Genomic DNA, 115,343 nt, shown 5'->3' on the forward strand with positions numbered 1-115,343 from the left:
AGCATGTGATGTTATATATAAAACAAGGTCTGAAAGCTTATCGCTAAGCCTTCAGACCGGCTATTATCATAGAAGATCAGCATTTACAGACTTTTATTCACACACTCTAAACAGTCTCCTCTTTGATATACTTTAAAAAACTTTAATGTAATCTAAGTTCTCCAGTTTCTGATATTTGATAAACTGTTCCAGTTTTTTTACCAAATTATCGATTAAATAACTGTATTGTTCTTCCATTTATTATACCAAAATGTATATCTCTTTAATTGTTCTTTAAAAAAGTTATCATTAAGTCCATCCCAGGAATTATTTATTTTTGTAGCACCTATAATTAGTCCAATAAACCATAATTGTCTTAATGCTGCAAAGGCGGGAATAGCAATAATTTCTGCTTGCGAAAGTATGCGAACCTCATTGTATCCCTTCAAATAATTTTTCCATTCGTCTGAATTAATAAACTCCTCATTTATGGTGGTCTCATCCCATAAATAGACACATAAATCATAAGCTCTGTAACCGATTCCCATACAGTCAAAGTCAAAAATCTGAGGAATACCATCGGTGGAATATATATTTCCACTATGCATATCTCCATGGCAATAACCATAGTATGGTGCTGTAGTAGGAATATGGCTTATTAGGTCATTCCAAATCTGCGTTGAGCTTTCTACTATAAATTGTGTATCCATTTCATTCATAGAACCGGCTTCAATAATACTTTTAAGTGGAAGTGAAATCAAGAGTTCATAAGATATATGTTGACGACTAATAATTAAGTTAACATCATCAGATGCTTTATGAATCTCAGCAGCAAGCTTCCCAAGATTATAGGTGCTAACTGTTTTGTCATTTTTTACTTCTTCGAAAAGAACCGCATATCGTTTTCCTTCGGGAGCATTAATCTCCCAAATATATGTTTCATCCAATTGTTTAACAGGTATACAGGTATTAATACCTCTCGCCCTTAATTGTAACATTACATTTAGTTCTTCCTCATAATCTTTTTTAGAAAAACGTACTGCGTGTGAAGTTCTTAAAAAATACCTACGGGTAGTTTCTTGGAGTAGATACACATCGTTCAAACCACTGCTCCATAAACGGCATTGCAATAGTTTTAAGCCATAGTTTAATTTGATTTCACTAAGTAGAGCATCCGGTGATAGTATTGATGATTGTATTGGGAAAAAAATCGAATCCATTTTTTCGTCTCCTTTGTTTTTTCTATATTAATTGTATGCCACCGCCTTTTCGTTGTCATTCTCGAAAACAGATAGATAAAAAAATAAGAAATCCACAATATTGAATAGATCAATACTGCGGATTTCATAACTACATGATGGAACTCATTTTACTAATTATACGATAAATACTTTTTTCTGAAAGAAAATATTTCTCCGATAATTCAGAAACACTTATCCCTTTTTGATGTAATGCAAAAATATTGCTATCTCTTATATCCAATTCCTGCCGATAGCCGCTTTTCATGCCCCATACCTTTCTTTTTTTATGCATAACTGGAATATAAAGGCATTCGCCGCTAACATATTTGTGGATTTGATTTATCAGTTCTGTAGGCAATACCTTTTCTGCGCTTATATAACTCATTTTTTCTCCTTTCAATCTTATTTGAAATAAGAAAAAACTAAGCAGCAATATTTCTACTCTGAGATAGAATCTTAAAGGTAACCCCTTCTTATAACATAATTTATCATATTTGTAGTTCTCCCTTTGATATGATTTTGTAAATAACACATCTACTATTATATCTTATTTAAAAATAATAACAAGAATAAATTTCCAATCAGTGACAGTACTATTTCTTTTAAGAGAGCATTTCTTAAAACATGCAGCAATACTTGTGGAGGGGGATATGACAAAGATTGATTTTATTCCAGAGTTTAGATGTTAGAATTTAAAAAATGGTTAATATAGCGGAATTATAGAAAGATTGTATTAAAATTGCAAGTGTAAATGTTTTTATGAATAATAATTTGGAAAAAATATTGTACATTGTATTTAATTTCTCACCAGTGAACTGCAGCAGCACAGGCAGTATTAAATAATAAATAAATTCAAATTTCAACGTTTTTCAATGGATTGACTTAGGTTAGGCTGTATTGAATAACAGCGAAGAAATATAGGGCACCCCATCATATAATGTGGTAGGGTGCCATTTATTTCGTGCTATTGTTAATTATATAGGCATGTGCTAAAATTACTTGATACTAAAACTTGACAAAATATAACACACTTGTTATATTTTAGGTGGATTTAAATATTTTTATTTAGTAAATAGGAGGAGAATTTTATGAGAGAAGTATGTTCTAGTAAGAGAGTAGTAATGAAAGTCATGGTATTAGTAATGGTTTTATGTTTCAATATGGGTATTTTACCGAGTATGACTAGTATACAAAGTAATGTAGTAGTTACGGCTGAGGCAGCTACAGCAGGGCAGAAAAATGCATTAAAAGCAGCTAAAGATTACTTACATTCTATGTCATTTTCGAAGAAAGGTTTGATTGAGCAGCTTAAATTTGACGGCTATTCAACAAAGGAAGCAAATTATGCAGTAGAGAATTGCGGTGCAAATTGGAAGAAACAAGCAGTAAAGACAGCAAAAAGTTATTTAGATACTATGTCATTCTCTAAAAAAGAATTGATGGAACAGTTGGAGTTTGATGGCTTTACAAAAAGTGAGGCAAAGTATGGTGTAAGCAAAGCATACAAATAAGAAGTATCACGTTATTATTACTTAGTATATAGAAATAATTCATCACTATGATTTCATTGAAGTCAGCACAGGCAGTATTAAATAATAAATAAGATGAGATTTTCTCTGAGAGAAGAACGTAGTTTTTCTTGAGAATAAGTTAGAGACCCTTAAATTGACCGAAAAGTTGATATAAGGGTCTCTTTTTGCTATACTTTAAAAACTTTTATGTAACATGAAGTTTTCTAAATGGGGTATTTAAGTGATTTTGAGAAAAAACTATGCTGAAGGAAATTGCGAGAGAATTCCATAAAAAACTAAAAAATTATATAATTATGAAAGATAATCGTTATTAACATCGTATTATAAGTGAAAGGGGATGATTACAATAGAATATATTATGACTGGAGACACAATGGAACAATATAGAGCTTACAGTAATTCTGAAATTGAATACCTGTTAAACAAATATGGTAATACAGTGTACCGCCTTGCTTTGATGAAAACGAAACAAAAGGAAAAGGCTGATGATATCTTTCAGGATGTCTTTATTAGATTGATCGGGTTAAGGAATCGATTGGATGGCGATGAACATATGAGAGCATGGATGATTAAAACAACCTTAAATTGTTGCAGAGATCTATGGAAATCCGCATGGAATAGACATGTAGTATATGAACAGATGGATGTTGAAGTCCGTGATGAAGAACCAGAAGTGAAAAATGATATACGTATGGAAGATATCATGTTAATGTGGATGGAAGGTTTGCATTAGAAGGTTTCAGTCAGGATTTATTGGGATATGGTACGTCAGAAGATGAGAAATATGATTCTGTATACGAATCATCAAATGGAATAAGGGCATATTTTGTGAAATCTGAGAGGAGTAATAAGATTGTTTTCAAGGCAGGAGATATTTTATATCAGGTTATCTCGAATGCACCAATAAAAGAACTGAAAAATTTGATAGATTCTTTCGAATATTAGAAAAGATGCGGTGCTCAAAGGATTTATGGAAGGAAATGTATTGCTCACTAGTGACCGCAGCAGCACAGACAGTACTCAACAATAGATAATAATTATCATTGAAAGCGGCTTGTGCTGTAGAGCACTAGGCTGTCCTTAATCAAAAGTAGGCAAATCTATTTGTTCGATTTTGCTATCGGATATTATGAGGCAAAAGTAATGGTAGAGTGCTTTTTTCGTTCAAAATTGAGATAAAAAAAGTCTTCTAGTCCGTGGTAGAAAGACATAATTTTAGTACATCTTAAACTAAAACGATATTCAAATTCTAGGTTGAATATATCCTAGATAGAGCGTATAATATTATCATAGAAAGGATGGTGTTATTATGAAAGTTGATTTAAACAATCTGATATCAATAACAGAAGCGAATCAGAATTTTTCTAAGGTAGCTCGTATGGTAGATGAAAATGGAGCAGCAGTTATTTTGAAAAATAATGCTCCAAGATATGTGATTATAGATTATAGTAAATTACAGGAAGATAAAATTGCTGATAATATAATGGTAGAGGAAGCAGCAATGAAATATCTTACTAAGTATGCAGATGCTTTTGAGGAATTAGCAAAATGACAAAGTTAAGTAAAGAACAAATCTTAACGCTACATTCAATGGTAATAAAGCAATCTGCCGGTCTAGATGGTGTCAGAGATAATGGATTACTTGATATGGCACTACATGCACCTTTTCAAACGTTTGAAAGTACAGAGTTATATCCATCTATACAGAATAAAGCGGCTAGACTATCTTTCAGTATAATCAGTAATCATCCTTTTATTGATGGAAATAAAAGAATCGGTATCTTGGCTATGCTGGTTTTTATGGATGTTAATCAACTAGAGGTTAATTGTTCGAACCAAGATATTATTGAACTTGGTTTAGGAGCAGCCAGTGGAAAATACAATACGGATTTTATTATAGATTGGATTATTGCACACAGTGGCGAATGATAATTTTATTATAAAAATGGCGGATACCTTAAACGGGAACCCGCTATTTTTTTAGTTGAACTTTCATTATAGTATACTAAATTTGGTCAGTTGGTCTTAGCATAAACAACTAAAGGATTACTTGTTGGTCTTTTTTATTAACGTTTTTCTGTTAACAATAAATCTTGGATATAAAACGAAGATAAAAATAATTAATTTGGTAAAAATACATAAATAGAAGTAAAAAAAATGCGTCAAGAAGTAAAAATATAACATTTATGTTCTGAATAGATAATTATATAATGAGAAGCGAAAGAGATAATTTAATGAAAAAACAAAATTTATGCCAACTTTTTTAGCTATTGTGCTTATACTACTGTTGATGACAGCATGTAGTAAGAATTTGCACATTGAATATCCGCGGCGCATGGTTAAATGAGCGGTAGATAACAGGTATGAAAATGTGATTTGAACTAAACTGACATTCGGCAGAAAGCCAAATGATTCAAAGCTTTATCGAGTCAAATCATATTAACATAAATAAAAAAATTTTATGAGGAGGGGCACTATGAAAAAGATTATCTCATTACTGCTGGCTGTGGGGATGCTCGTATCTCTCGTAGGGTGCGGGAAAAATTCCACAACCCAAGCACCTGCCACAACCGAAACACCTGCCACAACCGAAACACCTGCCGCAACCAAAGCACCTGCTGAAACCTCGAGTAAGCCTACAGACCTAACTATGTGGTGTATAGCAGTAGAGAGCGATTCAAATCGCCATGCTTATGAAACTGCTATTGCTGATTTCCAGAAAGCTCATCCGGAAATCAATCTCAAATGGGAAGCTACCCAAAACCAGGATTATAAGACAAAGATTAAGGCTGCTGCCGCAGCAAATGAACTGCCAGATATCTTCTTCACATGGGGAGGCGGTTTCCTTAGAGAATTTGTTGATGCTAATCGTGTTTATTGCTTAGATGATGCCTATGCTAATTATTCTTCTGAATTGCCAGATAAAGTGCTGACAAATCACAAATATGACGGCAAGCTTTATGGCGCACCAACAAATTACAATGTCGTTGCTATGTTCGCTAATATGGAGCTTCTCAAGCAAGCAGGTTACGATAAAGTTCCTGGTACATATGAAGAACTGATGGCTTGCTGTGACGCTCTTGTTAAAAAGGGAATTATTCCTTTTGGCTGTTCAGGGAAAGAGACCTGGTGTGTTACCGAGTATCTTGAGTCTATTATCGAGAAGAGCGTTGGTGCTTCCGCACTTACCGATATGTATCTTGGCAAAGCTTCATGGAATAACGAGGGTGTTGTCAAGGCAGTTGACAATTTCCAGGAAATGATTAAAAAGAAGTATTTTGATCCGGAAGGAATTGCTCTTAGTAATGACGAGGTTAAAGCAAACTTTATAGCAGGAAAGTACGCTTTCTATGTTAATGGTACATGGAACTGTGCAAGTTTTGTTGATATTGCGGATAAGGTTCAGATTGCTGAATTCCCAGTTATTGATTCTACCAAGTCTCAGCTGGGCGAGCTCATTGGTGGCCCCAGTGATTCACTTGCTGTTTCAGCTACTTCGAAGAATCCTGAGATTGCTGCAAAGGCCGCATTTGAACTTGCTAAGGGCGTATGCCACTATGGTTACCTTGATGGTAACGGACTTCCGGCATGGAAGGTTGATTATGACACAAGCAAACTCAACAAACTGACACTGGCAGTCGCTGATATTATGAATAATTCAAAACAGAGTGTTCTGTTTGGTGACGGTATTCAGTCTGCTGATAATGCAAACATTTATCTTGACTATGTTAACCAGATTTATGCTTCTGCAATTGATGGTAAGACATTTGCTGAAAGTCTTGATAAAGACCTTAAAAAATAATTCTGGGAAGTATATGATTTAAGAAAAATGAATGAGAGCCGATAAGCCATCAGGCTCTGATTCAATAAAAAAGGAAGCGGTTTCCCAACGATTGTCTGGATCAAAATCATCTGGGAACCGCTTCTTATCTATTAGGGAAGGAATCAAGATGAAAAAACTATATAGTAATAAGCTGACAATTATTCTTTTTATTCTCCCTGCGCTGCTACTTTTTCTTCTCATTCTTGTTGCTCCGATATTTATATCGGGCTATTACAGCTTTTTTGATTGGAACGGCTTTGGAAAAAAGACTTTCATTGGAATGGAAAATTATGGGGAACTGTTTACCAGCAACTCAATAGGCTTTGTGAAGGCTCTGGGCAATGCGCTGCTTTTGGCACTGCTTTCAGTAGCAGTTCAATTGCCTCTCGCGCTGGGGCTTGCACTTCTTCTCGGTAAGGGAAGAAAGGGGGAACGAGGTTTCCTTTCAATTTATTTTATGCCTGTTCTTATATCGACTGTTGTTATCGGTCAGCTCTGGCTAAAGATTTACAATCCATCCTACGGTTTACTTAATGTAGCGCTGAGATCTCTTGGTCTGGATAGTCTGGCAAAGATCTGGCTTGGAGAAAAAACTACCGCACTCGGTGCAGCTTTCGTACCTATTTTATGGCAGTATGTCGGTTATCATATGTTGTTGATGTATGCCGGTATCAAGAGTGTTCCGCCCGAGTATCGTGAGGCAGCAATGATTGATGGAGCAAGAGAGGGACAGGTAAACCGTTATATTATTTTACCGTACATAAAGCCTATATTGAAGATAAGCACTATCTTTGCTGTTACAGGCTCCCTGAAGTCTTTTGACTTAATCTATGTATTAACAAATGGCGGACCGCTACACGCAACGGAGGTGCCCAGTACACTGATGATAAGTATGTTGTTCCTGCGTAATAGATATGGTATGGGTAGTACGATTGCTTTCCTTCTCATCATTTTATGCTTCACATTTGCTTTGATTATTGGCTGCATATTTAGAGATAAGGAGGATTAACAACATGAAAAACGATGATATCTTTCTAAATCAAAATAAGAAATCCATAACCCAGGGTAATTCCTTCCTGAATAAAGGAGGCAAGGGCAAAGAAATTTGGGTATATATAATATTAGGTATCTGGGCACTTATTAACCTGTTCCCTGTCTATTGGATGTTTACCTTCTCACTCAAGAGTAATGAGGAAATATTCGGAGATAATGTTGCCGGTCTTCCGAAAGAGTGGCTGTGGTCAAACTATGAAAAGGCAATGGGTGTTGGACATATTGGTAAATATTTCTTAAATAGTACCATTATTGCCATTGTGACCATTGCAATAGTTATGCTGTTTTCACTTATGGCAACCTTTACCCTGACAAGATTTATTTGGAAGGGAAGGAAGCGAATGAACGCATTTTTTATGCTTGGTTTGACGATACCTATTCATGCGGCAATTGTGCCTATCTATGTCACACTTTCAAAACTGCATTTACTCAATTCTTATTTGTCTCTTATTATTCCCTACGCTGCCTTTTCATTAGCGATGGGGATACTTATTTGCACAGGCTTTATGCAAGAATTGCCCATGGATCTCGATGAAGCAGCATGTATCGATGGCTGCGGTGTATGGGGGATTTTCTTCCGAATTATAGTACCGCTGATGAAGCCGGCTGTGGCAACAGTGTCAATTTACACGTTCCTGCAGTGCTGGAACGAGCTGATGTTTGCGAACGTCTTTATTAGTGATTCTGCACACAAAACACTGCCTGTCGGTGTGCAGGCCCTTTCAGGACAGTATACGACGGATTGGGGGCCTATAGGTGCGGCGTTGGTTTTAGCAACATTCCCGACGCTCATATTCTACGTATTCTTTAGTAAGAAAATACAAGATAGCTTCATTGCTGGAGCAATCAAGGGCTAGTGATAAGCTAATATTTTGTATCAGATGGGTTTCGGGCTTTGTTTAAATAGCTTTATACTTAACAGAGTCGGAAACCTTTTGTTTTATGTTACTTTTTACAGCCCAGCCAAATTCCACTGCTATGTATCCTGATTTTGAATGCACTATGTTGAAAATAAATAGTAGATGTGATACGATAACGTATGGTAAGGAATGTAATAATATGGTAAAAATAGAATTTATATACATGATTGAGGTGTAGAAATGAGGCATGGCGGCAAAAGGTTAAAACGCGATATTAAAATGTCGCTGCAGCAAACGATCCTGTTAATGCTTTTTATTCTGCTGTTATTTTTCTGTATGATGTTTATGATAGCAACCTCTATCATAATCAAGAAAACTGAAGATGATTTCAAAATAAGAACATCGGAAACGGCGGTCAATAATGTGGTTTCCACCATCAAAGCAAGTTTGGTGAACTACAATTATTTATCACGTCTGATCATGGTCAATGATAGAGTCGTGGGATTTTTAAAAGCGGAAGAAATAGATAGAGATAAGATATATGAAGCACGAAGTAGTATATCTGAAATACAAATTTTGTATAGCAATATTGATTCGGTATATATCTTGCGTAACGATGGTGAGCATGTAAGTACAGGAATAGGTGATTATTCTATCGATATGAACAGCTCAGAGCGTTCTGATATATTGGATGCACATGGTACCACAGTTTTTTCAATTAATGGCAACGGTACGTTTATAAAAATGGGCGGTAAGCCATTGCTTACTATGTCGCGCGCAGTATACGATATTAATTCACAAAAGCTCTTGGGGATCCTTAGAATGAACATATCAAGTAATGTATTTGATGATACATTTACGCTGCAGAATTCCGGCGGTATGTGTATACTTGATAGCTATGGTACACTTCTATGTGGTAATAAAGAAATTGGCTCATTGTATGATAGTGATTACAATAGTGAAAGTATGGTATATAAGAATATTCGCTTGGGTGGTGAGAAGAAGACTCTAACCGGTAGACTGGCAGTAAAGCCATTGGTTGTTTTGTGTGCGAGCGGCAAGGGCGCAGAGGCACTACCGCGGGATACGATATATGCGCTGATGTTGACTCTGACAGCATTTATCCTGTCGTTCATGGTATGTGCTTGGTTTATTACAGTTAATATTGCACGGCCTATCAGAAATCTGAGTGCAGCAATGGAACGCACGAGGTCATCTGGGTGGCTTAAGAAGATTGATACCGAAATGCCAAACAATGAAATTGGCAGGTTGGCTGAAAGCTACAATAGCATGATAGAATATCTTAACCAACTGTTCAATCGCCAGCTGGAGGATGAAAAGAATGTGCAGAAAGCGGAAATGCGTGTGCTCCAGGAGCAGATAAAGCCACATTTTCTTTATAATACGCTGGAAACTATCAGCTATATGGCAGTGCAGGAGAATGCATGTAAAGTACATGATGCACTGGAGACACTGGGTAGCTTTTACCGCAATTTTCTTAGCAAAGGTGATCGTGAGATACCACTACAGCGTGAGCTGCGTATTACACAGGATTACCTCTCCCTGCAAAAGATGCGGTATGGAGATATATTTGAGGATGAATATATCCTTGACGATACCACGCTCAATTACATGGTACCTAAGCTAATTCTTCAACCGCTTGTGGAAAACTGTATCTACCATGGAGTGCGCCCCAAGGGAGAAAAGTGTGTTATTCGTATTACCATCCGCATGGAAGAGGGTGGTTTGTACATAATTGTGTATGATTCTGGCGTTGGTATGAGTACCGAGCAGATAAAGAACGTGCTGGAGGCAAGCAGGGAGGATGACATAAAGATACTGTCAGGCTTCGGTCTGCGTGGCACCATCAATCGGATTCGCTATTACTATGACTATGATAACGTAATACAGATACGCAGTGAGCCGGGCGAATATACAGAAATTGAAATATACATTCCTAAGATGAGGGAAATGAAAACAGAGGGGGGGAAATCATGTACCGAGTTATGATTATTGACGATGAGACGTCTGCTCGCAGGCTGCTACAGGTATCCGTAGATTGGCAATCATTTGATATGGAATTGGTGGGTGAGGCGGCCAGCGGTATAGAAGCTATTAACATCATTGATGATTTGCGGCCGGATATTGCTTTTGTTGACATTTCCATGCCTTTTATGAATGGAATAGAATTCACACAAATAGCAAAGATGCGATATAGAGACTTGGTGATTATCATTTTGACCGGATTTGATGATTTTGAGTATGCACGTCAGTGTATTCGTCTGCAGGTGGTAGAGTATATGCTGAAACCAATTGTTCGGCAGGAGTTGACCGAGGTGTTAACCAAAATAAAGGAAAATCTGGATAAATACAATACTCGTACACAGGAGATTGGACCAGATATTACTCCATCTGTGATTGGGCAGATAACGCAGTATTTACGTGAAAATTTTACGGATTCCAGCATCAATCTAACCTCTGTGGCGCAGCAATTTGGATTTAATCCGAGCTATCTTAGCCGGAAATTTAAACAGGAAACAGGAGAGAGCTTTGTGGAATTTCTTATCAAGTGCCGGATGGAACGGGCGATTGGGTTAGCCAGAACAAGTATGAAGATGTTCTATACGGCCAATGCTGTCGGAATCCCTGACCCGAACTACTTCGGACGCTGCTTCAAAAAATATTCGGGCATCAGCTATTCGGAATATGTCAGCTTGCATACCTCGCAGTAAACTTTTTTCATATTTAGTTACATACAAGGGGATAGGATATAAGCTTAAAAAACCCTTCCTGAACCGTCAAAGTACAGGGAAGGGTTTTTACATTAGCGGCATATCAAATAAATTTACACGGAGGTTTATCTCGTTTTTATATCGATAAGGGACTGGGGAACGAGAGATGTGTCAAGAGCTGGTCTTCGATTTTCTCTGTATGTCCATACCTCTAAGTCATACTCAAAATATTCTAAAGTTTGAGGAGATTTATTTTTCGATAATTCACCATTGAGCTTTACATTTTTACAGTCTTTAGAGGCTTTCATAATGTGCCACTCCTTATTATAGTAAACAATATTAGCATAGGTAGAGAAATGTGTGTTCCAAAATTGATTAATACCCTGGGGTAAGATTGTTTCACATGGCAGACCGGCAGCTCTCATCATAGCGACAGTAAGATTGGAGAAGCCATAATCAATCATTACTTTCCCTTTAAATGCAGCATATGTTTTATCTGCTCGTGGATCATAATGTTCTGACATAATATAGAACATACCATAGTCGGTTATGGATAAACCGTCTAAGTTATAGTAGCATTCTGATATAATCCATTTATAAATGCGTTGTGCTTTTTCTCTGTCACTGGTGGCCCCCTTCGTAATGGAAGCGGCTTTCTTTTTTATGGCAGTCCATTGCTTATCCGTAAGGTCTTTAGGTTTTGCTTTGGCAGCTTTCAGATATTTCTTTGTGCTAATTGAACGAAGGTATTTTTCAGCCGGCCGGTAATAATTACTTTTAGAGAAAACATGTTGTTCATTAAATGCAAGGTTACCATCAGTGTCTTTTGCCTTTTTATATAAGGTTAAAGATTTTTGAGGAACCTTTACATAAGGACTCGAAAAATATGGGGATACTAAAGGCGGCTTAGCTCCTTTGAATACAATAAAGGGTATTTCATTCAGATAATCATCTATTCTTTTAATTGTCTTCGGAAAAACTACCTTTTTAATGGAGACATATCTGGGAATAGCCCCATCAATAATGTGTTCTACCCCTTCTTTAACAGTTAGTGTGCTCATATCAGATACATTAAACAAGTAGGCAGTTTTTCCATCATAGCTGTATAGATTATTATTTTCTGTTTTCAGGTATTTGCTGTCCTTGGAAACACTTATCTTTTTCACAGTCGTATAATCAAAGGCATTGTTGCCAAGCTTTTTTACGGAGGCAGGAATATTCAAGGTGAGATTTTCATAATTGTCAAAACAATGATCTGTGATTTCTGTAACAGTATCCGGCAATACTAAATTCAGGTTTTTTAATTTACCTGCACCGGAAATGGATGTAATGACATAGCTATAATCATCTGATTGGAAGACAGATGGCAGTGTAAGTGTTTTACCGGATACATCCAATGCCTTATTTTCAACAGAGATTGAAGTGACTCGAGCTTCACTGGGGGTATCTTCATTAATACGAAGTATGCTTGTAGTTAATTTGTAAGGCGTGCCATCACTGAAGGTGCCTTCATAAGATGGAGTACCACCTATGTAATGATAGTATTCCTTTCCATTGATTGTTACAGATGCATCAGCAGCTTCTATGTTAAATAAAAAAATAGTTATTAAACTGAAGCATACAAATAGATTTGATAATAGCACTTTTTTGATTTTCATGCTTATTGTCTCCTGTCTTTGGTGTAATAAATTCTTTCAAATAGCTAATGTTCTAATTATACTGATAAAATGTTAAAAAATCTACAAATTAATTCCTTTTTGTCACATACTAAGGTATAATGGAAATAATGCTTTCACGCTGCAATAATTTCAGTTTATGCAGTAATGGGAATACGCAATTTTGTGAGAAAGGCTTGGTTATTAATATGAAAAAAAGACTAATTATGTATTGTTTATTAATGATTATTTTGGCGTTTTCAGTAAAGAAAACTCTTGCGGCAGAAAATGCCGATTATTTTACAATTGGCGGGTATGTCGGCTTAATGGAATCATATGCAGGGGAGAGTATAACGGATGATGAGCTGTCACACAGCGATGCTTTCATTACAAAAGCAGAAGCAGCTTATTACACAAACATTACATATGAGAATACATACGGTACAAGTTATGATGATAAACTATATAATCAGGTCAAAGAGAATGGACGAATATCGGATTTAAATAAGATAGATGTAAGTTACCGCGATTCCGTAGTAAAATGTTTTATACGAGGAATAATGGTAGGTGATTCTGAAGGGGCATATACCCAAAGCAGAAAATTTAAGGGTAAAGACTTTTTAAGTGTCAAGGAAGGCAAAAATATATTGAAATGCTTGAAAGATGAAAAGAGCAGAAGGAAAATAAGTTCAGATGGCCAGTTAATCAGAACAACAAAATTGCCCAGAAATTATGCTGATTTTCCTTATATATTAGAGGCCTTTCCTAACGGGTTTTATGAAAAAAAATTTGAATTTATGAGTTATCTTTCCAACCCGGTAAAAGATGTGAGACAAAAAACAATGAGCGAAATTATTCGCTCAAAAGGATGTCTTCCTGTAAAAGGAGCAGAAGGCTGGTATAAATCGAAAAAAAGCTTATTTGGTATTAATACCTTTCAAACACCTGCTGACATAAAAAAAGGTTCAGAAAGTTATTACGACTTCAGTGATGATTATGAGTATAAATATACGCTCTGGAACAGTGAAAATGAGGCACTAAGATTAAAATGGGCTCATTTAGTGGAAGATTATATTAATCATAAATATAGCGTAAATTACAAGACAATTGATAAAAAATGGGATAAGGAAATGGGGAAATTAATTGGTATTTCCTCTGGCTCTAATGACTTAAAACAATATATAAAGAACGTGAAAGCCAACAAGGTTATAATTGAATTAAAACAAGTAACAGTTGAGCCCTCAACCTTATATAACTATGATGGCTATTATATGAGAGCCTATGTGAAATACCGCGTAAAATCTGCAAATAGCCTGAAAGATCTGTCGAAGGTGTTTTTAAAAGATTACAGTGGAAATGCTGAAATAAAGGTTAAAAACCTGAAAAAAGGTAAGTGGATGGAAATGATTATTGATATCCGATATGGTACAAATATAGTAAAAACGAATGCCACCCTAAATGATATCGAGGATTATTTTGTAGTATCTAAAGGAGTCTATGACTATGATGCTAATTTATATGGTAAGATGCAGGCACCGGTTTCAGGTTATAAAATGGCTAAAGTAAATAGCGGCGAATATAAGGGAAATTATAGATGGGTTTTAAAGTAACAAATAAAAGAACAATGTAAATTGCTCATCAGTGAAACGCAGCAGTACAGACCATTGTGAATCAGGCAACTGGTTGAAAACTTAAGTTAGACTGTTATTGAATACCGAATAACAAATATATATTCGCACCCTATCAGAGATGGTAGGGTGCTTTTGTGATTGAGCTAACAATAAAATGTGCTTCTGTGCCAGGTAAATGGACAGATAGGAAAGTTTTGACTATAATACAAACAAATATAAAAAATGTTTATTAATGAATAGACAAAATGCTAATAATGTTGTACAATATCTGTGTAGTATAATGAAGGAGTGATGATTTGGAAAATAAAATTTTTTTTTGGAATTCATCAGTTAATGAGATAGTAATGGGGTATAAGGAAAGCAAAGAAGCTTATCAATGCACATTTTGTGAAAGTAAATTTGAAAAAGGGCGTATTTTCACTATGAATGATACGCTATATGATGCTTTTGGCGCGGTAAATCAACATTGTAAAGCAGAGCATGGCTTTACTGCGGATTATTTATTAAACCAGGAACCTTCAATTCTGGGTATTTCCGAGATACAGCAGCAGATATTGAAACTGATGTCAGAGGGCAGAGATGATAAAACAATCGCTAATATTGTTGGAATAGCTCCATCCACTGTGAGAAATCATCGTTTTAAGCTAAGAGAAAAAGAAAAGCAGGCAAAACTTTTTCTGGCTTTAATGCAGTCTCTGGAGGATAAGACCAGCCGATCCATTAACCAATCGGACGCTGGTGTAATTGAAGAAATACATCAATCGGCTACCATGATTGATGACAGATACAATATCACAGATGATGAAAGGGAAAAAGTAATTAAGGCATATATGAATGTGAATGGTGCTTTGATTCAATTTCCGGCAAAAGAAAAGAAAAAGATCATTATACTAAGAGAAATAATGAAGAATTTTAAACCTAACCTAGATTATCAAGAAAGAGAAGTTAACAGGATTTTAGAAAGAATCTATAATGATTATGCTACATTACGCAGAGCATTAATAGAATATGGTTTTTTTGACCGTTCAGATGATTGCAGCGTGTACAGGGTTAAAGATTAGATAATTAGGATAAAAAATATTTAGTATTCTTGGAGGTTGATAGGTTGAAAAATAAATAGCAATTTTCACCCTATGTATAAAAGAATATCAAATATTTGATATTCACGAAAGGAGTTAAAATGAGATTACCCGATAGATGGAGAACAGAAAGATTGATTATACGCAGTTCAGTTTTAGAAGATAGCAGAGAACTCAATCGTATATGTGCATCATGGAAAGATAAAATATATGTGGAAGGTGAAGGATTTTCTGATGATTTTATAGAAAATTGTATTATGAATGGAGATCTGCCGCCTATAGAGAATGCGGATATATCTAATTTTTATATGATGACAATTCAGGATGCAAATGGGCAGATAATCGGTTTCTTTAATTTATATCACGGTTATCCGAATAAGGATACATTGTGGATAGGTATTTTTGTTATAGATTCTGAATTTCAGGGAAAGGCTTTTGGGCAGGAGGTAATAAAAGCTATTTGTGATGAATGTAAAAAGCTGGAATGCAAATCAATTGGTCTTGGAGTATATTTAAAAAACTGGAAAGGCCTTCGTTTCTGGAATAATAATGGCTTTAACATTATCACAGGTGTTTATGGTGATAAAGAATATAGTGAAAGTAATTTTTCTTTGATGGGATTGCGCAAAGAGATCTGCTAATAGTTATGTCATAAGATTATTTCCGTGCAGTATTTTATAATATATGAAGAATGGTAATTTAGAATTTTGTAAGGAAATTGCTTGATGACTTCAAAGTAATGGATTAAAATACAAATACATTTGCCATGATTAGGTGAAAACAGCCAGGGTAAAAATTATAGATGAATTAGAACCAAAAATAAATCTCATTATATATTGCTGACTGTTCAGGGTCTAAATAATTTCAATATACAGAAAGGCAGTCCTTTAGGGCTGCTTTTCGCTATATAGAGTCGGTTAGGAGAGGAAAGCCTATACATAGGTACATAATCTTATAAATTAATCTTTTGAAATTCTGATTTATCCATATATTCCTATACTATCCCATTATTCAACTTAATTACCATTAATTAGAAAATATTAGTTGATTTTTTCCATTATTTGATATATATTAATATTTATAAAATTTAACCAAAAATTTAATAGTAAAAGTATTATTAGCTGCTTATTGTAATTTACCTCGTTCTAAATAAACTGTCATGTAGTATCTATTGATTAACACTAGAACTAAGAGACTGTGGTTTAACCTGTTTCAAACCACCAATTGGTAGGAGGAAAAAATGAAGTTACTAATGCTAAAGAGTTATTATGGAATAAATATACATGGTGATAGTCAAGGTGATTTAGGTTCCACTGTTTATGATGGTTATGTTAACCCGGATCTTATATTTATTATGGCTGCAACAATAGCAAAGGAAGCTGATAACATTGATCTGCATGTTATAGACTCGAACGCAGATAAAATACTGCCTGATGAATTAATAAGCAGATTAGAAGATACCTATGATTGTATTATTCTTAAATCATCTGCACCGGTTATTAAATTAGATATAGAATTGGCAAAACGTTTAAAAAAGGTATATCCCAATTGCAAAATGCTGCTAGCCGGACATATTGCAAAATTGCTTAAGAAATGGATTATTGAAAACGAAAAAGAAATTGATGAAGTTGTAGATATTCCTCTGGACTTCTATATGTATAAATATGTAAACAACACATCCGTAGTAGATGTTAACAAATTCCCAAGCCCGGATTATACGCTCTTTCCATATGAGAAATATTTGGATTCCGGTAATGTAAGACTAAGCATACAGACCAGTAGAGGCTGCATGATGCAATGCGGATATTGCCCCTATAGTGCTTTCTATGATAATAAAATATATTTTATAGATATAGAAAAGGTGATACAGGACCTAAAAAATGTGTTAAAGCTAAAACCTAAAATAATACTGTTCAGAGACCAGTATTTTACTGCTGATAAAAACAGAATTGAGTATCTATGCCATAGAATTATAGAAGAAAATTTAAACTTTCGTTGGACATGTGAAACAAAGTTAGATTTACTTGATACGGAATTAATTGATTTAATGATAAAGGCAGGTCTATTTATGATATGTTATGGAATTGAATCCGGAGAACATAAAATATTAGATGCATATAACCGAAAATATGATAGGCATGAGCATACAAAAGACATTATTTCGTATCTAAATAGCAATAATGTATTAACATTAGCATTTTATATAATAGGATTTCCAGAAGATACCTGGGATTCTGTAGAAAAGACCTTTAACCTTGCATTAGAGTTAAACAGTAGAATTTCTCAGTTTTCTCCATTTGAACCCTGTGTTACATATGATAAGGAAGAATTAACGCCGGATTCATTTTGCATATACAAAAATACGATGCAAGTAGAAACACATTCAAATTTAAGTAAGGACGAAGTTGACTATATCATAGATTCTTTTACAAAGATATATAGCCATAATGTGGGTGAGCTGGAGAATAATTATAAATATGAGTTTTCATATAAGCAAAAACATTTGGAGTTAATCAAAGAGTTACTGCCATTAGGTACTGATTTGGACAAAATCTGTTCTTTTATTCGCGAGAAGACAGCAAACTGAGGAATATTAGAAATTAAGACATGCTTAACATGGAAGTTGGCGTATTTAATGGATGGAATGAAAGTAAAAGTATTCAATATAAATAAAAAGTATCCGGGACTTTATAGCTTAGGAGCAATTAGACTTATTAAACCATAAATACGGAATATCTTTAGCATCCTGTTCTGAAAGTGGCAGGATGCTTTTTCTTGTTTTCTTTTATCTAAATTCTGATTGACAATGTGTAATCCCGGTTATATAATAGGTAACAATTGATAGGTAACGTATAATACCTATAAGGCATTTTAAGGAGGGATTATTATGCCACCGAAAATAAAGATTACAGAAGAGGATATTATCAATGCAGCGATTCATATGGTCAGGGAGAAGGGGGTCGAAAGCTTGAATGCCCGCGATTTAGCAAAAGAACTAGGCTGCTCTGTACATCCCATATTTCGGACCTATAATTCCATGGAGGGACTTAGAACAGCTGTTTATAAAAAGGCTGAGAATATTTATAATGAACGCATGTTAAGTGCAGGGGAGCATAATGGTAACGGGTTTCTTAATATGGGGCTTGCCTATATTGATTTTGCGAAGAATGAGAAGAATCTATTCAAGCTGATTTTTATGTCGGATGCGTTTCGGGAGCAAAGCATAATGAATATTGCAGGGACTACAGAAGGAGACGATGAGGTACTGGAAATGCTATGTCAAAGGACGGGGTTGAGCAAAAAAGCCGCCCAGGAGCTATATGCAGGAATATGGCTTACCACCCATGGAATAGCATCGATGTTGGCAACAAATAATTGCCGGTTTAGTGATGAAGAAAATCGAAGACTATTAAATAATTCATTCATGGGTTTAATACTAAAGCTGAAAAATGAGGAGGAACATAACAAATGAATAAATCTTTTTCACAGAAACATCCATATGCTTCTGCTATCCTGGCTGCATTGCTTTGTACATTTATGACAGCGCTAGGAACAGCGGTTCCGCAGATTATAGGATTAACTGATAATGTACAAATTGCTGTAACTACGGTATTTCTCTTTCTTTCAATACTTATTGGTATTTTTATTATGAAAAAATCCCGTTTTACGCTTTCGGATTATGGATTTCAAAGAAGTAAAAGAAATACCTGCAATCAGGTGTGGTGGTATATTCCATTATTGGCAGTAGAAATACTCCCTATTGTAATTGCTGGTTTCAGCCCTGAGGTAACAGTTCTGCAGTATATTATTTTATTATTTTTTACAGTTGCAGTTGGCTTCAATGAGGAAATTTATTTTAGAGGACTTTCCTTGAAGTTCATAGAAGAAAAGGGAAGAAAAAAAGCAATTATCTGCTCTTCAGTAATTTTTGGATTTCTTCACATTGTAAATGCATTTAATGGTAAAAATACATTTTATCTCATTTTACAGATGATTTTTGCATTCCTGGTAGGATTTGTACTTGCTGAAATTGTAAGCATTACAAAAAGTCTTTGGGTAGTTATTATCTGGCATGCTGCTCATGATTATATTTCAAATATTACAGGTGATACACTTGATACAACAGCTCTGATTGCTCTTGCGATGCAAGTAGGAATTTTATTGGTATATGCCATATGTATTTGGAAAAGGAGTAGTGTAGAAGATACGGTGGCGCTTGGTGTAACTGCTTAGCGGGAATATCTGATTTTAATGGGAAAGCCTGTATTGCTCATCACTGAACAGCTGCAGCACAAGCAGTGTTGAGTTTGATAAAAATGTTGAGAGTACAATGTTATTAGGTGTTTTGACTTAAGTTAGACTGATGGAGAAGACGTAGATGGAGAAGATGTTGATGAAGAGTAGAAAATCAATAATACTATTTCTAATACTAACATTTATATTAAGTAGTATATGCTATTTTATTTACATTAATTTTGGTAAATCTGCTTCAAGTATAACAGCATTGCTTATGTGGTGCCCTGGATTATCTGCAATTATTGTCAGAAATATATTTTATAAGAAATATAAAGTATTTGGATTTGGAAAATGCAATGGGAAATTTATAGTTATGAGTATTCTAATACCAATGCTATATTTGGGAGTGTCTTATGGACTGTATTGGGCAATAAATCCTGCGGCATTTACCGGGCAAGTGTATAGCAATTCCATAGGATTGATGATTTATGCTTTTTTCTCCAGTATTTTAACAGCAATGGGAGAGGAAATTGGATGGCGTGGATTTCTATTGCCCAAAATGAGTGAAAGGTTTCATTATAAGTATGCAGTAATAATATGCGGACTAATTTGGGCAGCATGGCATTATCCCTTAATGTTTGCCGGCCTGTATCAGGCAGGAACTCCTGTTTATTATCAAATCCCTATGTTTACAGTAGAAGTCGTATTAATGACAGCAATTCTGGGCTATTTGAGAATGAATTCAGGTAATATATGGCCTGCAATTCTTCTTCATGCAAGTCATAACTATTTTGACCAAATGATATGTGGACCTCTAACAAAGGCTGATAAGAGCGTCTATTATGTTGGGGAAACAGGCTTCCTTACGGTAATATTTGTATTGGTGATAACAGTGTTTCTATACCGAAAAAATAGAAAGAAGAGTCCGAATCTATAATGAGTTCCATATCAATCTTGAAACAGGTTGATATGGAATTTTTTTGTGGATTCAAAATACAGTTTAAATATTACCACTTTACATTAAGTGGTTTTTGTGATATAAGAATATTGAATACAAATTCAATGAATATAAAATCAACAGAGGGCATGATATGGGAATTAGAGAAGAGCAAAAAGAGCAGAGAAAAAAAGAGATTTTAAATGCAGGGCTGGAGTTATTTGTTACAAAAGGATATATGGAAACGAAGATTTCAGATATAGCAGCAAAGGTTTCAATGAGCACAGGTCTGCTTTTCCATTATTTTGAATCAAAGAAAGAGCTTTATATGGAGTTGGTGAAAATAGGACTGACAGGTACTAAGTTTCCTATTCAACAAAAGTACCAAAATGCAATTATGTACTTTGAGCAATTTACAGAGCAGCTATTTTCTATGATGCAATCCCAGCCATACATAGCGAAAATGTTTGTTTTAATGGCACAAGCACAACGAAGTGAAGGGACTCCAAAGGAGATACATGAAATTGCTTTGCAGGTTGAAACGATAGAACAGTTTAAATCGATTGTGGAGCAAGGTCAGAAAGAAGGTTCCATCCGCCCAGGAGATGCAGGGGCATTATCCATGGCTTACTGGTGTAGTATACAAGGAATAGCGGAGCAATATGCGGCACATCCGGAAATGCTTCTTCCGGAACCGGAATGGATTGTTGATATTATAAGAGGAGGTAAAAATATATGAAAAAGGTTGTGATTATTGGTGGTGGTGTTGCAGGATTAACAGCGGGAGTGTATGCCAGAAAATCAGGTTATGAGGTGGAAATATTTGAAAAGAATCCAGTAGCAGGTGGACAATGCATGGGATGGAACCGGAAGGGATATCACATTGATAATTGTATTCACTGGCTGACTGGTACTCAAGAAAATTCGGCACTCAGAAAAGTATGGGAAACCATTGGGGCTTTAACACCAAATACTGAATTCGTACAAACTGAAAAATTTTTTACCTGCTATGTTGGTGAAGAAAGTGCCACGCTATGGAAGGATGTAGAAAGGACCAAAAAAGAGTTAATTCAATTATCACCGGAGGATAAAACGGAAATAGATACCTTTATCGAACATGTTAAATATGCTGCCTGCTGTCAGATGCCTGTTGAAAAGCCGATGGATATGATGAATATATTTGATTATTTAAAAATGGGTAAATCAATGGCTGAAATGCCAAAGGTTTTAAAAGAATACGGAAATATAAACCTGGAAGATATGGCCGCCAGATTTAAACATCCTGTAATAAAAGCAGTGTTTACTGATTATATGCCAAAGGAATACCAAGCTTCCTCCTTTATTGTCTCATATGCTACTGTGGTAAGCGGCAACGGAGAAATACCCGTTGGTGGTTCCCTTGCAATGACAAATCGAATTATCGATAAATTCGAAAAACTTGGTGGGAAGCTGCATTGTAATTCTGAAGTAAAAAGAGTTACTATAAAAGGTAATAAGGCTTATGGAATTGAGCTCGAGAATGGAGAAAATATAGCGGCTGATTTTATTATATGTGCGACGGATGCAATGGAAATGTTTGATAAACTATTGGGAAGAAAATATATGAATAAAAAATGGTCGGCATGTTTTAAGGATGAAGAGAGCTATCCGTTGTTCAGCGGCTTTCAGGCTGCTTTTTCAATCGATCGAGCGATGTTTGCTCATACAGATACCGTATTTATCGATTGCGAACCTTTTAACATAAATAAGAAAGAAATCCGGCGAATGTCGTTGAAATCATATCAGTATGAGAAGGATTTTGCCCCTGAAGGAAAAACGGTACTGCAGACTAATATGATACAATTTGATGATGATTACAGGTATTGGAAGTCATTGAATAAGGATGACTACACTGGCAAAAAGTATGAATTTGCCGAAAGAATGAAAGAAAATATAGAAAAGAAGTTCCCTGAACTTGCTGGCCATATTAAATTACTGGATTGCTGGACTCCAGTTACATACGAGAGATATTGTAATTCTTATCATGGTGCATATATGAGCTTTATCACTAAAAAGGATGTGAAATCATTTAGTGTTAAGGGTACAATTGAAGGATTGCATAATGTGTTTGTAGCAAGCCAATGGATACAGGCTCCCGGTGGTCTGCCAGTGGCAGCGGCAGCAGGAAAATTCGCGGTGCAGCGGATATTAAAGAAAGAAAAGCGTAGCATTATGATATAGAAAGAGTTTAGATAAAAATCATCCTGACAATTTCGGCAGAAGAATGGTCTCATGGTGAAATACCGACTGGAGGATACTAATATGGAGTATACACATTTTGTTTCTGCAGCTGCCCTTGTAATTAATGATGAAAATGAAATACTTTTATTAAAAAGTCCTGATAGAGGGTGGGAATACCCAGGTGGCATGGTAGAATCAGGAGAAACCTTTCAAGAAACAATAATTCGCGAGGTATTAGAAGAAACTGGTGTAGAAGTTGAAATTTTATCCTTTGCTGGAGTAAGTATAAATATTGAAAGAAATATTGTTAATATGGATTTTATTTGCAGATATAAAAAAGGAGATTTAAAGACTAGTGATGAAAGTCTAGAGTTAAAGTGGGTAAAAAAAGAAGATGCTTTCGAAATGGTCAGTAATCCCCTTACGAAAAAGCGATTGAAAAATATGCTGTCAAACAGTAAAGATATTTATTGCTTCGGTTTTAAAAAAGAACCATTCTGTACCGTCAATGATAAATATTATTCTATCGGTTTGTAAAACTTTTCCAATTAGCTGAGAGGCTTGAGAATAAAATCTTGCTTCAATATCTATACTCTAACTCACTCATACATGGATGAAGCGTGAAGGCTTTACTGATAAGCAAGTTGAAAAATTTGTGAATATTAATTATTTTCTATAGAGGGCGTAAGCCCTCTTTATTATTTATGCGAGACGGCCTGGGCTTGCCCAAAGCAATTATATAAATTGAGATATCATTGAGGTTTCAACGTTTCTTGGTGGTTTGCTTTAGGTTAGCTGCATGAAATAATGAAAAAATAGGAGGCAATGAATGGATTCTTTCATCAACGGAAAGTTTCGAAACTGTAACATTGTAGAAACTGGATGGAAACATTGCTGTGCTATTCTGGATAGGAAGCAAGGGTAAGCTGGATTTTATGGAGGAATACATATGATTATATTGGAAACAAAGGATTTAAGGAAAGAATATGGTACAGGTGAATCAAAGGTACATGCGCTTGCAGGTGTAAATCTTGCTGTTCAGAAAGGAGAATTTGCCGCAATTGTCGGAACTTCCGGAAGCGGTAAATCTACGTTGCTGCATATGCTGGGCGGACTTGATAAGCCGACCAGCGGAACGGTAATTGTGGACGGAAAGAATTTGGAGAAGCTGAGTGATGAGGAAATGACAATATTCCGCAGAAGAAATATTGGATTTGTCTTTCAAAATTATAATCTGGTACCGATGCTGAATGTAATGGAAAATATTGTGCTTCCGGTTAAGCTGGACGGAAAGAAAGTGGATGCTGATTATGTGGATAAGGTTATAAGAGCATTAGGGTTAGAGGCGAAACTTGAAAACCTGCCGAATAATCTATCCGGCGGTCAGCAGCAGCGTGTGGCAATCGCAAGAGCATTGGCAACAAAGCCTGTTATTATACTGGCAGATGAGCCAACGGGAAATCTGGACAGTAAGACGAGCCAGGATGTCTTAAGCTTATTGAAAATGACGAGTGAGATGTTTCATCAGACAACGGTTATGATAACACATAATGAAGAAATCGCTCAGCTGGCAGATCACATCGTTCGTATCGAAGATGGCAGTATAATAGAAAGGTGTGAATCGAATGATTAAAGTAGATAACAATGGAACGATTCATTCACTTTCCCGAAGCTTTATTAAATTAAATAAAAATCGAAATATCATAACGGTAATCGCCATTATACTGACGTCCGTCTTGTTTACGTCCGTTTTTACCGCTTCCTTTTCTATTCTTAAATCTTCTGTGGAATCGGAAATACGTACAGCAATGGATAGATCACATGCAGCTGTGGAAAACCTTACAAAAGAACAATATGAGTTAGTTTCAAAGGACAATGAAATAAAAAAATCTGGTCTTTCGATTTTTCTGTCGCTGGCAGAAAATAAAGAATTGAGTGAAATACAAACAGAAATCCGGTATGCAGATAAAAATGCGGCTGATTCATTTCTATGTCTTCCAACAACAGGTAAACTCCCTCAAAAAGAAGACGAAATCGCTGCCAGTACAATCGTATTGGATGCACTTAAAATTAAACATCAGTTAGGCGAAAAGGTAAAGCTAACATATACTCTGAATAATCAGGTGATAAAGAAGGAATTTACACTCTGCGGCTACTGGAAGGGTGATAAGGTAGCAATGTCTCAGCTGGCCTGGGTATCGAAAGCATATAGTGACAGTATGGCACCGGCAGCTACAGCAGAGCAGATTAAAAAGGGAAATTATGAGGGGGATTATAACCTTTCAATCTGGTTTTCCAATTCCTTTAAGCTTGAGGAAAAGACGAAGGCTCTTGAAAAACGCTGCAATCTGAAAGAAGATAATGCTGATTTTTCTGAAAATCCTGCCTATGATTTATTTGCAGAGGATAGCTTTCCATTTGGAGCAGTAACAATAATATTAGGAATTATCATGCTTTCCGGCTACCTGATAATCTATAATGTATTTAATATCTCGGTAAATATTGATATTCGCGCATATGGTCTCCTTAAGAATATAGGAACGACGGGAAAACAACTGAAGAAGATTGTCAGACTACAAGCTTTGTGGTTGTCAACGATTGGGATTCCCCTCGGAATGGTAATCGGCTTTTTGATTGGCAGAACCATGACACCTTTCCTGCTGTCTGATGGAATAGCAGGAAGTAAAGTACCGGCATCGATTTCTTATAATCCGCTTATTTTTATTGCTGCTGCATTATTTACTCTATTGACAATATATGCAGGATGTCTTAAACCATGCCGTATCGTAGAGAGACTGTCACCGGTAGAAGCTGTCCGAATGACGGATGTCAAAATCCATAAAAGAACTAAGAAGAGCGGAAATGTAACGGCATTATCTATGGCTGTTTCCACTGTAAGCAGAACGGGGCTTAAGAGTATAGCAGTAATAGTATCAATGGCTCTTTCGCTCATGATATTAAATATGGTTTACATGATTGTAAAAGGATTTGATTTTAATGCCTATATCGGCATGTATATAAGCTCGGATTTTGAAGTGAATGGATTTACGAATAATTTAAAAAGTGCTGATCTTAAAATAATTACACCTGAATTTAAAAATGCTTTGGCGGAAAACAAAGATATTGAATCAACCGGGCTGATTTACTATACCAAAGGAAGCCATAAAATAGATGATGTATTATATAAAAATCTGGTGGAATGGGTAAAAAAGATTGGGAAAGATAATTTTTCGGAAAATGATCAGGATTACATGGAAACTGCTCTGAAGAAACGTGTAGTTCAAAGTCAAATCATAGGTATCAATGAAGCAGCATTTCATAAGCTTGAAATTGGTGATGATAAATGCACATGGAAAGAGTTTTCCAGCGGTAAATATATAATCAATTCTTTACCCGCCTATGGCAATGGCAAATTTTATTCGGCAGGAGATAAGGTCAATGTAGAATTCAGTGATACGGACAGCAAAGAATATCAGGTGCTGGGTCTTGGAAGTTTACCATATACATTGAGTTTTTACTATTATTGTCCGTTAATTACACAGATATTTTTCCTGCCTGAGAAAGAATATGTCCAAAAGACTGGTAATAATAATGCGATGATTGCGGCAAGCAATTTAAAGAAGGGAAAGGAAAAGGCTGTTTCTGAATGGCTGGACGCTTATATAAAAAAGCATGATTCAAAGTTCATTGTCAAATCCAAATATGAATTACGAAAGGAATTTGAAAATTATGTTAATAAATATTATATGATAGGGGGAATGCTGACTGCAGTGTTATTTGTCATTGGAATTCTGAACTTCTTTAATACCTCGGCGACCTCGATTCTGTCAAGAAAGAGGGAACTCTCATTGCTTGAAGCGGTGGGAATGACGAAAAAACAGCTGTTAAAAATGCTTATTATAGAAGGAATATTATATCTGGTGATGGCATTTACCATAGCAGCGACATTAGGCACTGTGGTTGCAGGTAAGCTGATTAATATGTCTGTTGATAAGGTATTTTTCTATCACTCCAGGCTGTCCATTCTGCCAAGCATTGTTACAATTCCGCTCCTTCTTTTCATTGTAGTCATAGTACCTGTCTATCATTACAACAGGATGTGTAAAGAAACAGTGGTAGAAAGAATTCGAAATGAAGGATAGTATTTTTTTATTATTAGAAAAGCAGTCCATAAGGGCTGCTTTTCAATTCTACTAAGACAGATATGTATTAAGCTGGTGTATTAGTTTTGGGTGTTAATTTATTTCCCGCTTGTTCCGACAGAGGCAGTGGGATTGATACCAATAGGAGCCATAAGTAATTTTCCGGTGCCCTGGAACACATTAACCAGACCTTCACCGGATACTGCGGAGCCTAAAAGGCTTTTCCCGGATTTTTCAACGGTGAATTTCAAGGAATTTGACCATGCAATTGCCATATTCCCATCAATTTTTAAGATGTCATTCTCTAATTCAAATTCAATCAGCTCTTCCCTGGGAACGGGACTTTCTAAAATGGCAATGCCCTGGCCTTCCAGGCATAAATTGAAAAGGCCTTCATTGCCTAAAACAGCTGAGGAAAGGTTTGTTCTGGATACAATTTTTTGCTTGATACGAGAGTCACAGGCCAGAAATAATCCGTCATCCAGTACCAGGCCATTCCATTTCTCCACATTTTCCAATAAGATATAACGGTAGGTAGGCTCAAGCATAACCATACCGGTTCCGCTGTATTCCGGTTTAATAGTGGATTCTTTGGAAAGCTTGGCGGATATGCTCTTACCTATAAAATCACCGATACCTTTCACGCCGGACCCCATTTTAACATCACCGGCCATCCATTGCATAACGCCGGAACTTAATGTAAAAGGTCTTCCATTTAATTCGATAAGAACCTGGCGTTTTTTGATGTTCATTTCGGAAGCATAGTAAGCCTTAATTGAATTTTCAGGAGATACACTTAAGTCCTTTTGAAATTCAAATACATGAATACCATCTTTTGACTCTATTTCCTTCATGTTTGCATTATTAAATAAATTATTACTTTTTATCACAATATACCTTCCTCCTGGGCTTTATTTTAATTTATTATAGCGCATTTTGCAGAAAATTACAAAGGGATATGAGAAGAACTTTACAGGAAAATACAAAGGAACGCAGCTTTTTGACATAAAATATTTTCCATGCTATAGTATTAAAAAAGAAAGGGGTATTTTTAATGTATATGTGGGTGATAAAGTTCAGTCGTAAGCTCTATGCAATTCTTTAATATCATTATTTGGTATGTATGGAGCGGTATCACAGATACAAGTTGAATAATTAAATAGAAAAGAATTGCATCTTACTGTAAGCAGTCAATATTCTTATAATAAAAGGAGCAGTTCAAATGAAAATAGAGATAAAATTAGCAGATAATATGAATGGTTTTATTATCAAAAATATGTATCCCCTTTATTTACATGACCTTTCCGGGATTCACGGCACTCTGCCCAATGAGTATGGTATTTTTGAGGAAGAGCCCATAAGAACCCTTGGGGAGCAATACGATATCCAGCAGGTGTGGTTTGAGAACCCAGCTCAACTATTTCCGTATTTAATCATAGCTGATAATATACCTGCCGGATTCTGCCTTGTGGGAAGCGGTAAATATGTGCCTTCGGAAGTGGATTATTATATATATGAGACATTTCTCTTAAGCCCATTCAGGGGTAAGGAAATTGCACATTATGCTATGCTTGAAATCTTTGAAAAACATCGCGGTAAATGGAAGCTGTTTACCCAGTCTACAGAGAATAATATTCGTGCGAAAGCCTTTTGGCATAAGACAATCGCTCATTATACAGAAAACAAATATACAAGTGAAGAAAAGATAATAGAGGGGATGCCAAAATTAGTGTTTCGATTTGAAAATTAATCTAAATAGTTGAGATTTATTATTTAAAATTAATTTAGTGTATGAATAAAGTAGAAAAAAATCCGTCCAAGGGGGAGTTAGTATCCTGTTTTATTTTGTTTACAAAAAGAAATAACGGAGAGATAAATATAAAGTTCCATATCAATTAGAGGATTAATTGATATGGAACTTTTTTGGTATTAAGATTAATTACAGTAAACAAAATATTCAAGTAATGAACCAAACAAAATGTAATATCATCTAATTAGTGTAAATGAGCTGCAGCTGAATTAACAAATGAAAGGAACTAGTAATGGATAAAAATGAATTTTCTGAGAAGGTTCTGGAAGCAGAGCAAACTTTATACCGTGTTTCAAAGTCAATTCTACTTCAGGATGAAGATTGTGAGGATGCCGTTCAGGAAGCAGTTTTAAAGGCATACTCAAAACGAAATTCATTAAGGGAAGAAAAATATTTTAAAACATGGCTTACCCGCATTTTGATTAATGAGTGCTACCGGCTGTTGCGAACCAAAAAGCAGGAAGTATCCTATGAGGATTATTTCCAGGAAGAACAGGCAGAATCAAATCAATATTCAGAGCTTTATGAGGCTATTCTAAAGCTGGATATCAAACACCGGATGCCAATCATTCTGTTTTACATGGAAGGCTATTCCGTGAATGAAATTGCCAGGCTATTGAGAGTTCCATCCGGTACTGTAAAGAGCAGACTTTCCAAAGGGCGAAAGCAGTTGAAAATATTATTAGAGGATGAGGTGGAATATAATGAAGAATATATATGATTGGAAGAAGGCATATCCGGAAGAAACGGAAGAATTTCATGACAAATTATGTAACGTTTTGAATTCATTACCGGAAAATGAAAGAAGCATCAGGATACCGAAGAAAAAATATGCCATATTAGCTGCCGTGGCTGTCATGATGCTTTGCTCTGTTACGGCTCTTGCATCAATAAAGTGGAATCAAAGGGCAATTGATAGATTTGGTGCCAACGAAGAGATGCAGGAAAAGCTTTCCAATGAAGGATACTCAGAGCAGAAGGGGCAATCAATATCGGATAATGGAGTTACAATTACATTGGAGCAGACAATTCAGGACGATAATTTGATTTACCTCCTATTTCATGTGTCCGCAGACAATATGGAAATTACAGAAGATAATGCCTTGGATTATCAAATGAATTTTACAAATGGAGAAAATCCTTATAGCAGCATAAACAGTAGCTTTGTAGATAAATTTAAACAGCCGGAGGTAAATAACGGCAGGGATTATGAAATATGGATACAAAAAAATCCCAATAACGATTACAGGGACGGGAATCTGACGTGCAGCTTTAATGCATTGCAAAAGTATGAGGGAAAAGCAGGGCCGACAAAAGACTTAGTTACAGGCAAATGGAGTTTTAATATTAAGCTGTCAGCAAAGGATTCCGTAGAATATAAGATCAATAAGACTGTGAGTATTAATGGCTGTGATATTACAGTTCGGCGATTAATATTATCACCAATTTCCTACACCCTCTATTTTGATGAAAGTGACGTGAAGCACTTAGGAGAAGTTGCCGGTATAAATTATGACGAGCTCGATTCCTTCTATCCGCTTTTATTATCCGGCATACGATATATGGATGGAACTGAAATTACGGAGGAAAATGGTCTTATGAGCGAACAGCTTGATGATAAGCAGGAAGCTTATATTGCTATCGGAAGATTTTCCAAGGCAATTGATGTCAGAAAAGTTCAATCTATACTGCTGGGAAGTAGTAAAAAGGAAGTATCTATAAAGTAATAAGGGATAATTAAAATATAGAGCAGTTTACTGTATTGTATAATAAGTAAAAATATGTATTTACAATCTACATGTAAATAGGTTCCATATCAGTTAAGAAATTAGCTGATATGGAACTTTTTATTAATCTTTTTTATGTGAAAATAAGATTAATAAAAAGAACTTGGTGAAAGTATAAATTCTTGTCGGAAATAATTGTGGATGGTATAATAAGGAAATAATAGAAAGAGTAGCAATAAAAGAAAATAAAAATAAAAGAGAATAAAAATAAGAATGTAGTAATGAGAATGGAATAGAGAAAATAAATTTTTTCAGCAGGGTTATAGATTACTCTAATAAAAAGGTTGGGAGAAAGGGGTAATAATCCAACCACCTCTCTAAGAAGATGAAGTGGATTATACTGTGAATTATTATGAAAAAAATAATAATTAAAAATCTTAAAGAACTTATTATAATTTTACTAATTTATTTTAGTGTAACTATTATATTGAGCCTTATATTTAAAACAACTACCTTTACAAGTACGACTTGGGTTTTTGTTATTACATTAGTTTTAACGAAACTAATTGTTACAATTTACGAATGTAAAAAAGCGAATGATTAGAGTTGATGAACTATGAATACCAAAGTGGCTCATTGCCGCTCACCATTTACATTAGTGAACTTGTAGTTTTTAAAGGGAAGGGAGAAGGAATGAAAAACTTATTATCGGAGGAAAGATTTCATATTGTATCAGCAGAAGACAAGCAGTTCATTTTAGCATTTAATGATGAGATTACAAAGCTTGGCTACGATTTTGGGGGTAGTATCGGAAGCGGCTTTTGTTGGGGGAAATACATGATAATTTATTCAAAAAGCGGTGTTAAGAGCAAACAGGTCGCGGCCCGGATATATATAAGGGAGAACAGTATCGTACTTCGTCTTTTCTTAAATAAAATTGATAATCATCGCAAGTATATTGAAACTGCAAATGGGTTTATTAAAGAAGCCTTTACGAATGATTATGGAAACTGCAATCATTGCCATAATGATAAAGGCGGTATATGCAAATTCAGAAAGTCATATACCCTGGAGGACAGGCTTATTGAAAAATGCAATGGCATTACCTTTGAATTTTGGGAACCAAATCTGGAGAAATTGCCGGAGTATATAAACTTATTGAAAGAATTTTATCCTGTAAAAAGAAGCCGTGCATTAAATATTTAGCTTAGATAAATCTGCTTTCTCTCTTAAGACAATATAACATAAACCTGATATCTACATAAGTTTTTGCGATACTAAGAGTAAAAATTGGAGGAAACAAATGAAAAAAGTTGGAAGGTTAGAATAATCAATTCCAATATTTTATTATATTTATTGACAAAAGATACATAAACATATAAAATAACATTGTTATATAACGATGTTATTATTAAAGGAGCGTAATTATGCCGCCCAAAAAGCAGATTACCAAGCAGCAGATTATTGATAAAGCTTATGAAATAGTTCGAAGGGAAGGCTATGAATCTCTCACGGCAAGAAGGTTAGCAAAAGAACTTAACTGTTCAACACAACCTATATATCTGGCTTTTTCGGATATGAAGGAGCTAAAAGCGGAACTTATCAAAAATGCCCAGGAACAAATGTTAAAGTACATCATAGCTTCAAGTGATAAAGACCTGCCTTCACCTCTTGCCTGTATTCTGGCCTATATACGATTTGCCCAGAAGGAAAAACAGCTTTTTCAATTGATTTTTACATCCGGTGGTTTGAATTTGGATAAAATTAATGAGCTTGATTCCGGAAATATTAAATTGGATATCAATATGATTGTATATGCCAATGGCATCATCATGATGCTGGCATTTAAGTCCTTTGAAATTCCAGAGGAGAAGATAAAGGATATGCTTATACATGCCTATGAATTATTTGAAAAGGATAATTAGAATAGGGGGGGAACTTCAGAGAGGAATCAGATGAAGAAATATAAACATAAATTAAATATGTTAGAGCCGGGCTGTAAAATGATAAAAGCAATCGGGGTAATGGCGCTTATTGGTTTTTTCTTTTGTAAATTGAAAATGCTTCGGGCAGGTTACCTATTTATTGGAATAGCGGTTCTGATAGGAGTAGTATTAATGCTTCTGCTGATTATAGAGAGTCATCAGGATAAAGTGCTGAATCAACAGGCTGTACAGGAAAGGGGTAAAAATGGAGAAGGGAAGAATTGATAAAGAGAGAACCTGGATATTTTCACCGGTTAACAATATTGTATTTAAGGCAGAAATAAAAGGCAGTGTTACGGAACAGCATCTGATGGATGCAATTCATAATACGGTTGCCCACTATGCTATGCTGCATCATAAAATTGTTTTGGATGACAAGGGCAATGCATACTATGAGAAAACAGAAGCATTTGTACCTGTTATCCAGCCATTGAAGAATGGCTGGATGGAGACGGCCAGAGAGCAGGAAAAAATTCCTTTTGCTATTGATAGAGGAGAATTTATCCGCTTTTTTTACCATCTGACTGATTCAGGTGCTGTTCTTTTAATAATCGCACATCACATTGCAGGAGACGGTATTTCCTTTACATATTTTATACAGGACATTTTGAAATCAATGGCTGGAGTAAAAATCGAATATAAGGATTTAGAGCTGTTCAACATGGAAAATCTCCCCAAGGAAGCTGATTTGAGGGCTCCAATGACCTGGTTGATGAAATACATGAACAGAAAATGGAAGAAAACAGGCAGAACCTTCGATTTTAACGATTATTACAGTATGTATTATAAGTATTGGAACAGCCGGGAAACGCTTATTTATACTTATAACCTGGAAAATGATATTTATGATTCCATATACAGCTATTCAAAAGAGAATAAGATAACAGTCAATACCATGGTTACGACAGCGCTGATACGGGCCGGCGGCGGGTTATGTGATGTGGGAATGGCAGCAAATATCAGGGAAAAAGGCTTTACCGGTATGGGGAATTATGCAACCGGAATTTCAATAAAGTATCATTATAATGAACAGCTGGATTTTACTGAGAATGCACGACAGGTACAGGATTTGATATATGGTAAATTAAATGATGTATCTAAGAAATACTTTCTGCTTCAGTTCATGAGCAAGATTGAACCGACGCTGATCGATGCTATTTACTTCAATGCGTGCGATGATTATCATAATAAAACTGCCAGGACATTTGGCAGCATGTTTGGATATAACGGAAATCCTAAGGGAATCAGTATAACGAACCTTACAAAACTCCCGATAGCAGCTGATTATGGAGAGTATGAAATAAAGGATTTCACGTTTGTTCCGCCGTTAGTGCTGAACGCTAAGAGAATTATAGGCATTGCATCCATTGGAAGGAAAATGGTATTGTCATTACACTTAAGAAATGATGCCGATGCCGAAGAGCACTGCAGCTTCTTCTATAAAGGAATGGAATATTTGAAAAATTTATAGTAAGTGGGATATATCCGAATCACTTTTATACAAAACAATGTACGCAGCGTACATTGACAGAAAAAAAACACGATGTTATAATACAGTCATTCTTAATCGGAAAAGCATAAACAAAGGTGTTGGACAGTTGTCTGACACCTTTTTTGTATGTCTTGCGAAGCTGGACAACTCCTGTGAAACTTGACAACACCTGCGAAGCTGGTCAGCTCTTGTGAAGCTGGTCAACACCTGCCCGGTTTAAGTGAGCTATGAAGGGAACCCATATGGCAATTACATTTAAAGAAATTCTAGAATTGGATATTTGCAAGAAACTAAAGCTTCTTGGCGGAGCGGATGGACTGGACAGAGTGATCACCTGGCCGTTCATCAAGAACATGGATACCATTTCAGAATGGATTCACGGAGGAGAGCTTGTCTTTGTTATTGGCGCCAGGGAAGACATCTCGGAAAAAGGACTTCTGGGACTGATGAAGGAAGCAAAGGAGAGTGATATAGCAGGTGTTGTAATGCTCTGCAGCAATGAATATCTGAAAAAAGTACCCAAGACGGTAATAAGGTATGCCGATGAGAACTCCATTCCTTTATTTAAAATGCCTTTTGTAATTAAGTTAATCGATATTACCAGAGAGATTTCGAAGCTGATAACCATGGACGGGGAGAATGGCTCCCTCCAGCTGGATAACCTGGACCAGGGATTGCTTAAATTTATGCTGAATACAACGGACCATAAGGAGCTGGTGGCATATTGCAGGCTGAAGCTTCAGCCCCTCCTGCTTTCGGATGAAATCAGAAAGACGGATTATATAAGGACACTACAGTATTATCTGGAAGCAAATAATGATTTGGTTCGTGCATCACAGATACTGTTTATCCACCGGAATACTATGGTTAATCGTATAAGAAATATATCCGCACTGCTTGATGTGGATATTAATGAAGCAGCCGTAAGGAATGAATATTATGATATTTACCGGATGTTAAAATACTTCGGAAAGATTTGAGAAAGGAGGCAGTCAATTAAGGCTGCTGAACAGAATGGTTATTACAGGATGTAAGTTACGTGGAAAAACGGAATTATATGATGTGTATATTGAGGATGGCAAATTTACGGAGATTGCAGAGCATGGGAAAAAGGCCGCTCCGAAAGAGAGCTACGATGCCCATGGAAAACTCCTGATGCCGCCTTTTGTTGAGCCTCATATTCACCTGGATTGTGTGATGACAGCCGGGATACCCCACTATAACATGTCGGGTACCTTATTTGAAGGAATCAGTACCTGGCATGAATATAAGACAGAGCAGCCTCTTAATATTCCTGAAATTAAGGACAGGGCAAAGGAGGCGCTGCGGTTAATGGCGGAATATGGCGTTCAGTTCGTCAGAACCCATGTGGATGTTACAGAGACCACTTTTGCAGGATTGACTGCAATGGAGGAGCTGAAGGAGGAACTGAAGGACATCATAGAGCTTCAGACCGTTGCCTTCCCCCAGAATGGAATTCTCTCTGTAAAGGGCGGTAAGGAGCTGATGAAAAAGGCTATGGCAGCAGGAGTGGATTGTGTCGGGGGGATTCCCCATTATGAATTTTCCAGGGAATATGGTGTGGAAAGCATCCGCTTTATCTATGATTTAGCAGAAGAATATAACGCTATGGTGGACGTCCATTGTGATGAGATGGATGATGAACAGTCAAGATATCTTGAGGTGCTTGCAACGGAAGCCTGGCAGAGAGGGATGGGAGCCAGAACGGTGGCAGCACATACCTGTGCCATGGGCTCCTATAATGATTCCTATTGTACGAAGCTATTCCGGCTGCTAAAGGAGTCTGAGATTAACTTTAATTCCTGCCCCACAGAGAGCATACATCTGCAGGGAAGGACCGAGAATTATCCCAAGCGGAGAGGGATAACCAGAATCAAAGAAATAGTTGATGCCGGTATGAATATTGCCCTTGGGCAGGACTCCATTGCAGACCCATGGTATCCCATTGGCGTGGGAAATCCTCTCAGGGTATTGGAAATGGGCCTTCATGTGGGACATATGCTGGGGTACAAGGACATAAGCAATTGTTTGGACCTGATTTCAGTTAATGGAGCTAAGAATCTTTGCATTCAGGATAAATATGGAATTGATGTTGGAAAACCGGCAAATTTCATAATTTTAGACGGCGGGGATGACTATGAAATACTCCGTTTCCAGAAGGCTGTCCTGCTGTCCGTTCACAACGGCAGGATTATATCAGAGAAAAAACCGGCAGTAGTTAACGTACACTTTTAAACAGGAAAGGGGATTAATAATGAAAAGCAAAAAAATATTTGCAATGGCACTGGCTTTATTATTGGTTTTTATGGGAGCAGCAGGATGCAGTAAGAAGGCCGCTTCCTCCTCCGATTCCATTAAGATCGGACTTGTGTTTTCATTGACCGGAGGGACTGCGATATCAGAGGAATGTATGTATAATTCGGCAGTTCTGGCTATTGAGCAGATTAATGCAAAGGGCGGTGTCAATGGTAAAAAAATCGAGTATGTTGTCAAGGATTATGCTACCGATGCCGACAAAGCGGCAAAGGTGGTAAAGGAGATGATTCTGGAGGATAAGGTAAGTGCCATTGTCGGTCTTTATACCTCGTCCTCAAGGGTTGCAGTAGAGCCGATTCTGGAGGAATATAAGGTTCCTTTAATCTATCCCACCTTCTATGAAGGAGAAACACCAAACCAGTATGTTGTATATACCGGAAGCGTCCCCAACCAGCAGGGTGACTACTTTGTACCTTATCTGATGGAAAATGTTTCGAAGAATTTTTATCTCATCGGAACCGATACCACCTATGCGGCCAGCATCAATAAACAGGCAAAAGAGTTAATCGGCAAGCTGGGAGGCAGCGTGATTGGTGAGAATCTGGTACCCTCCAGCACTACGGAATTCTCCGATGTCATTGCCAAGATTAAGGATACTACCAAGGATGAGGGCTGTGTTATCTATTGTAATTTAAACGGCGACAGCGGAACCGCATTCTATACCCAGTTTGCAGCGGCCGGCCTGTCGGATAAGTATACCATAGCGTCTTTTATCATGGATGAATCCTTTTCAACAGCTCTTGGAAGTGCGGCAGTTAATACCTATGCTTCCGTTAATTATTTTAATTCCATCGATTCGGAGGCTAATAAGGCATTTCTTTCGGACTATGCCAAGAAATACGGGGAAGAGAAGAAGGCAGCGGTTACTGCGGTGGGAGAGTCTACCTACGATGCGGTTTACCTGCTCTCTATGGCTCTTGAGAAGTGCGGGGATAAGATAACGGCGGACAATATTTTAACTAATTTTAATGACCTTACCTTTGAGGCACCTCAGGGAACCATTAAAGTCGATGCCAAGACCCACCACATTTACTGCAAAGCCCGCGTCGGACAGGTGCAGGCGGACGGGACCATTAAGACCGTATTTGAATCGGATGAGGTCATTGCACCGGAACCAGCGAAGTAATTAATAGATAAAATCTAGGAGGCGGAATATGTCAATCACACTCATACTACAGCTTATGATATCCGGCTTGTGCAATTCCTTTATTCTTCTTCTCACCTCAATGGGTCTTGTGATTATCCTGGGATATATGAAAGTCGTTAACCTGGTCCATACGGAGATGCTGATGCTGGGAGCATATATCTGCTATTACACCTATGAAGTGCTGGGACTGCCTTTTCTGGTATGTCTGCTGGCAGCATATCTGATATCTTTTGCCTTTGGTGCTGTGATTGAACGGCTGATCATCTGCCACCTTTATGGAAAAATGTCGGAGACGCTCCTTGCCACCTTTGCCATATCAATGATCTTAAAGCAGACAGCACTGCTGGCATTCGGGAAATCCTATAAAAAGGTTTCCTATCCCATCCATAAGGAGCTCCATTTCGGAGGTGTTTTTATAGAAGGATATAAGCTGGCTTTGGTGGTGTTAGCCATAGCCGTAATGGCGGCAACGTTATTGCTTCTTCATAAAACGACCATAGGAATGAAGATGCGGGCAACAACACAGAACAGGGCAATGACAGAGTGCCTGGGAATCGATACCCGAAAGGTCGATACAATTACATTTTCCCATGGAATGGGCCTGGCAGGCCTGGCGGGGGCTGCAATTGCGCCCCTGTCCGCCGTAACCTATTCCCTGGGGGACAGCTGGCTGACGAATACTTTTATGAATGTGGTAATGGGAGGCGTGACTTCCTTATTCGGTACCCTTGTATCTTCTGTTATTATTCAGGAATCAATTGCAGTCATCAGCGGATTCAGCAACAGTGTAACGGCACAGATTATCGTGTTAATGCTTGTAATCATTATCGTACGGTTCAAACCGGAAGGTTTATTTACAGCGAAGGGAAGGAGGTAACCTTGAAGAACGTCTTATTAAAATTAAAAGCCATGCCGGTGAACCGGTATATAGACGTAATTATCCTGATTTACCTCCTGCTGTATCCGGCTTTTCATTCGGTCTATTGGGCTTATATTATGTCGGGAATTATGGCATATATGATCTTTGCCTTATCCCTTGACCTCCTATGGGGCTACACCGGATTAATGAGTATGGGCCATGGAGTATTCTTTGGTGCCGGAGGCTACATGATAGGAATTGCCTGTGCCAGGATAAATCAGGCGGAATGGGTCCGGTATAAGAAATTGCCGTGGTTCCTCTCCCTGCTGGGAAATGACCAGGGGGCTTTTTTGATGGCCTTGCTGGTCCCGGGACTCATAGCATTGTTTCTTGGAATCTTTATGTTCACAGGTAAGATACAGGGAATTTTCTTCTCCTTAATTACACTGGCTTTATCGGGAATAGCAGAGCTCTTTGTGATAAATGCCAGTAAATATACCCATGGAGACAGCGGAATTACCATCGTATCCAGGACTGTCCTTTCAAATAACAGTAAACAAAGCCTGCCGGATTTTCAGTATTATTTTATTGTGTTCGGGTTTCTGCTTGCGGTATATCTTCTATGTCTGGGAATATCAAGGTCCCGGACCGGCAAGGTTCTGCAGGCAATACGGGAAAATGAACCGAGGCTGGTATTTTTCGGCTATAATCCGTCCCGGTTCAAAATATTTATTATGGTGCTGTCCGGTATCATAGCAGGGCTGGCAGGCGTGCTGTATGTCAGAGTGCAGGGAAGTATCAATTACACCTCTGTTGGAATAAACCTGTCCACCTTTGTTCTGGTCTGGATAGCAGTGGGAGGTAGAGGAAACCTGACCGGAGCCATGCTGGGAACTCTGCTTCTGCAGATTGCCGAAACAAAATTAAGCTCCTTATTTTCAAATCTGTCTGCGGATTTTGTTCAATACTGGAAGCTTATACTGGGAATTATCATATTATTGACAGTATTTCTAATTCCGAAAGGAATAGTAGGAACAATACTGGATGTCCGGCAAAAGCATCAGGACCACAGGCGGAAGGAACGAATTTTAGCGAAGGAAGGCGGGGGTGAACATGAAGGCTGAGGAGGTACTGCTGGAGACAAGGAATCTTTCCGTAGAGTTCAACGGATTTCGTGCCCTTACCAACATTAATATGAAGGTTCGCCGGGGAGAGCTGCGTGTTATAATCGGACCAAACGGAGCGGGGAAAACAACCTTTATGGACCTGGTCACAGGCAGGACGAAGCCGACAGAAGGCTCCGTCATCTTTGACGGCATAAACATAACGGGCAAAGCCACCGCTGAGATAGCGGGAAAATATAAGATCGGACGTAAGTTCCAGGGGCCAAATGTATTTGACAACATGTCGGTAAAAGAGAATATTGAAATCGCACTGGAAGGTTTTGAGACGCTATTACAATGTATATTGTTTAAGAAGAGCAGAGCCTTTAAGGAACGGGTAAATGAGATTTTAAATAAAATCGACCTCTATGACTACAGGCATTTTGCGGCAGGTGACCTTTCCCATGGACAAAGGCAGTGGCTGGAGATGGGGATGGTCATTGCACAGAATCCCAAATTGATTATTCTGGATGAGCCTACGGCCGGAATGACGGCGAGGGAGACTTACAAGACCGGTGAGATGATTAAAAAGCTTCAGGGGGAGCATACCATTATTGTAGTGGAGCATGACATGGATTTTGTCCGCCAGGTGGCAGAATATGTGACGGTCTTAAACTATGGGGAACTGCTGGCAGAGGGAACCATGGAAGAAATTCAGGAAAACCAAGAGGTAATTGCCGTATATTTGAAAGAGGACTGAGGTGATGGAATGTTTATAGCAGAGAATGTTCAGGTTAGTTATGGAAAAAGCAGAGTAATAAATGGTCTGTCATTGCATGTGAAGGAAGGCAGCCGGACAGCTATCCTTGGACGGAACGGCGTAGGAAAAACAACATTCCTGAAAAGTGCCATAGGAATTCTGCCCATTTCCTCCGGCAGCCTCCGGTTTAACGGAGAGGATATCACGAAAAGGAAGACCTTTAAGCGCTCGGAGGCCGGATTAGGATATGTCCCCCAGGGCAGGGAAATCATTCCCATGCTGACGGTGAAGGAAAATCTGGAATTGGGTGCACTGGGGCACAAAGGAATTCATATTGACAGCCGTATGGAATGGGTGCTGGAATATTTTCCGGCACTTAAGGTCCATATGAGCCGTAACGGCGGTGTTTTATCAGGCGGACTGCAGCAGCAGCTGGCTCTGGCCCGCTGCCTTATGGGAAAGCCCAGGATGATGCTGTTGGATGAGCCAACCGAAGGAATCCAGCCCAATGTCGTTATAGAAATTGCAGATACACTGAAAAAGATAGCAGTGGAGACAGGGATAACAATTGCCGTTGTGGAACAAAATCTGAAATTTGCCAGACGCCTGGCAGATAATTATGTAATTATGCAAAAGGGAATTATTGTGTCAGAGGGAAGGATGATTGACCTTTCAGAGGATGTCATAAAGCAGTATTTATCCGTATAACAGGAAAGAAGGGAATACTGCTTGACGATTAAGCTGATTTATAATATAATACGGTTATTAAAAAACGAGGTGCCATGATGTTTCATTTATCTTGCTGAATTTCATAAAGCATAATTTTAAAGCAGCAGTTAAATCTGCCGCGGTATTATTATGTCAAGCAGGAAAGTGATGTAATCAGGATATTCCTCCATCATTGTCAGGATATTTGTATGACAGGATGCAGCTGTAATTACGAGCGGTAAGAATAACTTTCTTGCGGCTCTTTTTTTGCGTGGTTCTATTGAGGGAGGTGCTGAATTTGAGAAACGTAAATTGTAAATAAGAACGATATTTTATTAAGAAAAGCGGTGATGAAATAATGTATAAATTGGATTATATCGTGACACATGACAGACTCCATGCAAAGCCAGAGGTTTCAGGCGACATTTGCATGGAATAATTCAGTCGCCGGTCATGCTGGCTTTGCTTCTTGATTGCAAATACAAGGAGGGAAGTCCACATGAAACAGATAGAATCGAAATATTATAAAATGAGTCAGATAATATCGGCTTTAAATTTACCGGATTACCGGTATGAGCAGGTTATAAAAGCAATTTTCACACAGCGTATAGAGCAGTTTTCCAAGATGCACCTTCTGCCAGGGAACTTACGGGAGGTTCTTATTCAGGAATTCGGAGACCAGGTGAATAGTATAGTTCCTATTGTATCCAAGGACAGCAGGCAGGCCAATAAGCTGCTGTTTCAGCTGTCAGACGGTGAAAGGATAGAAGCGATCGGACTGCATTATAAACAGGGCTGGGAATCCTTTTGTATTTCTTCCCAATGCGGCTGCGGATTTGGCTGCGGTTTTTGTGCCACTGGGACAGCCGGGCTAAAGCGCAATCTGACAGCGGATGAAATAACGGACCAGCTGCTGTATTTTACTATGAAGGGGCATAAGCTGGACAGCATATCCTTTATGGGAATGGGAGAAGCCTTTGCAAATCCCCATTTATTTGATGCTCTTTCCATTCTGACAGATACGGCTTTGTTTAACCTAAGCCAGAGGAGGATTACCATATCAACCATTGGCATTATACCGGGAATTCAAAGGCTTACACAGGATTTTCCCCAGGTTAATCTGGCTTTCTCCCTTCATTCGCCCTTTGAAGAGCAAAGAAGTGAATTGATGCCGGTTAATAAGCGTTACCCGCTGGGGGAGGTAATGGAGACCCTGGATGAACACATTAAACGCACCGGACGGAGGGTTTTTATTGCCTATATTCTGCTGAAGGGAGTCAATGATTCGAAAAAGCATGCGCTGGCTGTTGCACAGATGCTCCATGGCAGAGGTTCCTGGAAGCATTTATACCATGTTGATTTGATACCTTATAATGCTACCGATAAAACCTTCCGGCATTTTGATATCTCGGACAGGAAAAGTATAAATGAATTTCAGGATATATTAAAGAAATCGGGTATCCATACAACGGTGAGAACCCAATTCGGCGGGGATATCAGTGCGGCTTGCGGGCAGTTATATTGCTGAGAGGGCATAAATCACCAGGAACTTTAAAAGCATTCTGCCATTTGTTAATGGCAGGATGCTTTTTTTCTTTCGATATGTTAGTATGTTTAATGATTTCCGTAAATTTGTATTTTAAATGAACCGCTTCTGCTTTCATTACAATAAGTAGGTAAGAAGGTCGATACAAAATGTTTGGCGGCCCGGAGAGAGGAGAGCAGATATGACGATGGAGGAATTGAATCATCTAATTTCGGAACATGGAAAGCATGTTTACAGTTTCTGCTATAATCTGACCGGAAACAGCATGGACGCTGACGATTTGTATCAGGATACCATCTTAAAAGCTGTTGAGTTAAGCCACAGACTTAACAGCAGTGGCAACCCCAAAAGTTTTCTTATGGGTATCTCGGTGAAAATCTGGCAAAATCACAAAAGGAAGTATGCTATCAGACAAAAAATAGCCGGTCTGGAAGAATATGATGACAACCTTATGGAGTGTGCGGAAAGTATGGATAACCAGCCCGAAGCAGAAGTTCTCCGGAAAGAAACCATCTATGCGGTAAGGACGGGAATAAAGCAGCTCCCCGATAGACTGCAGATGGTTCTGTATATGTATTATACCGCTGAAATGTCTGTGGAGGACATAGCAAAAGCGCTACATATTCCAAAGGGAACCGTAAAGAGCAGACTTCATAAGGGAAGGAACTTATTGAAGCAATACCTGGAGGTGTGGGATAATGAATGATATTGAAAAAATCCTGAAGACAGCTCTTTCTCCGAACAGATACCCTTCCGAAGAATTAAACAGCAAGATAGTGAAGGAGTTAAAGGAGAGTGGCAATATGAACACAGGAAAAAGAAAATTAATGATAGCAGCTGTTATTGTAATGGTAATATTGATCTTACCGGCAACAGTGTATGCGGCATACCAATATTTAATGCCAAAGGAAGCGGCCAGAGAAATGCAGGATAACCGACTGAGTGAAGCATTTAAGGAAGAGGGAAAGGATGTTTTAAAGACGGTCACAGATGGTTCCTATACCGTGACTTATCTTGGACATGTAACAGGAGAATCCATAAGTGAAAGGACCGGCTCGGCCTGGGAACTGTTCCCTGACAGGATGTATGTAGCTGTTGCAGTCGAAAGGACGGATGGCACGGCCATAAAGGACGGAGACGGGCATAGTATATTTGTAACACCATTGGTACAGGGGCTGACGCCCTGGAAATATAATATCGTTACAATGAATGGCAGTTACATGGAGAAAATCATAGGCGGAGTACTTTACCGTATTACAGAATGCGATAATATTGAGGTATTTGCAGATAAAAAGCTTTACCTGGCAGTATCCGATACCCCCTTTTTCAGTACGGAAGCCTTTAATTATGATGAGAATACCGGAGAAATCAGCGCAAATGAAGCTTATAAGGGCACAAATGTCTTATTTGATATGAAGCTGGATTCTTCCAAAGCAGATGCTAAAAAGGCTGAAGCCTATTTAAAAGAGCTGGAGAAGGAATGGAATTCCGATACGGAATCCGGCAATACAGACAAGGACCAGAAAAAAACGGAAGCAGATAAAACGGACTCCGAGAAGACTCCGAGAATTGAGCAGGAAAAAAATTCTGATTAGGAAAAAAGCCCAGAGTATTTGGATTGCGCTGTCGGTAGAGTAAGGCAGCGCACTGTACCAGAGAGTTTTAAAATTGTAATAGCAAGGAACCTTATTTAGTCATTTTTATCAACAAGGTATGGAAGGAAAATGTTAACTTCATTTTGGCAGAGCGGTACTGAAAAAAATGTAATGGAAACGCTTTCACCATAAAAGACCCGCAGGCGCCGGTAAATATTATTTAAGCCCACATGGTTGGAATCCGGGGCGGGCATCTGATACAGGGAAGCCTTTGCCTTTTCCATATCAATACCAACACCGTTATCAGTCACCGTAATAATCACCTGATTCTCTTTTAATTGAACACGGACTTCTATAAAAGGAGCAAATATATTCTGTTTCATGCCATTTTTCTGGAAGCCGTGTTTGATTGAATTCTCAATTAGAGGCTGAAGAATTAATTTTAATATTTTATATTCTTTTAACCCATCATCCACATAGGAACGGAATTCTATTTTCTGATTGGACATATGATTCATTAATTTCATATATTGTCCGGCATGAGTTAATTCCAGATGTAATGGAATTAAATTATTGCCGTAGTTCAGTCCGATTCTTAAAAATCTGCCAAGGCTTTCAATCATGGCAGCAGCTTCCTCTGTATGGCTGTTTAATATTTCAAAATGAATGCATTCAAGCGTATTATATAAAAAATGAGGATTTATCTGATCAGATAAAAGGTTTATTTCCGCTGCTGCCTGTGACTGGGCATCCTCTTTGATGATTACTATCTGCTGTTGGATGGTATCATACATTTCATTGATGGAATGATTTAGTATACCAACTTCATCATGGTATTTCGGTAATAGCTTTGTCTCGTATTTGCCTTCCTGTATGCTTTCCACAACATGAACCAGGGAGTTTATGGGATGGGAAATAAACTTTGACAGAACAATGGACAGAAATATGGAAACCAGGGAACAGAGAAGCCAGGAGATTAGTATAAATGACCGTATGGAGGTCAGGTCTGACAGCAGATCCTTTTTTAAAGCAATGCTCACCAGCTTCATATTGTTAAAATCCAGGCTGCTGCCGGAAACCATATAAGTATCGTGATTCATTTTTTCATCAAAAGTAACCGCGTCCTTGGATTTGCTTATTTTATCCAATATAGCATCCTGTTTCGCCAGTTTATAGGAGGAATAGCCTTCCGGTATGCTTAACGGAAGTCCTTTGCAGTCAGCCAAATATAGTACGGAGCCTTTATTATTATTAATATGGTTAAAGTATTGGTTTATTTTATTCAAATCCAGTAATATTACAAAAACTACTGTGGAATTTTTGGGGGAATCGGAAACCATACAGATATTCATTCTGGTTTCATAGGAAATGGGTATTACAAGGGGAAGTACGTTAGTATCATGAGTTACCGGACTTTTTTTTACCGGCAGAAGTGTGATACCATTTACAGTTGATAAATCCCAATTAAAATAGTTCGTTGTATCATAATTTAAACCCAAATCGGCAGAACTGTAGAACTTACCGTATTTGTCTATGAAAAATGCACTGCTGATATAGTCATGGCTTTGCATCAGGTTAGCAAAATCGTTATCCAGGCTTACATAATTATAGATATATCTGTCCAGGCTGCCGCTGTCAATATCTTTTAAGGTTTTTACTACTTTTGCATTGGACAAAAAGCGGGAAGTAGAGGATAAAATTAAATTAAACTCGGAGCTTAAGGCTTTTGAAGCTATTTTTAAGGTATGGTTTGCATTGCTTTTTGTCTGGTTTTCCAGACGGTTTGAAAAATAATTATAAGAAAGAAAACTGACTGACAATAAAGCAATCGTTGTAATAGATAACATACATATTAAAACTTTATATTTAATCTTTAAGTTATTGATAAAACAGATAAATTTATTCATATCAGCTCCTGCTTTAATGGTATTTTTGCTGGTATTCCGAGGGAGTCAGGCCGGTTTCTTTTTTGAAAGCACGGTTAAAGGTCCGGTAATCGTCATACCCTAACATGGAGGATAATTCACTGATTAGAATATTGGAGGTTTTCAGATGTTCCTTTGCCTTTTCAATTTTTAACGTCTGGATATAACTTTTGAAATTGTTATTCGTTTTTTTCTTAAAATAAAAGGTGAAATAATTTTCACTTAAACCGACATGGACAGCTACGTTTTCAGCTTTAATTTTATTATATAGGTTTTCTTTTATATAAGCCTTAGCCTTTTGAATAATGGGGTCCTTTTTATCCAGGCAATTTTGATTCATGTATTGGGAATAAGTATTAAATTTATTGGTGATCCATTCCCTGATTTCCCTGAAAGACTGCAGTCTATTAATCTCTTCATAAGGAACATCGGTATATAGCCGGTTGATTTCATCATAATAACCAAGAAGGCCGTTTTGTACGTCAATAACAAGAAAAATGCACATTCCTCTGATATAATTAGGAGGGGGTATTTCTACATAAAACAGGGAATGGAAAAATTGATGCAAAAGCCGGTCAATTGCCGGCAGGTCGGAACGGAAGATGGCATCGGCCAATTCCTGATTGGTTTTGGTATCCGGTGTAATAACAGGTGTTGGTTCCCTGGATATGATAGAGCTGTCAAAAATTCTTTGCCGGGTCTGATACAGCCTGTAGGAAAGCGCTTCCAGGGCGCAGAAAAAGGAGGCCTGGGTATTTAGCAGGTTAGGAGCGGCGTCTCCGATTCCGATACTGATATTTATATCGGTATCTCGCTTAAGTGATTCTATGATATTGCTGCATATTTTTTTAAAAATTTCCATTTCGGAGGTTTTATTACCGGAGGTATTTATTATTACAGCCAAAGTGCCCGCATCCCTAAAAAAAACAGCGCAGGAGTAACCGTTGAAGCTGTCTTCCACTGTCTGGCGGATGTATTTCTGGAACCCGAGGCTGTCCTGAACCGGAATACTGTCATAGGAAAATACCAGAACACGGTTAAAAGTATTTTGGATGGAAAGTTTTAAGTTCTTAAGCTGTTCATCAATTTCAGCTTCATTCTTGTATTCGTTATCCAATAATCTGATACAGAAGTGGTCTTTCAAAGCCTGATTTTGTTTTTGAAGCTGCTGCCTGGTATTCATTAAATTCTGGCTATTTTGAATCTCGGTTAAAGTTGCGTCTCTTAAATTTATAACTTCCTTTATTAGTTCTTCGATTTGTATTGGTTTTAATAAATAGGAAAACACCTGGTATTTTATTGCGGTTTGGGCATACTTGAAATCATTGTATCCGCTTATTATGATAAATTTGCTGGAAATTTCCTCTTCCTTTATGTGTCGGATTAATTCAAGGCCGTCGCAGTTTGGCATACGGATATCCGTTATAATAATGTGGGGGTTAAACTGGTGAACCATATGGAGGGCCTCATATCCGTCAGAGGCAGCACCGATGACTTTAATTCCGTATTCTTCCCATTCAATGGCATTCGCCAGTCCGTTTCTTATTGCAGGTTCGTCATCAACAATTAAAAGAGATAGGGTATTATCCATAAGTACCACCTGTTCCTATAAATTTACCAATAACCATTGTTAAATATGCCATAATATCTTGAGGTTAAGTATAGCAAATTATCGAATACTGTCAATAGAATCTACAATTTTTATCAAAATAAAAGAAAACATCACATAATGCGTAGAAAACGGTATATTGGGATCGTGAATTCGCTGATATAATCAATTTATAAAAAACAGGAGGTAGATTATGAGAAAAATGAAAAAGCTACTTGCATTTGTATTATCAATTACCATGTTATTATCCCTGGCAGGGTGCAGCTCCACGGATAAAAACAAAAGTGGAACCGGAAATTCCGGCAGCAGCGGGCAGGAAGGAAAAACGGCAGGGGATACCGGGAGTGGCAATGCGGGGAATGCCGATAAAACGGTAGTAACGGTTTGGTCCAATAACCGTCATGACCAGAGCTATATGGAGAAAATGATTGAGGAATTTAATAAGACCAACACCTTAGGAATTGAGATTAAATATGTTATCCAGACAGATAACTATGTTAATATGCTGACAATAGCGTCCACTTCCGGACAATCACCGGATATATTTGCAATTTCCGGGTCGGATGAAATTGATTTACAATCTTTTGTGGATTCCGGAATTGTTGCTCCCATCAATGAATATTTAACCGATACCTTTAAAACGGTAAATGAAGTGGACAAGGTTCAATATGAAGGACTGAATGTAATCGGAGACAAGATTTACTGGGTGCCTACCGGTATGAGAAGTGGTTCCAGGTTGATTTACAATACGGAATTGTTCAAAAATGCCGGAGTGAATCCGCCGAAAACTGTGGACGAGCTGGTTACTGACGCGGCAGCTATAACAAAAGCCGGCAAAGGAAAATCCTATGGGGTTATTTTCCCGGGACAAAGTTCTCCTTTCAGCCGCTGGTTAGAGGGGATTGCACAGATGAGCGGCGTAACTGCTTATGATTATGTTAAAGGTGAATTTAATTTCGACAACTTTAAACCAATCGTTCAGGCAGTTAGAAAAATGTTTGATGAGGGGAGCACCTTCCCGGGAACAGCCAGCATGAAAATCGACCCCATCAGAGCACAGTTTGCAGAAGGCAACGTAGGTATTCATGGCAATGCTTCACAGGAAGCAGGAGTATTAACCGAACAATTCCCTATGAAGGGAGAATGGGCGGTCGCGGACCTTCCTACCTATACCGGTGAAGTAAAAGGTGCCCTGGCTATAACACCTAATTTTGGATGGGCATTGTCAAGCCAGGCAAAAGATGCACAAAAGGCTATGAGTGTTATTGATTATTTTGGTTCGGAAGAATTCTTAAAAGGTTATCTGGAAGGCGGATATTCCTTACCGATTTCCTCCTACATGAAAGATAAAATTGATACAGCAAAAGTCGGACGTATGGCTGATTTCTCCTTAAAAGAGTATGAAGATGTTTATCCTACGGTTCCGGCAGTTACACCGGAAGGAGTGAATTACCAGGATGCCTTATGGAATGCCTGCTTACCCGACGGACTTGACATTGATGAAACCATTGCAGCTTTAAATAAAACATATAACAAAGCTTTAGATAAAGCAATATCCATGGGTAAAGTAAAACGATTAGTGGTAGAAGGCTATGATCCCCTTCATCCAAGCAAGGGAACCTGTACCTATTTAACAAAATAAAAATGATTGAATGAGTTAAGAAAAGCTGTTTACGTTTCATCCGGTATTCTGCGGGAGGCCGTAATCAGCTTTTCTATACAACTATAAAGAGGTGTCTTGATGAAAAAAACAAAAGGGAAAGGACTTGCCGTACAGAATAAAAAGAATTTCCGTGAAAGAGTTAGGGATGCGAAAAGCAAAGGCTCATTTAGTGTGTTTTTCATGATGTTACCATCCGTGTTTCTGCTGTGCGTCGTATCGGTCTATCCATTTCTGTGGTTATTTAAATATGTATTTTACGATTACAATGGATTCAAAGCATACTTTACAGGCCTTGATAACTTTAAAAGAGTATTGAATGACAGCATTTATTGGGACAGTGTCTTACATACCTTTGAATATTCGATTTTAAAACTGATTATTATACTTCCCTTGTCACTGATTGTGGCTGTATTGCTTTCCAATAAGTTCAAAGGAAGTAATTTTTATAGAGGAGTCTACTTTTTACCGACGGTTATCAGTGCAGCAGTCTATAGCTTGATTTTTTATTTTATTTTTGCTTCTTATAATGGAGTGCTCAATGGAATATTAAGTACAATCGGTGTCATCCATCGGCCCATTGACTGGCTGGGCAGTTCTAAAACAGCCATGAATTCCATTGTTGTTGTAGCCGTATGGGGCGGTTTCGGTAACTATATGATTTTATTCATGTCGGGCTTAAGCAGCATTTCAGAGGATGTTTATGAAAGTGCCAGGATTGACGGGGCAAACCGGCTAGCTATCTTTTTCAGGATTACGCTGCCGCTTTTAGGGCCAATGCTGAAAGTAATATTAATGCTGGCAATTACGACAGCTTTAAAGGATTATGAATCTATTTTAGTATTGACCGGCGGCGGACCCAATAACAGAACACAGGTTATGTTCAGCTATATTTATACCCTGTGTTTCGGAAATGATTCCATGAGCACCTCCATACAAATTGGGTATGGTGCGGTGTTAAGTATTATATCCGCACTGATCATTGGTATCATTACGGTGGCTTATTTAAGATTGAGCAAAAAATTGGATGATATGTTTTAAACAATGAAAGAAATAAAACGTAGGAATCCGGTTGAAGGAAAATATAAAAGAAAGGAAAGCCACATTGGATTCTTTCAGCTTTTTTGTGGCAATATTACATCCTTTTACGGATGTAATATTTATTGGGCAGCAGCCCAATGGGTGAAAATATGGCTCGGAAAAAATCCGGTGCAGTGAAATCCACTGCAACTAAGATACAGAATTTATTGATACAGATATTTCTCATTTTTGTTATGATGCTGACAATTTATCCAATTTTATATGTAATTCTGGGTTCCTTTAAGGGTAACCAGGAACTGCTTCTTGGAGGGATTAATTTAATACCGAGGAAATTTATTATAAGCAATTATACGGAAGCATGGACACTGGGTAATTTTGGAGTTTATACCGTTAACAGTATTGTACTGAGTATAAGCATTATGGTTTTAACGCTGGTAATTACCAGTATGGCAGGGTATTGCCTTGCAAGGAAGAAGTTTTGGGGAAGCAGTGTAATCTATGGATTATTATTGATCTTTATGTTTATTAACGTGGGCAGTGTTTCCCTTAGGCCGCTTTTTGAGTTATCGGTTAAGGTGGGAATGAATAAATCCCTGCTGTCCGTAATTTTAATTTCAACGGGTACTGCCCAGGCAGCCAATATCTTTTTAATCCGGGGATTTATGAATTCCATTCCCAAAGAACTGGATGAAGCGGCAAAGATTGACGGCTGTACCTTTTTTCAGATTTATTGCAGGATTATACTTCCTGTTTTAAAGCCAATCCTTGCAACCGTAGGCCTTCTCTCTTTTCGGAGCGGTTGGAATGAATACATCCTTCCCCTGGTTTTTACCATGTCAAATGAAAAATTAAGGCCTTTAACCGTTGGCGTTGTCCAGCTCCGTAATGCGGGAGATGGGGCGGCAGCCTGGAATATCATGTTTGCAGGGTCTACCATAGCAATTGTTCCTATTATCGTCATTTATATGTTCTTCAGCAAACATTTTATGGAGGGAATGACCTCAGGAGCTGTGAAAGGCTAAGACTATAAAGGTCAGACCATAAGGGAAAGGATTCATTATGAAACTGAACAGACAGGGTTTTATAACCCATTATTTAATCTCCGGGCCAAAAGAAGTCCCTTTTATTGACCATACTTCCGACGGGAACCAGTTAAAGTATGAGAAGTATTTAAGGTCCATCGTAACGGACTTTAAAAAGGAATGCCCCAAAGAAGAGGCCGGGATGGACACGGACAGTGAGCTTTCACTTCCCTGGGAATACTATTATTCCTATGGAAACTGGTTTGTTGATAAAAGTTCCTTTTATTCTTCCTTAACTAAGATTGATCTGGTTGCAGCAGTTCATCTGGCAACGGAAGAAGAAATAACCGTTGCTGCCTATTTATGGAGTTATGCCGCGGTTCAGGTCTGGTTAAATGACAGCCTGGCTGCCGAATTAAAAGAACCGGTATATAAACCTGTTAATAGGGCGGATATGAAACTGAAACTGAATAAGGGCATAAACCGGATTTATATCCGTATGCAGAATCTGGGGGTCAGGGATACCCGTAATATCTTTGGAATTCAGATTTTAGAACGGACAGAACAAATAAGAGTGGAGCTTCCGGATTCCTTAATGACAAAACCTTTCCTTGGGGCGGAACAATGGCTGTCTGAAATCACATTGAGCGGCCGCAGGCTTTTATTCCCTTACAAAGCCATGCCGGGTACTTCAATAGGTTATGATTCCAAAAGTCCGGATGTTACGTTAGGGGATAAAAGAGTTGCATATGAAGATATCTCCGGGTTAGATGAGCTGGAGCTGAAAAAAGACAATCCATATGTGATTATAACTGTTCCTGTATCCGGGAAAAAACTCAGCCGGAAGTTTGAAATCCTTTGTGATATAAAGCCCCTTTACCTGAATAAAGATAACTTTGAAGAAAATATGGAGGAAATATACCGGCGTATTTCTGAAGTGGTTAAGCTGGATCGGGGAGAAAATATCGGATTTTCCATGTTTAATATATTGGCAAGGCATGCTGTAAACCGTATCCGTGAGGATGATGACGGTAATATTTATGAAACCCTGGCTCAGATTGAAAGCCGTATGGACTGTGCCGACTTTCTGGTATGCTCTTTCATCCGGTATATAAAAAATTATGAAATATCCCCGGAACTGCAGAAACGGGCTAAGGAGGTGCTGTTAAATTTCAGATACTGGATGGATGAAACAGGGTCCGATGCCATGTGTTTCTGGAGTGAAAACCATTCTCTGATGTTTTATGTCAGTGCCATGAATGCGGGAGAAATGTACCCGGACGAAATATTTACCAGGTCAGGGCTTACCGGAAGGAAATTGTATGAACAAAACCGCAGAAAAGTGATGGAGTGGATAGAGGATGTTGAAAAGTATGGATTTGAAGAATTTTTAAGCGGAATCTATATGTGTATTACCTTTATCGCCTTACTGAATGTCATTGATTTTACGGAGGACGCCATATCAAAACGTGCCGCGGCCCTTGTTGATAAGATTTTTTATATGCTATCCATCCATACCTTTAAAGGCTCTGTAATTGCTCCCCAGGGAAGGGTTTACAGGGACGTAATATATCCTTTTATGCAGGGTCTGCAGTCCTTGATCAATATGCTGAATCCCAAAAACCCCTATTCTTATGGGGAAGGCTGGCTGGGTTTTTATGCCACCAGTAAGTACCAGCTGCCTTTTCATATGGTTCCTCTTATGGATAACCCGGTAAAAACAGAGTATAAGACCGGCAATGCTTTGATCCGTTTAAATAAGACCAGGAATTATATACTTACTTCCGTCCAGTCGCCCAGGGAGGACGGATTCAAACGATGGGAGAATGTAAGCTTTCTGCAGGAATGTGATACAGGGTCCCATGAATACATTAAATCCTTAAATGAAAGGTTTCATGGTACTACCTGCTTTAAACCGGGGGTCTACGGCTATCAGCAGCATATGTGGAGCGCCGCACTAAGCCCGGATACGCTGGTATTTGTCAATCATCCCGGCGGTCCCTGTGATGAAAGCTCTCTTCGTCCGGGGTATTGGTTTGGCAATGGGGTCATGCCCGCAGTCAAGCAGATTGATCAGGCTATAGCCTCCATTTATGTGATTCCTGAGGAGCATCCCATTGATTTTACCCATATCCATTGGGCAAGCTGCAGATTTGAGGAAATGAAAGAGGAAAATGACTGGCTGATTGGGAAAAAAGGGGATGGATATCTTGGAATCTGGAGCAGCGGTATAAAAGAACCCTACAACGACCAGTTATTTGACGCGGAATACCGTATTTACAATAGAAAAGCTGCCTATTTTTGTGTTTGCAGCGACACCGGGGAATGTGGGGATTTAGAAGGTTTCTACCAGTTCTGTTTATCCTTTCAGCCGGTTTTTCATATGGATACACTGGTATTAACTGCTAAAGAGGATTTTGTGTTAAAGTATGAAAAGGCGGAGGATCAAACCCAGTTTATATAGTGGAATTGAAAGAAAGGTAAGGAATTATGGCGTACATGATGTACTTAGGCAATACAGCAAGGATACCGGATAATGCCTGTATTTACACCTGCCTATAAAAACAGGGACAGGCGGTAAAGGCAGAGCAAAGTTGCTGTAGCATCTTTCTTTCTACAGTATCACAAGGAAGAACTGGACAGGTAAGGGAGAATAATATGATAACAAAAGAAAAGGATTTAAACAGTTATCGGTTGGAAAATGAGGTATTCAATATTTGGATCAATGCAGAGGACGGTATGAATTTATACCGTTTATGCTATAAAAATATGGAAGTGGTATCTTATCAAAAGGAGAGACAGGAAGCCGGTAAAACCTATGGTATTCCAATCCTTTTCCCTACGCCCAACCGTACAAAAAATTCCATCTTCACCTTCGAAGGGAAGGAATATCCGGCGAAAATGCATGGCATGGCAAGGAATGCTCCTTTCCTGGTTACAGAAACCGGTGAAAAGGAAATAAAATCTTATATTACGGGTTGTTTAAAAATCACAGAAAAAAATCCCTTGTTTAAGGAGTATCCTTTTTTGTGTACCTTAAATATAAGGATTTCTATAACCGGACAAGAGCTTCATTATAGTTACGAAGTTATAAATGATGGTTTCAGCAATATGCCCTTTGGATTTGGACTTCATCCCTTTTTTAACCGGTTATCAGACTCCGAAACAATCAGTATTCAGGGAGGAATGGTAATGGAAAGAGACAAACAAATGCTGCCAACAGGCAGGCTGGTACCTGCAGCCAATACACCGTATGACTTAACCGAAGGGAAACAAGTAAATAAGCTTGAGCTGGATGATGTGTATACCGGATTATTGGGAGAGAAAAAGGCAGTTATTGAATATCCTGATTTTAAAGTTGATATAAAGACGGATTCTTCTTTTTCCCATATGGTCGTATATACTCCCCAGACGGAGAAGTTTTTTTGTGTGGAGCCACAGACCTGCTCCACAGATGCCATTAACCTGTATGACCGGGGGGAAAAGGAGTTATCAGGGCTGACCGTATTATCACCGGGTGAAAGAAAAAAAGGCTGGGTTGTCTTTCATTTTAGCTGAAAGTTCATGAAAGACTTTTACAATTTGAGAAAGTAGTATCATAAAATGGAAATCAATATAGATTTAACAGTCCATAAACTACAAAAACAGATACGCGCTTTATACGCAGACAGGAGAAGAAAATGTTCATATATAATAAGGATGTAATCGCAAAAGATTGCGAGCCAGGTGTGAAAAGAAAGATATTATCCTATTCAGAAGAATTAATGATGTGTGAGATTACTTTTGAAAAAGGAGCCTGCGGCTATACTCATTCCCATCCCCATCTTCAGATTACCTATATTGTAAAGGGAAGTTTTGAATTTACCATTGACGGAGAGAAAAAAATCGTTAAAGCAGGGGACAGTTTGTTTATGCCGGCAAACAGTGTCCATGGAACAGTTGCATTAGAGGATGGAATGTTAGTGGATGTATTTAATCCCATGAGAAAAGATTTTTTGATATAAGGAAAAAAGCGTGTATGGTGCGCAGAGGGGAGCAATATGAAATATAGAGTAGGAATCGACTTAGGCGGAACCAATATTGCGGCGGGTATTGTAGACGAAAGCTGCGGAATCGTTTCAAAAGGCTCCGTTCCAACCAATCAAAAAGGTTCTTCGGAAGAAATCATATCTGATATTGTACAGCTGGTTTTGCAGCTGCTGGAAGAAAGGGACCTCACTATGGATGAGGTGCAATCCATCGGCATTGGTGTTCCCGGAACGGCCAACAAGGAGAATGGCTTTATTGAATATGCCAATAACCTGCCTTTTTCCCATGTCCCATTTGCCAGGTTACTGGAAGAGAAATTGCATAAGAAGACATTTTTTGATAATGACGGAAATGCCGCGGCCTGGGGAGAATTTATAGCAGGAGCAGGAAGAGGGAAAGACTGTGACTCCCTTATTGCCGTCACCTTAGGAACCGGTGTGGGCGGAGGTATTATTGTAAATAGATCCATTTACAGAGGCACCAATTACAGTGCGGCAGAGTTTGGACATATGGTGATAGATTACAAGGGGATTCCCTGCAATTGCGGAAGAAATGGATGTTATGAAGTATATGCATCTGCAACCGCCTTAATAAACCAGGCAAGGGAAGCGATGAACCGGAATAAAAACAGTGCTTTGTGGAAATTATGCGGGGAAGACATAAGCCAGGTGGATGGAAAAATCATTTTCAAAGGGGTGCACCTTAAGGACATAACCGCAAGGCAGGTTGCAAAGAATTATATTGATTACCTTGCCGTGGGAATTACCAATATGATTAATCTCTTCCAGCCCGATATTCTCTGTATTGGCGGAGGTATCAGCGCGGCGGGCAGCCTGTTTTTAGAGCCTTTAAAAAATGCTGTTTTTAGCCAGGTATATTCCTGTACCTCACAAAAGCAAACAGATTTGGTAATAGCAGAATTGGGAAATGATGCCGGTATTATCGGGGCAGCTTTTTTAGAGTGTTAACTGGATTCATGTTGGTAAATAATCTGGCGGATTTGTGCCTTTGGAATTGGCACAAATCCGGTAGAACTATTTCTTAACAGTCAGACTTTGATATACTTCGTTAACGTTAGTATCAAATTCATTTAATTTCTTTTGTATTCTTGCATAGGTTGCTAAGGCATCCAGAATTCGTTTCTGGTCCTGGGCACTGAACATCCCGATAGCTCTTGCCAGTTCATCAATATTATTGACATTTACTTTTAAAGTGCCGCCCATGGATAAAGGGATTTTTAAAATCTTGGAATCATCACTGGTATCGCCCAAAGATAATGTATTGCGCTTGGCATCCCATTGAAAGGTAACTCCGTTATAATGAATCAATCCCGTATCATCCGCCAACTCCCCATAGGGTGATGTTTTGGATTGGGATACCGGGGACTTGCCTGCAGCAGATGCTTTATCACTGTTTACGGAGTCCTTATTCCTGTTTTCAGATAAGATGTCCTCAAAAGAAAGAGGGCTTGCCCAGGAATTCTCTTTTACTGGTTCTTTTTGATTAAGGAAAGAACCAGCTGACTGGATATCGGAAATACTGTTCGATAGTTGCTTTGTTACATTCATTATACACTTTCTCCCTTTTGATTTATGATTTTGAATGGAGCAGTAAAAAACGCAAAAAAAGGTATAGCTAATGTTACATTAACGATACCTTCCGTGGTCTTAAAAAAATCCATCCAATAATTTCTATATATTATATCGTCTTATCAAAAATTTTCTTAATGCTTTCCCTGAATTTTATTAATCCTAATGTGTTATCAGCTTTGATTTTATTAGAAATTAGCTTAACGATTAGCATTTTGTAAACATTTAATTAAGTAAAAATAGTATAAATGCAGATTCAAATGATTTGAATTTGGTTAGTTAATATCAGCTTTTATCCATGTATACTTGGTGTGTAAAAATGTAATAAAGCAACTTTTACAGAGCTGAATGTATTTTTATACCCATAGAACTAAACAAAAAGCAAGTATAAAAATAAAAATCAAAAGAAAATAGTAAATAACATAGTAAATAACAATTAACAAAGAAAAGAACTATTAACAAATAACAAAGAACAATTAGCAAAGAACAATTGACAAAACAAATAACTAAAATCAATGGTTATAGAATAACTATAATTTACTTAATAACATTGCAAAAATTAAATTAAATATGAACTCAAAAAGATAAAATCATTGGTCGCATATCTTGAGAATTTATATATAATCAACAAGCTATTACTGGGTATTGTTGCAATGCTGTGCATTTCAAGTAAAAAATGCATAAAAAAAATAAAAATAAATTAAAATATTGACTAAATTGACCATGTCTGCTATTCTTTTTGTAAGCTAATTTAATTACTAAAATTTAGCTAAAAACTAAATAAAAAGGGGAAAAAAGATGAGAAAGCGAATAATGAAAACGCTGGCCTTTACATTGGCAGCGGCCCTGGTTGTCACTTCAGCCAATTTGGCAGGTTTTGTTCCGGCTTCCTCTGTAATTGCGGCGGAGGAGAAGATTGATGTCTCTAATGACTATACCTTCGATTCGTCCAGTACTTGGGACAATAACAGCGGAAAAGAAAACAATATTGGATTGACAACTACAGTTATTCCTGCAGTCGGGACAACTCTTATCATGGATATTTTATTGCCGGATAAGGGGAATGCACCTGATTTTTCCGGTATTTTGAAGCCGGTAGGTGTACTGAGGATTGGTTCCAATTGGAATTGGGTCCAGTCAAATACAATTCCCGAGTTGAAAGCAACGGACTTTACAGAAAAGGTTACAATTGAGGGGACAGCTTATTATAAAAAGTCTGTAAGTATTCCATTTGGAGAAACGGTAGGAGCAAATGTCGGCGGTGCTTGGAATGGAAATGCTGCTTTTGCCCAGGCTGTAACGGACCTGGTGAATCAGGTTACGGTACAGTTCACCGGTTATCTATGTAATTATTCCGGTACCATCAGTGTGGCCAATGCCCATTTAATTAATGTGGAAGGCAATGGTGGTGCTACTTCTGATGTAGCGAAGGAATGGAACTTCGATGAGGGGATCGGAGGCTGGGAATACACAGATTGGGATTGGCAATATTCAGGTAAAGCCAATACTTCCGTGGCACATGACAATGGTATGCTGAAGGTGAATGTTGATTACAGTGCGGACGGAGCTTACAGCTGGAGCCAGATGGCTGTAAGGGAATGGGGGGATTTAGCACTTGCAGGCGTTAACAAGACAACCTTTGATTTTTATTATGATCCCGCCCAATTAAACGGCGGTTTCCAAATCAAAGAAGTATTACAGTACCATGACACTGTAAATGGGGATTATCCTTCCGCGGCGGAAGCTAATGTGCCGGTTGATACAGCAAAGGCCGAGGATGCGGGGAATGGCCTTAAGAAAGTAAAGGTTGAAATTCCTTTCAATCCGATTACCCAGAATACCTGCTGTAATACGGTACTTTGTATTGTTGGTGTGAATACCACCTATAAGGGTAGTATATGGATTGACAATCTTAAGCTGATAAAGGAGACCTCCGCCGGGGATGAGGATTATGTAAATTCAACGGTACCGGTTAATGATAAGACTGCCGGTATAGCGATTGCAGATAACAAATTACAGACCTCCAAGGAAGACGGTTCTTCGGAAGAAACAAATATCGCAACCAATATCAAGCTTGTTGATAAGGAAGCTTCAAATAATACCAAAGCAATCTATGCCTATCTCCAGGCAATGGGGGATTCCAGCAGCGTTCTGTTTGGACATCAGAATGATACCTGGCATAAGGCGGGTGTGGTCAGCGGCAGTGCCGTTGGTTACAATTATTCCGATACCCTGGATGTGACAGGCTCTGTCGCCGGAGTTATCGGAATTGATGCGCTGTCCTTAACAGGGAATGAATACAGTGCAAAAAGATATAATACGGAATTCGGAGACCAGACCTTCGAGCTTACAGCCCAGGGGAATGTTCTGGCAGCAGCGGCGCTGACCAATAAAAATATTCAGCAGGGTGCCATTATTACCATGTCAGCGCATATGCCAAATTTCTCAGTTGTAAAAGAGAATGCAGCCTATGCACAGGGCAGTGATCCAATCTATGCTAAATACGATTTTGCCGGCTATACTCCCAATGTTCTGACAGGGGATGTCATGAACCAGCTTCTGCCCGGCGGACAATACAATGATAAGTATAACGCATATCTTGATATGATTGCCGATTATGCAAATCATGTGGATGGAACAATTTTATTCCGTCCCTTCCATGAAAATACGGGAAGCTGGTTCTGGTGGGGCGCTGCCTTCTGTGATGCGGCTGCCTATAAAAATGTCTGGAAATACACCGTGGAATACCTCCGTGATGAGAAGAACGTACATAATTTATTATATGTCTACGGACCGGGCAGTGAGGCAGCGGATGTAGCAGAGTATGGGGAGAGATATCCCGGAGATGACTATGTCGATATGGTAGGCTTTGACATCTATAACAAGGCTCCGACTGAAAATAACGAAAATACCTGGTTTGCAGATTTCAAGAAAGCCCTTGGTATCGTAGAAGCCTTTGGAACAGCACACGGAAAGCTGATTGCAGTAACGGAAACAGGCATTAGCAATGATACACAAAAGGGGGACAATCAGACAGCGCTCCTAAAGACAGGAAACCGTCATAAAGACTGGTATAATACACTCTTAAAGGCAGTATCGGATTCGAAGGCATCCTATTTCCTGTTATGGGCAAACTTTGGTGAAAAAGATGGTTTCTATACTCCTTATGTAAAAGAAAAAAAGGATGACGGTACCCTTCGCGGCCATGAATTATTGGATTACTTTATTGATTACTTTAATGATGGACGAAGTGTATTTGCAAAGAACCAGCAAGGCGTATTATCCACCATTTCCAACACCTTAAATATTCAGGTATCAGGAACAACGGAAAATGCAACAGGATATCTGGTATCCCCTGTTTCAGGAACAAGGATATTAGACGCCCTGACAGTAACTGCAAAAGTAAATGGAGCCGCAGTGGCAGATTCGGTAAAGGTCGTATTTAATGGAAAAGGCGTAAGCGTTCCCGTAACAGCAAAATTGGACGGAAAGTATTATAAGGCAGAGCTGAATGCAGAGAATCTGAAAAAGCTCGGTGAATATGTGGGAACCATTGAGCTGTATATCAATGGCACAAAGCTGGATTCTATTCGTGCCATTTTCAACATTAAGCCGTCGGCAGAGGATCCTTATGAAATCGATGGATTTGAACATTACAGCGGTGTTGACTCATTATTGACCGGAAAATGGGCAGTCAATAAAGCTACCGGAAGTAAAATCGCCCTTACTTTGACAAATGAAAAAGAAAAGGTCTATGACGGAGACTATGCAATGAAATTTGCATATGAAGAAACCTCCGACGGCTGGGCTGGCGCCACAATATCAAAGGAAGTGGACTGGTCAGGCTGTAATGCCTTACAATTCTACACCATTCCCGATGGAAAGAATCAAAAGGTAGTTGTACAGATTACAGCAATGGGCAAGGTATATGAAACCTATCTGAACCTGTATGATGAATACAAGGATAAAACAATTCCTTTGCTGGTTACAATTCCTTTCTCCGATTTCTGCGAAAGGGATACAGCCGGTAATCCAAAGGGAGGCCTGGCAGCCGCCAGCAGTAAGGTAACCTCCTTCGGCTTGTGGGTGAATGCAATTGCTTCCACTCCGGCAGTGGTGGACAATAAGGTAAGCGGCACAATCTATTATGACAAGATAACAGCAGTAAAGAGTGACAGTACAAAGGCCGTATTCAAGGACATTACGAAGACGGAGGAGCCTGCCACGCCTGCTACGCCGGGAGGAAATAACGGAGAAGGAACGAAGCCCCTGGAGCAGGCAGCACTTCAGATTACCGGAGTGGGAAGTGAATTGACGCTTGGCGAAACTGCCACTTTACAGGCTGCCGGCGGAAGCGGAAGCGGCGCGGTTACCTTTGAGGTAACATCGGGTAAGGAATTTGCAGCTGTGGATGCCGTAACCGGAAAGGTACAGACAACGGCAATCGGTACTGTTACAATTAAGGCAGCAAAGGCTGCAGATTCAAAATATAAGGAAGCAGCGGCAACGGTAACCTTTAAGGTAGTACAGCCAAAGGATAATACAGCAGTAACAGTTGGAACAAACAAATATAAGGTTGTAAGTACGGCAGGTAAGGAAGATACGCTGATTTATCTAGGCACAACTCAACAGGAAGCTAAGGAGGTTGTTATTCCTGCCATTGTTAAGATTGGGGATAAGACCTATAAGGTTACAGCAATTAATAAGAATGCTTTCAAAGGAAATAAAAAATTAGCCAGCGTGACCATTGGAAAGAATATCCTTACCATTGGAGACAGTGCTTTTGAAGGCTGCACCTCTCTGACTAGGATTACGATACCTGAAAATGTAACAACGATTGGAAAAAATGCATTTTATAAAGACGGTAATCTGAAGGCTATAACGATAAAGTCAAAGAAACTGTCTAAGGTTGGTGCAAATGCATTGAAAGGAATCAACAAAAAAGCAACGATTAAAGTTCCATCCTCAAAGCTCTCTGCTTATAAGAAATTATTAAAAGGAAAGGGGCAGGTAAAAACAGTTATCATTAAATAAGCAGTCAACATCAAATAAGCAGATATCTGGTTAAAATCTTTATAGGCAGGCTAAAGGGAAGGAAAGGTAATAAATAATAAGATAAGACAATAAATGAAAAGATAGTGTAATAAAAGAGGGATAATAACACTTGTTCATTCATGTGTTATTATCCCTTTTATACCGTAATTCTTATAAAATTAAGGTTTCCTATGGAGCTTGTTCAGGGCGCGTATATTTCAAATCCTGAATGAGCTCTTTTTTTATTTGCAAGAAGAATTTCATCACTGTGTTATCCTGGAATTTCATTTTTATTATTTTCACATAGTAAAAAACGAAATTGTACATTGTGTATATGTTTTAATGCTTTTCAAGCAATATTCTGTTGAAGTTAAAGTAATAAATCTGCATACTAAAAAAACAACCGTATTATTTGCTAAAAATTGATAGCAGGTAAACGGAAATTTAAGGAGGATGGTAGAAATGAAACTGAAAAAATGGGTAAGCGGAGTGTTGTGTTTTACTATGCTTTTTTCGCTGCAGACTCCCGGCTTATCGACCAGGGTCGATGCGGCACCCGGGGCAGAAAAAGCCGCAACAATTGGTACGGTAGACCTGACTGGGGACCAGGCCTTTGATTCGGATTCGGTTATGAATAATGATGATGACCAATGGCGGTGGCTGAGTTATCCGGAAAGCCGTATGGTGACCAATTATGGAAAAAGGTCGGAGAAGGCCAAGTATGACGGGGGTATGAATCTTAATGTTGCTTTTGCAGTGAATGGATTTCAAACAAAAGATTCCATGCATAAAATCCAAATGGGTCCAAAAGGCGGAGCAGTGTCAGATTACCAGACCCTGAAAACCGCATGGTATCCTTATAAGCTGACTGCCGATGCCACATATTCAAAAGGCAGCTTACATATGGATGAATTTTTTGCAGATAAGAATACTTTTGTACGTCTTATCAGCGTGAAGGACGCAGCGGAGGCACAGCTGAAAATGTCTGCCAAAATCAGCGGAATCAGTCTCCAGGAGGATGGAACACTTTTAGTGGAGCAGAAGGATTACTGGCTGGTATATAAGCTTATGCTTTTGAATGATACGACAAATGTCAGTAAATTATTAAAGCCGGTCGTAAACGGAGAGGATTGGTCGGTGCTGATTCCATTTGATACGGATACGGCCAATGTTGCATTTTCCATGACCTTACTGCCAAAGAATGCAGGCAGCAACAGTGCTTCAAAAGCACTTGAACTGGCAGGGGAAACGATGAAAGTGGGGAATAGGCTTTCTGATAAATTACAGGCCACAAAAACATTTTGGGATGGAAAGCTGGCAAAAGTGCCTGCACCGACAGTGTGGGGGGTTACGGGCAATGCCAGCAATGCTTCTGTAAGTGCAGAGAAGCACCGCAGGTCCTTTTATGCGGCATGGGCTTTTCAGTATCAGAATATTGTAGAGCCGACACCGGAAAAGGGCTATCCCTATTACCAGGTGACTCTGGGCAAAGCTTCCACATGGGCACATGGTGCGGCCTCTGCTCCCAATAGCTGTTCCTGGGAATCCTTTTTTAACATACAGGAATTATCCCTTGTTGAACCGGAAATAGCCTGGGATGCGGTGAAAGGCTTTATCTACAATATTGATGAAAACGGAATCCTGGATGGTGAGTGCCTGCCGTCACAGAAAGCACATACGGTATGGGTTTGTTACAGCAACCTTCTTCAAAAGGGGATTGATAAGAAGGATGAACTGGAGGATCTGTACCCTTATATCCGCCGCTATCTGCTGTGGCGTGCTGAAAATCCAAGATGGATTTACGGCTCTCAGAATTTTTCCGACGAAAAGGATATATCCTTTGTGACCCAATGGTTCAGTGATGTTAATTATGCAGTAAAAATATGTGAAGCCTTAGGGAAATATGATGATATAGCCATGTATGAAAACCTAAAAACACAGATGGGTGAGAATTCCCGTGACTGGTTCTTCCAGGAGTATGATTATGCAACGGGCACCGGAAGAATTATGGCATTCCGTTTCCTGAACCAGACGGGAGAGAACCGTTATAAATACAGCAGTCACGATTCCTATCAGCCGGATGCCCTAAATTATGTTTATTCCTCCCTGTTTGCTGATTTTCCGAAGGATTTAACGGATATGCTGGTTCAAAGCTATCTGAATTTCAGAAATAATGATGCTCCCCTGCTTGGATTTGATTTTTTCAAGTATGGTGACGGAGTCCATACAGCCTATGGATTGATGGAAAAAGAATTAAAGTATCCGCAGCTGAAAGGTGAATGGAAGAAATTTGTAAGTGCAGTTCTTTGTAATGTGGTAAAAAATGTGGACTTTGCCGAGTGCCTGCGTGTCAGCGGCGGAAGTGCAAAGTTGGAAGGTGTTGAGCCGTCCTCCTTTAACGCTACGGCCATGATTGATTACACCTATATGCTGAACGGCCTTCGGATTGATATGGGGGAACTGACAGCCATTGGAGATGCTACGGTACAGAAGACCCAGAATACGGATGTTACTGTGTATACGATTAAGGGTACAAAGCCGGAATTACCTAAAACCGTAACGGTTGCCAACGGTAAGGGGGAGGCCATGGATGCACTGGCTATTTGGCCGGAGATTCCGGAAGCTTCCTACAGCGGTGAGGAGGCCCAGTCAGAATTTAAGGTGGAGGGCTCCATATATGGCACGGAACTAAAGGTGACCGCAACAGTAAAGGTATATAAGGAGGATGTGACAATCCAGCCGGTGAAGGATTCCGTATTGGCGGGCAAGGTTCCGGCTTTACCGGAGACCGTTGCGGCAACCTATGATAAAGATGGAATAACGCATAATTGTGTTGTTAAAATCAAGTGGAATGAATTGAAGTCAGAGGATTTTGCAGCTGCCGGAATTGTAAAAGTCGGCGGAAGGATTGAATTTAACCAGCAAGCGGTAGAAGCCCAGGTGAATGTTCTTAATGGGCCTGTAATCCAGGCAGCAGATACTATGGAACAGTATCAGAGTACCAAGCTTAGCGTGGTCAATCAGGACGATACGGAGCAGGAATATACGAATGTCCAGTGGAGTATCAGTAACGGCGGTTACGATGCTGTTGCCGGAATCAGCCAGGACGGCACTCTTCTTGCAGTAAAGCCGGGAGAGGTAACTGTCAATGCAACGGTTAAGGATGCAAACGGCAGTTCTTTCACCGCTTCAAAAACAATTCATATTTCAGAAAAAAAGGTTACGACCTTTTCCTACGGGGCAAAAGTAACGGCATCCAATTATGCGGACGACGCTTCTACCCCTGAAAAAGCGATTGACGAAAATGAATTGACCTGGTGGCGCGGGGCTAATAATGATGCGAACCAGTGGTTCCAAATCGAAATGAAACAGACCATACCTGTAAATGGCATGAAAATCCGCTGGTATGAGGGCAACCAGCCCAAAGCAATTCAGCTGCTGACTTCGGAAGACGGAGTGAGCTGGAATAGTGTTTATACCAGAAGCAGCGGCATCAGCTCAGGCAGGGAGAATTATTCCGAGATAATTGTTTTGAACCAGTCCGTAAAGGCGAAATATGTAAAGCTTGTATCCTCTCAGGCGGGAGACAATAAGACCGGTATTATCGAGTTCCAGGTTTTTGGAAGCCCGGAAATCACAACTTCCGCCAGTGATATTGCAATTACTTCCGGAACAGGTGATTTTACAATTACGGAAAAGGGTGCCCTTTTGCAGCTTTATGCCAATGTTGTGCCAAATGATGTTTCCGATGGAAGAGTTGTATGGTCTCTGACTGATATAAACGGCAATGCAACCGATATAGCAGCTATTACACCTTACGGTGCTGTAAATCCGATGAAAAACGGTACTGTAATAGCGGTGGCTACGGCGGCGGACGGCTCAGGCGTCAGGGCATCACAGACAATAACAATCATAAATCAGGACTTGGTGAATGTTGCCTTAAATAAGAGTGCTTCGGCTACAACCAATAGCAGTGATGCTTATAAGGCCACCGATGGCAGCTTAGCAACACGTTGGGGCTCTGCAAAAAATGCACCTCAGAACTCCAGTTTTACGGTGGATTTAAAGGGAAAATATGAAATCAGCAGTATAGCCCTGTACTTTGAATCGGCTCTTCCGGTGGATTTTATCCTGCAGTATTCCAAGGATGGAACGGTATGGAAAGAAATAAAGCAGGTAAGCGGGAATAAAGAGCAGAACCTGAGATATACCTTTGAACCTGTAAAGGCTGACTATCTAAGACTTCAGGCATTAAAGACAACGAATCAGGAATGGGGATTTTCTGTCTGGGAATTTGAAGCTTACGGACAATTATTTATTATAAATAAAAATGCATTGCAGAGCTTGTATGATGAGGTAAGGGATTTAAAAGAAGAAGAGTATACTGCTCAAAGCTATGGAAGCTTTAAGATATTCTTGGCAGCGGCAGAGGCTGTCTTAAAGGATGAGGATGCAAGCCAGGCGGCAGTGGATAAGGCACAGGGAGACCTTAAGAGTGCAATGGACGGCCTGGTTAAAATAACAGGAGAAGTGAGTGCCGTTATCGCTCCGGCCAATCTGTTCTTTGACAGGAACCCGGAGAAACAGGCAGATGCCAGCACTGCAATTACCTGGAATGATGCTGCAAAGATTACGGATATCAGAAATGCAGAAAGCTCCATTGACCCAGCCAATTACGCTGTCAGTGACTCCACTCTGACCATAAAGAAGGAGTATCTGGCAGGGCTGGCAGCAGGAGACTACACCTTCCATGTTGAGTTTGACAAAGGAAATGCAGCTGCCTTATACATCAGTGTCACGGATACAACAGAGACGGCACCGGGCAGTGCTGTTCTCAGTCCGGCAAGTGCAGGCTTTGATAAAAACCCGGAATATCAGGCAGATGTTACTACAACAATCGTCTGGAATGATGCCACGAAGATTACGGATATTAAAAATGCCGGGAATTCTATTGCTGTAGAAAATTATGCTGTCAGCGGCTCCAGCCTGACTATAAAGAAGGAGTATCTGTCTCAGCTGTCAGCAGGAAGCCATCCTCTTAAGGTTGAGTTTGATGCAGGGGATGCCTTCATCCTGCTGGTGAATATTGCAGATACAACGCCGGCACCTGTAGTAAGTGCTGTTATCACCCCTGCCAATACAGGGTTCGATCAAAGATATGAAAATAAGGCGGACATCAATACAAGCATCACCTGGAACGATGCGTCAGTGATTACCGGTATTACCCTGGATGGAAATATCCTGGGCCCGGAAAATTATGCGGTTGACGGAACGAGGCTGACCATTAAGAAGGAATATCTGACAGGGCTGGGCTTAGGTGACCATGTGCTGGCTATTGTGTTTGATAAAGGTAATGCAGCTGTCCTGAATGTAAAAATAATGAATACCACAGCAGCCACAGGCAGTTATCAGGAACCTGCACCAATCGTAACACCGGTTAAAGCAGAGCCTCAGATTGCCGGCAGTGATGGTGCGGCAGGCTGGGATGCAATTGTAAAAAATATTAGCAGCACAGAAGAAGGAAAACAGGAGAAAAGCCAGGTTGCCATCGATATGAAGAAAGAGACAGTGCTGCCGAAAGAAGTCCTTTCTACCTTGAAAGGAAAAGATATTACCCTTAAGCTTCAGATGGAAGGTTACAATTGGGTGTTAAATGGCCTTACGATCACAGGTGACAATCTGAGGGATACCGATTTATCCGTAACCAGAAGGGAAAATGTTATTCCAGGTGAAACCGTAAAGAATACCGCCGGAGAAAACAGCTCCCTGCAGCTTCAGCTTATCCACAACGGAGAATTTGGATTTGGTGCGACCCTGGAAATGAACCTGGATAAGAAGGATAAGGGCTTAATCGCCAACCTGTTCTATTATGATCCGGCTTCGAAGACCTTATTGCTGCAGGGTATCAGTAAAATTGATGATAACGGAAATACAGCCTTTGCTTTCCGGCATGCATCCGATTATGTAATTGTCCTGAGCAAGAAAGCCTTAATTGAGGATGAGCTTGGGAAAATAACCGTAACACCGGAACAGAAAACCTTATACGCCGGGGGTACAACAGGAAAATCCGCAGCAATAAACCTTTGTTTACCGGAGGTGATAAAAAACGCCATTGAAAACGGCTCCGTCGAAAGCAAGATAACCTATCAGTCAGGCAACAGCAAAATAGCAGCAGTATCCGATACTGGAAAGATTACTGCCCTTAAGAATGGAACCGTAACGGTTAAGACAATTGTTACAGTGGATGGCAGGATTAGAACATTTGCAACAAAAGTAAAGGTAAGGAAAGCTTACCTTGAGACAGAAAAGAAAGCAGTCACCATGAAAACAGGTGAAAAGGCAGCCTTTTCCGTTAAGTGCTTTGGTTACAAAAAAGCAGATGTTGTATACGGTACCACGAAAAAATCCATCGTAGTGATAGCAGGAAAATCAGGTATAGCAACGGCAAAATCCAAAGGGATAGATTATGTGGTTATCAAAGCAGGCGATGCTGTGGCAAGGGTTAAGGTAACTGTGAAGTAAGGAAAGGGAAAGAATCCCAGCCAGTTTTTTCAAGAATTGGCTGGGAAGAATTCAAGTAATTCCGGTTTGAAATTCAAGTAGCCGGATGATAAGATTTATACATAAGCGACTGCAGTTAGCTGAATTGTATTAAAGCAAGTGTGAAAGGAAAGCACTTTCACACTCCATTATTTATGGCAGTACCGCAGACCTGTCTGCGGTATGCAATGGGAGTAAGTATGTATAACGCATGTTATATGCTATAAAACGGAGGTAATGCTATGAAAAAAGCAGGCTTTGGAAAAAAAGCAATTATGGGTATGTTAGCAGTAGTATTGGTGGGTACAATGCTTGTTGGCTGCGGAAAAGGCGGCAGTAACAAAGCGGAAGATGCAAAGGCAGGCAATGATAAAACAAGCAGCAGCGGCGGAACAATTACGGTGGATTTTTGGACTGCTCCGGAGCAATATAATTTAAAAATCTGGAGTTCTTATGCGGATAAATTTAATGCGGAAAAGGTTCAGTTAAATGGCAAGACAGTTGAATTAAAGGTACAGATGATGCCGGCACAGCCATCCTCGGAAGCTGGTATCCAGAATGCAATTGCAACAGGTACGGTACCTGCAATTTCTGAGAATATAAACAGAAGTTTTGCAAATATACTTAACAGCTCAGAGGCACTTTATGATATCAGCAAGGAAGAATGGTTCAAAGCGATTGCTGCTGAACGTCATATTGAAAAGGTAATGGATGGATGGGCAATTAACGGTTCTCAATACGTAATCCCCTTATATGTAAATCCAATCACCTATTGCTATAACAGCAAAGCTTTAAAGGCACTTGGTGTTACCGAAGTACCCCAGACAATGGATGATTTTAATGCATTGCTTACCAAATACAAGGAACAGGCAGATACCTTGAATAAGGATGGCATAACACATTTTATGTACCGTGCAGAGCTTTTAAATGCAGCAAATTACTGGGAAAGATGGTTTGACGTAGAATCCCAATACAATGCATTTTCTAAAGGAACACCCCTTGTTGACGGCAATAAGCTGACAGCGGATAAAGAGGCCTTAACAAAAGTATTTCAGCTCTATGGTTCAATCGGTGACAAAGTGCTGACCGGTACAATTGATGGAATCTGGCAGCAGGACAAAGTGCCGGTGGTTATGGGAATCGGTGCTCCCTGGGATGTTTCGGCAAATACTGCGGCCGGTAAGGTTTATGGCATGGACGGAGATTACGTATTCGGACCGACCTTAGTGGAAAAGGAAGGAGATACTCATTTCAACTATGCTGATTCCAAGGGAATTGTACTTTATAAAAACAAGGCGGTTTCAGAGGAAGAGCATCAGGGCGCTATTGAATTTTTGAAATATGTGTTCACCGGAGCCGGCAAGGATACTTTTGATACCGACTGGCTGAATGCCACGACCATGCTGCCCGTCAGAGGTGATTTGGAAACCAATGCAGCTTTATCCAACTACTTTGCAGAGAATCCTGCATTGAAAGATATCAGTTCATTTGTTGCAGATGCGATTCCCGGGATGGCACATGAAAAAGGTGCGGATATCATGACAGTATTGGGTGAAAAAGCAGTTGTTCCCTTTGCAACAGAGCTTCTGCCAGGTGTTGGAATGATGGAAAATCCGGATGTGTCCGCCTACGTGGATAAAGCAATGGAAGCTATGAAATCAGCAGGCAGCCTGGAATAATGAACGGGATACCGCTTATAAGCAGTATATCCCTGCATCTGAAAAGATGCAGGGATAAATTTTTGAAATAGATTATTACAAGAACAATTCATTTCAAGGAATTTGAAGTGATGGAAAGGGGCTAGTCAATGAATAAAAATACAGCGGCAGTCAGTAAAGCTGTAAAGAAACGCAGACGAAGGAATAACGGGATTGCCTGGTTGTTTAATGCACCGTATCTGGTATATTCCCTGGTGTTCATGCTGCTGCCTTTAGGCTGGGCATTTTGGCTGTCTTTAACAGATTGGAATCTGATGTCACCGGAGTATAATTTTGTAAAGCTTGAGAACTTTATTAATTTGTTTGCAGATGAAAAGGTGAGGGCTGCTTTTTGGAATTCACTCCGTTATTTGGTTCCCATTGTTGTACTGTGCTTTGCCTTAGGTATCGGAATTGCCCTTCTCGTTTCACGTCTGCCGGAAAAAATAAAAGGCTTTGCAGCCGTTATGTTTTTTATCCCATACCTGACTTCAGGCGTTTCCACATCTGTAATGGTAAAATACCTGTTCAGTTATAATTCCGCACTCAGTATCTTTTTAAGGGAACATTTTAATCTGAATGTTAACTGGCTCCAGAGTAAAGCTGCTTTTTGGATTTTAGTTGTGATGATCGTATGGAAGATGGCCGGATATTATGCCTTATTCGTACTCTCTGCAATTGAAAATGTATCCGAGGATGTTTATGAGGCCGGAATGCTGGATGGATGTACCGGTATCCGCAAATTACTGTATATCACTTTGCCGATGATTATGCCGACAATTACTTCTGTTGTGGTATTGGCTGCGGGACTTTCCTTTCAGATCTTTTCTGAGCCCTTTTTACTTACCGGCGGCGGTCCGGCCCTGGCAACCACGACCTGGCAGCTGGAAATCTACAATGCTTCCTTTACCAGGTTCCGTGCAGGTTATGGTGCAGCCATGGCAATTGCCAATGCTGTGCAGATATTTATTGTAATTCAATTAATTACATGGCTTCTGAATAAATTAAATAAAAAATTTGGTTGGTAAGGGGGATTACCGGAATGGTTCGAACACGAAAAAAAATAAAAATGTCTACCGTTGTTATTACAATCGTAACATTGTTACTGCTGGCTATTTCTCTGTTCCCATATTATTATATGGTACTGCAGTCTTTCCTTCCCTGGAAGCTAGTAGATAAGGCCCTTTTGCCCAAAAGCATTTCTCTTGACAGCTATATGTATTTGCTGGGCGGAAAAAATGCTGGTTCTGCGGATCCATGGCAATGGGTGGGAGCCTTAGTGAACTCATTTATTGTATCCGTACCCACAGCGGTCATCTCGGTGCTGGTCGGCCTGATGACAGGCTATGCGGCTACCAATATGTATTATAAGGGCAAAGGTATGATTTATTCCTCCCTGCTCTTTCAAATGTTCTTCCCTGTGATAATTTTATTAGTACCCAGGTATATGCTGATACGCCCCCTTGCAAATAATTATCTCGGCATGATACTGCCTTTGATTATATCTATCTGGGGCATCTTTATGTATATTAATTATTTTAAGACCGTACCGAAGGTAGTATTTGAAGCGGCTAAAATAGATGGGGCAAGTCATCTGCAGATATTGTTAAAAATAGCATTGCCGTCTACCAAGTCAATCAGTATCATAGTATTTTTATCCGTTTTTATGACAAGGTGGAACGAGTTAATGTGGGATATGCTGGTTGCTCCGGATTACAGGAGGCAGACCCTGAATGTTATGATTTCAACACAATTCAATCAGAACTCTACCGTGCCGGGGCCCATGTATGCAGCATCTGTGCTATTGACTCTGCCTGTAATCATTCTATTCTTATGTTTTTCGAAATACTTCAAGGAAGGTATTAACTTTATGTTGAAATAGGTGGCCGATTATGAAAAATGAAAAAATAAATTCAATGGATGTAAATGTTATAAGATGTGAAAATAATCCCCTCATTTTGCCGGAAATGGTGAAACCTTCCTGTGAAGATTTTGTTGTAAAAGGTGTTTTTAACTGCGGGGCTGCAAAATATAAGGAGGAATACATTCTCCTGTGCCGCGTTGCGGAGGCGGTCAGAACGGACAGTGATGATGTTGTAAAATTCCCCATAGTGGTTGAGGAAGAGGGGAAGAACTGCTTTAAAACAATAACTCTGGTAAAGTCGGAGAATCCGCAATTATGCTTTGATGACAGCAGAACAATCACACGGGGAAACGACGCTAATACCAATGTGGTTTATCTGACCACCCTGTCCCACCTGAGGATTGCACGTTCAAAGGACGGTATTCATTTTACAATTGATGATAAGCCGACCATTATGCCCAATGGGGATAATGAATGCTGGGGGATGGAAGATCCCAGAATCACCCTGATTGACGGCACCTATTACATTAATTACACTGCAATTTCACCCAACGGTGCGGAAACGGCTTTGATAACAACAAGGGATTTTGAAAGCTATACAAGGCAGGGCTGTATTTTTCTGCCGGAGAATAAAGATATTGCCATTTTTCCGGAAAAGATTAACGGAAAGTACTATGCATTTAACCGGCCGGTTCCCAAGGCCATCGGTACGCCAGATATCTGGCTGTCGGAATCGGAGGATTTGCTTCATTGGGGAAAACACCGGCATTTTTACGGTGTTGCAGATACCCAGTGGGAGAATGGCCGTATTGGCGGAGGCGCACCTCCCTTTAAGACGGACAAAGGCTGGGTAAAGATATACCATGCCGCCGATCGAAATAACCGCTACTGCCTTGGAGCATTCCTGCTGGATTTGGAGCATCCGGATAAAATCCTTGCAAAATCAGAAAGGCCTCTCCTAGAGCCTGAAGCAGCTTATGAAAAAGAAGGCTTTTTTGGCCAGGTGGTATTTACATGCGGCTGCTTATATGAAAATAATAAGCTGATAATTTATTATGGAGCTTCAGACGACACTATCTGCCGTGCCGACATAGCAATGGAAGATCTGTACCTGCATTTAGGGGTATTATAATAGAAAAGCAGAACGGTATTAAGATACTGCCCGGATAGAATGATAGAGCATGATATTTCTGGAAGGAAGAAGGAGCTTAACCCGGCAGCAAAGAGGCTGAAAACAGATTGAAGGATATTGGAAAAAACTTTTAAAATATTTGCCGTATAGATAAGAAATTCTAAAAGGGAAGACTATGGTGCAGCAGGCCATAGCTGCATCATGGAAACAATAACTTAAGGATGCTTTTTGAATGACGAATATTATTAAGGAGGATGTCATGAAAACTACAATGAAACAAATTGCAGATTTGCATGGAGTATCTATTAATGCAGTGTCTTTGGCTTTAAATAATAAACCGGGTGTAAGTAATGAAATGAGGTCTAAAATACTTAAAACAGCTGAGGAAATGGGATATTTGGAAAGCAAGGAAAAATATATACGGACATTCTCCCGGACCAATTTATGTGTCATGATGCAAAAAATATATTCTGAAGATATGAATTTCTACGGACGGATTTTATATGCGGTGACAGAAGAGGCAAAAAAAAACGGCTATGATATCCTTATGAACTTTTTTGATGATAGTAATCTGGAAGTACCCACAATGATTAGTGAGCGTAGAGTTGCCGGAATTATTATTATCGGAAAGATAAAAGATGAAAATATCGAGAAGCTTCAAAAATATTACAGGCCTGTTGTGCTGGTGGATCATGCATCCCTGACAAAAAGCATAGACAGTATACTAACGGATAATAAACTGGGCGGTTTTATTGTGACCAAATATTTAATTGATAAAGGTTTCAAAAAAATCGGATTTTTTGGAGAGCTGGATTATTCTTTAAGTATCAAGGAACGGTTTTTTGGATTCAGAGAAGCCATTGGTATCTTGAAAAACAATCAAGAACTGAAAAATACGTCTGTGGATAAATACATCCAGAAATATTCCGTTACGGATGATATTGAAGATGCAGTGCTCTCAAGTGATATTATGAAAATCATACAGTGTATCAAAAAGTTAAAACAATTGCCCGAAGTATTTATTTGTTCCAATGATAAAGCGGCAATTCTGTTGTTAATGGCTCTCCAATCCTTAGGGTACCATGCTCCCGAGGATATTTCATTGGTTGGCTTTGATAACATTGATATGTGTGAAAAAGTTAACCCTAAATTAACAACGGTTAATGTAAATAAAGATATGATGGGTAAACGGGCCGTACAACGGGTCATATACCGCATTTCCCATAAAAACTGCGTTTCGGAAAATACGGTCATCAATGTGGAGCTGATAGAGCGTGATTCGGTCAGATTACCCTCAAAATAAGAGCTCTATCTGTAACACCCCTTAAGATTAGACATAATCTAACTTAGGGGGTTTTTAACGTTGTAATTCCGATATTATCAAGTTCTGACATTATTTAATTTGTTTAATATTTCCAGCACATTTATTTATTTCCTATTAAATATCATAATTGATTTTATAAAATAAAGAATGTATAATGAGTACGAATTAATTAGCAAAAAAAGGTAACAATGTAAATAACAGGTAAATTAAATGGAGGGAGAAGTAATATGGCTGTAAGTAACTTAATGATTGATTATTTAAAAAAATTTGATGAAAATCCGTTCTGTGTTGAATTGCATGGTAAAGAGCATTTAATTGGCACAGGCAACCCAATGTTTAAAGTAATATTTAACAAAGAAATAGCTGTTTCAGATTTGATGACAAGTACGTCCATCGCATTGGGTGAAGGCTATATGAAAGGTGATATCGAAATTGAAGGTGATTTGTATCACGCTCTGAACTGTTTCCTTGGACAGATGGGAAAATTCCATACGGACAAAAAAGCATTGAAAAAATTAATTTTTTCTTCAAGCTCTAAAAAAAATCAAAAGATGGAAGTATCTTCCCATTATGACATTGGAAATGATTTTTACAAGCTTTGGCTGGATGAGTCTTTAACATACTCCTGCGCATACTTTGCCAGGGAAGAGGATACGCTCTTTGAGGCTCAGAATAACAAAATAGAAAGAATTCTAAAAAAATTATATTTAAAACCCGGAATGAGTCTGCTTGATATTGGATGCGGATGGGGCAGCCTGCTCATCCAAGCCGCCAAGGAATATGGAATTACAGGAAAAGGCATTACATTAAGCCAGGAGCAGTACCAGGGTTTTAAGCAAAAGATAGAAGAGGAAGGCCTGACAGACAAATTGTCTGTGGAGATATTGGATTATCGGGATCTGCCAAAGCAGGAATGGGCATTTGACCGGGTTGTCAGTGTTGGAATGATTGAGCATGTCGGAAGAGATAATTATAATCAGTTTTTATCTTGTGTTAATTCTGTATTGAAGCCCCAGGGACTGTTTTTATTGCATTATATCAGTGCACTGAAAGAATATCCGGGTGACGCATGGATTAAAAAGTATATTTTCCCGGGAGGAATGGTACCAAGCCTCAGAGAAATCATTAACTTGTGTTCCGATTATAATTTTTATACTTTGGATGTGGAAAGCTTACGAAGGCATTATAACAGGACACTGTTATGCTGGGATAGGAATTTTAACGAACACCGGGCGGAAATTGAGAAAATGATGGGGCTGGAATTTACGAGAATGTGGGATTTGTACCTGTGTGCATGTGCGGCGACCTTTAATAATGGAATCATAGATTTACACCAGGTGCTTATCAGCAAAGGGGTAAACAATCAGCTGCCTATGACAAGATGGTATTAATTAAAATACAGGTTGATAATTAAACAATAATTTAATACAATGGGGGTAGTTGATAATTGAACGATTATTTAATGCAATGTGGGTAGTTGACTTAAATGGAGGATGGAGAATGAAAAAAAGATTAGCAATTATTATGACAGTTTTACTCATACTTACAGCGATTGGAGCAAGTCAAAGAGAAGCAGAGGCAATTGCTGCATCGGATTTAAGCAGTGAAACTGTTGTGATGAAGAAGCCTTCCTTTCACTATTACAAATCCGCTAAGGTATCGGATAAAAAAACGACCCCTGTTAAATTAAAAATGAAATCAAGTAAAGCAAACCAGATAATTGATGATGAGGATTGGTTCGTTAAGAATAAACTTTCCCTCAACACCTATGAGGTGCCCAATACCTATCGGTATATTTCAGGTGATTTGCCCAAAGGGATCGATAAGACCTGGAATGACCTGATAATTACCTCAGCCTTCTATGATGCTTCCTATATATATTGTACCTATGGTTCGGATTTTTCCGAAGGCTACATTCTGAATATATACGATGCTAAGACCCTGGAATTAGTACATTCCTTTGATTTCTCAAATTACAGATATTCCCCGAAGTATGTGAAAGCTGATTATGATTATATACAGCAGCAGATCAACTGGGCAGTCATAAAGGATAATATCCTGTATGTTTCACACAGTCACAGTACTTATGCAAAAAGCTCCAGCAATATGAATGCCTATATCACTGCAATTAATTTGAAAGACAGGAGTATCCTGTGGAGAACGAAAGCGCTGGTGAGCAACTGCAGTAATTTTGTGATTGTTGATGGTGTCATTCTTTGCGGCTATGGATTTACCAATGAACCTGACTATTTATATCAGATTGACCTGAACACCGGTAAGGTTCTGGATAAGCTCCTGTTAAAGTCCGGGCCGTCCTATATCATTAAAAAGGGAAATTCCTTATATGTCCGTACCTATAATACGGATTATAAATTTGATATTATCCGGTAGGCTCATGAGCTGCTATGGAAAAGGTACTTTCATACAACAAATTATCTGGAGAGATATATGAAAAAACAATGGATTATTACCGGACTGCTGATAGCACTGGACCAATTAATAAAAGCGGTAATTTGGAATTTGGCCAAGGATAAGCACATCACATTGATTCCGGGTATTTTGCGGTTTGAACCCTTTCAAAACACGAATCTGAATTGGTTTGCAAGTATGGCAAATGTTGTTATGCCGGTTTTTATAATGGTAATTATGCAGCTGCTCATAGCAGCCGGTATCGTGCTGTTCTGCAAATATCAAAGATATAAGAGTGCAAAGGTCAATCTGTGGCTTGACATGGGCTTTTGTCTGGCCCTGGCCGGTGTTAGCTGCTCCTTTATTGATGTTGTTTTCTGGGGAGGAAGTCTTGATTATATTGGATTACTCGACTGGTTCATTTTTGATATGAAGGATGTATTTTTAAATGCCGGATGGATAAGCCTGGTTCTGTGGTTTTATTCCAAGGATTATAAAGCCAGTGAAAACAACAGCATTACGTTCAAGTCCTGGATTAGTAACCGCTGTAAATGAATATCATGTTAATTGAATGTATAACTGGAGTATAAAATTACGCAGGCGAAAACGGAAATTAGTTATGCCACCCAAATCAAATAAGTTAAATCAAAAGGCACCCTGTTAAATAAATGGTCTGCTTCCCGGCAAGAGAAGTTTCCATAATAGGGTACCTTTTTTTACTGCAATTTGAATCATAATCCTTATACAATCCTTACATTTACCCTCTATACTTCAAGCTAAAGTAAATCAGGAGGATATTTATATGAGTTATGTACTGGAAACAAAAGACCTTTGTAAAAATTTCAAAAATCAAAAGGCAAATGACAGGATTTCGGTTAAGGTAGAGGAAAATTCAATCTATGGGCTCCTTGGTCCAAACGGTGCCGGGAAATCTACTTTTCTTAAAATGATAACGGGCATGATGAAGCCTGCATCCGGAGATATCCTGCTTAACGGTAAGCCCCTGGAAAGAAAGGACCTTGTTTCAATCGGTGCCTTGATTGAAAATGCACCCCTATATGAAAACCTGACGGCCCGGGAAAATCTTAAAGTCCGGACCTTAATGTATGGGTTATCGGAGGATAGAATAGAGGAAGTTCTGGAAATAGTACATCTTAATAATACGGGCAAAAAACGTGCAGGTAATTTTTCTATGGGGATGAAACAGCGGCTTGGAATTGCAATTGCGCTCTTGAACCGCCCCAGGCTGCTGATACTTGATGAACCGACAAACGGCCTTGACCCTGTTGGAATCAATGATCTGCGGGAGGTAATCAAAACCTTTCCCGAAGAAGGTATTACAGTAATAATATCAAGCCATATTTTATCGGAGGTGGAACAGATAGCGGACCATATCGGTATTATTGTAAATGGAAAGCTAATGTACCAGGAAAAACTTTCTGAATCAGAAAATCTGGAAGCATTGTTTATGGATATTGTGAGAAAGGAAGGTTCTATCAATGGCTGATTATTTAAGTGCAGAGTTTCTGAAACAAAAGCGCAGCTTTCAAAACGTCATTTTATGGCTTATTCCGCTTATTAATATTATTATTTCACTCATACTGATGGGACCGGAATATGTTCAGACTGCCTCCTATAACTGGTGGTATATCCTGTTTTTGCCTTTTACCTTTACCTATATTTCAGCCTCCCTGATAAAGAGGGACAGGAAATATAATTTTCACGGTTTATTCGGGATTGTACAGGATAAAAAACGGCTCTGGTATGTAAAATTAGCGGCAGCTACGATTTATCTGTTTCTTTCCTGTCTTGTCTTTTTACTTTTAACTATAATATGCGGAGTTGTTTTTCATCAGCAGATTCCGCTTTTAAATAACATAGCGGCAAGTGCGGTGCTATTTATCACCTTTGCCTGGCAAATTCCACTGCTTATGTATATGACCCTCCGGTTTAATATGTATTTCTCCATTATCGTAAGTATATTCTGCAGTTTGTTTGTTGCCTGTATATGTGCGGTTGAAAGATATTGGTGGGTACCTTTTGCTATTCCGGCAAGGCTTATGTGCCCTATTATAAAGGTACTGCCCAATGGATTGCTTCTGTCACCGGATAGTCCCTTGAACCGAAGCAATGTCATAGTTCCCGGTATTATAATAACAATCCTTTTATATTTGATATTATCTGCTGCCACAGCAAAGCTCTTTGAGAAGCAGGAGGTATGAGATGAGGAATTTATATCATACTATCAGGGCGGATATCTTTAAATTACTGCATACTAATTTAGTACTGCTGCATTTGCTGGTTCCTGCCCTTGGAATACTTCTTTTTTGCGGCTATTATTCCTATTCCCCCTGGAGTGAAAGGCAGAAGCTGTACGGCTATGCCCAGGCAGTTGCCATCGTTTTTCCCTTAATGATTTCCGTAGGGGTGTCAATGCTGTATGAGATGGAATTAAAAGCAGGCAATTTCCAGACCATATTATCAGTGCCCTGTTCCAAGGCAGTTTCCCACGCAGGGAATCTGGCAGCACTGTGCCTGTTGGGGCTGTTTGCCAGTATATTTGCTGTATTTGGCTTTGGAATTGTGTTCCGGTTCCTGGGATTTGTAAAATTTTCATTACCGTTCTATTTCCGGCTGTCCCTTATCCTGTTCCTGTCAAATCTCGCCCTGTATGTCCTGCAATATGGCATTTGCTTTATGGCAGGCAGGGGGATATCACTGAGCTTTGGGATTGTCGGAACACTCATAAGTCCTCTTTTTTATTTAAGCCTGGGCGATTACATCTGGAAGTACATCCCCTATGGATATGGAATTAGGACGGCGACCTATTACTGCTACCGTTATGCCGATTCCGGTACTTACAAAACAATCGCCCAGGATTTCAGGACCGGCGTTATAACAGCAGGGATTATAACAGTAATTTTAAGCATTGTATTTGTAATAGGAAGCAGCCGCTGGGAGGGCAGGAATGTAAGACAGGAATAAGGAGACAAAAACCGGTTTTTAAGTTATACTATCAGGAAAAGCGGCAAAAAGGGAGGGTATCATGGCAAATATTCTTGCGGTTGATGATGACATGCAAATCCTGTCTATTATAAAAAAAGCACTTGAAAATGACGGCCACCGGGTTGAGACAGCGGATAGGGCCGAAAAGGTAATAAAAGAGAAGCTGTCAAGATATGATTTGATTTTACTTGATGTTATGATGCCTGATACCGACGGCTTTACTTTCTGCAAGGACATTCGCAATAGTGTTGACTGCCCCATTTTATTTATAACGGCTAAGACCATGGATACCGATTTAACTGAAGGCTTTGCAGCAGGGGCTGATGATTATATCAGGAAACCATTTAGCTTAGCAGAGCTAAGAGCCAGGGTAAATGCGCACTTAAGGCGGGAAAGGCGGGAATATCATAGTCGGATTGTCAGTGAAAATTTTAATTTTGATATTTCTGCAAAATTATTATATTTTCATCAGGAGCAAATTGAATTGACAAAAAGTGAATATGAAATCTGCGAATTTCTGGTAAGGAACAGGGGACAGGTATTTTCACTTGAGCAGATCCTTGAAAAAGTATATGGCTTCGACTGCGGCAGTGACAGCAGTGCCATCAGGGAACATATTAAAAATATAAGGGCAAAGTTAAAAAAATGCGGTGAAAATCCCATTGAAACAGTCTGGGGGATAGGATATAAATGGTATTAAAGAAATTCAAAACAAATACACTATTCTGGTTTTTTTTGAAACAGCTGTTACTGCTGGCTATTTGCATACTTCTTGAGATTTTTGTATTCCTGGTACTAGCTAATATAGGCTTCAACAGCGGTTTTATTTTGCCTGCCAATTATTCCGAGCATTATCTTGAGAGGAACAAAGAAAAAATAGCGGAAAGCGAACCCTTTGACAGCACCCTTATTCCCCTTACCTGTCAGTATGGCCTGTTTGACACAAAGGGCAATTACCTGTCAGGCAATTTTAACAAGGCAGTCAGGGAGAAGGCAAAGGTATATTTGAAGGATGCAAAAGCAGTGGAGGGATTTTATTTTTTCATTCAAAGAGCAGGCGGTTCCTGTGTTGTCAAATATGATATTGCGGCACATTTTTCTTCCCCCGTATTGCATAAGCTCTTTCCCAAGCCTGAGCTGATAATGATTGTTCTATTCCTTGTGGTATTTGTCATAATTTCAGTAAACAACGCTTTGCTTTTTGGCAAAAGGCTGAAAGGGGAGATTGAACCGGTGCTTGAAGAAATTGCACAGATTCAGACCAGAGAGCTTAATGACAAGCAGAAAAAATCAAAAATCAAAGAAATCAACGATATCCTCCTGTCCCTTTATGATATGGAAAGTGCCTTATCACAGTCTTTAAAGAAAGAATGGGAGACGGAGCAGAAAAGGAAAAGTAATATATCGGCCCTTGCCCATGACATAAAAACGCCCCTTACCATTATAAAGGGAAACTCGGAACTGATAAAGGAAGAGAAGGATATTTCGGAAATTTACCAGCTTGCGGATATCATTGACGATCATTCGGATAAAATAGAACGGTATATAAAACTGTTAATAGAGGAAACCAATCATCCTTTTTCGGAGGAAAGGGCAGAGGAGGTTCCATTGATTTCACTGGTGGCGGATATCCTGGCAGAGAGCGAAGCACTTTGCAGGGCCAATGGAATCAACCTTATTGTCAGCAATCCGGTAACAGGGGGAGAAGCATTCCTTAACAGAGATTCGGTTGTAAGGGCGGTAATGAATCTTATTAAAAATGCAGCTGAACATACCTCTGTTGATGACAGGATAAAATTAAGCTTTCGATATACCGGCGGCAGATTTGGAGTAGAGGTGGAGGATTACGGAAAAGGCTTTACAAGAGAAGCCTTGAAATATGCGAAAAACCAGTTCTATACCGAAAAGTCCGAGAGAAGCGAGGAGCATTACGGTCTGGGAATGTATTATGCCAACAGCGTTGCGGAAGGATATAAGGGCAAGCTGATGTACTATAATAAACCTGGTCAGACTGGGGCGGTAGTTGTTTTTGAAATTAGCACAGGGGATAAAACATAGCATGGTAAACGCATGAAAGAAGTTTATGGAAGCGGACGATGACCAAGGGGGTTGTTTTGGAGTTTTGTTACGCGAGAACCCTTATTCCACTAAAGCGGCAGGAAACGTGACTGGCAGGTAAAACAGCGCCAAACTCGCTGCAATAAATATGGCGGTGTTAGTTATCAAGCTCAAACAGTGGCACCGTTTTACCTAGTCACGTTTCCTGCCGCTTAAGTGTCATAAGGAACCTCTTGAGACAAAACCCCAAAACAACCCCCTTGGTCATCTGTTCATATCCATTATTCAGTCTCATGCGTTTGCCGGACATTATGTATGGACACTTTTCAAAATACTTTATATAATAGTATATTGCATACAGTACAAGAGAGAGGTGTCAAATACATGCCAAATGACTTAACTTCGGGAAAGCCGATGAAACTGATCATTGGTTTTACGGTTCCAATATTAATTGGTAATATCGTTCAGCAGTTTTATTATGTGATTGATTCTATTATTGTAGGACAGTATCTGGGGATGAATGCCCTAGCAGCGGTTGGTTCCACCGGCTCCCTCACCTTCCTGGTCATTGGGTGGATTATGGGAATTACAGGAGGATTTGCCATACTGATAGCCCAGCGCTATGGAGCGGAAGATATAAAAGGTGTAAGGCATTATGTGGCAATGTCATTTTATTTATGTGCAGTTATGGCCGTTATTATGACCGTCAGCCTGATGTTTACGAATCGCTGGGTATTGACGGCAATGAATACACCAAAGGAAATCTTTCATGATACCTACAGTTTTATTGCAGTCATTTATATAGGATTAACGGCTACGATAGCCTATAATATACTGGCAGCCGTATTACGGGCATTGGGTGACAGTAAAACGCCGCTGTACTTTTTACTACTTTCCTCCATTTTAAATATTATATTGGATTATTTATTTATCGCCGGATTCTCCATGGGAGTGAAAGGCGCCGGCTATGCAACTGTAATTTCCCAGGCATTTGCTTCTGTTTTATGCCTGATATACATGATAAAGAAATATCCCATCCTGAGGCTGAAGAAGGAGGATACTTATTTTTCCTGGAAAAGTGCAGGAAAGTTAATGGGAATGGGAACACCTATGGGCCTGCAGTTTTCCATAACGGCAATAGGCACCATGATTGTTCAGATCGCATTGAACCGGCTGGGACCGGTGTACATAGCTGCGTTTGCAGCAGCCGGAAAGATACAGAATATCATTACACAGCCGCTGCCGTCTTTGGGAGCCAGCTTAGCGACCTATGTAGGGCAAAACACGGGAGCAGGAAAAATGGACAGGGTAAAAGCGGGAGTCCGGTCAACAATAATCTTATCCGTAATTTGCGGTATCTTATCCATGGTGGCGGTACTTGTTTTTGGAGATGCATTAGTAAAGCTGTTTGTTACAGATAACGTTGAACTGGTTGTGAGTAAGGCTAAAATATATTTCTATGCAGTGGCAGGCTTTTATATCCCCTTGGGGCTTATCTTTGTTTACAGAAATACCTTGCAGGGTTTGGGAGACGGGCTGCTGCCCATGCTTGGAGGGATTTTTGAATTGTTTGCAAGGGGCATTGTTATTGTACTGCTTGCCAAGCCTCTTGGATTTGTCGGAATCTGCCTTGCAAGCCCTGTTGCCTGGGTATCGGCATTAATACCAATTATTCCGGCGTATTATTACCGAATGAAAAAGTTAGGCAATACTATATAGAGTGAAAAAAGCTCTGTAGTTTTAGAAACAATTGAATATGAAATAGTATTATTTTCACCTGTAGCATAAAAGTGAGGCTGTTTCTTTATTTTGAAACAGCCTCAGATTGTAGACAAACTACATTTTCGTTTAACTCTCGATTACCTCTTTTGCCCATGATTCCTTTTGAGAAATTGGTCTGCCTACTGCAATCATATCTGCTTTGTTCTCGGTTAACAATTTTTCAGCATCTATTCCGTTAGTTACACCTCCTGCTAATATTACAGGCACAGAAATCGTCTTTTTCACTGCTTCGCTTAAATCTCCAAAATAACCTGCTTCATTATGTCCTGCTCTGATGAAGAAACAGAGTCCGCCGGATATGTCCATAAAATCAAGCCCTGCTTCTACCAGCTTTGGAGCGGCAATAGCGGCTTCATCTATCGTACTGCCGCCCTCCATATAATCACAGCCACCAAGACGCATACCAAGTAGGAAATTCTCCCCCACTGTCTCTCTGATTGCCTTTATAATTTGAATGTGAAGTTTGATTCTGCCCTCTATTGTTCTGCCTGTATAATCGTCAGTTCTCTTATTCGTAATAGGAGAGAAAAACTGATTTAACAGATAGCCATGTGCGCTGTGCAGCTCTACACCGTCAAATCCGGCCTTTTTCACACGAATTGCTGCATCCACAAATGCCTGAATAACAAGATCAATTTCTTTATGCGACATTTCATGTGTATCCTGAAGATCACCTTTTCCCAATACTTTATTGGGATTGGAAATACCGCTCGGGCTAATGCCTTCCATTAATACAACATCCTTTTTTGCGGCTGCACCGGCATGACTGATTTGCATAACCGTTTTACTTCCGTTTTTGTGAATAATATCAGCCAGTTTCGTCAGTCCCGCAATATCAGAATCATCTGATGATGAAAGCTGATTCGTACTTGCTCGTCCGTCTTCGCGGATAAAGCTGTGCTCAATAATAACAAAACCCGTATAACCCCCCTTCGTTCTTACATCGTAATAATCCAAAAGTTCCTTAGTGACCTTACCTGCATTAGATTTTTCCAATGCAACGGGCGCCATTACAAGACGGTTATTGATTTCCGTTTTCCCAACTCGAATCGTTTGTTTTAATTTTGACATGCTAGATTCTCCTTTTAGTGTATATACATCATAATTCATTGAAAAGAAGCTGAAAACACTATAATGCTTCTAATGCTTTCAGCATTTTTTCCAATTCTATTATACCATTTTCGCCAAGAGCTTCTTTTATTTTTTCCTGTGCTTTTGACCATAAGCCGGCTGCCTGTAAAAGAGTTTTTTCTCCATCTCTTGTCAGAACAAGTTTACTATCTCTCGCCCCGTCTGCTTTCGTATCACAAACTAGCCGTTTCTTAATTAATGGCTTAATATTTCTTGCTAGAGTAGACCGATCCAGTTCCGCCATATCAGCCAGTTCTCTAAGGCTGCCATTTTCTGCTTTTGATATGTTAAGCAGCAAACCATACTGACTCACCGTCACCTCACTGGGTTCCAGCATTTTATCATAAAATCTGGTTAAATTTCCTGTAGTTCTTCGTAATTTAAGACAATAGCAGGAAGTTGGTTTCTTATGCACTTTCTCAATCGCCTCCTTTTCGATGTATATACATCATTATATCGTTCTAAATTTAGTTTGTCAATTTAACAATGTAAATTCTGATATATTAAATTATACTAAACATGTTTTATAGCCCTGCAAATTTATTCCTTAATATAGACGATTAATAAGTAAATTAGGGTTTTGTCTACAGTCTGAGGCTGTTTCTTTATTTTGAAACAGCCTTTTTATTTTGGCTAATTATTATTTTGGAATTTTCGCTGACAAATGTCGTTTTGCATATTGACATTTGTCAGCGAAAGTATTATGTTATAAATATGATAAATAATATAAATTTTATCATTAAGCTTATAATTTAAATTATAAAGTTATGTAACTGCAAAAATTCAACAGTAAAAGTACGTAATAGTAGGTAAGTAATGGCAAAGTAAGTATCTGAAAAAGTATGCAATTGTGAAATTACAATTGTAAAAGTGAGTTACTGAAAATATGAGTAACTGTAAAAGTATGCAACTGTAAAAGTACATAATTGAAAAAGTAAGTAACTGTAAAAATGATTAATTGTAAAGGTATGTACTAGCAAATGTGCATAACTACACGGGAATGGAGGAACATAATGGGTCATAAAGAAAATTATGAAAGGCTGCCGGATTCGGAGCTATTGATTATGCAGATTATCTGGCAGTCGAGAAAAGCAGTTGGAACAGGCAGTATCGTGGAACAGGTATGTGAGCAGAAGGATTGGTCCCGCTCAACAGTACAGGTACTATTAACCCGTCTGGAAGAGAGGGGATTTATCGAAATTAAAAAGAAGGGCAGGCTCAATTACTATGTTCCGCTGGTCAAGGAAGAAGAGTATTTATCCAAAGAGACGAAAACATTCTTAGATCAGTTTTATGGCAGCTCCTATAAGAAGCTGATTGCCTCCCTGGTTCAAAGAAAAGAAATTACCGAAGAGGATATTGATGATATTATTCATATTATCAAAGATGCAAAGGGAGGTGAGGAGAATGAATAGCCTTTTTCTCACGGTGGCAGGTTTATCCTTAGCATGCTCCGCTGTAATTTTATGCGTCATTTTGCTTAATAAGATTTTCTGGAAGAATTATTCAAGACAGTGGATATATATTATATGGGCTGTAATTGCCATTCGGCTGATAATACCTGTAAATATCGGCATCATTGATATCCCGGAGGTCTTTAATCTCACTGCTGGAGAAAAGAGCTTTCCGTTATCGGATGACAGCATAACGAATCCAAACAGTTTGCAGGCAGGTGGCGACTCAGGAAAGAAAATGGAGCAGCCGCTGATGGATGCTGTGCAAAAGCAGCAGGGAGACACTGGCCTCTCAGATACGGTAAAATCACAGGATATAACAATAGGTAAAGAGGCTGCGGCACCTGGAAAACTTCCCTTTCCATTGTTAAATGGTTTAGCAGTTATTTGGATAGCCGGTGCAGTTCTTTTTCTGCTCTATCATTTAACGGCCTATGTATATTTTAAAAGAAAAATCTCCAGGTGGAGCATACCGGTCCAAAAGAAGGAGGTACTGGAACAATTTGATGGCCTTTGCAATGAATTGGGCCTGAAGCATAAATTGAAGCTTGTTACAAGCACACAGGTCTCCTCGCCGGTTCTTGCCGGTTTTGCAAAGCCATGTATTGTATTGCCCTCACAGGAATTTACAAAGGAGCAGTATTATTTTATCCTGAAGCATGAGTTGATACACTATTGCCATCATGACCTGGCCTATAAATTCATTTTGCTATTGGCAAATGCCCTGCACTGGTTTAATCCATTGATTTATTATATGGTTTATCTGGCTAATAACGATATAGAATTGTACTGCGATGAAAAGCTGGTGGCACAGAATAATCTGGTGTTCCGGGAAAATTACAGCAAAATACTCCTTCATATCATGACAGGAGCAAAAAAGGATACAATACTTCTTTCTACAGGCTTTAACGGAGGAAATAAGCAGATAAAGAAGCGTTTCTTCCAGATAATGAATGCCAAGCCGTCTAAAAAGGGTATTTGCTTTATTATAAGCCTGTTATGTCTCATTGTTTTGGCAGGAAATCTGGTTAGCGGCCTATTGCCGGCAAAAGCCAGTACCAGCAAATTAAGCAATGTACAAACCAATGGGTTGGATTTAACAGCAGCGCCTGATCCGGTAAAGGATATAGAAAAGTTAAGTAATATTTTAATAGTGGGGCTGGATGATATTGGTACGGAGGATAAAGAGGCAGATGCACGAGCAGACAGTGTTTTAGTTGTCAGTGTAAATCCTTCCGGGAAAGAAATATATCTGACTTCCTTTCTGAGGGATATGTATCTGGAAGTTCCCGGACATGGGAAGGATAAATTAAGTAAAGTCTATACGTTAGGAGGCACCGGACTTATTCAGAAGACCATTGAAGGGAATTTTGGACTTACCATTGACCATACGGTGACAGTTAAGATGAAAGCTTTTGAGAAGATAATTGATACCATAGGCGGTGTAAGGATAGAATTATCCAAAGAAGAGGCGGAATATCTGAATAAGACCAATTACATATCGAATAAGAAATATCGGAATGTAATTCCGGGAGAGCAGAGATTAAACGGAAACCAGGTGCTGGGCTACGCCAGGGTACGAAAGGTGCCGGCAATGGACGGGGAAGGAGATGACTTTGGCAGGACTGACCGCTTAAGAAAAATACTCTCCTCCATTATCGGAGAATGCAGTAAAAAGAAGACCAGTGAGCTGTTACTGATATTAAATCAGATAATACCAAATGTTTCCACGGATTTGAAGCTGGATGAGCTTTCCCGGTATCTTACTGCCGTATTACAGGAAAATGTTCAAACGAAGACATTATCCATTCCGGCAGAAGGCGCATATACCCTGGGAAGGCAGGAGGGGATGAGCGTACTGGAGCCGGATTTGGATAAGAACAAAGCTGTTTTAAAGGAAATCAATCCTTAAGTTATCATGGAAAAGAGGGGGAAGATTACGGGCTGAATCAGCTTTATAGGGCAAATAACCGGATTAAAATCCATCTCCCTTCATTCTTACAGAAAGGCAGTTCAAAAAGTTAATAATGCTGGTATAGCAAATGAAACATGACATACAGTTGTCGAGTATCATCTGCTATGGTTAAAGAAAAGGAGGGCAGATTGATGCAGATAAATATAGAAGAGAATCTAATGGATTTCACAGAGACTAAAGGTATCTTAAGGCAGGGCATTCAATTACCGGAGGTTGTTCTGGATGCCGAAAAGATTAAGGTCATTATGATTAATGAGGTCCCTCCGGAGGATCCCAATGATAATTTTTACAGCAAGGCAGAAAATCCAGGCTATATGCAGACCACCCTCACACTTTTTAAGGATGCCGGTATCTCAATTAACAGCATCCAAGACATCATAAACCGTGGAATTTACTTAACTACGGCCGTAAAGTCACCCAAAACCGGATATGCCGTAGAGAAAGAAAGGATAGAGGAGCACCTTCCCATACTGGAATATGAAATAGGATTGTTTCCGAACCTAAAGGTTATTATGTTAATGGGTGATGTAGCAAAGAAATCATTTAATATGATAGCCAAAAAGAATACAAAGAAAAATGCAATCCCGGCAGGGAGCACTTATAAAATCCGTGACAATGAGTTTTTTTATGAAAACCTTCGTTTATTCCCTTCCTATATTATGACAGGCGGAAACATACTGATTGAAAAATCCAAATGCCGGATGATAACGGATGATATTAGAAGAATGGAAGAATATTTACAGAAGAATACTTGATTGCTGTAATTCATCCAAGATTTTATGTGACTTTGTCACAGAGAAATAAAAGAAAAAGACTATAATAAAATCATAAAAAGTATTCAAACTAATTCATATAGAAAAACAGCAAAGGAGAGAACGAAATGAGCGTATTAAAAATAACAAAGGATAATTTTAATCAGGAAGTTGTTGAGTCGGACAAGCCCGTACTATTAGATTTCTGGGCTTCCTGGTGCGGTCCCTGTAAAATGGTCGGACCTATTGTAGAGCAGGTTGCAGAGGAAACCATAGATACCGTGAAGGTAGGTAAAGTAAATGTAGATGAAGAACCGGAGCTTGCACAGCAGTTTCGTGTAATGAGCATACCGACCCTTGTTGTAATGAAGGATGGGAAAGTGGTAGAAACCAGTGTAGGTGTAAAACCGAAGCAGGCGATTTTATCCATGCTTCCATAATAACCATACAGTTAGGAACCTGTTTTTAGAGGATGTCTGTCCTTCTAAGAGCAGGGAGGATAATGGCGAGTGGCAGGCAGCACATAAGCTTTTGATAAATAGGGTATATCTTTTAAAGGTTTTGGGTTTTAAAATCCAATTCCTATAAAAGATATACCCTCTTTTTTAGGTCACTGTCTTGTCCTTTGGTGGAAAAGTAAAAAGGAAAGATACTAAGTTTCCCGATGTAGGACCGGATTACTAAATTAAAATATCTGTAATTGGCACAAGTTCATCTAGCAATCAAGTATGGAAAATAGGTGTAAACTGTGATAAGATTTACTCAGATAACAGCACAGCTCCCGGAGGTTAATACAAGATGAACAGTAAAGTTGAAAATAGAAGAAGGGAAATCAGCAGGCTTGTAAAAGAAAAATATGAGGTTACGGTAACAGATATGGCAGCTCTCTTTGGTGTTACAATGGAGACCATCCGGGGCGACTTCGATTATCTGGCAGAGCAGGAAGGCTTTGTAAGAGGACATGGGAATCTGACAAGGCCGGAAAAGGCAAAGTACAAGGAGCATTATCTGTTTCATGAACGCCAGCTTTTGCAAAAGGAAGAAAAAAAGCAGATCTGTAAAAAGGCTGCGGAACTGATAACGGACGGAGACAGTATCTATCTGGATTCCGGTTCTACAGTAACCTATCTTTTGCCTGAACTGACAGAAAAAAAGGGACTTACAGTAGTTACGAACTCCATTGCCTGTCTCTTTTGCTATATCATGGAGGGATATCAGGAAGCCTTTAAGGAACAGGGGCATCGATTTCTCTTCTTAGGAGGAGAGGTGGAACCGAACATCCGCATGACTTACGGTACTTTTTTCGAGCAGTGTGTAACGGAAATTTCCTATGACCGCGTATTCTTTTCGGCAGATGCTCTGGATATGGATTTTGGCTGCAGTAATGTGGACTATCAGGCATATTCTGCAATTAAACCCGTATTCAGACAGGTGCGAAACAGGATTCTGCTGGCAGACAGCAGTAAATTCAATCGTAAGGCGGCCTACCGGGTAGCCGGCTGGAAGGAGATTGACTGCCTTATCACTGCAGGAGAATTGAAAGACGACTGGAAGCTTTTTTTGGAGAACAGACGGATACCCCATTACCAGGTATAAAATTTGCTTTTTGAATAAAAACAAAATTTAATAGAGCGAAAACAAAGTAAAAGAGAAAATTTATCAATTCTTTTACATTGTTTTCACTCTATTTTTTTGTTTTTATAATAAAATACCAATTAAGAACATTGAGGAAGGTGTGAAAGGAGAACCATGAAGAAAGATACCTGGGCACGAATAGGATTTACAGTACCATTTTTAATACCGCTGCTGCTATTTTGGATTATTCCGTTATTCCTTGCATTTGGCATCAGCTTTACGGACTGGGATTACATATCACCGAATATAGGGTTTGTGGGATTGGATAATTATAAAGATATTTTTACGGATTCGGATTTTATAAAAGCCCTGTTTAATACGTTTTATTTTGCGGTAGGAACCATTCCGCCTACACTGCTTATCAGCTTTGGACTGGCTCTGCTTTTTGAAAAGCAGTTCCGCGGCAGCAGACTGTTCCGCAGTATCATTTTTAGCCCCTATATAACGCCGACAGTAGCAGTTTCCATGGTGTGGTCCTGGATATACGAGCCGGAGAGAGGCTTTGCCAATCATTTGCTGGGGCTTTTCGGGATTGCTCCCCTTCCCTGGCTGCAGGATAGCTCCACAGCGATGATTTCCATCATTCTCTTTACCATATGGAAGTCCTTGGGCTGGACCTTTCTGTTTTATATTGGAGCCCTGGCAGCGGTGCCAAAGAGTACCTATGAGGCTGCCGATATTGACGGAGCTTCCTATGGCCGCAAGCTTTTGCATATCACGCTGCCGCTTATATCACCGACAACCTTTTTCCTCTTTGTTGTCAATCTGATTCAATCCATTCAGGTCTATGACCAGATTCAGATTATGACACAGGGAGGCCCCGGCGGAAGTACCACTACTTTGCTGTACATGTATTATGACAAATCCTTTCAGAACTTTAAGATGGGACCTGCCAACAGCATTGCCATGATAATTCTGATAATCATTGTTGTGCTGTCACTGCTTTCCGACCGTATCAGCAGCCGGTTTGTGCATTATGAATAAGGGAGGAACTGAGATGAAGGGTATCAAAGTCTTTATAAAATATATTTTTCTGGCAGGCATTTCCGTCATATTCCTGTTCCCCTTTGCGTGGATGTTCCTGGGAGCTTTTAAATCCAACAATGAAATCTGGCAAACGCCCTACAGGCTTCTGCCAAGCCATCTGGACCTGGGAGAATTCTTAGCTAATTTAAAGGCCATAAAGCTCTACGGGTATCTCCTTAACAGCTTTATTGTGGGAATTGCCGGTACTGCACTGATTCTTGTTGTAAGCAGTATGTTTGCTTATGCGGTAGTATTCTTAAGAAACCGAAATATGGACAGGATTTTTGTCGTTGTAATGGTTACTTATATGCTGCCCGGCGCTGTAACCTATGTGCCCTCCTATGTCATACTGGCGCATCTGGGACTTTTAAATACTCTGTCCGGGCTGATATTTTCAAATCTTGCCAATGTTTTTGCCGTATTCTATTTCCGCCAGGCTTTTCGAAAAACAAGCATGGAATTTGTGGAAGCGGCTAAAATCGACGGAGCAAACCATAGGCTCATATTACGGCATGTAATATTGCCTTTAAATAAATCGGCATTTTCCTCGGTAGGGTTACTAACCTTCATCCAGCTGTATAACAGTTATATGTGGCCGAGTATCATGCTTACCAGCCAGGATAAATATCTGATTTCTCAGGGACTCAGGCAGTTTTTTATTCAGGAGGGAGCTTATGGAATGAACTGGGCACAGGTGATGTTAGCCAGTACCATCACTACACTGCCCATTCTGGTAATTTTATTTGCTGCCCAGAAATGGCTTATGTCCGCCATCTCCCAGGACAGCGGCGTCAAGCTATGATAACAACAACGAAAAGAAAGATTGGAGGAAAGAGATGAAACAAGTGAAAAGAATGGCACTGCTGGTAATATTGGGTTTAAGCCTCATTTTTACAGGCTGCGGAAAAACCGACAATGCAGCGGGGAATAACGGCAGTAAGGAAACAAATGCGCAGGCTTCAGGGAATACAGGGACAGCTGCCCCCACAGATACGGTAGAAGCAACAAAAGCAGCGGAGGAAACAGAAGCACCAAAGGAAGCGGTGGAAATCGAATTCTGGCATGCCCTGGGAGGCACTCTTGGAGATACTATGACAAGTATTATCAATGAATACAATGCTTCCCAGAGTAAATATGTCATTAAACCCGTTGTTATCGGAAGCTATTCCGAAATTGACCAGAAGCTCCAGGCAGCCTTTGCCGGAAAAAATGTGCCGGCTCTGGTAGCTGGCGGTTCCCATGATACCTTTTATAAAAAAGGACTGGTAGAAGCCTTTGAAGATTATATGCCTGAGGATTATAATAAGGACGATATCGTTGGCGGCTTTATGAATGCTGCCGTAAGGGACGGCAAGATGGTATTTGCACCGGCTTACGGAACTTCCCAGGTACTTTATTATAACAAAGCCGTTCTTGGAGAAGCAGGTTATACGGGAGATAATCTGGCCAGCTGGCAGAAGCTGGAGGCTATGAAGGATAAAGCCGTAGGAATCTCCACCAACAAGAACAAGATTGAATATATCTGGGAGCCCATGTGGGGCTCGGGCAATATGCTGGATGCTGTTTCCAGTGCCGGCGGTCAGGTTATTTCCGATGACGGAAAGACTGTCATGATTAATGCTTCTGCCTGGGTGGAGGTATTGGACCAGTTCCGCAAATGGATTCATGAGGATAAGACAATGAAAATCTATTCCGGCGGACAGGGCTGGGAATACTGGTATAAGACCATGGATGACTGGGTATATGGTAAGGCACTGGGATACACCGGCTCTCCGGGAGACTATGCCATCGCATTGGATGCCGTAAATAAAGCCGTAAAAGAAGGCTATAAGAATGAATTTGCCGTTGCCGTGCAGCCCGGCTGGAAGGGAAATGCTCCCAAGCCGTATTTTAGCAGTCTTATGTATTATATACCAAAGAGCAGTAATCTGACAGATGACCAGAAGAAGGGTGCTGCCGATTTCGTTAACTTTGCGACAAACACTAAAAACACTGCAAAATTTTCCATGGGTACCGGCTATGTGGCAGTGCGCAAGTCTGTTCTGGAGTTACCGGAATACAAGGAGTACTTAAAATCCAATCCGGATGCCGACGTTGCCTTAAAGCAGATAGACCAGTATGCTGTACCGGAATTTATCGATCCTACCGGCGGTGCTATTATGAATGCATTGAAGGAAGCCGTAGACAGGATACAAATAGAGAATGTACCTGCTAAAAAAGCATTGGATGAAGCTCAGAAAAAGGCACAAAAGGAACTGGATAAGGTAAATAAGTAATATAATAATACTCCTCGGGAGGCTTCTGGGACTGGAACCTCCCGGGAATTTTCTATATTTTCTCAGGAAAGCATTTTTATTTTAGGAAAGAGGTTATTATGCAAAAAGAAATTTTAATTACCGGGAATATTACATCCGCTTTCTTTGATATTGAAAAACCGGAGGAAAGCATTTGGGTTAAAATAGAAACAGAGGAAAAGGTACCAATGACGGTAGCATTGTTTAATCCGGAGGGCATATTATGTGGAAATGTAACTCCCGGAATCGGGAACTTTATCCGGGAAATTTATATTTCCAAAGAAGTGTGCACCCTGACGGGCTTAAGGCATGAGCTGCTGGGAGGCAGGTACCGCCTTTTCTTTCTTCCGGGCGGCAGCCTTGAAGAAGGGGGCTGTCCGGTAAAAATATTGGTCGAGACAGATAGCAGGAAAAGCTATCCCTCCTATTACTGTTACAGGGGAGAGAGCAGCGGGGAGCTATCCTTTGATACCTTTTATGACAGGGAGGAGCGGTATTATAAAGGAGATTTCCATGGGCATACCATCTTTTCCGATGGTCATAACAACATAGAAGAAGCGGCGGAAATTCTGGCAGACAGGAAAATGGATTTTATGACATTTACCGAGCACAATGCGATTGCCTATGGGGAAAGCCTGCCTTCCTGCCTGCTGATACCCTCCCTGGAGCTGACGCTTCCCATAGGGCATATGAATATTCACGGCATAAAGCCGGATAAATTGCTTTATGAGCTCCTTTGTATGGCAGAGGCAGATAGCGGGAAAGCAGCGGAGAAAGAGGGAATCGGTTATGATGCTCTATGGGAGGGAGTAACGAAATTCCTCTCAGAAGAAGCTAACTTATCCTTAAACCATATGTTCCTTACCCCCTGGCAGTTCTGTAAGGAGGACTGTGACCTGACGGGACTGCATACGATAGAAGTTATCTGTGATCCAACCTATCCGGATTCACCGGCGGCCAATGACAAAGCAGAAGCTTTTCTGGACTTTTTATGGAACAGGGGACTGCATCTGTATGGAATCGGAGGCAGCGACAGCCATAACCGCAGGGAAGAGTTTTATGAGAATTCAACAGAGCCTTCCATATATGGTGACCCATCCACCTATGTCTATTGCAGGGGTCTTTCGGTAAATAACCTTATAAAGGGAATCAAAGCCGGGAATTGCTATGTGGCAAGGTATGTAGAACTGGATATTTCCATCTGCCAGGGCAGATACCTTCCGGGAAATGAGATAACCGTGGAGGAAGAAATCGAGTACAGGGTAACAGTCCGGAATGTTGTAAAGCCTATGTATGGGGTATTTTGGCTGAATGGCGGAAAATTAAAGGAACAGCTCCTCACGGAAGGCTCTGAAATGAGCTGCCAGGTATACCCTAATGGGGACTGGTGGCTTCGGTTTGGAATATATGACGAGAACAGGCATGTTATCTGTTATGTAAATCCTATATATAAGAGCAGCAAGGCGCAAAAGCCAAAGCCTGATTTTAAAATATTATGGGAGGAATTTAGATTGAAAAATGCATTGCATTTTTAATCTTTTTATTTAAGCAGTATCGCAAGCAAGCTTGCGATATGCATGGGAATTAGCAGGAATTATGGAAAAGCATAATTCCTGCACAAATATGTGCTGACGCCCATATTTGTGGCGCGTTGGCAGTATGGAGGATAAGTGAGCAATATGATAAAAGGAATTCTGTTTGATAAAGATGGAACCTTGATTGAATTCAGAGAATACTGGCATATGGTAATATCCAGGCTGTTTACTGAATTGGAAAAGGAATATGGGGTCAAGTCTGAAACACTGCTTATGTTAAAGAAAATTTCCGGTTATCTGGCGGAGGGTTTTCAGAAGGAGAGTATGATACAATATGCGACCACTTCCCAGATTATAGACAGTTGGGAAGAAATCATTATGAGAGAAGAGGGAAGTATCATCGGGAGAGAGGAGCTGCTAGACTTATTTGAAGGCATTGCTCTTTCCGAGGATATTGTCATTCGCAGCCTGCCGGGAGTGGACCAACTTTTGTACTATCTGAAAAAGAAAGGCTACTTCCTTGGCATAGCAACTGCTGACAGCACAAAATCCGCTGTTCATTCTCTAAAAAAGGCCGGCTTGCTGCAGTACTTTGACTATATCGGCTGCAATGAAGAAGATACCCAGGCCAAGCCGTCGCCCCAGATGGCATATGCTTTCTGCTGCCAGGTGGGGATAAAGACAGAGGAATTACTTGTAGTAGGGGATAGCGTAACCGATTTGGAATTTGCAGAAAATGCAGGCGCATCCTTTGCCGGTTTACTGACGGAATACAATGACCGGGCCCGGATAGAGGCACTGGCTGCTGTTACAGTGGTGAAAATCGATGAGATCATTGACAGATACCATCTATAAAAGAATGCCGGAAGGCAGAAGCCATGGGTATGTGCTGCTTAGCGTAGTATGCTGGGGCGGTGCCCAGTACCTGACCGATGCGCTGCTGTCCGTATTTTCACCGGCGCTAATGATTATGCTGCGATTTCTTTTAAGCGGACTTGTCCTGTGCTTATTATACGGGAAAAGCGGAAACTTCCATATGGTAGTATTCTTAAAGCGATATCTGCCTGCCGGCGGACTGGGAGCCTTTGGCTATTATTTGTTAGCGGCTTATGCCCTGCGGATAACCAGCCTTCCCTTTGTATCCATTATGGGTGGAATCCTTCCCCTGCTGGCACTACTTTTGGATATAACAGTACTGAGAAAAAAGGCGCAGCTTACAGATTGGCTCAAAGCTCTGCTTTCCGTGGCAGGTGTTCTGCTTCTGTCCTGCGGGGCGGGATTCTCCTGGAATATCACAGGAGGAGTTCTTATGATAGCGGCAAACCTTACCTGGCTATTTTATGGAATCCTGATAAAAAGCTGGAATGAACAGGGGAAGAATAAACAAAAGAAGAATGGACAGGAGTTGGATAGACAAGAGAATAATAGGCAAGAGGATAATAAACATGAATGGAATAAACAAGAGGAGAATGTTGAAAAGAAGAATACACAGAAGGAAAATGCAGAGCTGGGCTATGAATTCCTGGCAGCCTCTTTCCTGACTTTTTTCTTTTTCCAGGATTTTAGGGTCTGTGGAAGGATTGCAATGTGGGAAATTATTCTGCTTTTGCTGCTGGTGGCAGTTGGTACTATTTTACCCTACCGTTTTTACAGAGAGGGGAGCAAGGGGATGTCCTTGCAGACAGCTTCTATTTACCTGAATCTTCTGCCGGTTATTACGCTGCTTCCCTCTCTCATTACCGGCAGAATGCAATTAAAAGGCTTGCAATTTCCTGGAATCATTTTTTTGATTCTTGCAGGATTGTTAGGTAAAGCAGGCAAAGGCGGAAGGTCAACAGGGAAATAATGATAGAAGAGAATGCGGGTTCTGCGGAGCCCGCATATGGAAGAACTTCTGTAAAGAATCAATTAGAATCAATTATTATAGAAGTAGAAGGAATATAATTGGAAATAAAAAGGTAAGAGTGAAAATTTGGAAATAAAAGCAAAAATATAAAAAAGAGAGGTATGTAACCAGTTGGCTGCGTACCTTGTTTTAGTGCTGGAGATATAAGAATAAAAGCTTCTATCCAGTTATATAATGGATCATCCGCAGCACTACAGAAGATAGCCTAAGAGTACTTTTTTTGTGTTGTGGATATTGGCATAATGTGGTATTATTTGTAATATAAGGGGTGATACAGTGAATGAAAATATATATAAGTTTATAAGTGTTGCATCGGGCGTAATTGCAATATTAATTACTTATTTTAATAAGAAAAATACCAAAAGAGAAAAACTATATAATGATTATTTTAAAAAGCTATTAATTCCTTATGTGGCTGCTTATAAGGTGAATGCAAATATTAATCCGGTTAGATATGTAAATAGTAGATTTACTAGAAATGATATTTACATACCTAGATATGTTTTCTATTTAGTTGATAAGTGTGAAAAGGATAGTTTACACAAGGTTCTTATTTCGGATTATATGTCTGAATTTCCAACGACTTCTAACATATTAATAACTACTTTAAGTAAGATAGGTAACATTTTATCATTTATTATGTCATTCATTATGATATTTGCCGTTAGCTTTATGTTTTTACTAACGTGCTATATGATTATTGATACAATTAGTATAGTAATTATAGGGAACTATGAGACAATTATGTTTCTGGGGATTACGTTAAATTCTATTTCATTCAATATTATTTTAATTGTTTTATGCTTATTTTTTGGTATTGTGTTAATGATTATATTAATCTACATGGTTAGAAGTGAAGAAGATAGGTATAAAATGAGTATGAAATCTATCAATAAAAACATTAAGCAAAAAATCAAGGAATATAATAATATGTTTATTATAAAAAATAATTCTGAACCAAAGTATTATTTATAAGTAATTCCTCAAGGTGATTGATTTGGGGAAAGATAGGGATGGATGTAAAAGAATTGGGTAGAAGAGTTAAAAGTATAAATTTAAAATAGAAGTAACATACGTTACAGGAGAAAAATAAATGAAGATATTAGTTACGGGCTTTGAAGCCTTCAACCAGGAAGTGATAAACCCTTCTGGGGAAATCATAAAAGCATTGGCAGAAACCTTTGGAGAAAATCTCTGCATCTTAAAGCTTCCGGTAGAATTTAAGAGGGCGGGGGAGTTGCTGGAAGAAGCTATTATGCGCCTTCAGCCGGATATAACCCTCTCCTTTGGACAGGCCGGAAAAAGGGAGTGCATTACCATTGAACGGGTAGCAATTAATGTAGATGATGCAATAATTCCGGATAACATCGGGTACCAGCCAATTGATACCACTATCAGCGGAATTGGACCGGCGGCATATTTTACTACACTGCCCCTTCGAGGGTTGCTTCAATGTCTTTCTGAAAATGAAATAGAAGCAAAAATATCCAATAGTGCCGGCACCTATGTCTGCAACCATGTGATGTATCAGGCACTGCATCTGGCAGAAACCAGGTTTCCAAACATGAAAGCAGGCTTTATCCATGTGCCTTACATGAAGGAGCAGGCGGAGGGCAAGGAAAATGTTCCATACATGGAATTAACGGAAATGATCAAAGCAGCAGAAATTATAATCCGGTACCTGGAGAAACAGGCATCCTGATAAGAAACGAAATAGTCTTAAAAAGGATACTATTACTGTAAAAACTAAAAAACGAAAAGACAGAGAATATAAATAGCATTGAATAAATAAGCAGGGATTATAAGCTTTTAAAATAATCCTTCACATGAGCTGTAAATTCTCTGGCAGCCAGAACCGCATAATCCTTTTGTAAAAAGGAGAGGAAGATTTCACGGCTGCAGCTAAAATCCTTTACTTCCCGTAATATGAGCTGCGGGAAGTCTTTTTTTATGTTCCAGGTCTTTTCGGGAACAAAGGAGCAGGTAAGATTAAGGCCTAGAAAATCCCTTATCATATGAGGATTGTCACTTTCAAAAATAATATTTGGCTGAAAACGGGCTGCCTCCAGCTTCGAGTGCAATAGCCTGCCAAGGGAGCAGCTGTCATTAAGCAGGGAACAGGGGTAACCCCTAAGGTCGGATAATTGGAGCTCTTCCTTTTCCGCAAGAGGATGGGAGGGGGGAAGGGCCAGTAAAATCTTTTCTTCCAACAGCTGAACACATTCCATAGCAGGTGAGCTGCTGCACGGCGAGGAGTCCAGTACAACATCAAAGGGTTGAAGGGAGGAAGGGTTCTGCCCAAGCTGATAAATCTTTAGGTTATAATCCGGGTACCTTAGATAGAAGGTCCTTAGGATATCCGGCAGGAGCTTTGAAGCCACACGAATGGAAATGGCAGCAGAGTAGGCAGATTGGGTGTTGGCTTCTGCTAGCTCATGCTCCAGCTGCAAAAGGTTATTTTGTATCAGCTGTACATGCTTAAAGAGAATTTGCCCGTTCTGGTTCAAAAATATCTTTTTGCCGTTCCGGTCGAATAAGGGAAAACCAAGTTCCTCCTCCAAATCTTTTATGGCCTTGCTAAGAGCAGGCTGTGCAACAAAGAGTTCCTTGGCGGCCTTTGAGATATTCTCATATTCTGCCGCTTTTCGAAAGAATTGCAATTGCTTAAACGTCATGGTATTCTTTCCTTTCTATTATAAAGAAGATAAAACAGTTAAATAGAAATAGATGTCTACATCAACTGATTTCTTTAAAGTCTTATAAACAGATTGCAAATAGCATATAACATAAAATATATATGATATATAATATTTATATTATAATATTTTCCTTCTATTTGCTATAATTATTTTATTAAAAAATAGGAGGTTTTTCATGGCGTTAGGCTTGATTTTACTCAGGCAGATTCTTATTATGTTTATATTGATGGCTGTTGGATTTTTTCTGTACAGGAATAAAAAGATCAGTATCCAGGGAAACAGGGAGCTGGGGACGTTATTGCTGTATATTATCCTTCCTGCATCCATTATCAAATCCTTTATAACAGAGTTTACAAGGGAAAAGCTGGACAGCCTCCTAATATCCCTGCTTATGGCTGCCCTGGCGCTGGCTGTAGCCATACTGGTCTCCAGGATTGCCTTTGGAAATAAATATAAGGTGGAGCATTTTGGTGCGGCCTTTTCCAATGCGGGCTTTATCGGTATTCCTCTTGTAAAGGCAGTAGTAGGGGAGGCGGGTATCTTTTACCTGGCGGCCTTTGTGGCGCTGTTAAATATCTTGCAATGGACCTACGGTGCGGCAGTTATGAGCGGCAGCAAAGAAGCCATATCTGTAAAAAAACTGGTTACCAATCCCATTGGGGCTGCATTAGGCATCGGCCTTGTGATCTTTATCCTTCCCATAAAGATGCCGGCTATTTTTACGGAAACCCTATCCATGGTGGCAGGCATGACAGCACCGGTAGCCATGATAGTCCTTGGGGTTTACTTAGGCCAGATGGAAGGAAGGGAACTGTTTCAGGGAAAGGAGGCTTTTGCCTGCACCCTGCTCCGGCTGGTGGTAATTCCGCTGCTGACCTTTGGGGTACTAAGCCTGTTTCCGAAGGATTTCCTTGCTATCAAGCTGGCTGTTCTGACAGCGGCAGCGGCGCCCGTAGGCTCCAATGCAGCAATATTTGCCCAGCTAAATGGGCTGAAATACACCGATGCGGTGAAAAATGTAGCATTAAGCACCATATTCAGTATTGTAACCATGCCGATAATCTTAGGGATTGGGGCTGTGGTCTGGAAATAGAGAAAAGGAGTGAAGGTATTATGGTATTGACAGCAAAGCAGTTAAGTGATGAAAAAGCGGAAAAGATAAAGCATTACAGTATTCTGAACCAGTATGTCAGGAAAGGGGAGGTTCTGTTTACCGGTTCTTCCCTGATGGAGCAGTTTCCTATTTACGAGTTCATACAGGATTTCGGTATCAGGGAAAGGATTTATAACAGGGGAGTCAGCGGATTTACCTCTTCTGAGATGATACTGGCCCTGGATACCCTGATTTTCCAACTGGAGCCCAGGAAGATAATTATTAATATCGGAACAAATGATTTAAGTGCACCGGGTTACAGTGTGGAGGAGCTGCTTCAGCGCTATGAGTATATTCTGGAGAAAATCCAGGAGCGCCTTCCAGGGACAAGGGTATATGTAATGGCTTACTATCCCAGTAACAGTGAATGTGATTTTGGCAATGAGGCAGCCAGGGAATGGGTTAAGCTCAGGTCCAATGAAAAGGTCGGTGAGGCAAATGAAGCCATAAAAAATATGGCGGACCGCCATCCTGTAAAATATATCGATGTGAACAGAAATTTATATGACGGGGACGGAAACCTTAAAAAGGAATACTCCATAGAGGGTGTCCATATGTATGCAAACGGGTACCGGGCAATTCTTGACGAATTGATGGAGTATGTCAGAGAGGATTAAGGTGCTTAAAAAGGAGTCTGGCTCTTCCCTGACACAAGGAACCAAACGGTAAATGACAGGAATAGAAATTTGAATTTAAGCAGAAATGGAAATGTATGTTTGTATTTCATGAAACATAAATATCCTGTTTCTGCTTTTTTTGTGCGGAAAAATAAAATCTTGATACTTGAAATATAAATTTGCGAATCCTAAACCGGTGTTATTTTCACTCAAAGTACGATTTTGCCCATATTATTTTAGCAGTTTAACTTATACAATTGCCTTGTTGTATACGACATCACAGTTTTCACAGAATTTGAAGCAAATATGAATATTAGTTAAAGGCGGGAATATCACATGAAAAGTAAAGAAAATCAAAGACCGGGACCTGGTCTGTCAGCGATATTTGAAAAAGAGTACCTTGGTAAAAAGCTTGGACTGCTTGCCGGTATAGCGGCATCCGTGATTACATTGCTTTTATCGGTTCCTTTAGTTAAATGGATTTACATTATTGAACCGGCTTCCCTTTTTAAGACCATGGGCCTTGCAGATGATGTAATCAGTAAATTACAGTCCAGCTATTCTTTATTTAATCTGCTATCCTTTGTAAAGCTAACGAAGCAGGGGAACATAGGGCTGTTTACCATGATTTTGCTGATACTTTTTACAGCCTCCATTTACTTTAATGTTGTTCTTCTTATAAGAGTCCTGTTAAAAAAGAAGGAATCAAAAGGTAATCTGCATTTGTATTTTACAGCAAAAATAGCAATGGTATTCAATGGGGTACTTTCAGCGGCAGCTATCATTTATATGCCCTTTGCCAATAAGAAAATCGGCACAGATGCTATTTTTGTCTCTCCGGTCATTTATATAATCCTAATCATATCCATAGCAGCTTATGGTGCGGTCAAGAGCATTGAGAAGGCAGAGAGGGAGCTTCACCGGGAGCACGGTTTCCTATATGAACTAAAAAAGAACTGGGTTCTTTTCGCAATGCTGGTTCCTGCCGCAGTTTATCTGTTAATAAACAATTACCTGCCAATGGTGGGTGTGTATTATGCCTTTACCTCCTTTAATTTCCGGGACGGATTATGGGCAAGCCCTTATGTAGGCCTTAAGAATTTTGAATACTTATTAAAAGCAGATTTATTTAAACTGACAAAGAATACGATACTTTACAATTTTGTATTTATTGCACTGGGTAATGTCTTGCAGATTGTATTCGCAATCTTTGTCAGTCAGGTAGGGGTGAAGTGGTTCAAGAAAACATCACAGACATTAATGTTTATGCCATACTTCGTATCCTTCGTTATCCTTAAGGTTTTAGTTTATAACTTATTCGAATATGATTCCGGTGTCGTGAACACCATGGTGGTTGCCATGGGAGGACAGAAAATAGATTTTTATAACGCTCCTCATTACTGGCCCTTCCTGATAACCATATTCTATATCTGGAAAAACCTTGGTTACGGCATGGTTGTATATCTGGCAACCATAATCGGTATCAGTGACGAATATTATGATGCGGCAAAGGTTGACGGTGCCAGCATTGTCCAGCAGATACGATATATCACTCTGCCATTGATTAAACCTACCTTTATCATCCTGTTCCTGTTCTCGTTAGGAAGCATTATGAAAGGACAGTTCGAACTGTTCTACCAGATGGTTGGAACAAACGGCGTATTATACAATGCAACGGATATCTTTGATACCTATGTATACCGTATTACTACGACCCAGCCCTTAAGCATCGGCATCGGTACGGCAGCGGGCCTTTATCAGTCCTTATTCGGATTTATCTTAATTATGGTAACGAATTTCATCGTTAAGAAAAAGAATCCGGATTATGCATTATTTTAAAGGAGAGTGAATGGAATGAAGATAAAGCAATCAGGCTCAACAATCGTTTTTAAAGCTGTTATATATGTCTTACTGACTATTATGGCAATCGTTTGTGTATTTCCCTTTCTTATCATTGTATCCGGTTCCTTTACGGATAATTATACCATCCTAACCCAGGGCTATGGTATTTTACCTAAAAACTTCACAGTGTCTGCCTACAAGACAATTTTTAAAGCACCTCAGGATATTCTGCAGGCGTATAAAATGAACTTTTATTACACCATAGTCGGAACGGGCATTGGCCTTTTCATCATAACAATGACAGCTTATGTTATATCCAGACCGGAGTTTAAGTACCGTAACAATGTATCCTTTATCATTTATTTTACCAGCATTTTCGGAGGCGGTATGATTCCCTGGTACCTGATGTACACCAGCGTGCTTGGGTTAAAGGGCTCAACCTTTGCCATCTGGTTTCCCGCTTTAATGAGTCCCTTCCTGGTAATCTTAATGAGAACCTTTATTAAAGAATCTGTTCCGGATGCAATTGCCGAATCGGCAAAAATAGATGGTGCCGGCCATGTGACAATCTTTCTTAAAATTGTAATGCCGGTGCTTGGGCCGGGACTTGCGACCATTGGACTGTTCCTTGCAATTGGTTACTGGAACGACTGGTACCGTTCCTCTATGTTCAGTACCAGCAGTAAAACATGGGAATTGCAGTTCTATCTGTATGACTTGCTGAATACGACCCAGGCATTAAAGCAAATGGCTCAGAATACCAGTGTTTCAACGGCAGACCTGCCTACGGAATCTATCAAGCTTGCCATGGCAGTGGTAGCCACAGGTCCCGTACTTTTATTCTATCCCTTTGTGCAGAAGTATTTCGTATCCGGTATTACAGTAGGTGCTGTAAAAGGGTGATATTAGAACGCCTAAGGCGGTTTAATATAAATAAACAATATTTTTAGGAGGATGAATATGAAAAAAATGAAGAAGCTTTGCAGTTTACTTCTCGCTGCTTCCCTAGTGTTTTCCATGGCAGCTTGCAGTAAAAACGAGAAGGTATCCGGAAACAATACCGGAAATGCAGCAGCTCCCACAAAGACTGCGGAAGAGAAAGCAGACCCCGCAGCAACGGCCCCTGATACTTCCAAGAAAGCAGACTTGGTATTTTACGTCATGGGCGATGCTCCCAAGGATGAGCAGGTAGTGGAAGACGCTATTAACAAGATTTTATTGGAGAAAGCCAATGCAACAATCGACTTCCAGTTCTCCACCTGGACTGACTGGAGCCAGAAATATAACTTAGAACTTACCTCCGGTACAGCGGACATTATTTATACTGCAAACTGGATAAACTATGCAACCTTAGCAAACTCCGGTGCCTTTGCTGACCTTACCGACATTCTTGCAGCCGATGCCCCCAATATTTCAAAATCCATGGATCCCAGCTTACTGGATCAGTGCAAGATTGGCGGAAGACTCTATTCTATTCCCAATACCTGGCCTGAATACACAGTAAACGGTATCTCCTACCGAGAAGATTTAAGAACAAAATACAATCTTCCCGTTCCGAACTCCATTGATAATTTGGAAAAATACCTTCTTGGAATCAAGCAAAATGATCCGAAGCAGGGCTTATTATCTGTAACAACAGGTGAAAGCACAGGCTTACAGGTCGCCTTTGATGCGGTAAACATCCTTAACTTTAAGTATCCCTGGGTTACCAACAACGGTCTGCCTTATGGCCTTGCAGCTAATTACGATACTCCTTCGGAAGTTTATGATTACTGGAATTCCGAGGATTTTGTAACGGATATGAAACTTATGAAGAAGTTTGCCGATGAAGGCTTCTGGTCAAGAAGTGCACTGTCTGATACAAACGATTCCGAAGCATATAACAACGGCCTTTGTGCGGCAGTTGTTGCAGGACAGAATCCCAACAAGAACATCACAGCTATCACGACCTATAAAGAAAAGCATCCTGAATGGAAATCCGAATACATTGCCTACGGGGAAACTTCAGGTGTTATCTTTCCCGCACATGCAACACAGAATGCAACCTCTATCTTAGCAAGCTCCAAGAATAAGGACAGAGCTTTAATGGTACTTGATCTACTGCTGTATGATAAGGAATTGAACAGCCTGGTCGAGTACGGTATCAAGGGTACTCACTATGATATAGATGAGAAGGGCAATTACAAGAACCTTTCCGAAAACTTTAAGTATGAAAACTTTAATACATGGGATCTAAGAAACGGAGAATACAAGCTTCCTCAGGAAAGCGATGCCATTTTAAATCAGATGTTCACAAAATACAGTGAGATTGCTGCCAAGACTAAATTCCCCAATGTAAATATTTATGGTGGTTTTGCAGAAGATTACAGTGCATATGAAGTGGAAAGAAGTGCCGTATCGGATGTTATGAGACAGTATCTGGCTCCTCTTCAGGCCGGCCTTGTAACTGATGTTGATAAAGCGGTAAAGGAATTCAGAGATAAAGTAAAAGAAGCAGGCCTTGAAACCTGCCAGGAACAGTTTAAGACACAGTGGGCTGCTTACTGTGATGAGCATGAATACAAATAGGATCAAATGTTAGTGCGGGCAAACTGCCGGGAAAGTATAGAGTTCTTTCCCGGCAGTTTGCTTATTTTATTTTGGGTATTTTAGAAACCGCTCATAATGCCGATAATAAGAATAAACATGACGGAGGGCTTTTTATGGACGGTATTTTGAGAAACGAAGTAATATCCAATATAATAAACAGAAGAAGTGTAAGAAAATATAAGACGGAACAGATAAAGGAAGAGGAGCTTGATTTGATTCTAATGGCAGGGCAGCATGCTCCAAGCGGAGGAAACAATCAGACCACCCACCTTCTGGTGATTCAAAATCAAGAAATACTGAAGGAGCTGAGAGCCCTTGTGGAAAAGGAATTTGCTCAAATGGAAGTTTATGAGGGAATGTATAAGAGCCTTAAAGGTTCCATACTAGCCTCCAGAAAGGGCGGCTACGATTTCTGCTATGGAGCCCCTGCTTTAATCGTAACGGCAAATAAAAAAGGCTATGGCAATGCCCTTCCCGACTGTGCCTGTGTATTGGAAAACATGATGCTGGCGGCGGAGTCTCTTGATATCGGCTCCTGCTGGATTAACCAGCTGCGCTGGCTGGATGAGAACCAGGCAATACACACCTATCTGGAAAAGCTTGGACTGGCAGGGGATGAAACTGTCTGCGGAGGACTTAGCATTGGGTATAAGGCGGATAAAGTGAAAGAACCTTTGAAAAGAACGGGGAATCCTGTTACTTATATCAGGTAAAAGAGCTTGTCTGTAAAATGTGGCGGACAGTTGGCCGGGTGATACAGGGTAATAAGTAAACGGTCCTTTACGGATTAGAAACAGCGGCTTGGGATACATGGAAAACCACCTGTCCCCAAGCCGCTAAATAATTTAAACAGCCTATCAATCTTGCAAATAGTAATAGAAATTGTTTTGCTACACAATAAAAGTAGTGGTAGAAATGCAATTAGTCCTCATATAAATTTCCGCTATTTTCTTTGTTTAAAGTTCCGGACAATTCAATCATTAAAAACTTTGTCAATTCATTTACTACGGGCCGATGCCTTACACCCTTGGGAACAATAATAAATTCACCGGAATTAACTTTTGTTTTTTCTTCCTCTGTCTCTAGATAGAAGCTGCCTTCCACTACATAGAAGAGTTCGTCGGAGTTCTCATGAACATGAAAGTCCAAGGTACGGTTCTCAACCTGAACCATACTTAAAATATTCCCATTTAAAAATCCAACTTTTTTATAAGTGTACAACTCAGCTATTTTATTGACTTCTTCTAACAGATTAATGACTTCCATACTCCATGCCTCCGTAATCTTTTAAATTTTTGTATTTTAATAATATCACGAAAGATTTCCAGCGTATACAAATGAATATAAGAAAGATAAATAAAAACGTTTATAATGTTTTGTAAAGGATATTATATATTTTCTGTTATAAATGCTATCTCAAAAGCTATTTTGCTATAAAACAAGAAAGAATCTGCCTTGATTCGCAATAATACATTGCCGATACAAGAAAACTACCAATAAAACAAATATTTTTGCTTATTCCTCAAAGCAATAATACAGTAGAATCAGTAAGAAAAATGGTGAAATAATGGTGAAATAATACAAAAATAATTGATTGTTTGTTGAATATATATTTATTATACAAAATACTTGTGACATTATTGTACATATGTTATAATAATAAAAACGTTTTAAGAAAAGTGTGGTGTATATTAGTGAAAAAAGCAACTATCAAGGATGTGGCCAAAGAGGCAGGTGTTTCTATTTCTACCGTATCCAATGCATTGAACAATTCCCCTCTTGTTAACGAAGATACCAAGAACCGAATCATTCAAGTCGCTGAAGCTATTAAATATGTCCCCAATATGAACGGAAAGATGCTAAAGGCAAGAAAGAGCATGACAGTTGGCTTTTTCTCCTCCAGTGTAAGCGGACACTATTTTTATATTTTGGTGGATTCCATGTTTAAGGAATTAAGAAGGAGGGGCTTTGGTCTGAATGTTGTTATCAGCAGGGATAAGAGAGTCCTCCTGAGCAATATCTTAAGTAAGAACTTTGACGGAATCATAATTTTTGACAATGAGCGTGTGGGAGAGCATGAAGTTGAGCTGATCCTGCAAAACCAGATAAAAACAGTGTTTTTGGACCGGGATATGCATGAAACGGATATCTCAAGTGTATTGTTCGATTCTTTCAAATCAGGCTACGACCTGACAAAATATCTTATTCACCTGGGGCATAAGCGTATCTACTTTATAGAAGGAGACGAATATACCTACGATAACCTGGAACGAAAGAGGGGCTATGTAGCAGCTCTTAAGGAGATTGGAGCAGAGGTGAAGGAAGAGTATTTTTTCAAAGGGATGTTTGAAGAAAGCTATGCCTACAATGATGTTATTTCAAGATTCCGGCTGGGCAATTTCCCTATTCCGGACGCTATTGTTGCAGCGAATGACTACAGCACTATCGGCTGTATTAAAGCCTTCAGCAGATTAGGGTACCGGGTGCCCGAGGATATCAGTGTAGTGGGCTTTGATGATATCGAAGTAGCCAGGTATTTCACGCCGGCCCTTACTACTGTGCGAAATCCTATCGCAAGGCAGGGAATACGGGCGGTTGAGCTCTTAATGGATATGATTAACGAGGATGCAAAAGGGAGCTCGGAACATTTGGCAGGGGAGATTATTTACAGGGATTCCGCCAAGGCAAAGATAGTATAAATAAAAACACGTCATTAATAGAAACGTTTCTATAAAATGGCGTGTTTTAACTGCTGCAGTTAGAAGGGCATATACGCATATGCATGCCTTATCAGGAAGGGAGGATATGATGAAGAAATTGTTTAACTTCAAAACAAGAGATAAGGTATTTTACTCTTATTTCATTTCATATTTAGTAATAGGAATACTCCCTATTTTAATTTCCTTGTTAGTATACATAAATTACGGAAGAGTGGTCCTTGAGGATATCCATAGATCCCAGGCCTCTACACTGTCCCAGCTAAAGAACGGCTTTGACGATAATCTGGAAACGGTGGTGAAAACAAGCAACCTGTTGGCGGCAAATGATAAACTGAATGATTTGGATGGTTTAAAAAGCTTTTCCAATGGCGATTTGCTGGAAGCCTGGAAGCTTAAGGGTGAAATCAATACAATTAAGAGCAGTATCAATTTCTGCAGTGAGATTTTTGTTTATCTGTATCCCAGCGACAGTGTCATAACCAACTCAAAGCTGTATCCATCAGAGATTAATTATATTTTTGCAAATAACTATCAGCTGACCAAGACAGAAATGCTTGGTGCAATTGATACTCCTAACTATAATGGCTATAACATTATAAAGGACAGGGAAGGAAACAGTACAATTTTATTTTTGCAGAATGTCTACAGTTATAATTACAAGGATAAGCTTGCTACCATAGTAACCGTAGTTCCCTGGAAGAACATTGCAGCCAATATTGCCTCTATGGAAGAGGGTAGGATATACTGGATTAACCGGAACAATCAGATACTCGGTGACAGTGACGGTGCTGCCGAAGAGGTCATATCCTATAATGACTATGACAATGAAAATAAATTAATTGAAAAGCGCGTTGGTAATGTCAAATACGTAAACTCCTACACAGGGTCCGGGTATTTTGATTTCAAATATTGCATTACCATACCAAAGAGCCACTATATGAAGGAAATGAACAATCTTATCGTGGGAATCATATTGCAGATTACTGTGATGGCTGCCTTTGCCTTTGTTCTTGCCTGGTTTTATTCCGTAAAAAATTACAAGCCCATATCCAGACTGTTTGCGGTGCTAAAGAAGAACAAAGAAGCTTCCCGGGACATCAACTTTGACAGTATAGAAAATTACATTGAGAACCTTTATAGGGAGAATAAGACCCTGAGCACTTCCTGGGATCAGGCTAAGGATGCACTGTTCAATCAGATGATCACCGGTTATATTAAGGGCTGGACCTATGACGAATCCATGCTGGAAGAGGCCGTAGCCACCAATACTGAGCTTGATCTGAACGAGCCCTACCTTGCTTTGGCTGTTACCTATGCAGATATTATGGATTGCAATCTGTTTGCAGGCATCAGTGAAGCTGAGAAGGAAAATACATTCAAGCTGTTAAAATTTGTGGTTAAGAACATATTCGAAGAAAATATTCTATCCAGGCACAGGGGCTTTTTCAGTGATATTGACGGAATGCATCTGTGTGTATTAAATATCAGCGAGGAAGACCTGGCGGGCGGCTCCCTCTCTTTTGATATCAGAAAATGCCTGACAATTTATAAGAACCTCTTAAACCTAAAAGTTAATATCGGTGCAAGTAAGCTTCATAAGGATTGTGAAGCACTAGCAAAAGCTTATAATGAAGCCGCTCAGGTATTGTCCTTCCAGTCCTTCTGGGGAAAGGATTATGAATCCTTTGCTTTCTATGAAGAAACCAACAGGGAATACGATACCATATACAGCTATGACAGCCAGCTCATGGAGAAGCAGAAGAAGCTTTATAACCTGATGGTATCAAAAGAATATGAGCAGGCCGCCGAATTCCTGAACCAGATACTGGATGAAACATTTATTAAGGATATTCATTGCATGGATATCAATAAATGCAGAATGTTTTCATTGATTAATACGGTCTACAGCTGTCTGAGTGACATTGTGGGAAGAAGTGACGGAGAATTCTTCAAAAAGCTTAATCCCATGGAGAGAATGTTAAAGGCTAATTCCATCGAATCAGCCAGGCATATTATGAATGATATATTCAGGGAGATTACCGACCATTTGAAGGAGTGCCTGACCAATGAATATCCAAATTGGGTGCAGGAGATTATCGATTTCATAGAGCAGGATTATTCGGACCCCAACCTTAATGTATCCATCTTGGCGGATAAGTTAAATATGAATCTGTCCTATGTGGGGCGTACCTTTAAGAACTATACCGGTTATGGCATTACAGATATGATACATATCAGACGGCTGGAAGAATGCAAGAGAAGGCTTTTGCTTGGAGAGAGCGTGAGGGAAGCGGCGGAATCCATCGGTTATCTGGATTCGAAATCCCTGATCCGTATATTCAAAAAATACGAAGGAATCACTCCTGGGCAGTATAAGAGCAATTTTGAGAAGCAAATAGTGGAGCTGGCTTAGGAAAAGTATAATTTTCGAAACAAATATCAAATGTTGCCCCTTTCTATTTCTATGGGTAGTTAATTATAATAAAAAACGTTAGGGATGCCTGGAAAGAAAATGTCTGCGGTATGCAACGGGGGGAAGCATGAAGGAAAGAATGAGGATTATTAGCATATTGTTAATCCTGGTGATAACAGCATCTGTTCTCTTTAGCTGTTCGGCGGGGGAGGTCAGCAGGAAGGGAAGCGGCAGGGAAAGCGGCTCTAAAAGGGACTCTATGCTGCCCCTTACTGATGAACCGGTCACCCTGACGGTATTTGCAGGACTTGACAGTAATCTGGAAGGAATTATTAAAGATTATAATGACAATACATTCTTCCAGGAACTGGAGAAACGTACGGGAGTTCATTTGGAATTTGTAATCCCTGAAATCGGAGCAGAAAGCGATGCGTATTACTCCATGATTGCCTCGGACAATTTTACGGATATTATATCCCATAACAACTATGCTTATCCGGAAGGATTGGATGCTGCCATTGATGATGGCTATTATCTGGAACTGACACCTTATTTAAATACCTTTCTGAAGGATTACAGTACCTTGCGGAACCGGGATTCTTTTACTCTGAAAAGCACAACCACCGGTTCGGGAAGGATTGCAGCCTGCTATAGCCTCTACACTCAGAAGCAGGGCCCCTGGATGGGGCTGCAGGTCAGAAAAGATTGGCTGGATGAGCTTGGTCTTAAGGTACCGGTAACCTTTGACGACTGGGAAAATATGCTGACACTGTTTAAAACCAGGAAGGGTGCATATGCTCCCCTGTGTATCGGTGCCAATGGCTTTCTTGAATATTCCCATGGGCTGAGTGCGGGCTTTGGAGTCTACGAAGACTTTATGCAGGTCAACGGAAAGGTATCCTATGGACCAGCAGAGGAGGGTTGGAAGGAATACCTGACCCTGTTAAAGGACTGGTATAAAAAAGGCTTAATTGACCACAATTTCATGATAAACGGTGAATGGCAGGTGGATAGGGCAATGGTGGAAAGCGGCCAGACGGGAGCCTGGAATGCCATGTATATTATGATGTCCCAGTATGAGCAGGCAGTTCCCGGTATGGATGTAATACCTGTTTCCTCTCCTGTAAAAAAGGCAGGAGATGCACTGCATATCAGGAGGGAAGACAGCATAATCGGAAATCCGGTCTCCATATCTGCTAAAAGCAAGCACCCGGATATTGCAATGAAGCTTCTTGATTACCTGTACACGAAGGAGGGCTCGCTCCTTGCCAATTATGGCACTGAAAATGACACCTTCACCTATAATGCCGGCGGAAAACCCCAGGTAACCGATAAGATATCGGAGAATAAAAAATATAGTATGGGGCAGGCACAGGCCATGTATCTCCTGCCGCCTAACAGGCTTGGAGGATTATACGACTGGACCAGAGAATTAAAGGCAGTACCCAGGCAGGATTTGGAGGCTTATAACGTCTGGAATAAGGGGGATGATGCTTATATTCTGCCCGATTCACTGGCATATACCAGGGAGGAATCAAAAGAGCGGAGCAAAATCGTAGCGGATATCACAAAATATAGGGACAGTATGACAGTTAATTTTATAACCGGTGTCATAGATATTAATTCCGGCTGGGACAATTATATTAGTGAGTTGAAAAAGATGAATTTAGACCGGGCGGTAAAAATAACACAGCAGGCTCTGGACCGTTTTAACCGTGAGCCATAGAAAGGGGATTTGGCATGAAAATATTTACGACCAATGCTGATGTAAGGTTTGAAGAAAAAGAGGCGGAATTTATTCATTCCCCATCCAGGGAATTTAAGCTGATAAAGGTCTATCCAAAGGAAACAAGGCAGGAAATCCTGGGATTCGGCGGTGCCTTTACAGAAGCTTCCGCCTACACCTATAGTAAAATGGGTGAGGAAAATAAAAGAAAACTTCTAGCATTGTATTTTGGAGAGAAGGGCAACAAATATAATTTTTGCAGAACACATATCCAAAGCTGTGATTTTTCACTGGGAAACCGGGCTTATGTGGAAGAAGACGATAAGGAGCTTGCCGCCTTTTCCATCGAGAAGGACTTTGAATATCAGATTCCCTTTATCCGGGAAGCCTTAAAGTTCAATAAGGATATGGAGCTATTGGCATCTCCCTGGAGTCCTCCGGCTTTTATGAAGACCAATAATGAAATGAACAATGGCGGTAAGCTAAAGGAAGAATTTTATGATGCCTGGGCTGAAATCTTTGTGAAATACCTTCAGGCTTATGCCAGGGAAGGAATACTGATCAAACGTATCACCATCCAGAACGAGCCCAATGCAGTGCAGACATGGGACTCCTGCCAGTTTACAGGAGAGGATGAAAGGCATTTTGCCTGCGGGCACTTAAAAGGAAAGCTTGAGGCGGCAGGGCTTGGTGATGTTAAAATTAATTGCTGGGACCATAACAAGGACAGGATTGTGGAACGCTGTGAGGAAGTATTCACCGATGAAAAAGCATTACAGGATATTTCCGGCATTGCTTTTCACTGGTATACCGGGGACCATTTTGAAGCCCTGCAGTGCATCCGTGATAAATATCCTGACAAGGAGCTTATCTTTACGGAGGGCTGTGTGGAGTATTCCAGATTTGCAGCAGCAGGCCAGACCCAGAATGCAGAAATGTATGCCCATGATATTATGGGGAACCTGAATGCCGGCATGAACGGTTATATTGACTGGAACCTGCTACTGGATGAGAATGGCGGGCCAAATCATAAGGGCAATTTCTGTGATGCCCCTGTCATGTGTGATACGGCAAAGGATTTTATAGATGTCAAACAGTCTTTTTATTACATAGGACATTTCAGCAGGTTCCTTAAGCCCGGTGCAAGAAGAGTACTGGTTTCCAGATATACGGATAAAGTGGATTGCGGCGGGTTCGTAAATCCAGACGGTGAAATGGTCCTTATTGTATTGAATAGGACGGCGGAAGCACAAAGTTTTGAAATTATGGTGGAAGAGAAGATCTGTGCAGTAGAGATAGGTCCCCATTCCATTATTACAGCCTGCTGGAAGGAATGATTTTTTCTTTATTAAAATGCTCATAACTCCAATAAAAATTCCCGTCTGAATTACAGGCGGGAATTTTTAATATCAGCTTTCGCTTTGTTTAAAATTGAAAGTATTGGATGACCTCCGAGCCCTTCCTGGCGAATACCGGAATTGTTTCAAGAGGTGCGTCTACCGTTATGGTTTGGCCCCCTTCATAAGCTTTTCCGCTTTCTGCTTCTATCCAGTCTGCACCCAAAGGAAGATATACACTTTTTGTCACAGCGCCAGCCTCTGTAACCGGTGCGACCAGCAGGTCATGACCAAAGAGGTAGCAGTCCCCTGTCAGCCAGGCCTTGTCATCCTGGGAAAAGTCGTAGAATAAAGGCTTGATAACAGGAGTACCTTTTTCGTGGGCTTCCTTCATGGCTTCCGTGATATAGGGCTTTAACCTTTCCCGGAGCTGGATATATTTTGTCATGACTTCCTCTGCCTTGGGGGTATAGCTCCAGATTTCGTTGGAAGCACCGGAAGCGCACATGCCGCCGCCCTTTGTTCCAAGGGGATTCTGGTCGTGAGGGTCCCTGTCGCCGTGAAGCCTCATAACGGGGCAGAAGGTACCGAATTGGAACCAGCGGATAAGGAGCTCATGGAATTTGGGG

At 39.6% G+C, this 115,343-nt stretch carries 97 protein-coding genes (1 of these 97 running past the window's edge); 85 read left to right on the top strand and 12 right to left on the bottom strand.

The window, feature by feature from the left end; genetic code table 11:
• Window positions 1–212: 212 nt before the first annotated feature.
• Window positions 213–1,199 (bottom strand): phosphotransferase enzyme family protein, encoded by a 987-nt coding sequence (locus tag BUB77_RS13370; protein WP_073276714.1) that lies wholly within the window; start codon window positions 1,197–1,199, stop codon window positions 213–215.
• A 130-nt stretch (window positions 1,200–1,329) separates the two neighbouring features.
• On the bottom strand, window positions 1,330–1,605 hold the full coding sequence (locus BUB77_RS13375) for a CD3324 family protein (protein ID WP_073276716.1): 276 nt from the start codon (window positions 1,603–1,605) through the stop codon (window positions 1,330–1,332).
• A 703-nt stretch (window positions 1,606–2,308) separates the two neighbouring features.
• Here BUB77_RS13375 and BUB77_RS13380 point away from each other — a divergent pair.
• The 10 genes from BUB77_RS13380 (at window position 2,309) to BUB77_RS13425 (ending at window position 11,220) form a co-directional block, all read left to right on the top strand.
• Window positions 2,309–2,731: an Ltp family lipoprotein gene (locus BUB77_RS13380; RefSeq protein WP_084124210.1), complete on the top strand. Its 423-nt coding sequence runs from the start codon at window positions 2,309–2,311 to the stop codon at window positions 2,729–2,731.
• A 358-nt stretch (window positions 2,732–3,089) separates the two neighbouring features.
• Window positions 3,090–3,485 carry an RNA polymerase sigma factor gene (locus BUB77_RS13385; RefSeq protein ID WP_084124212.1) on the top strand — a complete coding sequence of 132 codons (396 nt, stop codon included), beginning with the start codon at window positions 3,090–3,092 and terminating at the stop codon, window positions 3,483–3,485.
• Window positions 3,464–3,697 carry a hypothetical protein gene (locus tag BUB77_RS13390; RefSeq protein WP_073276720.1) on the top strand — a complete coding sequence of 78 codons (234 nt, stop codon included), beginning with the start codon at window positions 3,464–3,466 and terminating at the stop codon, window positions 3,695–3,697. The genes BUB77_RS13385 and BUB77_RS13390 overlap by 22 nt, the downstream gene beginning before the upstream one ends.
• 364 nt (window positions 3,698–4,061) lie before the next feature.
• A complete protein-coding gene (locus BUB77_RS13395; RefSeq protein ID WP_073276722.1) occupies window positions 4,062–4,304 on the top strand; it encodes a type II toxin-antitoxin system Phd/YefM family antitoxin in 243 nt (80 codons plus the stop codon).
• The gene (locus BUB77_RS13400) at window positions 4,301–4,681 is read left to right on the top strand and encodes a type II toxin-antitoxin system death-on-curing family toxin (RefSeq protein ID WP_073276724.1); all 381 of its coding nucleotides are present in this window, start codon (window positions 4,301–4,303) and stop codon (window positions 4,679–4,681) included. The genes BUB77_RS13395 and BUB77_RS13400 overlap by 4 nt, the downstream gene beginning before the upstream one ends.
• A 547-nt stretch (window positions 4,682–5,228) precedes the next feature.
• Window positions 5,229–6,554 (top strand): ABC transporter substrate-binding protein, encoded by a 1,326-nt coding sequence (locus BUB77_RS13405; RefSeq protein ID WP_073276725.1) that lies wholly within the window; start codon window positions 5,229–5,231, stop codon window positions 6,552–6,554.
• Between the two features lie 31 nt (window positions 6,555–6,585).
• The gene (locus tag BUB77_RS13410) at window positions 6,586–7,584 is read left to right on the top strand and encodes a carbohydrate ABC transporter permease (protein ID WP_330392573.1); all 999 of its coding nucleotides are present in this window, start codon (window positions 6,586–6,588) and stop codon (window positions 7,582–7,584) included.
• A gap of 4 nt (window positions 7,585–7,588) precedes the next feature.
• Complete coding sequence (locus BUB77_RS13415) at window positions 7,589–8,485, top strand: carbohydrate ABC transporter permease (protein ID WP_084124214.1); 897 nt, start codon at window positions 7,589–7,591, stop codon at window positions 8,483–8,485.
• Window positions 8,486–8,728: 243 nt separating this feature from the next.
• Window positions 8,729–10,498: a cache domain-containing sensor histidine kinase gene (locus BUB77_RS13420; RefSeq protein WP_073276729.1), complete on the top strand. Its 1,770-nt coding sequence runs from the start codon at window positions 8,729–8,731 to the stop codon at window positions 10,496–10,498.
• On the top strand, window positions 10,483–11,220 hold the full coding sequence (locus BUB77_RS13425; RefSeq protein WP_073276731.1) for a response regulator transcription factor: 738 nt from the start codon (window positions 10,483–10,485) through the stop codon (window positions 11,218–11,220). The genes BUB77_RS13420 and BUB77_RS13425 overlap by 16 nt, the downstream gene beginning before the upstream one ends.
• 125 nt (window positions 11,221–11,345) lie before the next feature.
• On the opposite strand, the gene BUB77_RS13430 is transcribed toward BUB77_RS13425, so the two are convergent.
• Window positions 11,346–12,878, bottom strand: coding sequence for a leucine-rich repeat protein (locus tag BUB77_RS13430; RefSeq protein WP_073276733.1), 1,533 nt, complete (start codon window positions 12,876–12,878; stop codon window positions 11,346–11,348).
• A 194-nt stretch (window positions 12,879–13,072) separates the two neighbouring features.
• Between BUB77_RS13430 and BUB77_RS13435 the strand changes: the two genes are divergently transcribed.
• The 12 genes from BUB77_RS13435 (at window position 13,073) to BUB77_RS13490 (ending at window position 27,120) form a co-directional block, all read left to right on the top strand.
• Complete coding sequence (locus BUB77_RS13435) at window positions 13,073–14,485, top strand: hypothetical protein (protein WP_139241181.1); 1,413 nt, start codon at window positions 13,073–13,075, stop codon at window positions 14,483–14,485.
• A 317-nt stretch (window positions 14,486–14,802) separates the two neighbouring features.
• A complete protein-coding gene (locus tag BUB77_RS13440) occupies window positions 14,803–15,567 on the top strand; it encodes a DUF2087 domain-containing protein (protein WP_073276737.1) in 765 nt (254 codons plus the stop codon).
• A 95-nt stretch (window positions 15,568–15,662) separates the two neighbouring features.
• Entirely contained in the window at window positions 15,663–16,226 is a 564-nt protein-coding gene (locus BUB77_RS13445; protein ID WP_139241182.1) for a GNAT family N-acetyltransferase, read from the top strand.
• A 599-nt stretch (window positions 16,227–16,825) separates the two neighbouring features.
• The gene (locus tag BUB77_RS13450; RefSeq protein ID WP_073276741.1) at window positions 16,826–18,172 is read left to right on the top strand and encodes a B12-binding domain-containing radical SAM protein; all 1,347 of its coding nucleotides are present in this window, start codon (window positions 16,826–16,828) and stop codon (window positions 18,170–18,172) included.
• Between the two features lie 300 nt (window positions 18,173–18,472).
• Complete coding sequence (locus BUB77_RS13455) at window positions 18,473–19,057, top strand: TetR/AcrR family transcriptional regulator (RefSeq protein ID WP_073276743.1); 585 nt, start codon at window positions 18,473–18,475, stop codon at window positions 19,055–19,057.
• Window positions 19,054–19,818: a CPBP family intramembrane glutamic endopeptidase gene (locus BUB77_RS13460; RefSeq protein WP_073276745.1), complete on the top strand. Its 765-nt coding sequence runs from the start codon at window positions 19,054–19,056 to the stop codon at window positions 19,816–19,818. The genes BUB77_RS13455 and BUB77_RS13460 overlap by 4 nt, the downstream gene beginning before the upstream one ends.
• A 145-nt stretch (window positions 19,819–19,963) precedes the next feature.
• The gene (locus BUB77_RS13465) at window positions 19,964–20,758 is read left to right on the top strand and encodes a CPBP family intramembrane glutamic endopeptidase (RefSeq protein ID WP_073276747.1); all 795 of its coding nucleotides are present in this window, start codon (window positions 19,964–19,966) and stop codon (window positions 20,756–20,758) included.
• A 154-nt stretch (window positions 20,759–20,912) separates the two neighbouring features.
• Window positions 20,913–21,497 carry a TetR/AcrR family transcriptional regulator gene (locus tag BUB77_RS13470; RefSeq protein ID WP_073276749.1) on the top strand — a complete coding sequence of 195 codons (585 nt, stop codon included), beginning with the start codon at window positions 20,913–20,915 and terminating at the stop codon, window positions 21,495–21,497.
• Entirely contained in the window at window positions 21,494–22,978 is a 1,485-nt protein-coding gene (locus tag BUB77_RS13475) for a phytoene desaturase family protein (RefSeq protein WP_073276751.1), read from the top strand. The genes BUB77_RS13470 and BUB77_RS13475 overlap by 4 nt, the downstream gene beginning before the upstream one ends.
• A gap of 81 nt (window positions 22,979–23,059) precedes the next feature.
• Window positions 23,060–23,515 (top strand): NUDIX hydrolase, encoded by a 456-nt coding sequence (locus BUB77_RS13480; RefSeq protein WP_073276753.1) that lies wholly within the window; start codon window positions 23,060–23,062, stop codon window positions 23,513–23,515.
• A 412-nt stretch (window positions 23,516–23,927) separates the two neighbouring features.
• Window positions 23,928–24,611: an ABC transporter ATP-binding protein gene (locus tag BUB77_RS13485; protein WP_073276755.1), complete on the top strand. Its 684-nt coding sequence runs from the start codon at window positions 23,928–23,930 to the stop codon at window positions 24,609–24,611.
• On the top strand, window positions 24,604–27,120 hold the full coding sequence (locus tag BUB77_RS13490; RefSeq protein ID WP_073276757.1) for an ABC transporter permease: 2,517 nt from the start codon (window positions 24,604–24,606) through the stop codon (window positions 27,118–27,120). The genes BUB77_RS13485 and BUB77_RS13490 overlap by 8 nt, the downstream gene beginning before the upstream one ends.
• A 98-nt stretch (window positions 27,121–27,218) precedes the next feature.
• Here the strand turns inward: BUB77_RS13490 and BUB77_RS13495 are convergent, their stop codons facing one another.
• Window positions 27,219–28,010: an AIM24 family protein gene (locus BUB77_RS13495; RefSeq protein ID WP_073276759.1), complete on the bottom strand. Its 792-nt coding sequence runs from the start codon at window positions 28,008–28,010 to the stop codon at window positions 27,219–27,221.
• Window positions 28,011–28,342: 332 nt separating this feature from the next.
• Between BUB77_RS13495 and BUB77_RS13500 the strand changes: the two genes are divergently transcribed.
• The 17 genes from BUB77_RS13500 to BUB77_RS13585 all read left to right on the top strand — a co-directional run bounded on the left by BUB77_RS13500 (window position 28,343) and on the right by BUB77_RS13585 (window position 44,189).
• A complete protein-coding gene (locus BUB77_RS13500; RefSeq protein WP_073276761.1) occupies window positions 28,343–28,870 on the top strand; it encodes a GNAT family N-acetyltransferase in 528 nt (175 codons plus the stop codon).
• A 292-nt stretch (window positions 28,871–29,162) separates the two neighbouring features.
• Window positions 29,163–29,651: an RNA polymerase sigma factor gene (locus BUB77_RS13505; RefSeq protein WP_073276763.1), complete on the top strand. Its 489-nt coding sequence runs from the start codon at window positions 29,163–29,165 to the stop codon at window positions 29,649–29,651.
• Window positions 29,635–30,657 carry a DUF4179 domain-containing protein gene (locus BUB77_RS13510; protein ID WP_073276765.1) on the top strand — a complete coding sequence of 341 codons (1,023 nt, stop codon included), beginning with the start codon at window positions 29,635–29,637 and terminating at the stop codon, window positions 30,655–30,657. The genes BUB77_RS13505 and BUB77_RS13510 overlap by 17 nt, the downstream gene beginning before the upstream one ends.
• Before the next feature lie 693 nt (window positions 30,658–31,350).
• Window positions 31,351–31,863: a hypothetical protein gene (locus tag BUB77_RS13520; RefSeq protein ID WP_073276769.1), complete on the top strand. Its 513-nt coding sequence runs from the start codon at window positions 31,351–31,353 to the stop codon at window positions 31,861–31,863.
• Between the two features lie 221 nt (window positions 31,864–32,084).
• Window positions 32,085–32,582: a TetR/AcrR family transcriptional regulator gene (locus BUB77_RS13525; RefSeq protein WP_073276771.1), complete on the top strand. Its 498-nt coding sequence runs from the start codon at window positions 32,085–32,087 to the stop codon at window positions 32,580–32,582.
• A 30-nt stretch (window positions 32,583–32,612) separates the two neighbouring features.
• A complete protein-coding gene (locus BUB77_RS13530) occupies window positions 32,613–32,867 on the top strand; it encodes a hypothetical protein (RefSeq protein ID WP_073276773.1) in 255 nt (84 codons plus the stop codon).
• Entirely contained in the window at window positions 32,848–34,113 is a 1,266-nt protein-coding gene (locus BUB77_RS13535; protein WP_073276775.1) for a condensation domain-containing protein, read from the top strand. The genes BUB77_RS13530 and BUB77_RS13535 overlap by 20 nt, the downstream gene beginning before the upstream one ends.
• 263 nt (window positions 34,114–34,376) lie before the next feature.
• The gene (locus BUB77_RS13540; RefSeq protein WP_073276777.1) at window positions 34,377–35,114 is read left to right on the top strand and encodes a PucR family transcriptional regulator; all 738 of its coding nucleotides are present in this window, start codon (window positions 34,377–34,379) and stop codon (window positions 35,112–35,114) included.
• A 34-nt stretch (window positions 35,115–35,148) separates the two neighbouring features.
• Window positions 35,149–36,390, top strand: a complete 1,242-nt coding sequence (gene codA, locus BUB77_RS13545) for a cytosine deaminase (RefSeq protein WP_073276779.1) — start codon at window positions 35,149–35,151, stop codon at window positions 36,388–36,390.
• Between the two features lie 19 nt (window positions 36,391–36,409).
• Window positions 36,410–37,597 carry a transporter substrate-binding domain-containing protein gene (locus BUB77_RS13550; RefSeq protein WP_073276781.1) on the top strand — a complete coding sequence of 396 codons (1,188 nt, stop codon included), beginning with the start codon at window positions 36,410–36,412 and terminating at the stop codon, window positions 37,595–37,597.
• 28 nt (window positions 37,598–37,625) lie between these two features.
• Complete coding sequence (locus tag BUB77_RS13555) at window positions 37,626–38,495, top strand: branched-chain amino acid ABC transporter permease (RefSeq protein WP_073276783.1); 870 nt, start codon at window positions 37,626–37,628, stop codon at window positions 38,493–38,495.
• 2 nt (window positions 38,496–38,497) lie between these two features.
• Complete coding sequence (locus tag BUB77_RS13560; RefSeq protein ID WP_073276785.1) at window positions 38,498–39,601, top strand: ABC transporter permease subunit; 1,104 nt, start codon at window positions 38,498–38,500, stop codon at window positions 39,599–39,601.
• The gene (gene urtD, locus BUB77_RS13565; RefSeq protein WP_073276787.1) at window positions 39,591–40,340 is read left to right on the top strand and encodes an urea ABC transporter ATP-binding protein UrtD; all 750 of its coding nucleotides are present in this window, start codon (window positions 39,591–39,593) and stop codon (window positions 40,338–40,340) included. Before BUB77_RS13560 ends, urtD begins: the two co-directional genes overlap by 11 nt.
• A gap of 9 nt (window positions 40,341–40,349) precedes the next feature.
• Window positions 40,350–41,048, top strand: coding sequence for an ATP-binding cassette domain-containing protein (locus tag BUB77_RS13570; protein WP_073276789.1), 699 nt, complete (start codon window positions 40,350–40,352; stop codon window positions 41,046–41,048).
• A 499-nt stretch (window positions 41,049–41,547) separates the two neighbouring features.
• Window positions 41,548–42,576, top strand: a complete 1,029-nt coding sequence (locus BUB77_RS13575) for a Cfr family 23S rRNA (adenine(2503)-C(8))-methyltransferase (RefSeq protein WP_073276791.1) — start codon at window positions 41,548–41,550, stop codon at window positions 42,574–42,576.
• A 199-nt stretch (window positions 42,577–42,775) separates the two neighbouring features.
• Window positions 42,776–43,300 (top strand): RNA polymerase sigma factor, encoded by a 525-nt coding sequence (locus tag BUB77_RS13580; protein ID WP_073276793.1) that lies wholly within the window; start codon window positions 42,776–42,778, stop codon window positions 43,298–43,300.
• Window positions 43,293–44,189, top strand: a complete 897-nt coding sequence (locus BUB77_RS13585; RefSeq protein WP_073276795.1) for a DUF4179 domain-containing protein — start codon at window positions 43,293–43,295, stop codon at window positions 44,187–44,189. Before BUB77_RS13580 ends, BUB77_RS13585 begins: the two co-directional genes overlap by 8 nt.
• A gap of 95 nt (window positions 44,190–44,284) precedes the next feature.
• On the opposite strand, the gene BUB77_RS13590 is transcribed toward BUB77_RS13585, so the two are convergent.
• Together BUB77_RS13590 and BUB77_RS13595 are read right to left on the bottom strand one after the other, a co-directional pair.
• On the bottom strand, window positions 44,285–46,096 hold the full coding sequence (locus tag BUB77_RS13590) for a cache domain-containing sensor histidine kinase (RefSeq protein WP_073276797.1): 1,812 nt from the start codon (window positions 46,094–46,096) through the stop codon (window positions 44,285–44,287).
• A 13-nt stretch (window positions 46,097–46,109) separates the two neighbouring features.
• On the bottom strand, window positions 46,110–47,705 hold the full coding sequence (locus BUB77_RS13595; protein WP_073276799.1) for a response regulator: 1,596 nt from the start codon (window positions 47,703–47,705) through the stop codon (window positions 46,110–46,112).
• A 211-nt stretch (window positions 47,706–47,916) separates the two neighbouring features.
• On the opposite strand from BUB77_RS13595, the gene BUB77_RS13600 reads away from it, so the two are divergent.
• The 7 genes from BUB77_RS13600 to BUB77_RS13630 all read left to right on the top strand — a co-directional run bounded on the left by BUB77_RS13600 (window position 47,917) and on the right by BUB77_RS13630 (window position 56,443).
• A complete protein-coding gene (locus tag BUB77_RS13600) occupies window positions 47,917–49,365 on the top strand; it encodes an ABC transporter substrate-binding protein (RefSeq protein ID WP_084124222.1) in 1,449 nt (482 codons plus the stop codon).
• 99 nt (window positions 49,366–49,464) lie between these two features.
• Complete coding sequence (locus BUB77_RS13605; RefSeq protein ID WP_073276801.1) at window positions 49,465–50,424, top strand: carbohydrate ABC transporter permease; 960 nt, start codon at window positions 49,465–49,467, stop codon at window positions 50,422–50,424.
• A 149-nt stretch (window positions 50,425–50,573) separates the two neighbouring features.
• A complete protein-coding gene (locus tag BUB77_RS13610; protein ID WP_073277024.1) occupies window positions 50,574–51,446 on the top strand; it encodes a carbohydrate ABC transporter permease in 873 nt (290 codons plus the stop codon).
• Window positions 51,447–51,483: 37 nt separating this feature from the next.
• The gene (locus BUB77_RS13615; protein ID WP_073276803.1) at window positions 51,484–53,910 is read left to right on the top strand and encodes a hypothetical protein; all 2,427 of its coding nucleotides are present in this window, start codon (window positions 51,484–51,486) and stop codon (window positions 53,908–53,910) included.
• A gap of 194 nt (window positions 53,911–54,104) precedes the next feature.
• The gene (locus tag BUB77_RS13620) at window positions 54,105–55,004 is read left to right on the top strand and encodes an aldose 1-epimerase (RefSeq protein ID WP_073276805.1); all 900 of its coding nucleotides are present in this window, start codon (window positions 54,105–54,107) and stop codon (window positions 55,002–55,004) included.
• A 122-nt stretch (window positions 55,005–55,126) separates the two neighbouring features.
• On the top strand, window positions 55,127–55,450 hold the full coding sequence (locus tag BUB77_RS13625) for a cupin domain-containing protein (RefSeq protein ID WP_073276807.1): 324 nt from the start codon (window positions 55,127–55,129) through the stop codon (window positions 55,448–55,450).
• Between the two features lie 36 nt (window positions 55,451–55,486).
• Window positions 55,487–56,443, top strand: a complete 957-nt coding sequence (locus BUB77_RS13630; RefSeq protein ID WP_073276809.1) for an ROK family protein — start codon at window positions 55,487–55,489, stop codon at window positions 56,441–56,443.
• Window positions 56,444–56,509: 66 nt separating this feature from the next.
• On the opposite strand, the gene BUB77_RS13635 is transcribed toward BUB77_RS13630, so the two are convergent.
• Complete coding sequence (locus BUB77_RS13635; protein ID WP_073276811.1) at window positions 56,510–57,043, bottom strand: hypothetical protein; 534 nt, start codon at window positions 57,041–57,043, stop codon at window positions 56,510–56,512.
• Between the two features lie 819 nt (window positions 57,044–57,862).
• On the opposite strand from BUB77_RS13635, the gene BUB77_RS13640 reads away from it, so the two are divergent.
• The 16 genes from BUB77_RS13640 to BUB77_RS13720 all read left to right on the top strand — a co-directional run bounded on the left by BUB77_RS13640 (window position 57,863) and on the right by BUB77_RS13720 (window position 83,847).
• On the top strand, window positions 57,863–62,098 hold the full coding sequence (locus BUB77_RS13640) for a glycosyl hydrolase (protein WP_073276813.1): 4,236 nt from the start codon (window positions 57,863–57,865) through the stop codon (window positions 62,096–62,098).
• A 462-nt stretch (window positions 62,099–62,560) separates the two neighbouring features.
• Window positions 62,561–68,620 carry a X2-like carbohydrate binding domain-containing protein gene (locus BUB77_RS13650; RefSeq protein WP_073276818.1) on the top strand — a complete coding sequence of 2,020 codons (6,060 nt, stop codon included), beginning with the start codon at window positions 62,561–62,563 and terminating at the stop codon, window positions 68,618–68,620.
• Between the two features lie 260 nt (window positions 68,621–68,880).
• On the top strand, window positions 68,881–70,317 hold the full coding sequence (locus tag BUB77_RS13655; protein WP_073276820.1) for an ABC transporter substrate-binding protein: 1,437 nt from the start codon (window positions 68,881–68,883) through the stop codon (window positions 70,315–70,317).
• A gap of 128 nt (window positions 70,318–70,445) precedes the next feature.
• Window positions 70,446–71,363, top strand: coding sequence for a carbohydrate ABC transporter permease (locus BUB77_RS13660; protein ID WP_084124225.1), 918 nt, complete (start codon window positions 70,446–70,448; stop codon window positions 71,361–71,363).
• Between the two features lie 14 nt (window positions 71,364–71,377).
• Window positions 71,378–72,217: a carbohydrate ABC transporter permease gene (locus BUB77_RS13665; RefSeq protein WP_073276822.1), complete on the top strand. Its 840-nt coding sequence runs from the start codon at window positions 71,378–71,380 to the stop codon at window positions 72,215–72,217.
• 10 nt (window positions 72,218–72,227) lie between these two features.
• Complete coding sequence (locus BUB77_RS13670) at window positions 72,228–73,331, top strand: glycoside hydrolase family 130 protein (RefSeq protein WP_242962506.1); 1,104 nt, start codon at window positions 72,228–72,230, stop codon at window positions 73,329–73,331.
• A gap of 259 nt (window positions 73,332–73,590) precedes the next feature.
• Window positions 73,591–74,634, top strand: a complete 1,044-nt coding sequence (locus BUB77_RS13675; protein ID WP_073276824.1) for a LacI family DNA-binding transcriptional regulator — start codon at window positions 73,591–73,593, stop codon at window positions 74,632–74,634.
• 248 nt (window positions 74,635–74,882) lie between these two features.
• Complete coding sequence (locus tag BUB77_RS13680; RefSeq protein ID WP_073276826.1) at window positions 74,883–76,046, top strand: SAM-dependent methyltransferase; 1,164 nt, start codon at window positions 74,883–74,885, stop codon at window positions 76,044–76,046.
• Window positions 76,047–76,155: 109 nt separating this feature from the next.
• A complete protein-coding gene (locus BUB77_RS13685) occupies window positions 76,156–77,046 on the top strand; it encodes a hypothetical protein (protein WP_073276828.1) in 891 nt (296 codons plus the stop codon).
• A gap of 57 nt (window positions 77,047–77,103) precedes the next feature.
• Complete coding sequence (locus BUB77_RS13690) at window positions 77,104–77,619, top strand: signal peptidase II (RefSeq protein WP_073276830.1); 516 nt, start codon at window positions 77,104–77,106, stop codon at window positions 77,617–77,619.
• 247 nt (window positions 77,620–77,866) lie between these two features.
• A complete protein-coding gene (locus BUB77_RS13695; RefSeq protein WP_073276832.1) occupies window positions 77,867–78,571 on the top strand; it encodes a lantibiotic protection ABC transporter ATP-binding protein in 705 nt (234 codons plus the stop codon).
• Window positions 78,564–79,286 carry a lantibiotic immunity ABC transporter MutE/EpiE family permease subunit gene (locus BUB77_RS13700; RefSeq protein ID WP_073276834.1) on the top strand — a complete coding sequence of 241 codons (723 nt, stop codon included), beginning with the start codon at window positions 78,564–78,566 and terminating at the stop codon, window positions 79,284–79,286. The genes BUB77_RS13695 and BUB77_RS13700 overlap by 8 nt, the downstream gene beginning before the upstream one ends.
• A gap of 1 nt (window position 79,287) precedes the next feature.
• Window positions 79,288–80,049: a lantibiotic immunity ABC transporter MutG family permease subunit gene (locus BUB77_RS13705; RefSeq protein WP_073276836.1), complete on the top strand. Its 762-nt coding sequence runs from the start codon at window positions 79,288–79,290 to the stop codon at window positions 80,047–80,049.
• A gap of 61 nt (window positions 80,050–80,110) precedes the next feature.
• Entirely contained in the window at window positions 80,111–80,770 is a 660-nt protein-coding gene (locus BUB77_RS13710) for a response regulator transcription factor (protein WP_073276838.1), read from the top strand.
• Window positions 80,761–82,128 carry a sensor histidine kinase gene (locus BUB77_RS13715; RefSeq protein WP_073276840.1) on the top strand — a complete coding sequence of 456 codons (1,368 nt, stop codon included), beginning with the start codon at window positions 80,761–80,763 and terminating at the stop codon, window positions 82,126–82,128. Before BUB77_RS13710 ends, BUB77_RS13715 begins: the two co-directional genes overlap by 10 nt.
• A gap of 384 nt (window positions 82,129–82,512) precedes the next feature.
• Window positions 82,513–83,847, top strand: a complete 1,335-nt coding sequence (locus BUB77_RS13720) for an MATE family efflux transporter (RefSeq protein WP_073276842.1) — start codon at window positions 82,513–82,515, stop codon at window positions 83,845–83,847.
• 129 nt (window positions 83,848–83,976) lie between these two features.
• Here the strand turns inward: BUB77_RS13720 and BUB77_RS13725 are convergent, their stop codons facing one another.
• Together BUB77_RS13725 and BUB77_RS13730 are read right to left on the bottom strand one after the other, a co-directional pair.
• The gene (locus BUB77_RS13725) at window positions 83,977–84,981 is read right to left on the bottom strand and encodes an NADH:flavin oxidoreductase (protein ID WP_073276844.1); all 1,005 of its coding nucleotides are present in this window, start codon (window positions 84,979–84,981) and stop codon (window positions 83,977–83,979) included.
• A gap of 58 nt (window positions 84,982–85,039) precedes the next feature.
• Window positions 85,040–85,456 (bottom strand): MarR family winged helix-turn-helix transcriptional regulator, encoded by a 417-nt coding sequence (locus tag BUB77_RS13730; protein WP_084124229.1) that lies wholly within the window; start codon window positions 85,454–85,456, stop codon window positions 85,040–85,042.
• A 598-nt stretch (window positions 85,457–86,054) separates the two neighbouring features.
• On the opposite strand from BUB77_RS13730, the gene BUB77_RS13735 reads away from it, so the two are divergent.
• The 13 genes from BUB77_RS13735 to pcp all read left to right on the top strand — a co-directional run bounded on the left by BUB77_RS13735 (window position 86,055) and on the right by pcp (window position 99,320).
• Window positions 86,055–86,456, top strand: a complete 402-nt coding sequence (locus BUB77_RS13735) for a BlaI/MecI/CopY family transcriptional regulator (RefSeq protein WP_073276848.1) — start codon at window positions 86,055–86,057, stop codon at window positions 86,454–86,456.
• Window positions 86,449–88,407, top strand: a complete 1,959-nt coding sequence (locus BUB77_RS13740; protein WP_073276850.1) for a M56 family metallopeptidase — start codon at window positions 86,449–86,451, stop codon at window positions 88,405–88,407. The genes BUB77_RS13735 and BUB77_RS13740 overlap by 8 nt, the downstream gene beginning before the upstream one ends.
• A gap of 194 nt (window positions 88,408–88,601) precedes the next feature.
• Window positions 88,602–89,225 carry a uracil-DNA glycosylase family protein gene (locus BUB77_RS13745; protein ID WP_139241183.1) on the top strand — a complete coding sequence of 208 codons (624 nt, stop codon included), beginning with the start codon at window positions 88,602–88,604 and terminating at the stop codon, window positions 89,223–89,225.
• 125 nt (window positions 89,226–89,350) lie between these two features.
• Window positions 89,351–89,662 carry a thioredoxin gene (trxA, locus tag BUB77_RS13750; RefSeq protein ID WP_073276851.1) on the top strand — a complete coding sequence of 104 codons (312 nt, stop codon included), beginning with the start codon at window positions 89,351–89,353 and terminating at the stop codon, window positions 89,660–89,662.
• Window positions 89,663–90,020: 358 nt separating this feature from the next.
• Window positions 90,021–90,818, top strand: a complete 798-nt coding sequence (locus BUB77_RS13755) for a DeoR/GlpR family DNA-binding transcription regulator (protein ID WP_073276854.1) — start codon at window positions 90,021–90,023, stop codon at window positions 90,816–90,818.
• Between the two features lie 153 nt (window positions 90,819–90,971).
• Window positions 90,972–91,841 carry a carbohydrate ABC transporter permease gene (locus tag BUB77_RS13760; protein ID WP_073276856.1) on the top strand — a complete coding sequence of 290 codons (870 nt, stop codon included), beginning with the start codon at window positions 90,972–90,974 and terminating at the stop codon, window positions 91,839–91,841.
• Between the two features lie 13 nt (window positions 91,842–91,854).
• Window positions 91,855–92,685 carry a carbohydrate ABC transporter permease gene (locus BUB77_RS13765; protein WP_170866649.1) on the top strand — a complete coding sequence of 277 codons (831 nt, stop codon included), beginning with the start codon at window positions 91,855–91,857 and terminating at the stop codon, window positions 92,683–92,685.
• A 34-nt stretch (window positions 92,686–92,719) separates the two neighbouring features.
• A complete protein-coding gene (locus BUB77_RS13770) occupies window positions 92,720–94,159 on the top strand; it encodes an extracellular solute-binding protein (RefSeq protein ID WP_073276860.1) in 1,440 nt (479 codons plus the stop codon).
• Between the two features lie 98 nt (window positions 94,160–94,257).
• A complete protein-coding gene (locus tag BUB77_RS13775) occupies window positions 94,258–95,712 on the top strand; it encodes a CehA/McbA family metallohydrolase (RefSeq protein WP_073276862.1) in 1,455 nt (484 codons plus the stop codon).
• A gap of 144 nt (window positions 95,713–95,856) precedes the next feature.
• Window positions 95,857–96,567 (top strand): HAD family hydrolase, encoded by a 711-nt coding sequence (locus BUB77_RS13780; protein ID WP_073276864.1) that lies wholly within the window; start codon window positions 95,857–95,859, stop codon window positions 96,565–96,567.
• Window positions 96,539–97,558 (top strand): DMT family transporter, encoded by a 1,020-nt coding sequence (locus BUB77_RS13785; protein ID WP_073276866.1) that lies wholly within the window; start codon window positions 96,539–96,541, stop codon window positions 97,556–97,558. Before BUB77_RS13780 ends, BUB77_RS13785 begins: the two co-directional genes overlap by 29 nt.
• 336 nt (window positions 97,559–97,894) lie before the next feature.
• The gene (locus tag BUB77_RS13790; RefSeq protein WP_073276868.1) at window positions 97,895–98,593 is read left to right on the top strand and encodes a hypothetical protein; all 699 of its coding nucleotides are present in this window, start codon (window positions 97,895–97,897) and stop codon (window positions 98,591–98,593) included.
• 118 nt (window positions 98,594–98,711) lie between these two features.
• Window positions 98,712–99,320, top strand: a complete 609-nt coding sequence (gene pcp, locus BUB77_RS13795; RefSeq protein WP_073276869.1) for a pyroglutamyl-peptidase I — start codon at window positions 98,712–98,714, stop codon at window positions 99,318–99,320.
• A 97-nt stretch (window positions 99,321–99,417) separates the two neighbouring features.
• Here pcp and BUB77_RS13800 read toward each other — a convergent pair whose 3' ends face one another.
• The gene (locus tag BUB77_RS13800; protein WP_073276871.1) at window positions 99,418–100,293 is read right to left on the bottom strand and encodes a LysR family transcriptional regulator; all 876 of its coding nucleotides are present in this window, start codon (window positions 100,291–100,293) and stop codon (window positions 99,418–99,420) included.
• Between the two features lie 199 nt (window positions 100,294–100,492).
• Between BUB77_RS13800 and BUB77_RS13805 the strand changes: the two genes are divergently transcribed.
• From BUB77_RS13805 to BUB77_RS13830, 6 genes are all read left to right on the top strand, one after another.
• Window positions 100,493–101,410 (top strand): AEC family transporter, encoded by a 918-nt coding sequence (locus tag BUB77_RS13805; protein WP_073276873.1) that lies wholly within the window; start codon window positions 100,493–100,495, stop codon window positions 101,408–101,410.
• Window positions 101,411–101,430: 20 nt separating this feature from the next.
• Window positions 101,431–102,087, top strand: coding sequence for a GDSL-type esterase/lipase family protein (locus BUB77_RS13810; RefSeq protein WP_073276875.1), 657 nt, complete (start codon window positions 101,431–101,433; stop codon window positions 102,085–102,087).
• A 336-nt stretch (window positions 102,088–102,423) separates the two neighbouring features.
• The gene (locus BUB77_RS13815) at window positions 102,424–103,926 is read left to right on the top strand and encodes an ABC transporter permease (RefSeq protein ID WP_242962508.1); all 1,503 of its coding nucleotides are present in this window, start codon (window positions 102,424–102,426) and stop codon (window positions 103,924–103,926) included.
• Between the two features lie 15 nt (window positions 103,927–103,941).
• Complete coding sequence (locus BUB77_RS13820; protein ID WP_073276877.1) at window positions 103,942–104,832, top strand: carbohydrate ABC transporter permease; 891 nt, start codon at window positions 103,942–103,944, stop codon at window positions 104,830–104,832.
• Between the two features lie 57 nt (window positions 104,833–104,889).
• The gene (locus BUB77_RS13825) at window positions 104,890–106,497 is read left to right on the top strand and encodes a DUF3502 domain-containing protein (RefSeq protein WP_073276879.1); all 1,608 of its coding nucleotides are present in this window, start codon (window positions 104,890–104,892) and stop codon (window positions 106,495–106,497) included.
• Window positions 106,498–106,631: 134 nt separating this feature from the next.
• The gene (locus BUB77_RS13830) at window positions 106,632–107,231 is read left to right on the top strand and encodes a nitroreductase family protein (protein WP_139241184.1); all 600 of its coding nucleotides are present in this window, start codon (window positions 106,632–106,634) and stop codon (window positions 107,229–107,231) included.
• Window positions 107,232–107,439: 208 nt separating this feature from the next.
• On the opposite strand, the gene BUB77_RS13835 is transcribed toward BUB77_RS13830, so the two are convergent.
• The gene (locus BUB77_RS13835; RefSeq protein WP_073276880.1) at window positions 107,440–107,784 is read right to left on the bottom strand and encodes a cupin domain-containing protein; all 345 of its coding nucleotides are present in this window, start codon (window positions 107,782–107,784) and stop codon (window positions 107,440–107,442) included.
• A gap of 428 nt (window positions 107,785–108,212) precedes the next feature.
• Between BUB77_RS13835 and BUB77_RS13840 the strand changes: the two genes are divergently transcribed.
• The 4 genes from BUB77_RS13840 to BUB77_RS13855 all read left to right on the top strand — a co-directional run bounded on the left by BUB77_RS13840 (window position 108,213) and on the right by BUB77_RS13855 (window position 114,714).
• Window positions 108,213–109,217 carry a LacI family DNA-binding transcriptional regulator gene (locus tag BUB77_RS13840; RefSeq protein WP_084124236.1) on the top strand — a complete coding sequence of 335 codons (1,005 nt, stop codon included), beginning with the start codon at window positions 108,213–108,215 and terminating at the stop codon, window positions 109,215–109,217.
• A gap of 106 nt (window positions 109,218–109,323) precedes the next feature.
• Window positions 109,324–111,651 (top strand): helix-turn-helix domain-containing protein, encoded by a 2,328-nt coding sequence (locus BUB77_RS13845; RefSeq protein ID WP_170866650.1) that lies wholly within the window; start codon window positions 109,324–109,326, stop codon window positions 111,649–111,651.
• A gap of 127 nt (window positions 111,652–111,778) precedes the next feature.
• Window positions 111,779–113,377, top strand: coding sequence for an extracellular solute-binding protein (locus tag BUB77_RS13850; protein WP_073276884.1), 1,599 nt, complete (start codon window positions 111,779–111,781; stop codon window positions 113,375–113,377).
• Window positions 113,378–113,391: 14 nt separating this feature from the next.
• Complete coding sequence (locus BUB77_RS13855) at window positions 113,392–114,714, top strand: glycoside hydrolase family 30 protein (RefSeq protein WP_073276886.1); 1,323 nt, start codon at window positions 113,392–113,394, stop codon at window positions 114,712–114,714.
• Window positions 114,715–114,802: 88 nt separating this feature from the next.
• On the opposite strand, the gene BUB77_RS13860 is transcribed toward BUB77_RS13855, so the two are convergent.
• A protein-coding gene (locus BUB77_RS13860) for a glycoside hydrolase family 31 protein (protein WP_073276888.1) crosses the window boundary here: on the bottom strand, window positions 114,803–115,343 show its 3' portion. Its footprint extends 1,496 nt past the window's final position; the window shows 541 of its 2,037 coding nt (coding positions 1,497–2,037); its start codon lies beyond the right edge, outside the window — the gene reads right to left on this strand; the stop codon is at window positions 114,803–114,805.

The organism is Anaerocolumna jejuensis DSM 15929 (assembly GCF_900142215.1).
Lineage (GTDB): Bacteria > Bacillota > Clostridia > Lachnospirales > Lachnospiraceae > Anaerocolumna > Anaerocolumna jejuensis.

Excerpts from the sequence above, each read along its gene's own strand:
- BUB77_RS13370 (WP_073276714.1), bottom strand. The coding sequence starts at position 1,199 with ATGGATTCGATTTTTTTCCCAATACAATCATCAATACTATCACCGGAT.
- BUB77_RS13375 (WP_073276716.1), bottom strand. The coding sequence starts at position 1,605 with ATGAGTTATATAAGCGCAGAAAAGGTATTGCCTACAGAACTGATAAAT.
- BUB77_RS13380 (WP_084124210.1), top strand. The coding sequence starts at position 2,309 with ATGAGAGAAGTATGTTCTAGTAAGAGAGTAGTAATGAAAGTCATGGTA.
- BUB77_RS13385 (WP_084124212.1), top strand. The coding sequence starts at position 3,090 with ATGATTACAATAGAATATATTATGACTGGAGACACAATGGAACAATAT.
- BUB77_RS13395 (WP_073276722.1), top strand. The coding sequence starts at position 4,062 with ATGAAAGTTGATTTAAACAATCTGATATCAATAACAGAAGCGAATCAG.
- BUB77_RS13400 (WP_073276724.1), top strand. The coding sequence starts at position 4,301 with ATGACAAAGTTAAGTAAAGAACAAATCTTAACGCTACATTCAATGGTA.
- BUB77_RS13405 (WP_073276725.1), top strand. The coding sequence starts at position 5,229 with ATGAAAAAGATTATCTCATTACTGCTGGCTGTGGGGATGCTCGTATCT.
- BUB77_RS13410 (WP_330392573.1), top strand. The coding sequence starts at position 6,586 with ATGAGAGCCGATAAGCCATCAGGCTCTGATTCAATAAAAAAGGAAGCG.
- BUB77_RS13415 (WP_084124214.1), top strand. The coding sequence starts at position 7,589 with ATGAAAAACGATGATATCTTTCTAAATCAAAATAAGAAATCCATAACC.
- BUB77_RS13420 (WP_073276729.1), top strand. The coding sequence starts at position 8,729 with ATGAGGCATGGCGGCAAAAGGTTAAAACGCGATATTAAAATGTCGCTG.
- BUB77_RS13425 (WP_073276731.1), top strand. The coding sequence starts at position 10,483 with ATGTACCGAGTTATGATTATTGACGATGAGACGTCTGCTCGCAGGCTG.
- BUB77_RS13430 (WP_073276733.1), bottom strand. The coding sequence starts at position 12,878 with ATGAAAATCAAAAAAGTGCTATTATCAAATCTATTTGTATGCTTCAGT.
- BUB77_RS13450 (WP_073276741.1), top strand. The coding sequence starts at position 16,826 with ATGAAGTTACTAATGCTAAAGAGTTATTATGGAATAAATATACATGGT.
- BUB77_RS13455 (WP_073276743.1), top strand. The coding sequence starts at position 18,473 with ATGCCACCGAAAATAAAGATTACAGAAGAGGATATTATCAATGCAGCG.
- BUB77_RS13460 (WP_073276745.1), top strand. The coding sequence starts at position 19,054 with ATGAATAAATCTTTTTCACAGAAACATCCATATGCTTCTGCTATCCTG.
- BUB77_RS13465 (WP_073276747.1), top strand. The coding sequence starts at position 19,964 with ATGGAGAAGATGTTGATGAAGAGTAGAAAATCAATAATACTATTTCTA.
- BUB77_RS13470 (WP_073276749.1), top strand. The coding sequence starts at position 20,913 with ATGGGAATTAGAGAAGAGCAAAAAGAGCAGAGAAAAAAAGAGATTTTA.
- BUB77_RS13475 (WP_073276751.1), top strand. The coding sequence starts at position 21,494 with ATGAAAAAGGTTGTGATTATTGGTGGTGGTGTTGCAGGATTAACAGCG.
- BUB77_RS13480 (WP_073276753.1), top strand. The coding sequence starts at position 23,060 with ATGGAGTATACACATTTTGTTTCTGCAGCTGCCCTTGTAATTAATGAT.
- BUB77_RS13485 (WP_073276755.1), top strand. The coding sequence starts at position 23,928 with ATGATTATATTGGAAACAAAGGATTTAAGGAAAGAATATGGTACAGGT.
- BUB77_RS13490 (WP_073276757.1), top strand. The coding sequence starts at position 24,604 with ATGATTAAAGTAGATAACAATGGAACGATTCATTCACTTTCCCGAAGC.
- BUB77_RS13500 (WP_073276761.1), top strand. The coding sequence starts at position 28,343 with ATGAAAATAGAGATAAAATTAGCAGATAATATGAATGGTTTTATTATC.
- BUB77_RS13505 (WP_073276763.1), top strand. The coding sequence starts at position 29,163 with ATGGATAAAAATGAATTTTCTGAGAAGGTTCTGGAAGCAGAGCAAACT.
- BUB77_RS13510 (WP_073276765.1), top strand. The coding sequence starts at position 29,635 with ATGAAGAATATATATGATTGGAAGAAGGCATATCCGGAAGAAACGGAA.
- BUB77_RS13520 (WP_073276769.1), top strand. The coding sequence starts at position 31,351 with ATGAAAAACTTATTATCGGAGGAAAGATTTCATATTGTATCAGCAGAA.
- BUB77_RS13525 (WP_073276771.1), top strand. The coding sequence starts at position 32,085 with ATGCCGCCCAAAAAGCAGATTACCAAGCAGCAGATTATTGATAAAGCT.
- BUB77_RS13530 (WP_073276773.1), top strand. The coding sequence starts at position 32,613 with ATGAAGAAATATAAACATAAATTAAATATGTTAGAGCCGGGCTGTAAA.
- BUB77_RS13535 (WP_073276775.1), top strand. The coding sequence starts at position 32,848 with ATGGAGAAGGGAAGAATTGATAAAGAGAGAACCTGGATATTTTCACCG.
- BUB77_RS13540 (WP_073276777.1), top strand. The coding sequence starts at position 34,377 with ATGGCAATTACATTTAAAGAAATTCTAGAATTGGATATTTGCAAGAAA.
- codA (WP_073276779.1), top strand. The coding sequence starts at position 35,149 with ATGGTTATTACAGGATGTAAGTTACGTGGAAAAACGGAATTATATGAT.
- BUB77_RS13550 (WP_073276781.1), top strand. The coding sequence starts at position 36,410 with ATGAAAAGCAAAAAAATATTTGCAATGGCACTGGCTTTATTATTGGTT.
- BUB77_RS13555 (WP_073276783.1), top strand. The coding sequence starts at position 37,626 with ATGTCAATCACACTCATACTACAGCTTATGATATCCGGCTTGTGCAAT.
- urtD (WP_073276787.1), top strand. The coding sequence starts at position 39,591 with ATGAAGGCTGAGGAGGTACTGCTGGAGACAAGGAATCTTTCCGTAGAG.
- BUB77_RS13570 (WP_073276789.1), top strand. The coding sequence starts at position 40,350 with ATGTTTATAGCAGAGAATGTTCAGGTTAGTTATGGAAAAAGCAGAGTA.
- BUB77_RS13575 (WP_073276791.1), top strand. The coding sequence starts at position 41,548 with ATGAAACAGATAGAATCGAAATATTATAAAATGAGTCAGATAATATCG.
- BUB77_RS13580 (WP_073276793.1), top strand. The coding sequence starts at position 42,776 with ATGACGATGGAGGAATTGAATCATCTAATTTCGGAACATGGAAAGCAT.
- BUB77_RS13585 (WP_073276795.1), top strand. The coding sequence starts at position 43,293 with ATGAATGATATTGAAAAAATCCTGAAGACAGCTCTTTCTCCGAACAGA.
- BUB77_RS13590 (WP_073276797.1), bottom strand. The coding sequence starts at position 46,096 with ATGAATAAATTTATCTGTTTTATCAATAACTTAAAGATTAAATATAAA.
- BUB77_RS13595 (WP_073276799.1), bottom strand. The coding sequence starts at position 47,705 with ATGGATAATACCCTATCTCTTTTAATTGTTGATGACGAACCTGCAATA.
- BUB77_RS13600 (WP_084124222.1), top strand. The coding sequence starts at position 47,917 with ATGAGAAAAATGAAAAAGCTACTTGCATTTGTATTATCAATTACCATG.
- BUB77_RS13605 (WP_073276801.1), top strand. The coding sequence starts at position 49,465 with ATGAAAAAAACAAAAGGGAAAGGACTTGCCGTACAGAATAAAAAGAAT.
- BUB77_RS13610 (WP_073277024.1), top strand. The coding sequence starts at position 50,574 with ATGGCTCGGAAAAAATCCGGTGCAGTGAAATCCACTGCAACTAAGATA.
- BUB77_RS13615 (WP_073276803.1), top strand. The coding sequence starts at position 51,484 with ATGAAACTGAACAGACAGGGTTTTATAACCCATTATTTAATCTCCGGG.
- BUB77_RS13620 (WP_073276805.1), top strand. The coding sequence starts at position 54,105 with ATGATAACAAAAGAAAAGGATTTAAACAGTTATCGGTTGGAAAATGAG.
- BUB77_RS13625 (WP_073276807.1), top strand. The coding sequence starts at position 55,127 with ATGTTCATATATAATAAGGATGTAATCGCAAAAGATTGCGAGCCAGGT.
- BUB77_RS13630 (WP_073276809.1), top strand. The coding sequence starts at position 55,487 with ATGAAATATAGAGTAGGAATCGACTTAGGCGGAACCAATATTGCGGCG.
- BUB77_RS13635 (WP_073276811.1), bottom strand. The coding sequence starts at position 57,043 with ATGAATGTAACAAAGCAACTATCGAACAGTATTTCCGATATCCAGTCA.
- BUB77_RS13640 (WP_073276813.1), top strand. The coding sequence starts at position 57,863 with ATGAGAAAGCGAATAATGAAAACGCTGGCCTTTACATTGGCAGCGGCC.
- BUB77_RS13650 (WP_073276818.1), top strand. The coding sequence starts at position 62,561 with ATGAAACTGAAAAAATGGGTAAGCGGAGTGTTGTGTTTTACTATGCTT.
- BUB77_RS13655 (WP_073276820.1), top strand. The coding sequence starts at position 68,881 with ATGAAAAAAGCAGGCTTTGGAAAAAAAGCAATTATGGGTATGTTAGCA.
- BUB77_RS13660 (WP_084124225.1), top strand. The coding sequence starts at position 70,446 with ATGAATAAAAATACAGCGGCAGTCAGTAAAGCTGTAAAGAAACGCAGA.
- BUB77_RS13665 (WP_073276822.1), top strand. The coding sequence starts at position 71,378 with ATGGTTCGAACACGAAAAAAAATAAAAATGTCTACCGTTGTTATTACA.
- BUB77_RS13670 (WP_242962506.1), top strand. The coding sequence starts at position 72,228 with ATGAAAAATGAAAAAATAAATTCAATGGATGTAAATGTTATAAGATGT.
- BUB77_RS13675 (WP_073276824.1), top strand. The coding sequence starts at position 73,591 with ATGAAAACTACAATGAAACAAATTGCAGATTTGCATGGAGTATCTATT.
- BUB77_RS13680 (WP_073276826.1), top strand. The coding sequence starts at position 74,883 with ATGGCTGTAAGTAACTTAATGATTGATTATTTAAAAAAATTTGATGAA.
- BUB77_RS13685 (WP_073276828.1), top strand. The coding sequence starts at position 76,156 with ATGAAAAAAAGATTAGCAATTATTATGACAGTTTTACTCATACTTACA.
- BUB77_RS13690 (WP_073276830.1), top strand. The coding sequence starts at position 77,104 with ATGAAAAAACAATGGATTATTACCGGACTGCTGATAGCACTGGACCAA.
- BUB77_RS13695 (WP_073276832.1), top strand. The coding sequence starts at position 77,867 with ATGAGTTATGTACTGGAAACAAAAGACCTTTGTAAAAATTTCAAAAAT.
- BUB77_RS13700 (WP_073276834.1), top strand. The coding sequence starts at position 78,564 with ATGGCTGATTATTTAAGTGCAGAGTTTCTGAAACAAAAGCGCAGCTTT.
- BUB77_RS13705 (WP_073276836.1), top strand. The coding sequence starts at position 79,288 with ATGAGGAATTTATATCATACTATCAGGGCGGATATCTTTAAATTACTG.
- BUB77_RS13710 (WP_073276838.1), top strand. The coding sequence starts at position 80,111 with ATGGCAAATATTCTTGCGGTTGATGATGACATGCAAATCCTGTCTATT.
- BUB77_RS13715 (WP_073276840.1), top strand. The coding sequence starts at position 80,761 with ATGGTATTAAAGAAATTCAAAACAAATACACTATTCTGGTTTTTTTTG.
- BUB77_RS13720 (WP_073276842.1), top strand. The coding sequence starts at position 82,513 with ATGCCAAATGACTTAACTTCGGGAAAGCCGATGAAACTGATCATTGGT.
- BUB77_RS13725 (WP_073276844.1), bottom strand. The coding sequence starts at position 84,981 with ATGTCAAAATTAAAACAAACGATTCGAGTTGGGAAAACGGAAATCAAT.
- BUB77_RS13735 (WP_073276848.1), top strand. The coding sequence starts at position 86,055 with ATGGGTCATAAAGAAAATTATGAAAGGCTGCCGGATTCGGAGCTATTG.
- BUB77_RS13740 (WP_073276850.1), top strand. The coding sequence starts at position 86,449 with ATGAATAGCCTTTTTCTCACGGTGGCAGGTTTATCCTTAGCATGCTCC.
- BUB77_RS13745 (WP_139241183.1), top strand. The coding sequence starts at position 88,602 with ATGCAGATAAATATAGAAGAGAATCTAATGGATTTCACAGAGACTAAA.
- trxA (WP_073276851.1), top strand. The coding sequence starts at position 89,351 with ATGAGCGTATTAAAAATAACAAAGGATAATTTTAATCAGGAAGTTGTT.
- BUB77_RS13755 (WP_073276854.1), top strand. The coding sequence starts at position 90,021 with ATGAACAGTAAAGTTGAAAATAGAAGAAGGGAAATCAGCAGGCTTGTA.
- BUB77_RS13760 (WP_073276856.1), top strand. The coding sequence starts at position 90,972 with ATGAAGAAAGATACCTGGGCACGAATAGGATTTACAGTACCATTTTTA.
- BUB77_RS13765 (WP_170866649.1), top strand. The coding sequence starts at position 91,855 with ATGAAGGGTATCAAAGTCTTTATAAAATATATTTTTCTGGCAGGCATT.
- BUB77_RS13770 (WP_073276860.1), top strand. The coding sequence starts at position 92,720 with ATGAAACAAGTGAAAAGAATGGCACTGCTGGTAATATTGGGTTTAAGC.
- BUB77_RS13775 (WP_073276862.1), top strand. The coding sequence starts at position 94,258 with ATGCAAAAAGAAATTTTAATTACCGGGAATATTACATCCGCTTTCTTT.
- BUB77_RS13780 (WP_073276864.1), top strand. The coding sequence starts at position 95,857 with ATGATAAAAGGAATTCTGTTTGATAAAGATGGAACCTTGATTGAATTC.
- BUB77_RS13785 (WP_073276866.1), top strand. The coding sequence starts at position 96,539 with ATGAGATCATTGACAGATACCATCTATAAAAGAATGCCGGAAGGCAGA.
- pcp (WP_073276869.1), top strand. The coding sequence starts at position 98,712 with ATGAAGATATTAGTTACGGGCTTTGAAGCCTTCAACCAGGAAGTGATA.
- BUB77_RS13800 (WP_073276871.1), bottom strand. The coding sequence starts at position 100,293 with ATGACGTTTAAGCAATTGCAATTCTTTCGAAAAGCGGCAGAATATGAG.
- BUB77_RS13805 (WP_073276873.1), top strand. The coding sequence starts at position 100,493 with ATGGCGTTAGGCTTGATTTTACTCAGGCAGATTCTTATTATGTTTATA.
- BUB77_RS13810 (WP_073276875.1), top strand. The coding sequence starts at position 101,431 with ATGGTATTGACAGCAAAGCAGTTAAGTGATGAAAAAGCGGAAAAGATA.
- BUB77_RS13815 (WP_242962508.1), top strand. The coding sequence starts at position 102,424 with ATGAAAAGTAAAGAAAATCAAAGACCGGGACCTGGTCTGTCAGCGATA.
- BUB77_RS13820 (WP_073276877.1), top strand. The coding sequence starts at position 103,942 with ATGAAGATAAAGCAATCAGGCTCAACAATCGTTTTTAAAGCTGTTATA.
- BUB77_RS13825 (WP_073276879.1), top strand. The coding sequence starts at position 104,890 with ATGAAAAAAATGAAGAAGCTTTGCAGTTTACTTCTCGCTGCTTCCCTA.
- BUB77_RS13830 (WP_139241184.1), top strand. The coding sequence starts at position 106,632 with ATGGACGGTATTTTGAGAAACGAAGTAATATCCAATATAATAAACAGA.
- BUB77_RS13835 (WP_073276880.1), bottom strand. The coding sequence starts at position 107,784 with ATGGAAGTCATTAATCTGTTAGAAGAAGTCAATAAAATAGCTGAGTTG.
- BUB77_RS13845 (WP_170866650.1), top strand. The coding sequence starts at position 109,324 with ATGATGAAGAAATTGTTTAACTTCAAAACAAGAGATAAGGTATTTTAC.
- BUB77_RS13850 (WP_073276884.1), top strand. The coding sequence starts at position 111,779 with ATGAAGGAAAGAATGAGGATTATTAGCATATTGTTAATCCTGGTGATA.
- BUB77_RS13855 (WP_073276886.1), top strand. The coding sequence starts at position 113,392 with ATGAAAATATTTACGACCAATGCTGATGTAAGGTTTGAAGAAAAAGAG.